At 56.2% G+C, this 115343-nt stretch carries 108 protein-coding genes and 2 pseudogenes (1 of these 110 cut by a window edge); 69 read left to right on the top strand and 41 right to left on the bottom strand.

Features of this window, described 5'->3' with window-relative positions; genetic code table 11:
• Positions 1-29: 29 nt before the first annotated feature.
• Positions 30-1388, top strand: a complete 1359-nt coding sequence (locus tag EAW52_RS12595) for a type II and III secretion system protein family protein (protein ID WP_372238919.1) — start codon at positions 30-32, stop codon at positions 1386-1388.
• The gene (locus tag EAW52_RS12590; RefSeq protein WP_122042657.1) at positions 1378-1767 is read left to right on the top strand and encodes a CpaD family pilus assembly lipoprotein; all 390 of its coding nucleotides are present in this window, start codon (positions 1378-1380) and stop codon (positions 1765-1767) included. Before EAW52_RS12595 ends, EAW52_RS12590 begins: the two co-directional genes overlap by 11 nt.
• 33 nt (positions 1768-1800) lie before the next feature.
• Here EAW52_RS12590 and EAW52_RS12585 read toward each other — a convergent pair whose 3' ends face one another.
• The gene (locus EAW52_RS12585; RefSeq protein ID WP_162997633.1) at positions 1801-2589 is read right to left on the bottom strand and encodes a tetratricopeptide repeat protein; all 789 of its coding nucleotides are present in this window, start codon (positions 2587-2589) and stop codon (positions 1801-1803) included.
• A 245-nt stretch (positions 2590-2834) separates the two neighbouring features.
• On the opposite strand from EAW52_RS12585, the gene EAW52_RS12580 reads away from it, so the two are divergent.
• The 13 genes from EAW52_RS12580 to EAW52_RS12520 are packed head-to-tail and all read left to right on the top strand — an operon-like array spanning position 2835 to position 11960.
• Complete coding sequence (locus EAW52_RS12580; protein ID WP_162997632.1) at positions 2835-3539, top strand: type III secretion protein; 705 nt, start codon at positions 2835-2837, stop codon at positions 3537-3539.
• Between the two features lie 39 nt (positions 3540-3578).
• Positions 3579-3788, top strand: a complete 210-nt coding sequence (locus tag EAW52_RS12575) for a hypothetical protein (protein ID WP_122042654.1) — start codon at positions 3579-3581, stop codon at positions 3786-3788.
• Between the two features lie 44 nt (positions 3789-3832).
• A complete protein-coding gene (locus EAW52_RS12570) occupies positions 3833-4234 on the top strand; it encodes a hypothetical protein (RefSeq protein ID WP_162997631.1) in 402 nt (133 codons plus the stop codon).
• A 1-nt stretch (position 4235) separates the two neighbouring features.
• On the top strand, positions 4236-5018 hold the full coding sequence (gene sctJ / locus EAW52_RS12565) for a type III secretion system inner membrane ring lipoprotein SctJ (RefSeq protein ID WP_122042653.1): 783 nt from the start codon (positions 4236-4238) through the stop codon (positions 5016-5018).
• On the top strand, positions 5015-5686 hold the full coding sequence (locus EAW52_RS12560; RefSeq protein WP_122042652.1) for a hypothetical protein: 672 nt from the start codon (positions 5015-5017) through the stop codon (positions 5684-5686). Before sctJ ends, EAW52_RS12560 begins: the two co-directional genes overlap by 4 nt.
• Positions 5683-6276 carry a type III secretion system stator protein SctL gene (sctL, locus tag EAW52_RS12555; RefSeq protein ID WP_122042651.1) on the top strand — a complete coding sequence of 198 codons (594 nt, stop codon included), beginning with the start codon at positions 5683-5685 and terminating at the stop codon, positions 6274-6276. The genes EAW52_RS12560 and sctL overlap by 4 nt, the downstream gene beginning before the upstream one ends.
• Positions 6277-6290: 14 nt before the next feature.
• Positions 6291-7625, top strand: coding sequence for a FliI/YscN family ATPase (locus tag EAW52_RS12550; RefSeq protein ID WP_372238893.1), 1335 nt, complete (start codon positions 6291-6293; stop codon positions 7623-7625).
• Positions 7622-8104 carry a hypothetical protein gene (locus tag EAW52_RS12545; RefSeq protein WP_122042649.1) on the top strand — a complete coding sequence of 161 codons (483 nt, stop codon included), beginning with the start codon at positions 7622-7624 and terminating at the stop codon, positions 8102-8104. Before EAW52_RS12550 ends, EAW52_RS12545 begins: the two co-directional genes overlap by 4 nt.
• Positions 8104-9141 carry a type III secretion system cytoplasmic ring protein SctQ gene (gene sctQ, locus EAW52_RS12540; protein ID WP_122042648.1) on the top strand — a complete coding sequence of 346 codons (1038 nt, stop codon included), beginning with the start codon at positions 8104-8106 and terminating at the stop codon, positions 9139-9141. The genes EAW52_RS12545 and sctQ overlap by 1 nt, the downstream gene beginning before the upstream one ends.
• On the top strand, positions 9134-9790 hold the full coding sequence (sctR, locus tag EAW52_RS12535) for a type III secretion system export apparatus subunit SctR (protein ID WP_010798178.1): 657 nt from the start codon (positions 9134-9136) through the stop codon (positions 9788-9790). The genes sctQ and sctR overlap by 8 nt, the downstream gene beginning before the upstream one ends.
• 1 nt (position 9791) lies before the next feature.
• Complete coding sequence (locus EAW52_RS12530; protein WP_010798179.1) at positions 9792-10061, top strand: EscS/YscS/HrcS family type III secretion system export apparatus protein; 270 nt, start codon at positions 9792-9794, stop codon at positions 10059-10061.
• A 9-nt stretch (positions 10062-10070) separates the two neighbouring features.
• Positions 10071-10883: a type III secretion system export apparatus subunit SctT gene (gene sctT / locus EAW52_RS12525; protein WP_122042647.1), complete on the top strand. Its 813-nt coding sequence runs from the start codon at positions 10071-10073 to the stop codon at positions 10881-10883.
• A 33-nt stretch (positions 10884-10916) separates the two neighbouring features.
• Entirely contained in the window at positions 10917-11960 is a 1044-nt protein-coding gene (locus EAW52_RS12520; RefSeq protein WP_122042646.1) for an EscU/YscU/HrcU family type III secretion system export apparatus switch protein, read from the top strand.
• A gap of 128 nt (positions 11961-12088) precedes the next feature.
• Here EAW52_RS12520 and EAW52_RS12515 read toward each other — a convergent pair whose 3' ends face one another.
• Both EAW52_RS12515 and EAW52_RS12510 read right to left on the bottom strand, forming a co-directional pair.
• Positions 12089-12466 (bottom strand): RcnB family protein, encoded by a 378-nt coding sequence (locus EAW52_RS12515; protein ID WP_010798182.1) that lies wholly within the window; start codon positions 12464-12466, stop codon positions 12089-12091.
• A gap of 89 nt (positions 12467-12555) precedes the next feature.
• A complete protein-coding gene (locus EAW52_RS12510; protein ID WP_122044795.1) occupies positions 12556-13494 on the bottom strand; it encodes an AEC family transporter in 939 nt (312 codons plus the stop codon).
• A 189-nt stretch (positions 13495-13683) separates the two neighbouring features.
• Here EAW52_RS12510 and EAW52_RS12505 point away from each other — a divergent pair, with 189 nt between their 5' ends.
• The 5 genes from EAW52_RS12505 to EAW52_RS12485 all read left to right on the top strand — a co-directional run bounded on the left by EAW52_RS12505 (position 13684) and on the right by EAW52_RS12485 (position 17138).
• Entirely contained in the window at positions 13684-14064 is a 381-nt protein-coding gene (locus tag EAW52_RS12505; RefSeq protein WP_083603064.1) for a hypothetical protein, read from the top strand.
• A gap of 144 nt (positions 14065-14208) precedes the next feature.
• Positions 14209-14673, top strand: a complete 465-nt coding sequence (locus EAW52_RS12500) for a DUF2243 domain-containing protein (protein ID WP_010798185.1) — start codon at positions 14209-14211, stop codon at positions 14671-14673.
• Positions 14674-14694: 21 nt separating this feature from the next.
• Complete coding sequence (locus EAW52_RS12495) at positions 14695-15516, top strand: cytochrome c oxidase assembly protein (RefSeq protein ID WP_122042645.1); 822 nt, start codon at positions 14695-14697, stop codon at positions 15514-15516.
• A gap of 79 nt (positions 15517-15595) precedes the next feature.
• Complete coding sequence (locus EAW52_RS12490; RefSeq protein ID WP_122042644.1) at positions 15596-15910, top strand: hypothetical protein; 315 nt, start codon at positions 15596-15598, stop codon at positions 15908-15910.
• Between the two features lie 151 nt (positions 15911-16061).
• Positions 16062-17138, top strand: a complete 1077-nt coding sequence (locus tag EAW52_RS12485; protein WP_122042643.1) for an alpha/beta fold hydrolase — start codon at positions 16062-16064, stop codon at positions 17136-17138.
• Between the two features lies 1 nt (position 17139).
• Here the strand turns inward: EAW52_RS12485 and EAW52_RS12480 are convergent, their stop codons facing one another.
• Positions 17140-17919, bottom strand: a complete 780-nt coding sequence (locus tag EAW52_RS12480) for an IclR family transcriptional regulator (RefSeq protein ID WP_122042642.1) — start codon at positions 17917-17919, stop codon at positions 17140-17142.
• Between the two features lie 97 nt (positions 17920-18016).
• Here EAW52_RS12480 and EAW52_RS12475 point away from each other — a divergent pair, with 97 nt between their 5' ends.
• The 5 genes and pseudogenes from EAW52_RS12475 to EAW52_RS26845 all read left to right on the top strand — a co-directional run bounded on the left by EAW52_RS12475 (position 18017) and on the right by EAW52_RS26845 (position 24256).
• A complete protein-coding gene (locus tag EAW52_RS12475; protein WP_122042641.1) occupies positions 18017-19549 on the top strand; it encodes an MFS transporter in 1533 nt (510 codons plus the stop codon).
• On the top strand, positions 19546-20577 hold the full coding sequence (locus tag EAW52_RS12470) for an HlyD family secretion protein (protein WP_122042640.1): 1032 nt from the start codon (positions 19546-19548) through the stop codon (positions 20575-20577). Before EAW52_RS12475 ends, EAW52_RS12470 begins: the two co-directional genes overlap by 4 nt.
• Positions 20577-22007 carry an efflux transporter outer membrane subunit gene (locus tag EAW52_RS12465; protein WP_122042639.1) on the top strand — a complete coding sequence of 477 codons (1431 nt, stop codon included), beginning with the start codon at positions 20577-20579 and terminating at the stop codon, positions 22005-22007. Before EAW52_RS12470 ends, EAW52_RS12465 begins: the two co-directional genes overlap by 1 nt.
• 107 nt (positions 22008-22114) lie before the next feature.
• Positions 22115-23398, top strand: a pseudogene (locus EAW52_RS26850) (HAMP domain-containing protein); the annotation flags it as partial.
• Between the two features lie 102 nt (positions 23399-23500).
• Positions 23501-24256, top strand: coding sequence for a methyl-accepting chemotaxis protein (locus EAW52_RS26845; protein WP_372238918.1), 756 nt, complete (start codon positions 23501-23503; stop codon positions 24254-24256).
• A 146-nt stretch (positions 24257-24402) separates the two neighbouring features.
• Here EAW52_RS26845 and EAW52_RS12455 read toward each other — a convergent pair whose 3' ends face one another.
• From EAW52_RS12455 to EAW52_RS12440, 4 genes are all read right to left on the bottom strand, one after another.
• Positions 24403-24678, bottom strand: coding sequence for a GNAT family N-acetyltransferase (locus EAW52_RS12455; RefSeq protein WP_162997629.1), 276 nt, complete (start codon positions 24676-24678; stop codon positions 24403-24405).
• A 114-nt stretch (positions 24679-24792) separates the two neighbouring features.
• Positions 24793-25974, bottom strand: coding sequence for an MFS transporter (locus tag EAW52_RS12450; RefSeq protein ID WP_122042636.1), 1182 nt, complete (start codon positions 25972-25974; stop codon positions 24793-24795).
• A gap of 56 nt (positions 25975-26030) precedes the next feature.
• The gene (locus tag EAW52_RS12445) at positions 26031-26795 is read right to left on the bottom strand and encodes an SDR family oxidoreductase (protein WP_122042635.1); all 765 of its coding nucleotides are present in this window, start codon (positions 26793-26795) and stop codon (positions 26031-26033) included.
• A 31-nt stretch (positions 26796-26826) separates the two neighbouring features.
• On the bottom strand, positions 26827-27624 hold the full coding sequence (locus EAW52_RS12440; RefSeq protein WP_122042634.1) for an SDR family oxidoreductase: 798 nt from the start codon (positions 27622-27624) through the stop codon (positions 26827-26829).
• A gap of 104 nt (positions 27625-27728) precedes the next feature.
• Here EAW52_RS12440 and EAW52_RS12435 point away from each other — a divergent pair, with 104 nt between their 5' ends.
• The 3 genes from EAW52_RS12435 to EAW52_RS12425 all read left to right on the top strand — a co-directional run bounded on the left by EAW52_RS12435 (position 27729) and on the right by EAW52_RS12425 (position 31112).
• Complete coding sequence (locus EAW52_RS12435) at positions 27729-28685, top strand: GlxA family transcriptional regulator (protein WP_122044794.1); 957 nt, start codon at positions 27729-27731, stop codon at positions 28683-28685.
• A gap of 326 nt (positions 28686-29011) precedes the next feature.
• Positions 29012-29923, top strand: a complete 912-nt coding sequence (gene kdgD / locus EAW52_RS12430) for a 5-dehydro-4-deoxyglucarate dehydratase (RefSeq protein WP_122042633.1) — start codon at positions 29012-29014, stop codon at positions 29921-29923.
• Positions 29924-30056: 133 nt separating this feature from the next.
• Complete coding sequence (locus EAW52_RS12425) at positions 30057-31112, top strand: Ldh family oxidoreductase (RefSeq protein ID WP_122042632.1); 1056 nt, start codon at positions 30057-30059, stop codon at positions 31110-31112.
• Between the two features lie 40 nt (positions 31113-31152).
• Here EAW52_RS12425 and rnk read toward each other — a convergent pair whose 3' ends face one another.
• On the bottom strand, positions 31153-31566 hold the full coding sequence (gene rnk / locus EAW52_RS12420) for a nucleoside diphosphate kinase regulator (protein WP_122042631.1): 414 nt from the start codon (positions 31564-31566) through the stop codon (positions 31153-31155).
• Positions 31567-31805: 239 nt separating this feature from the next.
• On the opposite strand from rnk, the gene EAW52_RS26405 reads away from it, so the two are divergent.
• Complete coding sequence (locus EAW52_RS26405) at positions 31806-31940, top strand: hypothetical protein (RefSeq protein WP_010798202.1); 135 nt, start codon at positions 31806-31808, stop codon at positions 31938-31940.
• 68 nt (positions 31941-32008) lie between these two features.
• On the opposite strand, the gene EAW52_RS26400 is transcribed toward EAW52_RS26405, so the two are convergent.
• Positions 32009-32161 (bottom strand): hypothetical protein, encoded by a 153-nt coding sequence (locus tag EAW52_RS26400; RefSeq protein WP_256680793.1) that lies wholly within the window; start codon positions 32159-32161, stop codon positions 32009-32011.
• A gap of 704 nt (positions 32162-32865) precedes the next feature.
• Here EAW52_RS26400 and EAW52_RS12410 point away from each other — a divergent pair.
• The 9 genes from EAW52_RS12410 (at position 32866) to EAW52_RS12370 (ending at position 43488) form a co-directional block, all read left to right on the top strand.
• A complete protein-coding gene (locus EAW52_RS12410; RefSeq protein WP_122042630.1) occupies positions 32866-33501 on the top strand; it encodes an MEDS domain-containing protein in 636 nt (211 codons plus the stop codon).
• A gap of 41 nt (positions 33502-33542) precedes the next feature.
• Positions 33543-35168, top strand: coding sequence for an ATP-binding protein (locus tag EAW52_RS12405; protein WP_122042629.1), 1626 nt, complete (start codon positions 33543-33545; stop codon positions 35166-35168).
• 761 nt (positions 35169-35929) lie between these two features.
• Positions 35930-36679: a GntR family transcriptional regulator gene (locus tag EAW52_RS12400; protein WP_122042628.1), complete on the top strand. Its 750-nt coding sequence runs from the start codon at positions 35930-35932 to the stop codon at positions 36677-36679.
• Positions 36676-37572, top strand: a complete 897-nt coding sequence (prpB, locus tag EAW52_RS12395; protein WP_019367498.1) for a methylisocitrate lyase — start codon at positions 36676-36678, stop codon at positions 37570-37572. The genes EAW52_RS12400 and prpB overlap by 4 nt, the downstream gene beginning before the upstream one ends.
• Before the next feature lie 75 nt (positions 37573-37647).
• Complete coding sequence (prpC, locus tag EAW52_RS12390; protein WP_122042627.1) at positions 37648-38781, top strand: 2-methylcitrate synthase; 1134 nt, start codon at positions 37648-37650, stop codon at positions 38779-38781.
• 61 nt (positions 38782-38842) lie between these two features.
• Positions 38843-40327 (top strand): 2-methylcitrate dehydratase, encoded by a 1485-nt coding sequence (gene prpD, locus EAW52_RS12385; protein WP_122042626.1) that lies wholly within the window; start codon positions 38843-38845, stop codon positions 40325-40327.
• A 246-nt stretch (positions 40328-40573) separates the two neighbouring features.
• Positions 40574-41914, top strand: a complete 1341-nt coding sequence (locus EAW52_RS12380; RefSeq protein WP_010798210.1) for an aromatic acid/H+ symport family MFS transporter — start codon at positions 40574-40576, stop codon at positions 41912-41914.
• 21 nt (positions 41915-41935) lie between these two features.
• The gene (locus EAW52_RS12375; RefSeq protein WP_074826233.1) at positions 41936-43192 is read left to right on the top strand and encodes a gallate dioxygenase; all 1257 of its coding nucleotides are present in this window, start codon (positions 41936-41938) and stop codon (positions 43190-43192) included.
• A gap of 74 nt (positions 43193-43266) precedes the next feature.
• Positions 43267-43488 carry a hypothetical protein gene (locus EAW52_RS12370; RefSeq protein ID WP_010798212.1) on the top strand — a complete coding sequence of 74 codons (222 nt, stop codon included), beginning with the start codon at positions 43267-43269 and terminating at the stop codon, positions 43486-43488.
• Between the two features lie 33 nt (positions 43489-43521).
• Here EAW52_RS12370 and EAW52_RS12365 read toward each other — a convergent pair whose 3' ends face one another.
• Positions 43522-44727 (bottom strand): LysR family transcriptional regulator, encoded by a 1206-nt coding sequence (locus EAW52_RS12365; RefSeq protein WP_122042625.1) that lies wholly within the window; start codon positions 44725-44727, stop codon positions 43522-43524.
• A gap of 139 nt (positions 44728-44866) precedes the next feature.
• Here EAW52_RS12365 and galB point away from each other — a divergent pair, with 139 nt between their 5' ends.
• The 7 genes from galB to EAW52_RS12330 all read left to right on the top strand — a co-directional run bounded on the left by galB (position 44867) and on the right by EAW52_RS12330 (position 52003).
• On the top strand, positions 44867-45604 hold the full coding sequence (galB, locus tag EAW52_RS12360) for a 4-oxalmesaconate hydratase (protein WP_122042624.1): 738 nt from the start codon (positions 44867-44869) through the stop codon (positions 45602-45604).
• Positions 45601-46317, top strand: a complete 717-nt coding sequence (locus EAW52_RS12355; protein WP_019367504.1) for a 4-carboxy-4-hydroxy-2-oxoadipate aldolase/oxaloacetate decarboxylase — start codon at positions 45601-45603, stop codon at positions 46315-46317. The genes galB and EAW52_RS12355 overlap by 4 nt, the downstream gene beginning before the upstream one ends.
• A 3-nt stretch (positions 46318-46320) precedes the next feature.
• Positions 46321-47403 (top strand): 4-oxalomesaconate tautomerase, encoded by a 1083-nt coding sequence (locus EAW52_RS12350; protein WP_122042623.1) that lies wholly within the window; start codon positions 46321-46323, stop codon positions 47401-47403.
• Positions 47404-47471: 68 nt separating this feature from the next.
• Positions 47472-48356 (top strand): LysR family transcriptional regulator, encoded by an 885-nt coding sequence (locus EAW52_RS12345; RefSeq protein WP_122042622.1) that lies wholly within the window; start codon positions 47472-47474, stop codon positions 48354-48356.
• A 114-nt stretch (positions 48357-48470) separates the two neighbouring features.
• The gene (locus EAW52_RS12340; protein WP_122042621.1) at positions 48471-49334 is read left to right on the top strand and encodes an amidohydrolase; all 864 of its coding nucleotides are present in this window, start codon (positions 48471-48473) and stop codon (positions 49332-49334) included.
• 55 nt (positions 49335-49389) lie between these two features.
• Positions 49390-50706, top strand: coding sequence for a dicarboxylate/amino acid:cation symporter (locus EAW52_RS12335; RefSeq protein WP_010798219.1), 1317 nt, complete (start codon positions 49390-49392; stop codon positions 50704-50706).
• Between the two features lie 70 nt (positions 50707-50776).
• Positions 50777-52003 carry an OprD family porin gene (locus tag EAW52_RS12330; RefSeq protein ID WP_122042620.1) on the top strand — a complete coding sequence of 409 codons (1227 nt, stop codon included), beginning with the start codon at positions 50777-50779 and terminating at the stop codon, positions 52001-52003.
• Positions 52004-52131: 128 nt separating this feature from the next.
• On the opposite strand, the gene EAW52_RS12325 is transcribed toward EAW52_RS12330, so the two are convergent.
• From EAW52_RS12325 to baeS, 3 genes are all read right to left on the bottom strand, one after another.
• The gene (locus EAW52_RS12325; protein ID WP_305955128.1) at positions 52132-53202 is read right to left on the bottom strand and encodes a glycoside hydrolase family 5 protein; all 1071 of its coding nucleotides are present in this window, start codon (positions 53200-53202) and stop codon (positions 52132-52134) included.
• A gap of 403 nt (positions 53203-53605) precedes the next feature.
• Positions 53606-54298: a response regulator gene (locus EAW52_RS12320; protein ID WP_122042619.1), complete on the bottom strand. Its 693-nt coding sequence runs from the start codon at positions 54296-54298 to the stop codon at positions 53606-53608.
• A 2-nt stretch (positions 54299-54300) separates the two neighbouring features.
• Positions 54301-55704, bottom strand: a complete 1404-nt coding sequence (gene baeS / locus EAW52_RS12315) for a sensor histidine kinase efflux regulator BaeS (protein WP_122042618.1) — start codon at positions 55702-55704, stop codon at positions 54301-54303.
• A gap of 290 nt (positions 55705-55994) precedes the next feature.
• Here baeS and EAW52_RS12310 point away from each other — a divergent pair, with 290 nt between their 5' ends.
• Positions 55995-57782: a tannase/feruloyl esterase family alpha/beta hydrolase gene (locus EAW52_RS12310; protein WP_122042617.1), complete on the top strand. Its 1788-nt coding sequence runs from the start codon at positions 55995-55997 to the stop codon at positions 57780-57782.
• Positions 57783-57846: 64 nt separating this feature from the next.
• Complete coding sequence (locus tag EAW52_RS12305) at positions 57847-58461, top strand: O-methyltransferase (RefSeq protein ID WP_122042616.1); 615 nt, start codon at positions 57847-57849, stop codon at positions 58459-58461.
• A 93-nt stretch (positions 58462-58554) separates the two neighbouring features.
• Here the strand turns inward: EAW52_RS12305 and EAW52_RS12300 are convergent, their stop codons facing one another.
• The 6 genes from EAW52_RS12300 to EAW52_RS12275 all read right to left on the bottom strand — a co-directional run bounded on the left by EAW52_RS12300 (position 58555) and on the right by EAW52_RS12275 (position 66955).
• The gene (locus EAW52_RS12300; protein WP_122042615.1) at positions 58555-59376 is read right to left on the bottom strand and encodes a shikimate 5-dehydrogenase; all 822 of its coding nucleotides are present in this window, start codon (positions 59374-59376) and stop codon (positions 58555-58557) included.
• An 83-nt stretch (positions 59377-59459) separates the two neighbouring features.
• Positions 59460-62126 carry an excinuclease ABC subunit UvrA gene (locus EAW52_RS12295; RefSeq protein ID WP_122042614.1) on the bottom strand — a complete coding sequence of 889 codons (2667 nt, stop codon included), beginning with the start codon at positions 62124-62126 and terminating at the stop codon, positions 59460-59462.
• A 97-nt stretch (positions 62127-62223) separates the two neighbouring features.
• A complete protein-coding gene (locus tag EAW52_RS12290) occupies positions 62224-63105 on the bottom strand; it encodes a hypothetical protein (protein ID WP_256680792.1) in 882 nt (293 codons plus the stop codon).
• A 19-nt stretch (positions 63106-63124) separates the two neighbouring features.
• A complete protein-coding gene (locus EAW52_RS12285; RefSeq protein ID WP_122042613.1) occupies positions 63125-64120 on the bottom strand; it encodes a LacI family DNA-binding transcriptional regulator in 996 nt (331 codons plus the stop codon).
• 66 nt (positions 64121-64186) lie between these two features.
• Positions 64187-65662, bottom strand: a complete 1476-nt coding sequence (locus EAW52_RS12280) for a sucrose-6-phosphate hydrolase (protein ID WP_122042612.1) — start codon at positions 65660-65662, stop codon at positions 64187-64189.
• Positions 65663-65674: 12 nt separating this feature from the next.
• The gene (locus EAW52_RS12275) at positions 65675-66955 is read right to left on the bottom strand and encodes an MFS transporter (RefSeq protein ID WP_122042611.1); all 1281 of its coding nucleotides are present in this window, start codon (positions 66953-66955) and stop codon (positions 65675-65677) included.
• Positions 66956-67077: 122 nt separating this feature from the next.
• On the opposite strand from EAW52_RS12275, the gene EAW52_RS12270 reads away from it, so the two are divergent.
• From EAW52_RS12270 to EAW52_RS26835, 4 genes and pseudogenes are all read left to right on the top strand, one after another.
• Positions 67078-68664, top strand: coding sequence for a carbohydrate porin (locus tag EAW52_RS12270; protein ID WP_122042610.1), 1587 nt, complete (start codon positions 67078-67080; stop codon positions 68662-68664).
• Positions 68665-68813: 149 nt separating this feature from the next.
• A complete protein-coding gene (locus EAW52_RS12265; protein WP_122042609.1) occupies positions 68814-70133 on the top strand; it encodes an MFS transporter in 1320 nt (439 codons plus the stop codon).
• A 142-nt stretch (positions 70134-70275) separates the two neighbouring features.
• Positions 70276-71544 (top strand): annotated as a pseudogene (locus EAW52_RS26840) (HAMP domain-containing protein); the annotation flags it as partial.
• A gap of 12 nt (positions 71545-71556) precedes the next feature.
• Positions 71557-72399, top strand: coding sequence for a methyl-accepting chemotaxis protein (locus EAW52_RS26835; RefSeq protein WP_372238917.1), 843 nt, complete (start codon positions 71557-71559; stop codon positions 72397-72399).
• Positions 72400-72528: 129 nt separating this feature from the next.
• Here the strand turns inward: EAW52_RS26835 and EAW52_RS12255 are convergent, their stop codons facing one another.
• Positions 72529-72753: a hypothetical protein gene (locus EAW52_RS12255; protein WP_010798231.1), complete on the bottom strand. Its 225-nt coding sequence runs from the start codon at positions 72751-72753 to the stop codon at positions 72529-72531.
• Positions 72754-72966: 213 nt separating this feature from the next.
• On the opposite strand from EAW52_RS12255, the gene EAW52_RS12250 reads away from it, so the two are divergent.
• From EAW52_RS12250 to EAW52_RS12220, 7 genes are all read left to right on the top strand, one after another.
• Positions 72967-74085, top strand: coding sequence for an enoyl-CoA hydratase/isomerase family protein (locus EAW52_RS12250; RefSeq protein WP_122042607.1), 1119 nt, complete (start codon positions 72967-72969; stop codon positions 74083-74085).
• An 84-nt stretch (positions 74086-74169) separates the two neighbouring features.
• Positions 74170-75123, top strand: coding sequence for an AraC family transcriptional regulator (locus tag EAW52_RS12245; RefSeq protein ID WP_122044791.1), 954 nt, complete (start codon positions 74170-74172; stop codon positions 75121-75123).
• A 116-nt stretch (positions 75124-75239) separates the two neighbouring features.
• Entirely contained in the window at positions 75240-76898 is a 1659-nt protein-coding gene (locus tag EAW52_RS12240) for an AMP-binding protein (RefSeq protein ID WP_122042606.1), read from the top strand.
• Positions 76899-76908: 10 nt separating this feature from the next.
• Positions 76909-77676 (top strand): SDR family NAD(P)-dependent oxidoreductase, encoded by a 768-nt coding sequence (locus tag EAW52_RS12235; RefSeq protein ID WP_122042605.1) that lies wholly within the window; start codon positions 76909-76911, stop codon positions 77674-77676.
• Between the two features lie 11 nt (positions 77677-77687).
• Positions 77688-78875, top strand: coding sequence for an acetyl-CoA C-acyltransferase (locus tag EAW52_RS12230; RefSeq protein ID WP_372238892.1), 1188 nt, complete (start codon positions 77688-77690; stop codon positions 78873-78875).
• 15 nt (positions 78876-78890) lie between these two features.
• Positions 78891-80024, top strand: a complete 1134-nt coding sequence (locus EAW52_RS12225; RefSeq protein ID WP_122042603.1) for an acyl-CoA dehydrogenase family protein — start codon at positions 78891-78893, stop codon at positions 80022-80024.
• 4 nt (positions 80025-80028) lie between these two features.
• Positions 80029-80802, top strand: coding sequence for an enoyl-CoA hydratase (locus EAW52_RS12220; RefSeq protein ID WP_010798238.1), 774 nt, complete (start codon positions 80029-80031; stop codon positions 80800-80802).
• A gap of 38 nt (positions 80803-80840) precedes the next feature.
• On the opposite strand, the gene EAW52_RS12215 is transcribed toward EAW52_RS12220, so the two are convergent.
• On the bottom strand, positions 80841-81383 hold the full coding sequence (locus EAW52_RS12215; RefSeq protein WP_122042602.1) for a tetratricopeptide repeat protein: 543 nt from the start codon (positions 81381-81383) through the stop codon (positions 80841-80843).
• Between the two features lie 331 nt (positions 81384-81714).
• Here EAW52_RS12215 and EAW52_RS12210 point away from each other — a divergent pair, with 331 nt between their 5' ends.
• Positions 81715-82329, top strand: coding sequence for a DUF1826 domain-containing protein (locus EAW52_RS12210; RefSeq protein ID WP_122042601.1), 615 nt, complete (start codon positions 81715-81717; stop codon positions 82327-82329).
• Between the two features lie 140 nt (positions 82330-82469).
• Here the strand turns inward: EAW52_RS12210 and EAW52_RS12205 are convergent, their stop codons facing one another.
• From EAW52_RS12205 to EAW52_RS12145, 13 genes are all read right to left on the bottom strand, one after another.
• Positions 82470-83768 (bottom strand): Nramp family divalent metal transporter, encoded by a 1299-nt coding sequence (locus tag EAW52_RS12205; protein ID WP_122042600.1) that lies wholly within the window; start codon positions 83766-83768, stop codon positions 82470-82472.
• Positions 83769-83970: 202 nt separating this feature from the next.
• A complete protein-coding gene (locus tag EAW52_RS12200; RefSeq protein WP_122042599.1) occupies positions 83971-84924 on the bottom strand; it encodes a 2-hydroxyacid dehydrogenase in 954 nt (317 codons plus the stop codon).
• A gap of 252 nt (positions 84925-85176) precedes the next feature.
• On the bottom strand, positions 85177-86532 hold the full coding sequence (gudD, locus tag EAW52_RS12195; protein WP_122042598.1) for a glucarate dehydratase: 1356 nt from the start codon (positions 86530-86532) through the stop codon (positions 85177-85179).
• Positions 86533-86632: 100 nt separating this feature from the next.
• A complete protein-coding gene (locus tag EAW52_RS12190) occupies positions 86633-87976 on the bottom strand; it encodes an MFS transporter (protein WP_122042597.1) in 1344 nt (447 codons plus the stop codon).
• Between the two features lie 129 nt (positions 87977-88105).
• Positions 88106-89017, bottom strand: a complete 912-nt coding sequence (kdgD, locus tag EAW52_RS12185) for a 5-dehydro-4-deoxyglucarate dehydratase (RefSeq protein WP_122042596.1) — start codon at positions 89015-89017, stop codon at positions 88106-88108.
• A gap of 121 nt (positions 89018-89138) precedes the next feature.
• Entirely contained in the window at positions 89139-89867 is a 729-nt protein-coding gene (locus EAW52_RS12180; protein ID WP_122042595.1) for a FadR/GntR family transcriptional regulator, read from the bottom strand.
• 164 nt (positions 89868-90031) lie between these two features.
• On the bottom strand, positions 90032-90469 hold the full coding sequence (locus tag EAW52_RS12175; protein ID WP_122042594.1) for a DUF2628 domain-containing protein: 438 nt from the start codon (positions 90467-90469) through the stop codon (positions 90032-90034).
• 313 nt (positions 90470-90782) lie between these two features.
• Positions 90783-91034 carry a hypothetical protein gene (locus tag EAW52_RS12170; protein ID WP_122042593.1) on the bottom strand — a complete coding sequence of 84 codons (252 nt, stop codon included), beginning with the start codon at positions 91032-91034 and terminating at the stop codon, positions 90783-90785.
• On the bottom strand, positions 91031-91642 hold the full coding sequence (locus EAW52_RS12165) for a membrane integrity-associated transporter subunit PqiC (RefSeq protein ID WP_019365694.1): 612 nt from the start codon (positions 91640-91642) through the stop codon (positions 91031-91033). The genes EAW52_RS12170 and EAW52_RS12165 overlap by 4 nt, the downstream gene beginning before the upstream one ends.
• Positions 91639-93315 carry an intermembrane transport protein PqiB gene (locus EAW52_RS12160; RefSeq protein WP_122042592.1) on the bottom strand — a complete coding sequence of 559 codons (1677 nt, stop codon included), beginning with the start codon at positions 93313-93315 and terminating at the stop codon, positions 91639-91641. The genes EAW52_RS12165 and EAW52_RS12160 overlap by 4 nt, the downstream gene beginning before the upstream one ends.
• On the bottom strand, positions 93305-93922 hold the full coding sequence (locus EAW52_RS12155) for a paraquat-inducible protein A (protein ID WP_010798254.1): 618 nt from the start codon (positions 93920-93922) through the stop codon (positions 93305-93307). Before EAW52_RS12155 ends, EAW52_RS12160 begins: the two co-directional genes overlap by 11 nt.
• Complete coding sequence (locus tag EAW52_RS12150) at positions 93919-94530, bottom strand: paraquat-inducible protein A (RefSeq protein ID WP_122042591.1); 612 nt, start codon at positions 94528-94530, stop codon at positions 93919-93921. Before EAW52_RS12150 ends, EAW52_RS12155 begins: the two co-directional genes overlap by 4 nt.
• A gap of 218 nt (positions 94531-94748) precedes the next feature.
• Positions 94749-95702 carry a LysR family transcriptional regulator gene (locus tag EAW52_RS12145; protein ID WP_196122091.1) on the bottom strand — a complete coding sequence of 318 codons (954 nt, stop codon included), beginning with the start codon at positions 95700-95702 and terminating at the stop codon, positions 94749-94751.
• Positions 95703-95828: 126 nt separating this feature from the next.
• Here EAW52_RS12145 and EAW52_RS12140 point away from each other — a divergent pair, with 126 nt between their 5' ends.
• From EAW52_RS12140 to EAW52_RS12115, 6 genes are all read left to right on the top strand, one after another.
• Complete coding sequence (locus EAW52_RS12140; protein ID WP_122042590.1) at positions 95829-97202, top strand: MFS transporter; 1374 nt, start codon at positions 95829-95831, stop codon at positions 97200-97202.
• The gene (locus tag EAW52_RS12135) at positions 97199-98725 is read left to right on the top strand and encodes a CoA-acylating methylmalonate-semialdehyde dehydrogenase (RefSeq protein WP_122042589.1); all 1527 of its coding nucleotides are present in this window, start codon (positions 97199-97201) and stop codon (positions 98723-98725) included. The genes EAW52_RS12140 and EAW52_RS12135 overlap by 4 nt, the downstream gene beginning before the upstream one ends.
• A gap of 37 nt (positions 98726-98762) precedes the next feature.
• Positions 98763-99647, top strand: a complete 885-nt coding sequence (mmsB, locus tag EAW52_RS12130) for a 3-hydroxyisobutyrate dehydrogenase (RefSeq protein ID WP_122042588.1) — start codon at positions 98763-98765, stop codon at positions 99645-99647.
• Between the two features lie 107 nt (positions 99648-99754).
• Entirely contained in the window at positions 99755-100285 is a 531-nt protein-coding gene (locus EAW52_RS12125) for a hypothetical protein (RefSeq protein WP_122042587.1), read from the top strand.
• Between the two features lie 78 nt (positions 100286-100363).
• A complete protein-coding gene (locus tag EAW52_RS12120) occupies positions 100364-100639 on the top strand; it encodes a peptidylprolyl isomerase (RefSeq protein WP_122042586.1) in 276 nt (91 codons plus the stop codon).
• Between the two features lie 122 nt (positions 100640-100761).
• A complete protein-coding gene (locus EAW52_RS12115) occupies positions 100762-101985 on the top strand; it encodes a DUF445 domain-containing protein (RefSeq protein ID WP_122044790.1) in 1224 nt (407 codons plus the stop codon).
• A gap of 41 nt (positions 101986-102026) precedes the next feature.
• On the opposite strand, the gene bglX is transcribed toward EAW52_RS12115, so the two are convergent.
• Positions 102027-104324: a beta-glucosidase BglX gene (gene bglX, locus EAW52_RS12110; protein ID WP_122042585.1), complete on the bottom strand. Its 2298-nt coding sequence runs from the start codon at positions 104322-104324 to the stop codon at positions 102027-102029.
• A gap of 284 nt (positions 104325-104608) precedes the next feature.
• On the opposite strand from bglX, the gene EAW52_RS12105 reads away from it, so the two are divergent.
• The 3 genes from EAW52_RS12105 (at position 104609) to EAW52_RS12095 (ending at position 107487) form a co-directional block, all read left to right on the top strand.
• On the top strand, positions 104609-105355 hold the full coding sequence (locus EAW52_RS12105) for an NYN domain-containing protein (protein WP_010798264.1): 747 nt from the start codon (positions 104609-104611) through the stop codon (positions 105353-105355).
• Positions 105356-105482: 127 nt separating this feature from the next.
• Positions 105483-107027: a sensor domain-containing diguanylate cyclase gene (locus EAW52_RS12100; protein ID WP_122042584.1), complete on the top strand. Its 1545-nt coding sequence runs from the start codon at positions 105483-105485 to the stop codon at positions 107025-107027.
• Positions 107028-107148: 121 nt separating this feature from the next.
• A complete protein-coding gene (locus EAW52_RS12095) occupies positions 107149-107487 on the top strand; it encodes a hypothetical protein (RefSeq protein WP_010798266.1) in 339 nt (112 codons plus the stop codon).
• Positions 107488-107489: 2 nt separating this feature from the next.
• Here EAW52_RS12095 and EAW52_RS12090 read toward each other — a convergent pair whose 3' ends face one another.
• From EAW52_RS12090 to EAW52_RS12070, 5 genes are all read right to left on the bottom strand, one after another.
• Entirely contained in the window at positions 107490-107834 is a 345-nt protein-coding gene (locus EAW52_RS12090) for a hypothetical protein (RefSeq protein WP_122042583.1), read from the bottom strand.
• Positions 107835-108190: 356 nt separating this feature from the next.
• Entirely contained in the window at positions 108191-109867 is a 1677-nt protein-coding gene (locus tag EAW52_RS12085; RefSeq protein ID WP_074826360.1) for a Na+/H+ antiporter, read from the bottom strand.
• A gap of 279 nt (positions 109868-110146) precedes the next feature.
• On the bottom strand, positions 110147-112777 hold the full coding sequence (locus EAW52_RS12080) for a molybdopterin-dependent oxidoreductase (protein WP_162997627.1): 2631 nt from the start codon (positions 112775-112777) through the stop codon (positions 110147-110149).
• Between the two features lie 37 nt (positions 112778-112814).
• Complete coding sequence (locus EAW52_RS12075) at positions 112815-113480, bottom strand: 4Fe-4S dicluster domain-containing protein (RefSeq protein ID WP_162997626.1); 666 nt, start codon at positions 113478-113480, stop codon at positions 112815-112817.
• A gap of 197 nt (positions 113481-113677) precedes the next feature.
• Positions 113678-114421, bottom strand: coding sequence for an SDR family oxidoreductase (locus EAW52_RS12070; RefSeq protein ID WP_122042580.1), 744 nt, complete (start codon positions 114419-114421; stop codon positions 113678-113680).
• Between the two features lie 220 nt (positions 114422-114641).
• Between EAW52_RS12070 and EAW52_RS12065 the strand changes: the two genes are divergently transcribed.
• On the top strand, positions 114642-115343 hold the 5' portion of the coding sequence (locus tag EAW52_RS12065; protein WP_122042579.1) for a metallophosphoesterase. 423 nt of this gene lie beyond the right edge of the window; 702 of the gene's 1125 nt are visible here — the first part of the coding sequence; the start codon lies at positions 114642-114644; the stop codon falls past the right edge of the window.

Below are 115343 nucleotides of genomic sequence, written 5' to 3'. Positions count from 1 at the left end.
TGTTTGAGGATTACCGGCAGGCAGGGTGTGTGCCGAGACCGACGTTAAGACAATGGCTGATTATCGGTTTCGGTTGTCTTTTACTGTCCGGCGGCTGGCTGGCTCCCGGGTGGGCCGTTGCGCAACCTGTTGAGGGGGCGAGTCCTGAGGGGCGTGTGCTTTACCTCGCCACGGGAGAGGGCCAGATTGTGAAATTCAAGGCGCCGGTAGAGTCGGTATTTGTCGCTGATCCTGCCATTGCCGATCTACGCGTTGTCTCGCCGGGAGTGGTGTATGTCTATGGCAAGACCAGTGGTGAGACGAATTTGATTGCCCTGAGTGCAAGCGAGGACATTCAAGGCACCTGGCAACTCAAGGTCCAGCCCAATGTCGGGCCGATCAAGGAGGCCGTACAGGCATTGCAGCCAGGCAGCAGCGTTTCGGTGGCGCAATCCGGCAAGCGGCTGATAGCCAAGGGAGCCACCCAGGACGTTGCGTCGGCGCTGGATGTAAATGCATTACTCGATAGCCAGACACCAGCCGGTGGCCCGCCACCCCTGAACACCACGACGTATCCTGAGTCGCCCCAGGTCAATATCCGGGTACGTTTCGCCGAGGTGTCACGCGAGCAGTTGCTGCGGTATGGGGTGAACTGGAATGCGCTCATTACCCGTGGTTCGTTTTCGTTCGGGCTGGTGACAGGCGGTCCGCTGGCACAGTCGGCAGTAGCCGGGGCCACGAATCTGATCTCGGCAGGTTACAGCTCCGGCAGCGCCAATATCGATGTGCTACTCGATGCGCTGCAAAGTAACGGCATTCTCGAAATTCTGGCAGAGCCAAACATCACGGCGGTAACGGGGCAAACGGCCAGTTTCCTGGCAGGGGGCGAAGTGCCGGTACCGGTTCCTGTAAGTCGTGACTTGGTAGGTATTGAATACAAGCCATTTGGTGTATCGCTGCTCTTTACGCCTACGCTGCTTCCCAGTGGGCGTATTGCTATGCAGGTTCGCCCCGAGGTCAGCAGTCTTTCAACGACCAGTGCTGTGCAGATAGCGGGTACCAGTGTGCCAACGTTCCAGGTCCGGCGGGCTGATACGCGTGTTGAGGTAGGCAGTGGTCAGACATTTGCCATTGCCGGTCTTTTCCAGCGCAACAGCGCGCAGGACATGGACAAGCTTCCCATGCTGGGTGACGTTCCGATCCTGGGCGCATTGTTCCAATCCAAACGCTTTCAGCGCAACGAAACCGAACTGGTCATTCTGATCACGCCGTACCTTGTCGAGCCTGAGTCAGACCACACGCTGGCTACGCCACTTGATCCGAGCGCGTCCAATCCTGCACAGCACTTGGCGCGAACGTCTACCGTGCCCACCAAGCCTTACTCGGAGTTTGGGTTTTATGTGGATTGATTCGAGACGCTCCCTTGCTGTGCTCGGCGCGGCTGTCATGCTGCTGGCGGGGTGCTCACTGGAGCCGGTGTCCTATGCATCGGATTATGTCCGTCTGGCTGATCGCAACGGTCAGGCGGTATGGGTGCCCCGTGTGTGCTTGAGTCCCGAAACGGCGGCAGCGCCCGATCGTTTACCCATGGGCTGCGCCAATGCGCTTAATCTGGCCAGAATGATCGAGCGACCTACTGACCTACAGCGTGGTCGTCCGATGGGACCCGCCATGGCCGCTCCGGTAGCACGTGCGGCAGAAGCTTATATCACCGGCCACACCGCCGATGACATCAGGCGGCAACGGCTCGAGCAGGAAGCGGCAAACCGTAACGCTGCCGGAATGTGATGATGTTCGTCAGATCAGGTCTGGCGAACATTTTTAATTGGGATGAGTGGCGATAAGCCCTACCGCCTGGGCGCGTTGCATCGGGTCGCGCAGGGACTTGATTTGCCGGGCCTCTTCGAGCAGCCGGGCTTTTTGAGCCGGTGTCGTTTGGGGAATGACCAGGCCCGTAGCCTCCTGCTCGTGACCGGCCAGTACCAGTGCCAGAAGCAGGTTGCGGTAATGGCCTGGCATGGCCAGAGGGGAGCGGGTGACTTCACGCAGCCGTGTGACGGCACGATCCGGTGAGCCTCCCAATGCCATGGCGACGGCCTGATTGCTTTGGATGTCCAGATTGCCGGGCGCCAATTCAAGCGCCTTGGAAAAGGCTGTTTCCGCTGCGGCTGACTGGCCCAACAGACTGTAGGCCGTGCCCAGCTTGCTATAGGTACTGGCCGTTTTCTTGAGCGGGGCAACTTCCTTCAGCGCATTTGCCGCACTGCTGGCATTGCCGAGCCGTAGCTGGGCACTACCAAATCCCAACAGCGCGTCGGGATTATGGGGTTCCTTTATCAAAGCCTCGCGAAAGGCCTGGTCGGCACCGTTGGCATCTCCGCTGCCAAGCCGGGCATTACCCAGACGAATGAACGCGGGAGCGTCCTGCTGCTGTTGAGCCGCGCGTGCATACAGGGCCGACGCGGTGGCAGGGTCGCCCCGGCGTTCGATGTCGGATGCCAGTTTGTCCAACTGAAGATCAGAGTGGGGATTGGAAGGTGCAGAGCTGCAACCGGCCAGCCAGGAGCACAAAACAGCCAGGGCGAGCCGGGTAGGGCGGGAGGTAGGCAAAATCACACTCCATGTTTTTGACTGCAAAGAGCCACATCCTGCGCATTTGGCCGGACAAACATGACAGCGCGATGACAGCGCCCGGCTGTGTTTGAGGCTTGTCCTGTACCGCCCTGGTTCTGTGATACAGACAACACTCATTGGGTGCCTTGCAACGGGCTTGTCACAAAGCCTCACCATACTCGGGGAATCGAGAAAGTGTCCGAACGTTCCGGATAAAGGATAAGCCGGAGTCGTCGTTTGGTTTGCTTCGTACAGGGATGGATCACTGTCTGCCATCGGTTCGAGTCGTATGTGGCATCGAGCCGGGTATGGAAGAGATGAAGAAGAACGAGCAAGCCATGCCGTTGCCTGTTTTTACCGCTCGCTGTTTACGTTCACTGTGTTGCCTGCTTGCGCTTGCAGGGGTTGCGCTTGATGGCTGGGCACAGACAGCGAAACCTGCCTGGCTGGACCAGCCCTATCACTACGTTGTGATTGATCAGGATGTACGCGGCGTACTGATGGAGTTCGGCCGCAATCTGTCATTGCCCGTGGTCTTGTCCGATCAGGTCAAGGGCCGGGTACAGGGTCATGTGCGGGCGGAGCACGCGGGTGAGTTTCTCTCGCGTATCAGCGCCACCCAAGGGCTGGTCTGGTACTACGACGGCAGCGCCCTGCATGTGAACGCCAACCGCGAGCTGATCAGTCAGATCATCGATACCCGCCGGTTCGATCAGAAGGCTTTGAGAGACGTGCTCGACCAGCTGGGCCTGGTAGGCGAGAACGTATCGATACAGCTCAACCCCGGCCGCTCGGTTCTGAGCGTATCCGGGCCGCCTGCCTATATTGGCTATGTGCAGCGCAGTCTCGAAGGCCTGGAAAGGCCCGTTATTTCGAGGGAAAAAAGCCAGGGCATTCGTATCTTTCGGGGCGGCGCGGAAACCGAAGTCTTTAGCGGACAGGGTTGAACATCTGGCCTTTTGGCCCTCACAGACAAGGAGAAGGACATGGCAACAGTACCCATAGATAACAGCAGTACCGGCAACGTCACTAACAGCGAGCAGACATTCGACGCTGCGCTCGAGTCGTCCGATACCGGCATGACCGATGAAGAGTTCACCCAGCAGTTGGTGGACGGTGCGGTGACCGTCGCCGGGCAGATGATCATCATGCCCCGTGCGAACGAAATCCTGAACGAGGCGATGTCGGACGAGTAAGTCTGGCGGCCCTGTGCATTATCGACGTGTGTCTGGAGATATTCATGACTGTCAGTATTCCTCCTGTAGCCCCGCAGCCCATGCCGGAACCTGCCGCGCAGGCTGCCCAGAATCTCTTCGAGCACATGGCGATGCATGCCCAGGGCCTTCCTCAGGGAGCAAGCCCGGCTCAACTGAGCCAGGGATTGATGGAGCGGCTGGATGGCTTTCTGGATCGTTCCCATCGCTTCGCTGAACGGGCCAACGGCGGTGTCGATCAGACGCAGACCTTCAGTCCGGTGCTCCATAGCCCCCAGGCCGAAGGCACGGCGCTTCCGGACAGCCAGATGGACAAGGTTGTCACCGCACTGAGCCGCATGTTCGATCATTCGATCGAAACCCAGATGGTTGTCCGAGGCGCGACCCAGGTTTCCGGGGCGGCCAACACCCTGCTGCGTGGTCAATAAGATGACCGGTTGGAACGGATGGTTTGCAAAAGCGGTAGTACTGCTCACGCTGGTGGCGTTGCTGCAGGGATGTAAAACGGACCTGTATACCAACCTCTCAGAACGCGATGCGAACAGCATGGTGGCGGAGTTGTTGCGGCGCGGCATTTCTGCTGAACGCGTCGTTCAGAAGGACGGCCGTCTTACCGTCAAGGTAGACGAGGCACGCTTTGCCGAGGCCATGCATATCCTCGACGAAGCTGGCTTGCCAGGGCAATCCTTTGCCAACCTGGGCGATGTATTCAAGAGCAATGGGCTGGTGTCTTCGCCTGTTCAGGAACGTGCTCAGATGCTCTATGCCCTGAGCGAAGAACTCTCTCATACCGTATCGCAGGTCGATGGAGTGCTGTCGGCCCGGGTGCATGTGGTATTGCCCGATAATGACCTGCTTAAACGCAATGTCACGCCATCTTCCGCATCGGTTTTTATCCGGTATGAACCGGGGCTCGATATCAATCCGCTGATTCCACAGATCAAGACTCTGGTCGCTAATGGCATTTCGGGCCTGACTTATCAGAACGTTTCAGTCGTACCGGTCGAGGCGGTCAAGCGGGTCGAAGGCTCCCAAGAGGGCGAACCCCTGGCTTCGTTCATGGGGGTCTGGATGCTTCAATCGAACGTCGGCAAGGCCGCCTGGATTATGGGCGGGCTGCTTTTCCTCGTGCTGGCGCTGGCCACTTCACTGGTTTACGTGGTGTGGCAGTCCCGGCGTGCTCAACCCTACGAATTGGTGCCATTGAAATGAGCCTGACACAGTCTGCAGAACTGCCGTTGTTTCGTGGTGAAAACGGGTGGAACCTCTTCAAGACCAACCCTTTGCGCTTCGTACACGGCAAGCACGTTGCTGAGTGCTTCAGTGAGTGGGGCGAGTATTCCATCGTGGCTGCTATCCAGGCCGAACAGCGGTTTCAGTCTCGACTTGAGCGTTTGTTCCAGGATCACTTCGCGCTGCCGCCATTAAATGAGGTAGAGCCGCCCGTTGAAGAGGACTTGGCCATTGCGTTACTGGCCCCGGAACACTTTGCTGCACTGGTGGTGCCGTGTGGTGTGGTCCTTCATGGACGCTCCTTCACCCAGGAGATCAGAGCGTCGGCCTTGCGTACGCTGAAAGCGCGCTTTGGTGAGAACTTATTTGCCTTGGCCGTAACCAATGCCGATCTGGCCAGCACCTCCACCGTTCTGACCGATCTCGATGAACTGGAGCGGGCCGTTCAGTTGGATGGAGAGGCCTGTATCGCCGCCTGGCTGGCTGCTCAACCTACCTCGCTCGCCGCCTGGCTGCGACTGAAGGCGACGGATGAGCCTGTCTACAGCCGCGCACTTTCGACGGACCTGCTGCAACGCGGGCCCGCCATCGTCAGGCGTATAGCGCCGCACGTTCAAGCCTATGCAACAGTGAGGAAGGCTTCTTGAGCGAACTGCCCCGTCAACCTACCCAAACCATTCTTCGGCAAGCTGAGGCCGCCCAATGGATGGATGGCTACACGTTTCTCGAGCAGGCCCGACAGGAAGCGGATGCCCTGCTGGCCAGTACACAGGCGCAAGTCGATGCCGCCCGCACTCAAGGCTACGCTGAAGGCCAGCGCGCCGGCATCGAGGCGGCAAACAAGATCCTGGTGAATACTACCCGCCAGATGGACCAGTATCTGGCCAGTCTGCCGGAGGCTTTGACCGGCCTCGCTCTGGATGTGGTCCGCCGCGTTCTGGGCCAGTTTGAGCCCGGCGAGCTGGTGGCCCGTCTCGCTCGCGAAGCCCTGACGACCTTTCGCGGTCAGCACACAATAACCGTGAGGGTAGCGCCAGAGCATGTGGCCCACGTGGAAGCAATGCTGCTGGAGAGGGCTGGACCATCAGCCTCGTTTCGCGTCGAGCCCGATGCCCAGCTCACAGCGACTCAATGCGTTATCGCCAGTCCTGTCGCTGTGGTGGATGCCAGCCTGGACATGCAACTGGAGGCGCTTCGTACCGCCTTGGTCAGCCCTGACGAGTCTGAGGCGGTGTAATGCAGGAGTCGGTGTTGGAAACGTTAGATCTCCAGACGATCATTCCCAGCTTGAAAGCGCGCCTGGATCGGGCAGAGGCGCGTCCGGTACGCGGACGTGTGAAGTGTATTCGCGGGATCATGGTGCATGCCATGTTGACCCAGGCGCGGGTTGGCGAACTCTGCTACCTACGCGACCCGCTCACGGGACGCACGATTCCCGCTGAAGTCATCGGCTTCGAGCATGACGAGGCGCTGCTGACACCGGTGGGTGAGTTGGAGGGTATGTCGACCCGGACAGAAGTCATCTCCACCGGTCAGGCGATGACAATCACCGTAGGTGATCATTTACTCGGCGCGGTTATCAGTCCGACCGGCGAGCGGCTGGATCGTGTCGAAGGAACAGTTGATGGGCATGATACGCGCCGCTATCCGCTTCAGGCCGAGCCGCCAGCGCCGTTCGAGCGAAGCCTGATCAAGGAGCCCTTGCAATTAGGTATTCGCGCCATTGATGGACTCATGACGGTTGCCCGGGGTCAGCGCGTCGGGATTTTTGGTGAACCCGGTATCGGCAAGTCTTCTCTGTTGGCCAGTATTGTCAAAGGCACCGAGGCGGACATCATTGTTCTGGGATTGATTGGCGAGCGTGGCCGCGAAGTACGCGAACTGCTGGATGTTCAATTGGGCAGGCGGGCACGGGCACGTACCGTAGCGGTGGTGGCTACCTCGGATCGGCCTGCCATTGAGCGCGTCAAGGCCGCCTACGTGGCGACCAGCGTTGCCGAGTATTACCGTGACCAGGGCAAGAATGTATTGCTGCTCATGGACAGCATTACCCGGTATGCCCGTGCGCAGCGGGAGATCGGCCTGGCGGCAGGGGAGCCGCCTACTCGACGAGGCTACCCGCCATCCTTCTTTGCCGCATTGCCACGGCTGCTCGAACGGGCCGGCCCCGGGCAGCACGGAACGATCACCGCGTTGTATACCGTCCTGACTGAAGGGGACGGCACCCTTGATCCCGTCGCCGAAGAAACCAAGTCCATTCTGGATGGACACATCGTGCTGAGTGCAGAGTTGGCTCAACGCAATCATTTTCCAGCCATCAATGTGTTGCGTAGTCGTAGCCGTTTGATGGACACGGTTGCGTCCGAGGCGCACCGCCGATGGGCGGGCCAGGTACGTGAACTGATGGCGCGCTATGTCGACATCGAGTTGCTGCTCAAGGTGGGTGAATACACGACTGGCAGCGACGCCATGACAGATCAGGCCATTGCGCAACAGGGCGCGATCGAAGCCTTTTTACGGCAGCCTACCGAGGAACGCGCGGCGTTCGCCGAAACCGTGCGGCGCTTGGCGAGCCTTGCATCATGACCCATTCCAGAAGCCGTCTGAATGTGTTGATTGCGTTGCGCACACGGCGTGAAGAACGTGCCATGGCAGCACTGGCAGCTGCTACACAGCGCTCCAGCGAGGCGCAGGAGGCTGCTGCAAATGTCCGGAAACAGCATCACGCCCATTGCGTCGACCAGCATCAGCAGGAGGCGCAGCTGATGGCCACTCTGGCTCATGGAGCCTTTGGGCATCGTGAAGTACAGCAGGTGGACGAGGCGCTCAAGGCATTGACCGGACGTCGGATGGATCTGGAGGACGAACTCCGCCGACTGGACGAGCAGCATGCCATGGCGCTGCTCAGGCGTAGCGAAGCCCTGCAGACGCGTAACCAGTGCTGGAAAGCGAGGCAGGCCGTCAGCCTTTTACTGGCCAATGAGCATAAAAACGTGCGTCTTGCAGAAGAGATGCAGGCTGATATCGAGACGGAAGATCGCCCGCAAGCCAGGAAGGCCCCGTGATGTGGATGACCGATACATCAGCTGGTGATGAGTTTTGCACGAGTGAAGAGGTTGCCCCTCTGGTGTTTCCCCTTGTCACACTCGAAGACGTCAGGCTTGCCAATCGTGTGTATCGCTCGCGTGAAGACTGGCAGGGAAAGATTACAGGTCATCCCGTCAGCGTTCGGCTTGCATGGAACTCCCAGCCCATCCAGTCCGCCTTATCGTTTCCGCTCATGTTCGATGAGCAGCCAGCCTGTCTGCAGCTGCCATCATCGCTGGCTCAGGCACTTGGCGGAGCGCTACTGGAGGGCATCGGCGCTCCGGCGCGCTTCCGGGCCTTGCTGATCGAGCAGGCGCTCCTGACCTCTATTCAGCCCATTGAGCAATCCGCCGGATTCTCCATTCGGTTCGCAGCCGGTCCCGTGGACATTCCTCATCCCATACGGCTCCTGTTTCAGGTAACGCTGCGGGACAAGACCTATCCCGTGATGCTGGATCTTTCAGCCATAACCCTTGGTCCGCTCTTGCCATGCCTCGATCAAACATTTCCTGCCAGTGATTTGCCTCTTTCTCAGCTGCGGCTCCCCGTAACGCTCTGCATCGGCAGCCAGCAGGTGCGCCTGAGTGAACTGCAAGGTTTGCAGCCTGGTGATGTAGTGATGCTGCGCTCGAACCAGGGCGCCTGGATATCGGTTGAAAACCGGCTCAGGGCGCCTCTGGCAGTAGTGGCCTCGGGATACCAGCTGCAAACCGGATTAGTTTTAACGTCTGTCAGTAAGGAATGGGACATGAGTGATACGTCCATGCATAAAACAACCGCCGAGGATGATCCATTAGGGGAGGTGCCTGTTACATTGGTATGTGAGGCGGGGCGGCTGGAGTTGCCGCTAGGTGAGGTCAAGGCGCTGTCGGAAGGAAGCATCCTTGCGTTTCCGGACTCGACTGATGAGGCCGTTGAAATCACTGTGAACGGCCGCCGACTCGGCCGCGGTACCCTGGTCAGGATTGGCGAAGGGCTAGGCGTACGGATCACGAGCCTATCAACGCATGGATGAATTTCAGCCCAACCTGATTGAGATCATCATTGTTGTTGCGACGATCGGGCTGGTTCCGCTTGCAGTCGTCACGATGACGGGATTTCTCAAGATCTCTGTCGTCTTGTTTCTGATCCGCAACGCCTTGGGCATTCAGCAAACGCCGCCGAACCTCGTCTTGTACGGTATTGCTTTGATTCTGACCGTGTATGTGACCACTCCGCTGGTAGGTGAGATGTACCGGCAGCTGGAGCATCAACCGATCAGTTTGGAGAGCGTGGACGGTGTCAAAGCAGCCGCTGGAGCGCTTCGCCAGCCATTGCAGAACCATCTTTCGAGGTTCGCCAATGATAATGAGCGCGCATTCTTCATGCAGGCGACAGAGAGCATCTGGTCGGAGGAGGCGCGGGCAGACTTACGGGACGATGATCTGGTTGTACTCATTCCCGCCTTTGTCAGTTCGGAGCTGACCCGCGCATTTGAGATCGGCTTTCTTTTATATATCCCGTTTCTGGTGATTGACCTGATCGTCTCCAATGCCCTCATGGCCATGGGCATGATGATGGTGTCGCCTACGTTGATTTCCATTCCCCTGAAAATTTTCCTGTTCGTGGCGGTTGAAGGATGGTCACGCCTGATGCACGGATTGATCATGAGTTACGGAGGCTGAGGTGGGACAGGATCTGTTTCTTTCCTTGATGAAGGAGTCACTGCTTACCGTGTTGCTCCTGTCGGCGCCGGCTCTGATCGTCGCCATCGTGATCGGCTTTGGGGTAGGGCTCATGCAGGCTCTTACACAGATTCAGGATCAAACGCTGCCGCAGGCCGTCAAGCTGGTGGCTGTGCTGCTTGTGCTGATCCTGGTCGGCCCGCTTCTGGCCGGGCAAGTGGGGCAGTTGGCCGAACGGATGCTCGATAATTTCGCAGCCTGGACACGGTAAGGCACTGACGTGAATTTTGCCGTTGCCCAGGCGCTTCTGGACTATGTCTACCCCTTCCTCGCGGCCTTTGGCCTGGCAGTGGCGCGGGCGTTGGGCATGGTCATCATCAGTCCGGCATTCAATCGCCTGGGACTGACCGGCATGATCCGTTCGGCGGTAGCCGTCGTGCTGGCCATTCCGGTGGCGCCAGTCATCTATGCCGGGCTTTCGCTGGCAGACGCACCGACTGGTTTTGCCATTGCAGGGCTGCTGATCAAGGAAATGGCGATTGGCTTGGTGATTGGCCTTGCCTTCGGCATCCCGTTCTGGGCCGCAGAGGTTGCAGGTGAGCTGGTCGATCTTCAGCGTGGGTCTACCATGGCCCAATTGGTAGATCCACTGGGCGCCGGTGAGACGAGTATTTCCTCCACGCTTCTGACGGTTACCCTGATCACACTGTTTTTCATGTCTGGGGGTTTTACGCTCATGGTGGATGGGTATTACCGCAGCTATGGCCTCTGGCCGACCCTGACCTTTAGCCCGATCGTGGTAGAAAACACGGCGCTGGAAATCGTGCGGATACTGGACCGTGTGATGCAGATCGGGGTGTTGCTGATCGCACCCATTGTCGTGGCGCTGCTAGTGGCTGACATGATGCTGGCCTATCTCTCCCGTATGGCGCCCCAGCTGCATGTATTCGATCTGTCTCTCCCGGTAAAGAATCTGCTGTTTTCGTTCTTGATGGTGCTTTACGCATCCTTCCTTGTGCCGCTCATGTTATCGGAGCTGGGTAGCCTGTATGAGGTGTTCGACTGGTTGGAACAGGCCGTCTCTGAGGGCTAGGGCAATGAACAGGCGCTTTCAGGTAGTGGGGTCATGAGTCAGCAGACTGAGGAAAAATCCCTCCCGGCCTCAGCCAAGAAGCTGCGCGATGCGCGCAAGAAAGGGCAGCTGCCCAAAAGCCAGGATCTGGTAACCGGTATGGTTATCCTGGCCTGCACCCTGTGCGTGGTCGTGATATCGCCCGATATCGAGGCGCGTGTGGAGGCGCTGTTGCTTGAGGCAGGCCGAATCTACGTCGAGCCATTCACCCAGGTCTGGCCAAGGCTGCAAATGCTGGGGCTTGATGTCCTGATGGCCGCTACGTTACCGCTGTTTGCTGTCACGGTAGTCACCGTAATTCTGACGAATATTGTGGTCATGCGCGGTATGGTCTTTTCGGCCGAGCCGGTGAAGCCAACGTATGAGCGGATCGATCCGGTTGCTGGCTTCAAGCGTATTTTTTCCATGCGCAGCGTTATCGAATTTCTGAAGGCGCTTATCAAGCTCTGCGCAATGGCGGTGGCGTTCATCATCGTCTACCGGCTGGGGCTGCAACGGCTAATGGAGTCTGCCTACTGCGGTACCTCCTGCCTGTATGCCACGTTTCTGGGGCTTCTAAAACCGTTGGTCATCACGGCTATCATCGCTTTTTTGATCGTAGGCGGTTTCGATGTGCTGATGCAGCGCTGGCTCTTTGCTCGGGAAATGCGCATGACCAAGAGCGAACAGAAGCGCGAACTCAAGGACACTGACGGCAACCCGATGGTCAAGCGTGAGCGCCAGCGGTTACGCCGCGACATGCAGAGCCTTTCAGCCAAGCGTGGCCTGCAGCATGCCTCGCTCATTATTGGTGCGCCTGGGCAGTGGGTCGTAGGGTTGAGATATGTCAGGGGCGAGACACCAGTGCCGGTCATCGTCTGCCGTGCAGAACCCGAGCAATCCCACCAGATGATTCAGGACGCGCAGCAGCTGCGGCTCCCTTATGCGGTTAACGGAGGACTGGCTGAGCGCATTGCCCAGCGGACAGCCGGAGAAGGGGTGCCGGAAGCGACCTTTCAGGCCGTGGCGGACATTCTGGTAGGTGCTCGCCTGATTTAGCTGATAGACAAGGGCGCAGGCTAAGGAGTAAGTCAATAAAGGCCAAACGTATGAAGAGTGCAAACAATAAGGGCCGATAACTGTTCCGGCCCTTATGTGTAGTACTGACAGGCTTGATCAGCCCGCTGTTACTTCTTCGAGTCCTGCCCTTTGACGATCTTGATGATCGCGCCTTCGGTGTCTTTCAGGAGCACATAATCGTTACCGATCTTGACCCAATGCTGGTTCTCTTCGGGAGCGCTCAGGCCGTGGGCTTTCCAATCCTTGATTCGGTAGGTATCACGCTGATATTTATCAGGCGCTTCGCTGCCTACCTTATATTCGTTGTTGCTGTTCGGGTCCTTGACGGTGGCATCTTCTGACTGATTAGGTGCCTTTTTCATTACTTCGGACTGGTACTTGCTGTTGGAAGGCTGGTGATCGCCAGCGGCTTGCTGGGCGAAGAGGGCACCGCTTGCAAGGGATGCGCTGATGGCGACAACGGCCGATAGTGCTTTGATATTCATCTCGTCCTCCAATGATCGAGTCTACACATGAGACCTGCATTGGCTCCTGGATATCCCCAAGGCGTTTTATTTTCCGCTGCGGCCCCGCGTCACGGTGCAGGGCTGATAAACATAAGCAGGGCGCTGATCGTGAAGAATGAAGCGGTAGTGGCAACCATAAGCGCCGCGGCACAACGGCCTTCCAGCCCGTAACGTTGCCCCAGGATTGGGTAGATACTCATCATCGGCGCGCTGGCGAACAAAACGGCTGCGAGCTTGAGCGTTGGATCAATGGAGGGCAGCATCAGGGTCATCAGAAAAACGGCCAGTGGATGCAGAATGAGTTTGCTGCCCGCAATCCGGCCGACGTCGACCAGCATGCCTTTTGCCTTCAGGCCATACAGCGTGGCGCCAATTACAAAGAGCGCAGTGGGCGCCGAGGCGTGGGCCAGCATGTCGATCACCGTATAGATCGCGATAGGCAGTTTGATTTGTAGCGCCGACAGCAGGAGCCCGACAAGAATCGCAATGATCATCGGGTTCTTGCCCAGTCGCTTGACGATGTCCAAGAGCACTTTCAACACACCGCCTTCGCTGGAGCGACTGGCTTCAGCCAGCGCCAGCGCTAATGGAATCATCAGCATGTTTTCCACCAGCATGTTGAGGGCCAACGCTACCGCAGCCGGTTGTCCCAGCACCAATACGGCAATTGGATAGCCAATGAAGCCACTGTTAGACACCGACATGCCCATGCCTGTAATGGCGCTGACATCCAGGGTCTGTTTGAGCTTGTAGCGGGTAAAACAGAAGCCGCCGGTGAATACTAGAAGCGATCCTACCGCGTAGGCGATGAGATAGGATTTATTGAACACCTGATCGATCGGGCTTTCGGATAACGCCCGAATGATCAGGGCCGGCATTGCGAATGTGATGACGAAGCTACCCAAACCACGGATCTGCTCTCGCACCAGAATGCCGCTCTTGGAAGCAAAAAAGCCAAGACCAATCAGGATGAAGATAGGGGTCGTGATGGACAGTATCTGTAGCACGGTAACCGCTGCGTCCTTGTAGTTTTGACTCATCATGGCAGCTTGGCAGGATCAGGGCCAGGCTCGATGCCAGCGTTCTTACGGCTATGATCCGTACCGCCTTTCTTAATTCATTCAAATAATGATTAATTGCATCGAACCTGCTGCATAGAACACTGTCATAGCGCCATCATTGCATGGAGCGACTTAATGGCAACCCCAAGGAAACACCCGAATCACAGGCTGAAGGCCGCGCAAACCCTCATGTTAAGCCTGGCTTTTTTGGGTGCCTCTTTCTCCTCAATCACAGTGCATGCGGCTGAAGTTTCGTTTCGTGAAGCAGGTCCCGAGCAAACCTGGCATGTGCAGACAGACAACGTGTTGGTGCGTAAATGGCCTGTTGTGTATGACACAGCAGCGGCTCGGCGGGGGAATGTGCAGACTCGTCTGGCAGCTGGCACATCCGTACGGGTAGTGGATACGCGTGAATACAAGCGCTGGAAAAAGATCCAGATCTCTACGGATGATCAGCAGCCGGTAGAGGGATGGATTGAAAGCAAGGATGTACATTCCGCCATACGAGTAGAGTAATAAATTGCCTGACAGGTAATTGCTGCCTGCGCTGAACCATTGGCTTTCCTCGAACGATCCCGCTCGTCTTGCGTCTTACTTCACAGAGGCTTGTCCAGACCACTGGATAAGACGAGTGAGTGACCGAGACAAGAAGGAATGCCCATGGCTACCGGAACATCAGCCACGCTTCTGGCGCGCCGATCCCTGACAGCTGCGTTGCTTATTGGGATCGGCTTCATGGCCGCCATCGATGAAATCATTTTTCACCAGGTCTTGGCCTGGCATCATTTTGTGGATCGTGGCACGGGTGCTTTCGCCTTGCTTTCCGATGGCATCCTGCATTCGGCCGAACTCATTCTGATTATTGTCGGGTTTTTCATGGTGGCCGAACTGCGGGAGCGTAAAGCCTTTGCCAAACCCCAGGCCTGGGCCGGCTTCTTCATGGGGATGGGGGCATTCCAACTGTTCGATGGCCTGATTGACCACAAAGTCCTGCGCCTGCATCAGGTCCGATACGTCGACAATCTAATGCTGTATGACCTGCTCTGGAACCTCGCAGGTATCGTATTGCTGCTGATTGGCCTTTTATTGCTGAGAAGAGCCCGACGCACCTACGTCAGCCCATAACCCCTAGGAGCCTTGCTGATAATGCATGCCTATTTCCTGGGGCCGGGCCACGTAGCGGTATTCCCGATCCTGCTGGCTATCATCGTCTGGTTGTTCTACTGCTTCGGTGTAATCTGCTTGCAGCGACAAAGACGGACATGGTCCGGCTGGCGTACGCTCAGCTTTGCGGCTGGCATCGCCCTGATCGTAGTCGCCTTCATGCCACCGGTATCGAGCTTTGCTCATCAGGACCTTCGCGGACATATGCTCCAGCACCTTCTGCTGGGCATGTTTGCGCCGCTGGGCCTGGTATTTGGCGCACCGGGTACGCTGGTGCTGCGCACTATACCCATTGATACGGCACGGGTACTGGTTCGCCTGTTGGCGACGCGCTTCATGCGTGTGCTGACTCATCCGATTACGGCGGCGCTTCTGGATATAGGCGGTATGTATGTTCTGTATCTGACCTCATTTTTTGTGCTAAGCCAGAGTAGCCCATGGGTTCATACCTGGCTGCATCTGCACTTTATCCTGTCGGGGTATCTGTTCACCTGGGCCATTGCCGGACCTGATTTCGCGCCTCATCGGCCTACGCTGCGCCTGCGGCTGGTCGTGCTGTTCATCGCTATGGCCGCCCACGCAGGGCTGGCCAAGATCATGTATGGGTTTGGCTATCCCCATGGGCTTGGTTATGCGCGTACCGAGATCGAATCTGCCGCTCAATGGATGTACTACGGTGGTGATTTGGCAGAGGTGCTACTGGCCGTTGCGTTCTGCAGGGTGTGGTTTCGTCATCGCAAACGCCTCCAGGCCCAGGCATACAGTCATCAGCCGCTGGTTTATGGGCTGACCAGGACAGGATAAGGAGAACCTGCATATCCTTTCAGTTATCGAAGCGTTAAAGACGTGCTAGATTCGCGTTCCCACGGCTAGAGGTCCCGTTGTGAAAGAAGATAAAAGCCCCCATACCCATCTCAATACCGATGAGCCCGAGCCGCCGCCCAGTAAGGCCGGTTGCCTCTGGATGACCGTCGGTGCCATTGCCTTTGCCTTCGCACTATTTGGCGGCATGATCTATCTCTTTACCCGCGGGCCTTCGCCTCAGGTTGAAGCCAACGAACGGAGTACGATCGAAGCCTGTCATCAGCGCGCTGATGCTGCCGCCGCTGGCTCAGGGGAGCGTCTCTCGATTCAGCAGTCCTGCCAGGAAATGGAAAAGCAGTTCATCAAGAAATATGGCCACGCGCCTAACCAGTAAGGTCCTACACGGCGGCTTTCAGCGTTAGGCTCCAATTATTCAGAGGGTGTTGTCTGCCTTGCCAGTACACGCCCTTTGTCGTCTCTCTGGTTCTGACCGGAACCTCCGGTCTCATATTGTGGCCCACACCTTGAACAGGTTTGGAGGTCACATGAACAAGTCATCTTTCAATTTCGACAAGAAACGCTTGATCTTGAGTAGCGTGGCGGCGGCCTGTGCACTGGCCATGCCCCGTGGAGGGCTGCGCAGTATGGTGTCGGCTGCAGCGGCGTTGGGGCTGGGTAGTGCGTTGCTCAAGCCGAGTGCCAATGAGGCGTCAATCGATGCGAATGAGCAGGCAGCGCCCGAGCTTATTCGTACAGCCCTCGTCAATGGCATCACTATGCGGTGGGAGGAGCACGGTGATTCCGACCCAGGTGCAGTACCCGTCATCATGGTACATGGTATTCCTACTCATCCACGTCTGTGGCGTTATGTGATTCCGCAGGTCTGTAAGCCGGGTGTGCGTTGCCTTGCCTGGGAGCTGGTGGGCTTTGGCTGGTCGATGGAAGAGGGCCTTGAGCGCGACATCTCGCTCCCCAAACAAGCGGACTACCTGTACGACTGGCTGCAGCACATGAACATCACCCAAGCCGTCTTCGTCGGACATGATCTCGGCGGGGGCGTACTTCAGGAACTCCTGGTCAGGCATCCTGAGCTCAGTAGCGGATTGGTGCTAGTCGATAGCGTCGCGTATGACAACTGGCCCGTTCCTACGGTGCGCCTGGCCAAACTCAAGGCGTCGGTCATCGAACAGCTTCCACCCAGTCTGTTCAAGCCACTCTTTTTAAGCGGTGTGTACAACTTGGGACACGATAATGAGGCCCGCCGCCAGGAGTCGATCAGCCTGCATTGGCAGCCGTACTCGCGAACCATCGGCCCCAAGGCCTTTGCGCATCAGATCAGTTGTCTGGACTCGAAAGACACCCAGGCACTGGCGGGAAAGCTGTCCGTCATCCGTGGGCCCAAGCGGATCGTCTGGGGAGATTCGGACTCCATTACGTTCGCTTCAGGCCAGCAGTTGGCAGCTGAGCTGAACGCCTCTCTGGTATCCATTCCCGGCGGGCGACATTTCAATCCTGAAGACCACCCGAGCATTGTCAGTCAGGCAATCAGCGAGGTGCTTCAGTTAACCGACAAAAATGCTGGAGTCGATCCATTGGTTGCAGAAGGTGCAGAACTCGCCTGACTCATCCAGCCGGCGGATGATCGACCTGAGGGCTACGCAGCGCGTCGGCTAGTGCGTTACGGCAATCTGTTAACGCGCGGCGCAGGCCCTCGTCATTTGCCTCCATCCGCCAGGCAGGGCCAACCAGGGAAATGGCATACCTGCCCTGAGGCGTTTCAATGCCGATAGCCATGGCATGGACACCCAGCATGTGCTCTTCGCGATCATAGGAAAAGCCATCCTCCCGAATCTGCTGCAACTCATCGAGCAAGGCGGGCAGGGTGGAAAGGGTCTTGTGGGTAAGCACTTTTAGCTCGGGTCCAAGCAGCTGGGTTACTACGCTGTCCGTCATGCCCGACAGCAGCATTTTTCCACCCGAAGTAGCATGGATGGCCAGAAAGTTACCGGGGGTGGGTGCTACTCGTAGTTCCTGACTGGATATAACCGAGTGCAGCACCATCAATTCAGCGCGATTGGCATGCACCAGTACAGCCGTCTCGCCGGTGTGCTTGGACAACTCTTCCAGAAAGGGGCGCACCCGCTGGGTGATATCGCCATGGCTCCGGGACGCCAACCGGATCAGGGCTGGTCCTAACCGCACGCCGCCAGCGCCATGAACCTCGAGCAGCTGCTCCAATGCCAGTGCATCCACCAGCCGCTGCACGGTGGAGCGGGGCAGGTCGATGCGTTTGGCGATAGCGCCAAGGCTTAGCCCTGCGGGTTCATTTTCAAGGCAGCGAAGGATGGCTGCGGCCCGTGAAATGACCTGAATGGCACCACGTTCCGGCTCAGAGGTCGTCATGGATATTGTCCTGTGTATCACTGTTCGGTACACTGTACCGCATATTGCTTCTGCACCATAGGCTCAGTTTCGAGCCCTTTTCGTTTCTGGAAATTCTATGTCTCCTACTGCGCCACCGGCGCCAGCTCCAGCACCCTTTGGCTGGCGTTTGGCTATTGGACTTATCGGTGTCCTGATTGCAGCGTTGACTTCAGGTCTCAACGACCGCGTAACGGAAATCGCCCTTGCAGATATACGGGGCGTATTTGGAATCGGTCATGACGAAGGCACCTGGATCAGCGCATTGTACGGAGCCGCCGAGGTGTCGGCGATGCTCATTTCACCGTGGCTGGCGGTCACGTTCTCGCTGCGCCGATTTGCTATCGGGGTAACACTGGCGTTTGCCTTCCTGGGATTGCTGTGTCCGTTTGCACCAGATCTGCCATCGCTGCTGTTTCTACGCGTCCTCCAGGGATTGGCCGGAGGGGCATTACCGCCGCTCCTGATGACGGCGGCGCTACGCTTCCTGCCCTGGCATATCAAGTTGTATGGTCTTTCAGCCTATGCTCTGACCGCGACGTTTGGCCCAAACCTTGCCGTACCGCTGGCTGCCGTCTGGACGGATTATCTGGACTGGCATCTGGTGTTCTGGCAGGTGGTGCCTTCCTGCCTAATCGCCGCCGCCTGTATCGCTTATGGCTTGCCGCAGGACCCGCTGCGTCTTGAGCGCTTCAAACAAGCCGACTGGCTGGGTGCACTGCTTGGGTGTGGTAGTGTGGCTATGTTTGTGATTGCCCTGATGCAAGGGGAGCGGCTGGACTGGCTGGCTTCGCCACTGATCCGCACGTTGTTCATCGGCGCTGCCATCCTGTTTCCTCTGTTTCTGATCAACGAGTGGTTTCACCCGCTTCCGCTGGTAAAGCTGCAATTGCTCAGTCGACGCAATTTCTCGTTCGGCATTATTACGCTGGCCAGCTTTCTGATCCTGGGCATGTCGGGTGTGGCAATTCCGTCCGCGTATCTTGCCCACGTGCATGACTATCGTCCTCTGCAAACCATGCCGATTGCGCTGATGATCGCCTTGCCACAGCTTCTTATGGCGCCATTGGTAGCCACTGTCATCAATCGCAACTGGGTGGACTCCCGCTGGGTCATTGCCTGTGGCCTTGGCCTGATGACACTGGCCTGTCTGGGTGGCTCGCAGCTGACAAGCGACTGGATTCGGGACGATTTCTATACCCTGCAAATCCTGCAGACCCTGGCGCAGCCGATGATTGTGGTTCCGCTGCTCATGTGCGCCACGGGTGTGGTGCAGCCTATTGAAGGCCCTTTTGCCTCTGCCACCGTCAATACCGTACGAGGCCTTTTCTCTGTAATCGGTGCGGCGCTGCTGGAGCATTTCATCACGGTGCGCGAGCACTTTCACTCCAATGTCTTGCTTGACCGGCTCGGGTCAGCGCAGGCCCAGCTATCGCCTCTGCTGACCAACGATTCGATGTCGGCCTTGAGCCACCGCGTTCGCGAGCAGGCGTTCGTCCTGTCGTTCAGCGACGCCTATCTGGCGCTGATCGGCGTCGCGGCATTCATGCTGCTGGTCCTGCTGACCCTGCCCAAGCGAGCTTATCCACCTCAACCTCCGGTAATGCCATGAGTCATAAAACCGCGTTTTCTCTTGTCGGCGTCGCCGTTGTGCTTGGCGCCCTGTATGCCTGTGTCCATGTCGCCCAGAATGATGGAACGCAAAGCACAGACGATGCTTTTATCACCGCTGATTCGGTGCTGGTTGCCCCCAAGATCGCAGGTATGGTGTCCGAGGTGCTCGTCTCGGATAACCAGCCAGTCAAGGCAGGCCAACTGTTGGCCCGTATCGATGATCGGGACTTCGTGGCGGCGCAGGCTTCGGCTCAAGCGGCTGTGAAGGCTGCTGCGGCCGAGGTGGCTAACCTGACCGCTGAAATCGATCGTCAGGCTGCCATCATCGATCAGGCGGCGGCGACGGTACGTGCCACCGATGCGTCGCTTTCATTTGCCCAAGCCAATGCCAAGCGCTATCGCAACCTGTCCAAGGCAGGGGCCGGTACCGTCGAAGAGCAGCAGAAGGCTGAGGCCGAACTCCTGCAATGGCAGGCCGCCAGGGACCGGGACAGTGCAGCCCGCGTCGCGGCCCAGAAGCACTTGGCCGTACTCAAGGCGCAGCGCGATGTCGCAATAGCCACCCAGGAAAAGGCCGAAGCTGCACGCGAACAAGCCGACCTGAATGTCTCTTATACGCACATCGTGGCCCCTCGCGATGGCGTGATTGCCCAGCGCTCGGTTCGGGTGGGTGCGTACGTAGCGCCGGGCAAACCGTTGCTTGCCGTGGTACCGGTCAGTGAAGCCTATGTGGTTGCGAATTTCCGTGAAACACAGCTGGGAAGGATGCAGGCCAATCAGCCGGTCGATGTGCGGGTCGATGTTTTCCCGGATCAGGTCCTGCATGGCCATATCGACAGTCTCGCACCCGCTACGGGTCTTGCGTTTTCAGCGATTGCACCCGATAACGCCACCGGCAACTTTACCAAGGTCGCCCAGCGGGTCCCGGTCAAGATCGTGTTCGAGCCTGATCAGCCAGCCGTTGCCAATCTGCGTGTAGGGTTGTCGGTGGTGGCGACTGTTGATACTCAGGGAGAGGTTCACTGATGCGCCGCTCTCTATTGGCTATCACGTTGGCCGTGCTTTCCGGGTGCAGCGTGGGACCTGATTTTCATAGACCTGAGGCGGTCCTGCCCGAGGCCTGGCAAGGCCCGTCACAGGCCGTTGGCAGCGTGACGGTTAGCCATCCCATTGAAAAGGCGTGGTGGACACAGTTTAACGATCCACTCCTGACCTCACTCGTTGAGCGGGCCGCCTCCACCAACCTGGACCTGGCCCTTGCCAGCAGCCGCCTCGAGCAGAGTCGTTCGCTGTTGCAGGTTGCCGGTGCCGATGTACTGCCAGACGTCTCGGCCACAGGAGGCTACCAGCGTGCACGCAACAGCGAGCAAGGCCTTATGGATGCCTCGGGCAATAATGGAAAGTCCGACTTCAATCTTTGGCAGTACGGCCTCAAGGCAAGCTGGGAGGTAGATCTTTGGGGCCATGTCAGGCGTACCCTGGAGGCTGCCAACGCAGGCGTTGCCTTGAGCGAGGCTGAACGGAATGGCGTCGCCTTGAGCATTGCGACAGAAACCGCAGCGGACTACCTGCGCCTGCGGGGTGTTCAGGCAACGTTGGCGGTTACCCAGCAGAACCTGGATATTGCCAAGCAAAGTCAGGCACTTACCAAAACCCGTTTTGAGAATGGTGTAACAACCAACCTGGATACTGCCAACTCGGCTGCCCAGGTTGCCACGATCGAAGCCCGTATTCCGTTGCTAGAGGCAGAGGAGGCCCGTCTCATCAATGCCTTGAGTTATCTGCTTGGCCAGGAGCCCCATGCGCTCGGCCAGGAGTTGGGACAGCCGCGAGACTTGCCAGAGCCGCCGTCGGCCGTACCGGTGGGGTTGCCGTCGGAGCTTGCCCGTCGTCGTCCGGATATCCAGAAGGCCGAAGCAGCTCTGCATCAGGCTACAGCAGCCGTAGGCGTGGCTCAGGCGGATTTCTACCCACGCATCAGCCTGGGCGGCAATTTTGGCTTCCAGGCACTGGAAGGCTCTAATCTCGGTTTGTGGAGCGCCCGTCAGTTCTCGATGGGTCCTAGTCTTTATTTACCGATCTTTCAGGGCGGTCGTCTGACCGGTACGTTGGAGCTGCGTGAACGTCAGCAGCAGGAAGCGGCCTTGAATTACCGGCGTACTGTATTGGCTGCCTGGCACGAAGTGGATGATGCCTTGACCTCCTATAGTGCCGAGCAACGCCATCATGCAGCGCTGGAGCAGGCTGTAAGTCAGAACCGTATCGCGCTGGAAACAGCCCAGGCCCGATACAAGGAAGGCGCCATCGACTTTATCAACGTGCTTAATGTCCAGCGTGAGCTAATCCAGACTCAAAGCGCGCTGGTAGACAGTGCTACCCGCGTTTCGACGGACCTGGTTCAAGTGTACAAGGTATTGGCCGGTGGATGGCCGAAAGCTTCGGGCCATCAAGGTTAAACCGTAACCCTGCAATAGGAATGTTTAAATTCTTCATAGGGATAATCTAATCAAGCGCAGCGGGAGTAGGCCGATAGCAAAGGCATCAATTTAATCAGGCCTTTACTATGTTCAACCGTCTTTCAATCCAGCTGAAGATCACTGCGCTGGCAGGCTTATGCCTGCTGGCTATTGTGACACTGCTGGTCGGTGCGTCTCTTTACCAGGCCAAGCGTAGCGGTGAGGTGGTCAAGCAGACCAGCTTCAGCATGCTTGAGCAGTCCGCGGAGCTTCGCTTACAAACCTCAGGCGAAGCCCAGGCGCTGCGCATCCAGCGAGACTTCATGAGTGCCTATCACTACGGACTGGGCCTGGCAGGCCAGGTCAAACTGCTGAGTGAACAGCAGGCAAGAGGGGCTATCAGTGCCCGTGAATTGCGTCAGGAGCTGGTTGAGGTCGTGGGCAACGCACTCAAGGCACGCCCTGACCTGTTGGGGCTGTACATTGCCTTCGAACCCAACGCACTAGACGGACAGGACAGACAGTTCATCAATGCGGAAGAGGAAAGCAGCAACGCAAGTGGCCGTTTTGCCTTGTACTGGTCTCAAGGGGAGCCGGGAACATTCGATTTCGAATCAATGACTGAGGAAGAGCTTACCAAGACGACTCCCGGGCCGAGTGGTGCAGCCTATAACGCTTGGTACACCTGTCCTCGTGATACGCGGAAGGCCTGTCTGCTGGACCCTTATTTCGATGAGGTGAATGAGCAGCAGGTCCTGATGACCAGCATCGCCCTGCCTATTGAGCAAAACGGCAAGGTGACCGGTGTTATCGGCATTGATATCAGCCTGAACACACTTCAGCAGATTGCCGAAAAAGCCAGCGACAAGCTGTACAAGGGGGAGGGCGAGGTCAGCATCATCAGTCCAGCTGGTCTCCTGGCGGGTCACAGCCTGGATGCCAAGCGGTTGGGAGAGTCCCTGGACAAGATCTATGCCAGCCAGGCAGGTGAGCTGAAGCAGGCTTTGGCGACAGGAGAGTCTGCCATGTTGTCCCATGATGATCTGGTACGTGTCATCGAGCCGATCAGGCCCATCCCGGAAGCCAAGCCGTGGGGGATCCTGCTTGAGGCGCCCAAGAAGCTGGTTCTGTCCCGTGCCATTCAACTATCCGATGAGCTGGACGAGCGGCGCGTTTCCGACAGTGTGTTCTCGGTTGTGGTGGGCCTGATTGCGGTGCTGAGCGGTCTGGTATTGATGTGGTTCGCTGCCCGCAGCGTAACCCGGCCGATTCTGGCCGTTGCCGCCATGCTCAAGGACATCGCCAGTGGTGAGGGTGACCTGACCCGCCGCCTGGGATATGCCAAGCAGGACGAATTGGGACAGTTGGCGGGCTGGTTCAACCGGTTCCTCGACAAGCTCCAACCCATTATTGCGGACGTAAAGCGCTCGGTTCAGGATGCGCGTACAACGGCGGACCAGTCTGCGGCCATTGCGACTCGTACAAGTGAGGGCATGCAGCACCAGTTCCACGAGGTGGAGCAGGTTGCAACGGCATCTCACGAGATGAGTGCCACGGCCCATGATGTCGCCCGCAATGCTGCGCAGGCCGCAGAGGCTGCGCGTGGCGCTGACCATGCAACCCATGAAGGTCTGGACATCATTACCGAGACCACGCGCAGCATCGAAAAGCTGGCAGCTGATATGAGCGCGTCCATGAGTCAGGTCGAGGGTCTGGCGGAAAGCAGCGAGCAGATTGGCAGCGTTCTGGAGGTAATCCGGGGGGTCGCCGAACAGACCAACCTGTTGGCGCTGAATGCTGCCATCGAAGCGGCACGGGCTGGTGATGCAGGCCGAGGCTTTGCGGTCGTGGCCGATGAGGTGCGTGGTCTTGCCAAGCGGACCCAGGAGTCGGTCGAGGAGATTCGTCAGGTGATCGAAGGGTTGCAAAAGGGCACACGGAACGTAGTGGACTCCATGCACGATGGTCACCGGCAGGCTCAGGGTAACGTCGAGCATGTAGATAAAGCTGTGTTGGCCCTGCGTCAGATCGGTGACGCCGTCTCGGTCATTACCGAAATGAACCTCCAGATTGCCAGCGCCGCTGAAGAGCAAAGCGCCGTGGCAGAAGAAATCAACCGTAATGTCAGCGGTATCCGTGAGGTAACAGAGTCGCTTTCAGGGCAGGCGGAAGAATCCGCGCGGGTCAGCCAGTCGCTGAATGCGCTGGCCAACCATCAACAGACCCTAATGGATCAATTCAAGGTGTGACAGCAAAGGCCGCCCTCCGGGGCGGCTTTTCATTTTTGACCGTCTTTTACGGTGCCGTACTATCCCGACTGCATCTGGTATACAAACTTCCACTCCTTGGTTACGGACATGCTGAGCCGATCGTAGGGCCGCTTGGCTGGGTTGTTCTAGAGTACGGTCAAGACCACCGGTATGGATGCACACCGCGCTTCACGCAACAGATTTGTCACCAGGGTAGTGGCAATACCGTTGCCCTGTTGCTCCGGGATGATTTGGAGCTGAAGCAGTTTCCACGTACTGTCTGATTTCACTACCTTGATGATCCCTATGGGTGTGTTCTCAAGCACTACCAGTTGGCCACTTTCAAGGTGCGCCAATACCCGGGCCTTATGCTCTTCCTCGGAGCGCTGCATACCGGCTGCCACTTCATGAGGTACGAGCACGCGTCTCCTCAAACCAAGAAGAAAAGACACATCTGCTTCTGATATCGGCTTGAGGGTCAGCGTATCCATACGGCTCTTCTACGATGGGTCGTTGTGGTTAACCTTTCATACGATTTACGCCACTGGAATAGCAGCCTTAGTCTGACTGTATGACACCACAAGGCAGACAGTTGCCATAACAAAGAACAGTAATGAGGCGCTTAGCACGCCTGTATAGCCATAGGCAGGATAGACCCAGCCTGCCACTGCCGATCCAAATCCGATGCCGCAGAACATAAAGGATGCTGTCAACGCCAGGGCGATACCGCGTCGTTCCGGCATACGCTCGACTACCCGCCGTTGCTGTGACGGCCATACCACATCCGTAGCGAACGCCCACAAAACCAGCACAGGCAGCAGCCAGCCCAGGCGAGCGGGACCGTATCCCAAGAGTAGAAGCGTTAAGGCCAGGAGGCTGATTCCGGATAGAAGCATATGCTCTGCACTGTAACGTCCGGCAGCCCGTGTCACGAACAGGTTGCCTGCTACGCCCGCTATGCCCAGCACGGCCAGGGCAACAGACACGTCTTCTGGCCCACCGTGATACACATCACGGATGATGGGGGACAGAAACGCATAGGTAGAAAACACGCCTGAAGTGATGAAAAACACCACCAGAAAGGTACTGAGCGAACCAAGGCGTGTGAGCAGGGATACAACCGTTGAAACCGCAATGCGCTCACCTTGCACATGGTCGGGAACGAATCGGGCAATCAGAAGGGCAGTCATGAAGCCCGCGACGCTCAGCATCAGATAAAGCGAGCGTACGCCCCAATGCTGAGCAATCCAGGCGGCCAAGGGAATGCCTGCCATCCCCGCCACGCTCAATCCCAACAATACAATGGCAATGGCGCGGCCTTGCTGGGCCCGGTCAACCAGGGCTGAGCCCAGTGCACCCAATACCGGACCGATAAAGCCTGCGCCCAATCCCATAAGAACGCGAGCCAGCACCAGCACGCCGTAATTAGGCGCCAGTGCGAATAGAAGCGAAGCGCTGCTGAACAGGCCCAGGCCAAGCAGAACCTGCCGCCGTCTGGGTAGATGTCCCAGAACGACCTGCAGCAGGGGCGCAGCCAGAGCAAAGGTGATGCCAAACAGGGAGATCAGGTAAGCGCTTTGGGTATCGGTCAGCGCCCATTCCTGGGAAATTTGCTGCAGACAGCCAACCACGGACAGAGCACCTACCGCCTGGACGAAATACGCAAAACTCAAGGACCGCAGCGCAAGTAAGGTGGGTGAGGCGATAAGACCTTTCATGAGCGTCTCCAGTGAATCATTCAGGCCACCCGTGACGAGTGGCCTGATTAGCGTGGTCAGCCGACAGGAATGGGATTGGCGATCAGGGCCTGGTTGAATTGCTCTACCAAGGCATGTTCACTAGGGCCGGGATTGGCGCGGAAGGCCGCAACACGATCGACAATGACTTCCGTTTCAGCGCTTTGCAGCTTCTCCAGAATCTCTGTAATGAATTCATCCAGCGGCATGGCGCGTGGATCACCACTCTTGTGAATGAGATCGGTATCGACCCATGGCGGTGCGATTTCCAGCACCTTTACTGACGTATCCCGAAGCATGAAGCGCTGCGACAGGCTATAAGAGTGAATCGCCGCCTTGGTGGCGGAGTACAGTGCGGTAACTGCCAGCGGTACATAGGCCAGAATCGAACTGTTGTTGATGATGTACGCTTCGGGCTGCCGCTTTAGATGTTCTACAAATGCAGCACTGACCCTGACCGGACCCAGGAGGTTGGTCGTGAGCAGCTGCACCGCCTGTTCATCGTCCAGTGCGCCGGAGGCCGCATTATCGAACGGCATGACGCCGGCATTGTTGATGATGATGTTAAGGGTAGGGTGGCGTTCGATGACTGTTTGAGCGACGGCTTTGATCTGCTCGGGATCGTTGATATCCAGCGCGATGGTGTCGATACCGGGATTAGCCCTGGCGACTTCATCGAGCAGTGCTTGGCGTCTGCCCGCAACGATGACCTTGTTCCCACGTTGATGAAAGGCTTCGGCCAGTGCACGACCAATGCCAGACGTACCGCCAGTGATGAAGATAGTGTTTCTGCTTGTGTTCATGGTGAAGTCTCCTGGTTGAATGTAGAAGTGATTAGTACGAGGCGTAGCGGGAAGCAGGCGTATTGCTGGAGAGCTGCGTAGCTAGGGCCTGGCGGGCCGCCTCGAGGGCTTCCCAGCGTTCGATCGCGTGCAAGGAAGGAATGGTGATCAGCTCGCCCTGGTCAAAGCCGGCCAGCGCTGCTTTCACCAGGTCTTCCGGTGACATGACGATGCGTTTGTCGAGGTTTTCCAGCGGCAGACCGCCGATATCCCAGAATTCAGTGGCCGTAGCGCCGGGCAGGACGGCCTGTACGCGGATGCCTTTGTCGGCCAGCTCATGGCTCAGAGACTGAGAGAACGCCGTCACGTACGCCTTGCTGCCGCCGTAGACGCCATTGAGGATCTCTGGTGCAAGGCTGACGATGGAGGAGATATTGATAATGGCGCCTTTGCCGCGGTGGACGAATCCCGGAACGGCAGCGTAGGTAAGGCGAGTGAGTGCCGTCACGTTCAGGTCAATCATTCGCACCATCTGCTCGACATCGCTCCCGAGCAATGGGGTGTGAGTACCGACTCCCGCGTTGTTCACCAGAAGAGTGATGCTGGCGTCTTCCTTGAGCTTTGCCTCAACGGCTGCTAAAGATGATTTATCGTTGAGATCGGCAGGCAGGACCTCCACAGCTCGTCCGGTCAGCGTGGCGATGCGCTCGGCTTGGGTATTGAGCCGCTCACGATTGCGGGCAACCAGAATCAGGTCATAACCGCGACGGGCCAATTGCTCGGCATATACCGCGCCGATACCGGAAGAGGCGCCAGTGATGAGTGCAGTGCCTTGATGAAGAGTGTTCATGATGCTGCTCCGTTTGGGTGGGTGTGGAGGCATCATGCAGTGAATTGACCGCGGCCTAAATGACGTTTATGGTGCGTTTTCAGGACATCGCCAGGGAGACGATCATGCACCGGGTAGGTTACATACTGTCAAACGGGTTCCAGATCCTTTCACTGGCGACGCAAACGGTTTTCGAATACGCCAACGTGGTGGCAGGCGAGCCTTTCTACGAAGTCGAGAACTTCTCGCTGGAGGGCGGCGAGGTCCGCTCCTCGCTTGGCCTGACGGTGGGTTCCCATGCGCTCGGACCCCATAGCCAGGCGGATACCTGGATCGTGGCGGGGGTAAACAATCCACTGGCTGCACCATCACCTGACGCTGTGCTTGGTTTTATTCAGGACGCCAGTACCCAGGCGCGCCGGATGACCGCAATCTGTACCGGTGGCTTTGTACTGGCGGAAGCTGGATTACTGGCGGGACGACGTGCGACCACCCATTGGGCATATGCACGGGAGTTGCAGCGGCGTTATCCTGAGATCCGTGTCGAGGAAGACCGTATTTATATTACGGACGGTCCGATGTGGACGTCAGCCGGGATGACGGCAGGGCTTGATCTGACGCTTGCAATCGTGGAAAAGGATTTGGGTAATGAGGTTGCCCGGTCGGTAGCACACAAGCTGGTCATGCACCAACGACGTGCCGGTGGTCAGAGTCAGCATTCCGAAATGCTAAACCTTGCACCTAAGTCTGATCGTATCCAGAACGCCCTGAACTATGCCCGACAACACCTGAGCCGCCCTTTGAGCGTGGAAGAGCTGGCCGAATCCGTTCATCTCAGCCCGCGTCAGTTCAGCCGTGTCTTTACTGCGGAAACTGGCCAATCACCTGCCAAGGCTATCGAGAGTCTTCGCCTGGAAGCGGCTCGACTCATGATCGAGCAAAGCCGTCACTCGTTGGATGTGATTGCCAAGGAAACCGGCTTTCGTGATCGTCGCCATATGCGAGAGGCCTTTATACGCGGCTTCGGCATGCCACCACAGGCAATACGGCGAGGTAATGCGATGACTGAGGAGGTGCTCTGAAGGGAAGGGCGCATATAGCCGTGCGGCAAGATGCTTGGCAATATTCAATCGGTTGGAAGCATAAAAAGGACTGGGAATAAGCCAACTCTACCGATTTGAATAAGAACGGTTAGGTTCTTCATGCAGCCAAGCCATAACGCCTATTGGTCCTGTAATTGTAAGAAATTGTTCTGTTGTTTCAGCCACTTGTTCTAGGTTGCGCCTTTCCAGTCCGGCATAGACTCTCGTCTAGGTTGCACTTTACTTTCTATAGTCATACGATGTCGTACAACAAGTAGCGGTTATTCCTTATAGCCACGTATGCCATCAAACAAGGTGCAACAAAAATGACTCCACAAGAACTCAAGCACACCCTTTCCTCCGGATTGCTGTCTTTTCCGGTAACCGATTTCGATGCGCAGGGCGACTTCCGCCGCGATACCTACATCAAGCGCCTGGAATGGCTGGCGCCCTACGGTGCTAGCGCCCTGTTTGCGGCTGGCGGCACCGGTGAGTTCTTCTCGCTGGACCAGAAGGAATACTCCGACATCATCAAAACGGCCGTGGACACCTGCAAGGGCATGGTCCCGATTCTGGCCGGTGCCGGTGGCCCAACCCGCGTGGCGATCCAGCAGGCTCAGGAAGCCGAGCGTCTGGGTGCCCAGGGCATCCTGCTGCTGCCGCACTACCTGACCGAAGCCAGCCCCGAAGGCGTGGCCGCGCACGTCGAGGCGGTGTGCAAGTCCGTCAACTTTGGCGTGGTGGTGTACAACCGTAACGTCTGCCGCCTGAAGCCTGACCAGCTGGAAATGCTGGCTGAGCGCTGCCCAAACCTGATCGGTTTCAAGGATGGCATGGGTGACATCGAGCTGATGGTCTCCATCCGCCGTCGTCTGGGTGATCGCTTTACCTACCTGGGTGGCCTACCGACCGCTGAAGTCTATGCCGCGGCCTACAAGGCGCTGGGTGTACCGGTGTACTCCTCGGCGGTGTTCAACTTTGTTCCCAAGACGGCCATGGACTTCTACAAAGCCATCGCTGCGGATGACCACGAGACTGTGGGCAAGCTGATCGATGATTTCTTCCTGCCGTACCTGGACATCCGTAACCGCTGTGCAGGCTATGCGGTAAGCATCGTCAAGGCTGGTGCGAAGATCGCAGGTTACGACGCCGGTCCGGTACGTGCACCGCTGACTGATCTCAAGCCTGACGAGTACGAGCGTCTGGCTGCGCTGATGGACAAGCTCGGTCCTCAGTAAGGTTATGTGAGTGGGCTGGCCTATCAGGCTGGCCCACCAGCTAATAAACCTGCAAGACTGGCCGCCTGCCTGGCCATTTCCATAACCCATTTCAAATGCTTCTCTGACACGACAATTCTAAAAAGGAGAATCCATGACTGCCTCAAGCGCTTCCCAGACTCATGCTTCTGGGCAAGACACGGTTCACCTTACGCTTGATGACGTACGGGCACTGGCGACGCGTGTGCTCCAACACTATGGCTTTACCGCACCTCATGTCCGCTACGTTACCGAAACGTTAGTGGCTGGCGAGCGCGATGGATGTTCATCCCATGGCCTGTATCGGCTGTTGTCCTGCATCAATACCTTCAAGGCAGGCAAGGTCTCTCCTGATGCCGAGCCAGAACTGCATGACATGGCGCCCGCTCTGATACGCATCGATGCCAAGGGTGGCTTTTCGCAAGTCGCTTACCAGGTGGCATTGCCACATCTGATCCAGAAAGCCAAAACATTGGGTATTGCTGCATTGGGCATCAACCATTGCGCTCATTTCTCAGCCCTATGGGCAGACATCGAACCGCTTACGGATGCCGGTCTGGTTGCCTTGGCCTGTACGCCCAGCCATGCCTGGGTGATGCCTGCCGGTGGGAGCAAACCACTTTTCGGAACCAACCCTTTTGCCTTTGGCTGGCCTTGTCCAGACAAGCCGGCATTTATCTTTGATTTTGCGACCAGCATGGTGGCGCGGGGTGAAATTGAGCTGCATCGCCGCGCTGGCAAGCCTATTCCTGAAGGCTGGGGCGTAGACGCCGAAGGCAGACCTTGTACCGATCCGGCCACCGTGCTCGACAAGGGCGCCATGCTGACGTTCGGAGGGCATAAAGGCTCAGCCCTGGCTGCGATGGTGGAGCTGATAGCTGGCCCTTTAATCGCCGACATGACCAGCGCCGAGTCGCTGGCATTTGATAACGGCGCACGGGTTACTTCCATGGGAGGCGAGTTGATTATTGCTATCGACCCACAACGCTTTTTGGGTGAGCAGGCCGATGCCGAGCTTGCGAGAGCAGAAAAACTGTTTGAGGCCATGGTAGCCCAGGGCGCGCGTCTACCTTCGCAGAGGCGTTATCAGGCTCGTGAAAAAAGCCTGCGTGAAGGAGTCTGGATACCCAAGGCGCTCTACAACGATATCCAGGCGTTGCTAAGCGCTTGATCCGGCAGGAGGAGCACGCCTGATGCTCCTCCTGACCTGCCTACCGGTGATATTGCCCGGCCTGTTCAGGCTGAAAGGGGATATCCATGATCCTGACCTTGAGCATTCCTTTACCTGGGGTCGGCCACTCAATGTAGTCCCCGATGGACAGCCCCAGCAGCGCACTGCCTACCGGGGCGAGGATAGAAACCTGCCCCGAATCGCCTGCAAGATCCTTGGGATACACCAGTGTCTTGCAGAATTCCTCACCTGTTGCGTCCATGCGAAAGCGCACGGTTGAGTTCATGGTGACGACCGTAGGCGGTATCTCATGCGGATCGACAATATCAGCTCGACCAAGCTCCTCCTGTAAGGCGGTTTGCATGGAGTGTTCGTTGGCCGGCAGGGACTCGAGCAAATCTTCTATCCGCTCAAGGTCCAGTGAGGACACGACAATATCCGGTTTCATGGTCATAAAGGCTCTTGTTGAAAGTGTGCATCCTGTTGTGAATGCTGGGGAAATAACGTCTTGCACGAAGTCGAGTATGGACCGCTTATCCGCTTTCAACTACCTGAAACCATTAACGCCTGTTTCTGTAGGCAGTGCGATCCCTTGCAGGGAGGAGGCGTGCTGAACAGGCTTTGCGGTTTGCAAGCGTTTGTTGAACGCATGGCCTGATCAGGTATCAGATGACAAACACGCAGAGGTGACTTATGAGCAACCCGGAAAATATGCCTGATCAAGGCCAGACGCCTGACGAATACGATGAATACGGTGACGTTCCTGATACCCAAGACACGCCTAACATGGATGAAAGACCAGACGTGGACGACAGTCCGTTAGGGTGATACTGGGCCAGCAAGACCTGAACAGCCGTCAGGGGCGGTTGCATCAGTGAGGCAAAAACGCACGAAAGCTAAGGCAGATACTCCACCAGGGTAGGGTCAAGGCCTGCCAGCTCTTCATTGATGAGGGCACCGATGATTGCCCAGTCGCCTCCTGCAAGCCCGGCACCAATGCAAGGATAGCCGATACGACATCCCGAGAGTCCTTGCCGAATCGCCCTCATGACTGCGCGGATAGCCTCATAATCTGCCTTGACGCCCTTTCCGTGCCAGAGAAACTGAGTGTAAGCATTTACTACTGTAAGCTCGAGGTTGCCCCGCTTAATTCGGGCGCATGAGTAAGTGCCCGTTTTTCCCGTACTCCTTTCGAAGCTAGGCAATCAGCTTCATAGGCTTCAGGAAATACCTATTTATAGACTTAGCGATTCCTACACCCATTTGGCACTGTAATTACATCCATGGACGATAACGTTGGACTGGCCCGCTAGAGCAAGTTTGACCAAATCTCCTTTTATTACCGGCATGATTCATAGGCCTCTTAAATAAGATTAGTGTAACTGATTGTATGTAAACGCATAAAACAGCCAGCAAGCTGAAGAGAGCCTGTACACTATTACCTATTCAAAGACCTTGTTTTTGACAAGCGAGCACACGAAAGCAATTTTTGACCCCTGCACATTTAGGCCGTGGCAAGGTTCTTGCGTCTTATAAGGTAACGACAGAAAATTGTTATCTAGACTCAGCCCAAATGACTGGCTGGTCAGAATCTGTTTATTAAGCAAATAAAATCTTCTGCTAAATGATATTTAGCACTAAGCTTCTTCGCTAGCTAAATTGCCAAGCGGTAGAGGCAATTAGCCATCTTGGATGGGATTTCAAATTCAAGCTCGTCACGTCAGCTGCTGGTTGTTCTAGAGGACATCTACACATGAACGAATTGTCATTGGCAGGCACACAAATTGAACACTTTCATGTCTGCGCTTTTTTCGATAGTCGTGAGCAGGAGTACGATGTCCTGGCTCCTTTTTTCAAGGAGGGGATTGATCAGGGCGAGAAGAATATACATATCGTAAATCCTGCCAAGATGGATGACCATCGGGTACGCCTTAACAAGGCGGGAATCGATACTCATGCCTGTGAGGCCTGTGGGCAACTTGAGGTTCAATCGTGGCAGGGTGCCTATCTTGATGAAGCCGGCACCTTTAATAAGGACCGCATGCTCAATACGCTGGAAAGTGCCTGCAAAGCCGCGCGGGAAGCTGGATTTCCACGCGTGCGTATCATGGGCAATATGGACTGGGTCTTTAATGATGTGCCTGGTGCTAAAGACATTCTGGCGTACGAGGCCGAAGTAAATGAAGTGCTTTCCCAGAACCGCCAACCAGCCGTATGCGTATATGACATTGCAAAAATGTCCGGCTCCATGATGATGGATCTCTTACGTACCCATCCGTTGACGCTTATCAATGGTGTAGTACAGGAAAATCCCTTCTATACCCCAGCATCAGAAATGCTGGCTGAGCTTGCCAAGCGTCAGGTCAAGGAAGACGCCTCGACCACCTGATATGTTATTTTCCCCCTTTCATTTCGCCTTTTTGGAAGACAATGAACCGTTACCCTGAATTATTACCGGTTCCCTCCCAGGAAGGCGATTCCTCAGAACGTGGTATTCGAGACCTGATGGGTCTTCTCGCCTTACCCGCCTTGTGGGCAGGGCGAGAGGGTGAGACGGTTCTTCGCCTCATGATCGAGGCCGCCGAACGTATCGTTCCCCTTCGCTTTAGCTATGCTCAGGCGCTATTGGCTGATAATCCATCGTTCAAAGGTCTTTTGCGAGTCGAGGGCCGTTATTGCCAGGGCGAAGAGCTATCTCGTTGGGAAGTTACAGCCGAAGCCTGGAAAAACACGCGTGTTCCTGACGGGCGAGCCTATGAGTCAGATACTCCATTGGGGTCCATGTACATTGTTCACTTGAGCATGGGCTATGGAACGTATGGTGGAAAAATCTGGTTTGGTTCTTCTGCGCCAGGTTTTCCAAGCATCAACCAATTAGCTCTTTTACGAGCTGCTGCTTCATTGGCTGCTACAGGATTACAAGCCGCAAGGGCAGATTTTGAGCGTGAGCAGGCCAGTCGAGCCAAAGATGAATTTCTAGCGATGCTGGGGCATGAGTTGCGTAATCCCCTGGCACCCATTGTCATGGCGCTTGGATTGATCAAAAGAAGGCATCAGGGCCTGTTTCCGCGAGAGCTGCAGATCATCGAGCGGCAGGCTGATCATTTGTCGCGTCTGGTGGATGACCTGCTCGATATTACGCGCATCACTCGTGGAAAAATCGAAATCAATAAAGAGCCTACAAGCATAACAGGAGTAGTGCTCCAAGCCCTTGAGAATACAAGTGCGCTTGTTGGTGACCGGCGTCAGCAGATCACTCATATATTTCCCGATGAAGAGGTCTGGGTGTCAGGGGACTCCGTCCGCCTGACCCAGGTTTTTACCAATCTACTGACCAATGCGGCCAAGTACACTCATGTTGGGGGCCAGATAGAGGTCGAGGTAAAGGCCGACGGCGAACAGGTTTCTATTCTGGTCAAAGATAATGGCTCTGGTATCAGCCCTCAGTTATTACCCCGTATTTTCAATATTTTCGAGCAGGGTGCGGTTACCATAGATCGGGCGAAAGGCGGATTGGGTATTGGTCTGGCCTTGGTCAAGAGTTTCATAAGCCTGCACGGAGGAACGGTAGCGGCTAGCAGCGGCGGTGTTGGCTGCGGTTCTACTTTTACGGTTACGTTGCCACGGCTTTTGTTGGCGATCAGCGAACCAACGCAGGTCCCTGAGGAAGATAGCAATACGGTAGTAAAACCGGCGCGGATCCTGATTGTTGATGACAACCTTGATGCGCTTGAAAGTACCCAGGCTGTCTTGCGTCAACAAGGACATACCGTCCAGGCAAGCAGTAATCCATTCGATGTACTGAATATAGTCCGTGAGTTCAAGCCCGAGGTTGCAGTGCTTGACATAGGGCTGCCCGACCTGGATGGTTTTCAGTTGGCCTCTATGCTCCGTGAGCATTTTCCTTCATCAGCGCTAGGATTGATTGCTTTGACCGGTTATGGGCAAGTTAAAGACCGGGAGCGTTCCAAAGCGGCAGGTTTTGATGTGCATCTGGTTAAGCCGGCTTCACTCCATGACCTGACAGCTGCTATTACACGTCTTTCATCAAAATAGATATTCTTTCCTGGTTTATAGCCTACCTATGCGAGCGCAGGTTTAAACAGGATGAAAAGCCGGGTTATTGAAGAGTAAGCCTTGAGCCATGAAGCGGGTAAATAACGACTTATTTCATGTCTGGCTTTAAGCCAAGGCCTAGTACTTTTCATATCCAACCTATCCGAACACCTGCGAGTCACGTTCAGACGCAACTCTTCTGGATACTCTCAAGCATGAACCTGCCGTAGCCGTACCGTCCATCCTTATAGGATCCACAGTTATCGGTATGGGACTCTAATGAAGCCTGTCCGATTCGCTTTGACCGGCCTATGGGGTAAATGGGTGCTGTTGATAAACAAGGGCTAGGTTTACCTGAGTTTGCGCATCTTGAGGGCATGCCGGTTATGACGAAGTCATGTTCGATTTGCCGGGACGGAACAGACAGCGGGAGTTTACCCAGCAGAAATAGGGCAGCCCATGCCCAGCACCCGCTAGGAATAATTTGCTGGTGTTGTGTGTTGATGAGGAGCATTCCGCGCTACCCAAAGGCGGCTGAAAAGCTGGAGCACCAGCCCGTTGCACCAGAATGTTCATATTGGCTGATAAACAATCTGACCTATTAGGGCCCAGACGGATAGTACGTAGTGCTATGCCGGGTCTCCAGGGTTACAGTGATTACCAGCGTTGAAACCAAAGAAGATTAAGATTGTTGACACTTTTCTGTTTTTGGGCCTAATGTCTAACGCAAAGGTCGCTAAAAAAATAAATGTGTCGACAGTATGAATCAACTAAGCGAAATACCTTCTGCCAATACGCCTGAAAGCGAGACGCTTTCAGAGCATGTCTTTCGCCATATCCAGGCGGCCATCATTAAGGGTGAAATCAAACCGGGCAGCAAAATTTCCGAGCCTGAGCTGGCGCGTACCTATGGAATCAGTCGAGGTCCATTGCGTGAGGCTATTCATCGTCTGGAAGGGCAAAAGCTGGTCGTACGCGTGCCCCACGTGGGCGCTCGTGTTGTCTCTCTGGGCCTTGAGGAGCTGGTTGAGCTCTATCAAATCCGTGAATCGCTTGAAGGAATGGCGTGCCGACTGGCAGCCGAGCGCATGACCGACGCAGAGATTCTCGAACTGCGGCAGGTGCTAGAAACCCATGAGCAAGACGCCTCGTTTCAAGCAGGGGTGGGGTACTACCAGCAGGAAGGCGACCATGATTTTCATTACCGCATCATTCAGGGCAGCCGAAACCGCACACTGACCCGCATGCTGTGTGATGAGCTGTATCAGCTGGTGCGCATGTACCGGATCCAGTTTTCCGCCACACCCCACCGGCCGCGCCAGGCCTTTGCCGAGCACCATCGTATTCTCGACGCCATCGCTGAGCGTGACGGTGAGCTGGCCGAACTCTTGATGAAGCGCCACATTGCTGCGTCACGGCGCAATATCGAGCGCCAACTTGACACTCAGCACCAACCCGAGCATGCCGTGGTAAGCGCGGCGTCTGCCAACAAGAATAGAGGTGAATCATGAGTCAGGGTCTTTCCATGCGTCCCGGCCAGCGTTTTCGAGAGGCTGTTGCGGTCGAACATCCGCTCCAGGTAGTTGGCACTATCAATGCCAATCATGCCTTGCTAGCCCAGCGCGCCGGCTTTAAGGCCATTTACCTGTCCGGTGGTGGCGTTGCAGCCGGTTCATTGGGGCTACCGGATTTGGGTATTTCAAACCTGGATGATGTCTTGACTGATGTGCGCCGGATTACCGATGTGTGCGACTTGCCATTGCTGGTTGACGTAGATACCGGGTTTGGCTCGTCAGCGTTCAATGTGGCCCGCACGGTCAAATCAATGATCAAGTTTGGCGCGGCGGCCCTGCATATCGAGGATCAGGTGGGGGCCAAGCGCTGCGGTCATCGACCCAACAAGGAGATCGTCTCGCAGCAGGAAATGGTGGATCGCATCAAAGCGGCCGTGGATGCCCGGACTGATGACAGCTTTGTGATCATGGCGCGAACCGATGCATTGGCGGTTGAAGGCTTACAGTCGGCTATCGATCGAGCCTGCGCCTGTGTAGAGGCGGGCGCGGACATGATCTTCCCAGAAGCCATGACCGAGCTTGAGATGTACAGGGAGTTCGCTGGCGCGGTGAAGGTACCGGTACTGGCAAATATTACCGAGTTTGGCTCGACGCCACTGTTCACAACCGAGGAGCTGGCCTCCGCAGATGTCTCGTTGGTGCTCTATCCCTTGTCGGCTTTCCGCGCCATGAACAAGGCGGCTGAAAACGTCTACACCGCGATTCGGCGCGACGGTACACAGAAGAATGTAGTCGACACCATGCAAACGCGTATGGAGCTATACGAAAGCATTGGCTATCACGAGTTCGAGCAAAAGCTGGATGCGCTGTTCGCCCAGAACAAGCGCTGATCCGGCGAAGGTCCGTCAGCTAACCTGACAGATGCAGTTGCACCATCCATAACAAGTCCAAGAAAGGAGAGAGCAATGGCTGAAGCAAAAGTATTGAGCGGCGCTGGCCTACGGGGTCAGGTCGCCGGCCAGACAGCCTTGTCTACCGTAGGTAAAGAAGGCGCCGGTCTGACCTATCGAGGTTATGACGTGCGCGAGCTGGCCGAGCATGCCCAGTTCGAAGAAGTGGCCTATCTGCTGTTCCGGGGTGAACTGCCGACTACGGAGCAGTTGAATGACTACCGTGATCGACTCATGACGTTACGTGATCTGCCACAGGCGTTGAAAGAGGTGCTTGAGCGCATCCCAGCGCAGGCACATCCGATGGATGTGATGCGGACCGGCGTCTCGATGCTGGGCAACCTGGAGCCTGAGCGCAGCTTTGAGCAACAACAGGCCGTATCGGATCGGCTGCTCGCCGCATTACCGGCCATCATGTGCTACTGGTATCGCTTCAGCCATCAGGGTGTGCGCATCAAGTGCGTAACGGAAGAACCCTCTATTGCCGGGCACTTCCTCAAGCTTCTGCATGGCAAGGCACCCAACGAGCTGCACCGCAAGGTGATGAACGTGTCGCTGATCCTTTACGCCGAGCATGAGTTCAACGCCTCGACGTTTACCGCGCGCGTATGTGCATCCACGCTTTCGGACATGTATTCCTGTATCACCGGTGCGATTGGTTCATTGCGTGGACCTCTGCATGGTGGGGCCAACGAGGCAGCCATGGACATGATCCAGCGCTTCAAGTCACCTCAAGAAGCTATTGAGGGCACGCTTGGCATGCTGGAGCGCAAGGACAAGATCATGGGCTTTGGCCATGCCGTCTATAAGGATGCGGACCCGCGTAATGAAGTCATCAAGGTCTGGTCGAAAAAGCTCGCCGAGGAAGTAGGAGATACGGTGCTATTCCCTGTATCCGAAGCGATCGACCACACCATGTGGGAGCAGAAGAAGCTGTTCCCCAACGCCGATTTCTACCACGCGTCCGCGTACCACTTCATGGGAATTCCCACCAAGTTGTTTACCCCGATCTTTGTCTGCTCGCGGGTTACAGGCTGGGCGTCCCATGTGTTCGAGCAGCGTGCCAACAACCGCATCATTCGCCCGAGTGCGGAGTACACCGGCGTCGAGCAGCGCCCGTATGTGCCGCTCGAAGAGCGCAGCGCGTAGATACATCCAAAGGCAGTGACTGCCGCTGCCTCACATAACAATGAACCATGAGAGCGAGAGCATGAGCGCCAACGTCGATCTGAATAATCGTCCTGACTATGACAACGTCCTGCAGGACATCGCCGACTACGTCCTGAACTATACGATTGACTCTACCGAGGCGCTAAACACGGCGCGTAATTGTCTGATAGATACGCTGGGGTGTGGCCTTCTGGCCCTGCGTTTCCCAGAATGCACCAAGCATCTGGGTCCGTTTGTGGAAGGGACCGTGGTGCCGTATGGCGCGCGCGTACCCGGAACGAGTTTTCGCCTGGACCCGGTAAAGGCTGCCTGGGATATCGGCTGTATCGTGCGTTGGCTGGATTACAACGACACCTGGCTCGCAGCGGAGTGGGGACATCCTTCGGATAACCTGGGCGGCATTCTGGCAGTAGCCGATCATTTGTCGCAAAAGCGCGTTGCGCAGGGCGAGGCGCCTCTGACCATGCGCGCCGTGCTTGAAGCCATGATCATGGCGCACGAGATTCAGGGCGTGTTTGCGCTGGAGAATTCCTTCAACCGGGTCGGGCTTGACCATGTCATTCTCGTCAAGGTGGCGTCGACGGCGGTTGCGGCCAAGTTGATGGGCGCCAATCGCGAGCAGATGCTTGCCGCTATCTCTCACGCCTTTGTAGACGGACAGGCACTGCGTACGTACCGGCATGCACCGAATGCAGGGTCGCGTAAATCCTGGGCGGCAGGGGATGCCACCAGCCGCGGTGTACGTCTGGCTGACATTGCCATGCGCGGCGAAATGGGTATTCCGGGCGTGCTGAGCGCACCTCAGTGGGGCTTTTATGATGTGCTGTTCAGCCATACCAACAAGGATCTAGAGACCAAGCCGCAGGACAAGCGCCAGTTCAGCTTCCCGCAGGGTTTTGGCAGTTACGTAATGGAAAACGTCTTGTTCAAGATCAGTTTCCCTGCAGAGTTTCACGCCCAGACGGCGGCCGAGGCAGCGGTCATTCTGCATCCCCAGGTTCGTGAGAAGCTCGATCAGGTCGAGAAAATCGTGGTGACTACCCACGAGTCTGCCATCCGCATCATTTCCAAGGTCGGCCCGCTGGCCAACGCGGCTGACCGCGACCACTGCTTGCAGTACATGATTGCCGTGCCGCTGTTGTATGGGGACCTGGTGGCCGAGCACTACGAAGATGCCTTCCATGCAGCGCATCCGCTGATCGATCAGTTGCGCGAGAAAATGGAAATCATCGAAGACCTGCGCTACAGCCAGGAGTACCTGGAGTCTGACAAGCGCTCTATAGCCAATGCCATCCAGGTATTCTTTAAGGATGGCACCTGTACCGACAAGGTCACGGTAGAGTATCCGATTGGCCATCGCCGTCGCCGCGACGAAGGCATCCCGCTGCTCGAGGCCAAGTTCAAGAACAACCTGGCTACCCGTTTCCCGGCACAGCGCTGTGAGCAGATTTTTGCTTTGTGTAAGGATCAGGCGACCCTCGAGCGTACTCCAGTCAATCGGTTCGTTGATCTCTTTGTTATCTGACGTATCCCTTCAGGCTCGTATGACACGGGCTTGCCTTCCTTTCAGCGTCAGGCACCCGAGTATCGTTTCGCTCAGGTGCCTGACGCCCTCATAAAAAAATCAGATACCCCCTTAAGCATTTCCCAGACGACGGGCCAGGCGAGTGGCTTTAACGTCTGGGCTGACCGTGAGGCAGTTTCGTTCTGCCATCACGTGATAAGCCCTATGGGCATTCGAATCACCATAAAAACAACAAGGGTGGCCGTCATGCACACCGACTCGCCTGTCGACGTTAAACAATGGATTGATAACCGGCCTGTCTCGGGCTATCAGTGGTTGATCCTTGTCCTGTGTTTTTTCATCGTCCTGTTCGATGGTGTGGATGTCGCCGTCATGGGCTTCATTGCGCCGTCACTGATGCAGGACTGGAATCTATCCAAAACCGCCTTCGGACCGGTCATGAGTGCGGCCATGGTTGGTCTTGCGGTGGGTGCATTGGTTGCGGGCCCTTATGCCGACCGCTTCGGTCGCAAGACGGTACTGCTTGGCGCTGTGACTGTATTTGGTGCGCTGAGCCTGGCATGCGCCTTCGCACGTAACCCTTATGAGCTGGCCATCCTGCGTTTTCTCACCGGGGTAGGGCTCGGAGCGGCGATGCCCAATACGACGACACTGCTTTCGGAGTATTTACCCGAGCGCTATCGCTCCGTGCTGATTACCGTGATGTTTACCGGGTTCAACCTGGGCTCGGGTGCCGGCGGCTTTGTAGCTGCCTGGCTGATTCCCCATTATGGTTGGCAGTCTGTGCTGCTGGTGGGTGGCCTTCTACCTATCCTCTTGCTGCCGTTCCTCTGGCTGTTTTTGCCTGAGTCTGCCCGGTTTCTTGTCGTAAAAGACGCACCTGCCGCCCGTATCGCCAAAGTGCTGAATCGACTGGGTGGCCAGTTTACGGCGCAAACACGTTTTATCACGCTTGAGCCTACGGTTCACCACAAGGCGCCGGTTCGCGCCTTGTTTGCAGAGCGTTATCGTTTAGGAACGTTTTCCCTCTGGGTTACCTATTTCATGGGGCTGCTCGTGATCTACCTGATGATGGGCTGGTTGCCTACGCTGATTCGTGAGTCCGGTATCCCGATCGAGCGTGCAGCGACCATCACAGGACTGTTTCAGATTGGCGGGACGGTAGGAGCAATCGTGGTTGGCTGGATCATGGACAGGCGTAATCCCAATCGTGTTATTGCAGGCTCCTATGCCTTGGGCGGTGCATTCATCCTGCTCTTGGGTGCCTTTGGCCTGGAATCCAGCCTGCTGACACTTGGCGTTATCGCGGCGGGCTTTTGCATGAGCGGCGCGCAGACAGGTCTTAATGCCTATGCCCCTGGCTATTACCCTACCGAGTCCCGCGCCACAGGTGTGAGCTGGATGTTGGGGATAGGCCGCTTTGGTGCGATCTTCGGCTCGGTAATCGGTGGTGCGGTGCTGAGCCTTGGGCTGAGCTTCGGGTTGATTTTTGCAGTGCTGGCGATACCGGCTTTCGTGGCAGCGCTGGCCATACTGGGCAATGGTTATGCTGCACGGCGTGCAGCCCAGCCTGCCTTGGCGTCTTGATCATTCATTAAGGATTATTTTATGGCACGTATTATCGGAGGCCTGGCCGTCTCGCACACGCCTACGATCGGCTTTGCAGTCGACCACAACAAGCAGGAGGAGGCCGCCTGGGCGCCCATCTTCAAGAGCTTCGAGCCGATGAAGGAGTGGCTTAAGGATAAGCAGCCTGATGTGCTGTTTTATATCTTCAACGATCACATCACCTCGTTCTTCTTCGATCACTATTCAGCCTTCGCCCTTGGCGTAGACGATCACTATGGTGTGGCAGACGAGGGCGGTGGCGTACGTGGACTGCCTGCCATTGGTGGGCATGCGGCGCTGGCCCGGCATATCGGGGCCAGTCTCATGGCTGATGAGTTCGACATGTCGTTCTTTCGTGACAAGCCGATCGACCATGGTCTGTTCTCGCCCATGTCTGCGCTGCTGCCGTTCGAGCCGGAATGGCCGGTAGACGTAGTGCCTCTGCAGGTCGGTGTGTTGCAGTTTCCGATCCCGAGTGCCAAGCGCTGCTACAACCTGGGACAGGCCTTGCGGCGTGCCATCGAGAGCTATCCCGAGGATCTGAAGGTGGTCATTGCTGCCACGGGTGGTGTGTCCCATCAGGTCCATGGTGAGCGGTGTGGCTTCAATAATCCTGAATGGGACGCCCAGTTTGTTGATCTCTTTGTCAACGACCCCGCGCGTCTTACCGAGATGACCATTGCCGAATACGCAACGCTGGGTGGACTTGAGGGGTCGGAGGTCATCACTTGGCTGATCATGCGTGGTGCGCTCTCATCCAATGTAAAGCTGATTCACCAGGATTATTACCTGCCTTCGATGACCGGGATCGCGACGCTGCTCCTGGAAAACCAGGCGCGGCCATTACCCATCGACGTACAAGCCCGCCACCGCGAACACATGAACCATCAGTTGGCTGGTGTCGAAAAGCTGGAGGGCACGTACCCGTTTACGCTGGAGCGCAGTGCCAAAGGATATCGGCTGAACAAATTCCTGCATGGCATGATCACTCCGGCCTGGCGTGAGCGTTTTCTGGAGGAACCGGAGGCCATGTTCGAGGAAGCCGGCCTGACTGACGAAGAGCGCGACCTGATTCGACGCCGCGATTGGCGTGGGTTGATTCACTACGGTGTTATTTTCTTCCTGCTAGAGAAGCTCGGCGCGGTGGTAGGGGTATCCAACCTGCACATCTATTCAGCCATGCGTGGCCAATCACTGGAAGAGTTCCAGAAAACGCGTAATCAGCAGGTGCTGTACTCGGTTGCTGGAAAGAAATAACTCCAACCCAGGGCGCGGTGCCTGTCGCTGCGTCCATTCACTAAATGGCGATAGTCCATTGGCAGTCTGGTGTCATGACGTTTCTGGAAGCACTTCTCGCCCTGGCACTTGCTGCCGAAATACACGATTCTAACGAGGCCGTAACACGAACGGCCAAGCGATGCCTTGACCAGATTCCTGCCAAATACAAGGCAGTAGTGGCATCCATCGCAGACAGTCCTTCACCACTGTTTTGCGTCAAGGTGCTGATCAAAACCATCCCTGACAGCGTTATTGGCAAAGTGGGTGCGGTCTAGGCTGGCTTATAAAGCGCCTGCATCCCAGTAAAATCAGGCGTCCAAGCGCTCCAGGGCTACTTCACGGATCTTTTCCATCAACGCTTTGGCTGCAGGTGAGTGCAGGCCACCGGTGCGGTAGATCAGACCTATGGCGCGGGTGGTATGGCGAAGCCGCAAGGGGAGACGTTGCAACTCGCCTGAGGCGATCTCGTATTCAAGTTGATGGGCTGAAACGACAGCCAACATATCAGAGCGTACGAGCAGCCCACGGATAATCGCCAGATCCCCCGTTTCAACTACCGGTAGTGGCGTTTCCGTACCCAGCTCGCTAAAGAAGGCATCGAGCTGGTTGCGGGCCGGCGAGCCTGCACGGGGCAGCACCCAGCGAGCATGGATAAGGTCATTGGTATTTACCCCTTGATCCAGTAATGGATGGCCCCGGCGTACCAGTACCACCAGCTCTTCAGTCAGCAGCGTTTCACCCAACAGATCGCTGGCATAGTCGGAGGGGCGCAGGGCGCCCAGTACAAAGTCGATGTCACCGGCCCGTAGGTCGGTAGCCAACAGGTCAAACGCACTTTCATTGGTCGCCACACGAATTTGAGGGTACGCAGAGACGAGGCGCACAATAGCTTCAGGCAACAGCCGGGTTCGCCCCAAGGGCAAGGCACCCACCATGACGGCTCCCTGGAGCGAGCCGCGTAGGGCGGCAATGTCGGCATCGATATGGCGCAGCTCATTCAATGCCCGACGAATCGGCAGGACAATATCCAGGCTCGCTCGTGTAGGCTGAAGGCCTTTGGGAGTGCGCTCGAACAGTGTATGGCCGCAACCACCTTCCAACACCTTGAGGGCTGCACTCACAGCGGGTTGGGTCAGACCGAAGAGGGTAGCTACTGTCTGCATATGGTGGGTTTCGCACAGTTTGACGAACACTTCCAGACGCCGGGTATGCATCAGATAAAGAGGTTCGGTGATCACGCCTGGATGGGTACCCAGCAAGCGGGGTACTGTCTCCAGCTCAGCCAGTGCCTGTCGTGCACGAGGCAAGATGCGGGCGCCGTAATCGGTCAGCCGCATTCCATTGGCATGCCGTTCGAACAATGCAATGGTAAGCCGCTCTTCCAGGTCGCGAATGGAACGGGTGACAACCGATTGCGCGCGGTACAGTACTTCAGACGCCTTGGAAACACTGCCTTGGTCCGCCACCCGGACAAACGCGCGTATCTGCATCAGATTGGGAAGTTCGGCCGTCATGGTGTTCTCTTGGCAGGGCACATGCCTGCATCATGCGCGCGGCGTGTTGATAAGTAAAAGGTATACCTGCTCTAGCTGAACGCAATATTCGCTCAGGATCAGCCGTGCGACTCTCCTTGAAAACATGAGGAGCCTGGACATGATCGATTCCAACAAAAAAACTGCTCTGGTTGTCAGCGCCCATTCCGCTGATTTCGTCTGGCGTGCAGGTGGCGCTATCGCTCTGCATGCCAGGCAGGGTTATGACGTGCATGTCGTCTGCCTGTCTTTTGGTGAGCGGGGCGAGTCAGCCAAGCTCTGGCGCAAAGGCGAAATGACCGAAGAGAAGGTCAAGGCGGCGCGCCGTGAAGAGGCGCAGGCGGCAGCTGAGATACTGGGAGCCACTGTCGAGTTCTTCGACATTGGTGATTACCCTATGCGTGCCGACAAGGAAACGCTATTTCGTCTGGCCGATGTGTTCCGCCGCGTACAGCCGGAATTTGTGCTTAGTCACTCGCTGAAGGACCCCTACAACTACGACCATCCACTGGCTACGCACCTGGCACAGGAAGCGCGCATCATCGCTCAGGCAGAAGGCTACAAGCCGGGCGAGAAAATTGTCGGTGCGCCGCCCGTCTATTGCTTCGAGCCGCACCAGCCTGAGCAGTGCGAATGGCGCCCGGACGTACTGCTGGACATCACCGACGTGTGGGACAAGAAGTATGCCGCTATTCAGTGCATGGCTGGCCAGGAACACTTGTGGGAGTACTACACTCGTGTAGCGCTACAACGCGGCGTACAGGCCAAGCGCAACGTAGGCATTACCTCCAGTAAGAACATCATCTACGGTGAGGGCTACCAGAGCATCTTCCCACGCGTGACGGAGAATCTGGGATGAGCAGCTTGATCGGCAAGACCGGCGTTGTAGTCCGCACTATCGCACGGGCCGAAGCGGGGCTGATTGATGAGCTGGGTCAGTATGGTGTAGCAACCGTTCACGAAGCTCAGGGTCGCAAAGGGCTGCTGGCTCCAGATATTCGCCCGATCCAGCAGGATTATGGCATCAGCGGCTCGGCTGTAACTGTACTGGTAGCACCTGGGGACAACTGGATGTTCCATGTTGCGGTAGAGCAGTGCCAGCCGGGCGATATCCTGGTCGTAGCACCCAGTTCGCCATGCCACGATGGTTACTTTGGTGATCTGCTGGCGACCTCGCTCAAAGCACGCGGTGTACGTGGGCTGGTGGTCGATGCAGGTGTACGCGATAGCCGCACGTTGCGGGAGATGGGCTTTGCCGTGTGGTCGAAAGCGGTCTATGCCCAGGGCACGGTCAAGGAAACGCTCGGCTCGGTCAACATTCCAGTGATTTGTGCCGGCCAGTTGATCAACCCCGGCGACGTTATTGTGGCTGATGACGATGGCGTTGTGGTGGTTCGGCGTGCCGAGGTGCAAACCGTGGTCGAGGCCAGTCGCAAGCGGGCCGATGCCGAAGAGCAGAAGCGGATTCGGTTGGCTAATGGCGAATTAGGGCTCGACATCTACAACATGCGTCCTCGCCTGGCCGAAAAGGGCCTTCGGTACGTTGATAGCCTGGACGAGCTGGAGGGCTGAACCATGGGACAGACTCGCATTCCTTGCCTGATGATGCGCGGCGGTACTTCCAAGGGAGCGTACTTTCTCGCCACTGATCTTCCTACCGATGAAGCACTGCGGGAAAAAGTCCTGCTGGCCGTTATGGGCTCGCCTGACAAGCGCCAGATTGACGGTATCGGCGGCGCAGATTCGCTGACCAGTAAGGTTGCGATCATCAAGCGCTCCGAGCGACCGGATGTCGATGTGGACTACCTGTTCGCTCAGGTACTGGTAGAGGAAGCGCGAGTCGACTATGGGCAGAACTGCGGCAATATTCTGGCGGGTGTTGGCCCGTTTGCCATAGAACAAGGACTGGTTCCTGTGCTGGAAGATACAACTCAGGTTCGTATCTTCATGGAAAACACCGGTCAGATTGCCGTTGCGAATGTACTTACGCCAAACGGTGAAGTGCAGTATGAAGGCGATGCCCGCATTGATGGCGTACCGGGTACGGCCGCTCCGCTGATTGTTGAATTCGAGGATATTGCTGGCTCTAGTTGTGGTGCGCTGTTACCGACCGGAAACGTGTGCGACACGTTTGATGGGATTGAGGTGACCTGTATCGATAATGGCATGCCGGTAGTGCTGCTTCGAGCGGCCGATCTGGGTCGTACCGGCTATGAAACGCGTGAGCAGCTGGATGGCGATACCGAACTTAAGACCAGAATCGAGTCGATTCGTCTTCAGGCCGGGCCGCGTATGAACCTGGGGGATGTTACCCACCGTACAGTCCCCAAAATGTGCTTGATTGCCGAACCCCAAGCGGGTGGTGCTATCAGTAGCCGAACTTTTATTCCTCATCGCTGCCACGCCTCTATTGGCGTTTTCGGTGCGGTAAGCGTGGCCTCGGCCTGTCTGATCGAGGGCTCGGTAACTGATGGGTTAGCCCAGGTAGAGCAAGGCGACTCGTTGCGGCTTTCTGTTGAACATCCCACGGGAGAATTTACCGTCGAGCTCCATCATCGGCAGGGCGAGTTGGCCGGATGTGGACTGCTGCGTACCGCGCGGTTGTTGTTTAACGGTGTAGTGTGTATACCGGCATCGGTCTGGTCCGGCAAGGTCTGAAGACGTCGGGTACTCTCATCTGCAGAAAGGCGATAAGCTGCCCTTTTGCCGTATGAGATCATGTGTTCATGGACCTCAAGCAATTGGAGTGCTTTGTACGGGTCGCCGAGTTCGGTAGCTTTACCAAGGCTGCGGCGGTACTTGGTCTGTCCCAATCGGTGGTCAGCCGGCAGGTGCGTCAGTTAGAGGTCGAGTTGCAGGAGCATCTGCTGCTGCGCAATGGCCGTGGTGTTACGCTGACGGCCTCAGGGATGCGGTTGTTCGAGCATGGGCAAGGCATCTTACGGCAGGTTCAGGTGGCTCGGGAGGAGTTGCGTGAGCAGCGGGATACCTTGTCGGGCAAAGTGGTTATCGGCTTGCCGCCGAGCATTGCACGCTGCCATACCGTCGGGCTGGTAACGGCCTTTCGCGAGCGCTTTCCTCACTGCGCGCTTGGCATTAAGGAAGGGCTGACGCACTCGATACGGGAGTGGCTGCTGCTAGGACGGCTGGATTTTGCACTGCTGTTCAACCCGGCCCAGAATGCCCAACTCTGTTATGAGCATTTGCACTCGGAGCCGCTAGTGCTGGTGGGTGCAAAATCCTCGAATCTACCAGATGAAATCCCGCTCAAGGAACTGGGCCGCTATCCCTTGATCATTCCGAGCCAACCCCATTCTTTGCGTCGCCTGGTTGAGTCCGAGGCGGCTCGCCATACCGTCGAGCTGGATGTCGCGCTTGAGGTGGATGGCATTCCTTCGCTGCTTGAGCTGGTGGCCCTGGGGTTGGGCTACGGCATTCTGTTCCGTACGGCGTTGTCCGGGCCTTATGTACCAGAAGGCCTGCGCTCGGCAGCTATTATCGACCCGGTTGTTCATACGCATCTGTTTGTTACAACCGCCGCGCAGCGGCCCCTGACGCGATTGGCTGAGCAAACGCTGGCGATGGTCCGCGAACACGTGCATAGCCGCTGACCCGTTATGCAAATCCTGCATAGCTGCTAGAACCCAGGCTTTATTGTTGCTCCAAGAAATAGCCGTCACCATCGACGTATCCCTTCGAATAATCACAATGAACGAGGAGACGTGATGAAAAGCTGTCTGGCACCTGATCCCCAACCTATCAAGCCACACCATACCCTGCCGGAAGGTGCATGGGATGCTCATTGCCATGTGTTCGGCCCAAGTAGTCGATTCCCGTACGCTACGGATCGTAGCTACACGCCACCGGATGCACCCTTTGAAACCTTACGTAATCTTCATGATTTTCTAGGCTTCAGTCAGGCTGTGATCGTACAGGCGAGCTGCCATGGCAGCGATAACCGGGCCATGCTCGACGCTATCGCGCGTAGTGAGGGACGCTATCGAGGTGTGGCCATTGTCAACGGCCATGAAAGCGATGCGCAATTGGCCGAAATGGATGCTGGTGGCGTTCGCGGCGTACGCTTCAACTTTGTAGCCCACTTGGGTGGTGCACCCGACCTGGAACTATTTGATCAGGTATTGGAACGCCTGGAACCGCTGGGCTGGCATGTGGTACTGCATTTGGATGCTCAGGATATCGTTACCTATGCCGATCGGTTGGAGCGTATCGGGGTTCCTTTCATCATTGACCATATGGGACGTGTCAAGGCTCAGGAGGGACTTGATCAGGCACCGTTCAAAGCCCTGCTGGAGCTTATGGAAAACCCGCTGGCCTGGGTCAAGGTCTGTGGTGCAGAGCGCGTTTCAGCAGGACGCAAACCCTTCGAGGATGCCATTCCATTTGCCGAACGGCTCATTGAGCATGCGCCTGATCGCGTGCTCTGGGGGACTGACTGGCCGCATCCAAATATCACCCGTGACATGCCCAACGATGGCGGTTTGGTAGACCTGATGTTTCGCTTCTGCGCTGATCCGGCGCTTCGCCAGAAACTCCTGGTAGATAACCCTATGACGCTTTATGGGCGCTGATAGAGCGCCTTCGCCACACCAAATCCAACAACAATGACTGGTAGTGGAGTCCTATATGAATCCCCTCTCGCAGGCGACCACCCCCGTAGGTGCGTCAACCCAAAACACCGTCAAGACTAAGCAACCGTTTTACCGCGCCATGTATGTTCAGGTACTGATAGGCATTCTGCTCGGCGTGGTCGTCGGGCATTTTTGGCCTGACTTTGCAGCGGATCTCAAGCCGCTCGGTGATGCGTTTATCAAGCTCATTAAGATGATTATCGGGCCGGTCGTATTCTGTACCGTGGTCATCGGTATTGCCGGCATGCAGGACCTGAAGAAAGTAGGGCGAGTAGGCGGTAAGGCCTTGCTTTACTTTGAAATCATTTCAACCCTCTCCCTGATCATTGGCTTGATTGGCGGACACTTGTTCAATCCCGGTGGTGGATTCAATATCGACCCCAGCACCCTGGATGCCTCGGCGGTTACGGGCTTTGCAGAAAAGGCCAAGCACCTGCATATGGTCGACTTTCTGATGAGCATTATTCCTACCACCTTTTTTCAGGCATTTGCAGAAGGAAATGTACTGTGCATTCTTCTGGTTTCGGTGTTCTTTGGATGTGCGCTGTCGGCCATGGGTGAGAAGGGCAAGCCGGTCTACGACATGATAGAAGGCCTGTCGGGTGTGTTCTTTCGCATTGTGCATATCATTGCCAAGCTGTCAGCCATCGGGGCGTTCGGCGCTATTGCATTTACGGTTGGTACTTATGGCGCCGCCTCACTGCTACCCCTGTTTAAACTGATCGGCAGCTTCTATCTGCTCTGCGTTCTGTTTATTGTCGTGGTGCTGGGAGGCGTTGCACGGCTCTCTGGTTTCAGCATTCTGCGCTTTATAGCGTATATCAAGGATGAGCTGCTGGTCGTGTTGGGCACGAGCTCATCCGAGGTGGTGCTACCGCAGATCATGGAAAAAATGGAGCGCCTGGGTTGCTCCAAGTCGGTTGTGGGGTTAGTTGTACCTACGGGGTACTCGTTCAACCTGGACGGCACTAATATCTACCTGACCATGGCGGTGCTCTTCATTGCCCAGGCTCTGAACATTGATTTGAGCTTAAGTCAGCAACTGACTCTGGTCATCGTGGCGATGCTGACCTCCAAAGGTGCCAGTGGTGTGTCGGGCGCGGCTTTTGTGATGTTGACCAGTACCTTGATGGTGATTCCAGTGGTGCCAGTGGCCGGCATGGTGTTGATCCTGGGTATTCACCGCTTCATGGGGACGGGCCTTGCAATGACAAACCTGGTCGGCAACGGCGTAGCTACGCTCGTAGTGTCCTCATGGGAGAAAGAACTGGACCGCGACAAGCTGGCCCAAGAGCTCCACCACAAGCACTAAATCCCGCCGTTTATCTTGGTCCTGTCCGGTTATGCCGGGCAGTGCTCTCTTGCGCCTGGAGAAAATAACAATGATTCATATCCTGCGCCATACCGTATTCACCTTAGGCATGCTTTGCTCTCTACCGTTATGGGCTGCTGGCTTCATGGATGACAGCAAGGCCCGACTCGATATCCGTAACTTCTATTACAACGGTGACTTTCGGGAAGATGCCGGTGTTTCGAAGCGGGATGAGTGGGCTCAAGGGCTTTTGCTGCAGTACGAGTCCGGATTTACCGAGGGGACGGTAGGTCTGGGCCTTGATGCGATGGGCTTTTGGGGACTCAAGCTTGATTCTAGTCCTGATCGTACAGGGAGTGGCCTGCTGCCCAAGACCAACTCGGGAGAAGCGGCAGAAGAATATTCAAAGGGCGGTATCGCGGCCAAAATCAAGTATTCCAAGACGGTGCTGCGTCAGGGAATTGCCTTGCCAAAGGTTCCGGTCCTTCAGTTCAACGGTAGCCGGATGTTTCCTCAGTTTTACCAGGGAACGCAGATCAGCTCGAATGAAATCACAGGGCTTTCGCTCAACGTTGCTCAGTTCGACCGTACCACCACCCCTGACTCGACCGATCTGCAAAAAATTATGATAGCCACCAAAGAGGGTCGCTTCCGCGCGACAGGTGAGGGCGATCATTTCCGTTATGGGGGTGGCAGTTACACTGTCACGCCAGCACTGACGGCCAGCTATTACTACGGCGAATTACAGGATATCTACCGGCAGCATTTTCTGGGGCTTACTCACCGCCAGAAATGGGGCGAAGGAACGGTAGAGGGCGATCTAAGGACCTTTTTTAGCCGTGACACAGGTGCGGCGCGGGTGGGAGAAATAGAGAGCGATGTATACAGCGGATCCCTGACGTACAGTGTGAAAGGCCATAGCTTTACGGCAGTTTATCAACATCTGGAAGGCTCAAGCGGCTTTCCTTATATCAACAATCCGTACCTGCCGAATTATGTGCAATACCATGACTTTGGCACCGCAGGTGAGCGGAGCTGGCAGGTGCGCTATGGCTATGATTTTGCCCCGATGGGGCTGCCGGGACTCAGTTTCTTTACGAGTTATATCCACGGCTCGCATCTGGATAAAGTCGGAGGAGGCCATGAGTGGGAACGTGATATAGACGTGACGTATGTCGTTCAGCAGGGCCTGAAAGGGCTTTCGATACGCTGGCGAAACGCCACCTACCGGAGCAGTTATGGCAGGGATATCGATGAGAACAGGCTGATCATTAATTATCCGTTTTCGTTCCTATAAGTATTGGGTGTCTGCTGCGTGGTCGGTGAGCGCTACTGCTCATGGAGGCTTTTACAACGTTTGCAAAAGCCTCTTCTATCTTGGCAAGACGCATGCAGGCATACGTTAGGAGCCTCCGCTGCGCAGCGCTATTTAGGTGGACCAAACGTTGAACAGCTGGTGTTGTTGACGTATTTCTTTAGCGTTGCCCATTGCGGTCTTTCGCGACCGCCAACAGGCTCTACAGACATAAAGTAATTTCCCCAGCCTGGCCCTGCTGCCCAATAGGTAGCTGGAATGCAATTCTGCTTCAGATACGCCAGCATATTGTCCATCATGGTTAGCCAGCGGGGGTCATTATCTGGAATCCCGAACTCTCCGATGTAGCCTCGCTTGCCATTTTTCTTGAGCCATTCTACAAACGGTTTTACTCGCGTTACGCCATACATGGGGTCCAGTTTTCCGACATCTACCGCCTGGTAGTTCCCACCTGCATTTTCGTCGAAATAAGAGTGAGCCGAATAGACGATATTATTTGCCGGGTCCTTCAGGTTGAGCAAAGAGTCGTTCCATTCCGGCCATCGGGTTGCGCTGGCCCAGCCGTTGCCCTCGATAATAATTGGCTTTGTTTTATCAATGACACGTACGCCATCTATCCCATATTGAGCGGCGGTTGGCCAATAGGCGAGAGCTCCATTGGGCTCGTTCATGATGTCATAGGCAAACAGTGCCGGTTGGCTACTCCACTTGGTAGCGATATGGGTCATTATTTCCTTGTAACGGGAGTAGGGTACAGCGGAGGTTCCTATGATCTGCCCCTTGTATCGCGCATAATTATGAAGGTCCAGAATAACTTTCATATTATACTTCTGAGCGTAAGCAAAGGTTCTATCCACCAAAGCGATATAGTTTTGATCAAGAGGCCCCCCGAGATTTGATTGAAGTCTCTCCCAAATAATGGGGAAACGAATCAGTCTGATGCCCTGGCTGCTCCAGTACTTAAAGTAATTTTCTGTAGGAAATACATAGTTCTTTTCATTAATGCCAGGAAGAACCTGCGGAGCAAAGCCGGCACCCGACATATTCAAGCCTAGAAGTTCAAAGCCAGCGCTCTGGGCTTTTACGTTACCATTTAAAAATCCCAAGGCTCCAGCAAGTATTATTGCTAACTGAAATTTTGATATACGCTTAATAAAATAAAGTTCGCCAAGGTACTTCATATGCGTTTTCCCGCAAAAGTTTACATACATGAATAGTTTTAACAATCCAGTCTGAACGACTTGCGAGGAAAGCATGCTTCCAGGATGCTTTAGGTAAAAGATATCATCAGTCTGGTATTCTCCTCTTTATGATTAAGGATAGTCTTATTAAAGAGGGGATTTTTTATATTGCAAGACCGATTGTCCTTATTGGGTTAGATATCTATTTGATATCGAATTGATATCTTTTTGGATTTATTAAAGTAAGTGACGTTATGTTTGTTTTATAAAATGTTCTTTTGTGGCGGCTCTTTACCCGCAATGAATGCATACGTATGAAAGCCAGTAGTCAGGCTATTTGTCGGAAGCGCCTGAAGTCTATGACACATGAAAGGGAGTAAGTAGAGGCCAGTGCCGACTCTGACTAGTCCAACTTAAAGCTGTAACCTACGCCATATACCGAGCGAATGAACTCTTGATTGGGCAGGTGTTGTTGTAGTTTGCGACGCAAATTGCTGACGTGGCTGTCTACCGTTCTGTCCGATACGATGCGGTGATCCTGATACAGGTTGTTCATGAGCTGATCGCGTGAGAAGACTTGCTCAGGGTGTTCGGCAAAGGTCATCAGCAGGCGAAACTCTACAGGCGTCAGATCAAGCAGGGCTCCGTTAAGAAAGGCCTGGTAGCGGGCGGTATCAATACTCAAGCCGCCTGGCAGGGCTGGCGCAGGTGTTTGCGTTCGACGCAGCACGGCCTTGATCCGGGCAATGACTTCGCGGGGACTGAAAGGTTTGCAGATGTAATCATCCGCGCCAATCTCCAGGCCCTGCAAGCGATCCACTTCTTCCACCCTGGCTGTTACCATGACCACAGGCGTCTGGCTGATTGCGCGAATCTCGTGACACACCTCAATCCCGTCCTTGCCGGGCAGCATGAGGTCAAGCAGGACCAGGCTTGGGCTGTATTCTGTAAAAGCAGGCAGCACCTCAAGACCGTTCATGACCAGCTGGGCATTCCAGCCAGCCGCTCTGACGTAATCTGCCAGGAGCGCGGCCAGCTTGGGTTCGTCTTCCACAATCAGGATGGTAGGTGTTGAGAGAGAGGAGCGGTGCGGCATCTTTAGTTACTCGCCAAGTCAGGCAGGGGATCAAACTGCAATGTCACGCAGAGCCCGCCCAAAGGCGAGGATGTGGCGTCGATTCGCCCACCATGGGCTTCAACAATGCCGCGGCAAATCGCCAGCCCAAGCCCAGCGCCGCCGGTGGCCCGGTTGCGTGATTGCTCGACTCGGTAGAACCGCTCGAACAGGCGGCCCAGTTGCTCTTTGGATACGCCTGGCGCGGAGTCTTCACAGCTGATGAGGATGCCGTCTCGCCCTCGTCGAGCGCGTATCAGGATATGACCGCCCGCATCGGTATAACGCAGGCTGTTTTCCAGCAAGTTAGTAAAGAGTTGTTGAAGCCGACTTTCATCACCGCTGATCCACAGCGGTTCGCCGGGTATTTCCAGGGTTAACGATAGCGCGTTTACCAAGCAGCGCCTTTCAAACGTAGCGGCAATGCCATAAAGAACGGACTCCAACTGCACCGGACGCTTTTGGTAGGCCTGAGCACCCAGCTCAGAAAGGGATAGGGCAAAAATATCGTCAACCAGCTTGCTCAAGGATTCTACTTCGGCCTGAAGGGAGGCAATTGCTTCCTTGGTCAGTGGGCGAATGCCATCTTCAAGCGCCTCCATTTCCCCTTTCAGGACAGCAAGTGGCGTTCTTAGCTCATGGGAGATATCCGCCATGAAGTGGCGTCGCATGTTCTCGTTGTTTTCCAGGGCTTTGGCCATCTGATTGAAGTCCTGAGCAAGCTGGCCCACTTCATCCTGTGAGTGGACGCCAACCCGTGTGCTGTACTCTCCTCGGGCCAGCCGATGGGTAGCCAATGCCACCTGCCTGATCGGACGCGACAGCGTGCGGGCAATACGCCAGGCAATGAAGGAGGAGATGATCAAACTGGCGCCCACGATCAACCAGATTGAGCGAACCTGGTCTTGTTGAAAGCGCTCATCACCAATGGCCGTAACGCTCTCGAAGGGCGTCATGCCCACCCAGCCTACAACCATACCGTTTGCCTGTACCGGTTTGAAGGTGGCGATGTCCTTGTAGTTGGGATAACCATTGATATAGCGGTGCTGGGCATCCAGAAGGGTGAAGCGCATATGCGCTCCCGTCAGATCGGCTATGGGAGGCTCGCGTCGGGTATGGGGCTCACCTTCATGCTGTCTGACACTGGTACTCAAGAGTTCGAACCATTGAACATGCGTTCCTACCAGAAACTGCCAGCTTCCATGTTGGGTATAGGCATCTTCCAATGTTGGAATGGCATTGGTCATGCGAATAATAGCCTGCTCGTTCAGAAAGCCTACAAAGCTGCGGGTAAAGCTCCAGTAGGCGGCAAAACCCATGCTGAGCACTGCCAGGACCGACAGGGTTTGTATGGCAATAAAGGCTTTTGTGGAAATGCTGAGCTTCATAAGGAGCGGGCCTGAAGGGTACTGCTAGTTATATTTAGGCGGGTGTGTCTGTCGTTTTCAAGGACATAGTCCAATCTTCACATTGCCTGCACAGTTGTTACTCACACTTGAGGCTGAAAAAAGCATGAGCGACAGCCTGACTGATTCAGCCATGCGTCAAATACCTGATGAGATAGCCCAGGATAGCCCTGTACTACCGGCACTGGCAGTCGATTGCAGCAGCAGTAGTTACTGCACAAGCGGTATGCCTGGAGGCTAGCCTGTTTTTAAGCATTCATAGAGATCGTCCCATGTACAACGAACGTTTCAGACGCGCCTGTATGGCCGTTACGTTATGGGTGTGTTCATCAGCTACCAGTGTGGCGGGCGCTGCTACCCAGGAAGATAATTCAGCTGCTTCGCTGGCGTTGTCTCAATCACTGCCTATCGTCCAACCTGTTCAGGTTTGTTCATCGCTTAAAAGTTTCGACATGAGCGACATTGGCGGTAAGGGTAGTTCGATCACTTCAGCCACTGAAACCTCTGATAATGGTGTAGCAGTGTGTGCGGTTGAGGGGACGCTGGCCCCTTCGATTGGCTTCAAGGTAGTTCTTCCCTTGCACAGCTGGACTCAGCGCTATCTGCAGGTAGGATGCGGCGGATTATGTGGCCGTATCTCGCTTGAGGTCGGTGCGGCCGAAGGGTGTACGCCGCTCAATACAGGCGGCTTTGTCACGGCAAGCACGGACATGGGACACCAGGGCGAGGAGTCGTTCGGAGAAGATCCGCGAAAGCGTCAAGACTTTGCCTTTCGCGGTGTGCATCTTACGGCCCTGGCCGCCAAAAAGCTGATCCATGCCTTTTATGGTCGTAGTGAGGCCTATTCCTACTTTAACGGTTGCTCTGATGGCGGACGCGAAGCGTTGATGGAGGCGCAGCGCTATCCGAACGATTTCAATGGCATCATTGCCGGTGCCGCGGCGATGAACTTCCAGACCCAGAATGCGATGTATCACGCCTGGCAGGCACGTACGAACACCGGCCCAGACGGTAAGGCTGTTCTGATAGCCTCTCGCCTTCCGTTGATTCACAGGGCTGTACTCAATCAGTGTGACGCGTTGGATGGGCAGGTCGATGGTCTGATTTCCGACCCGCGTGCCTGCCATTTTGATCCGGGCACGTTGCAATGCAAGAGCGAGCAGAAAGCTGATAATCCCAACTGCTTGTCTCCTGCTGAGGTTGACGTGGTGCGTCGCTTGTACGAAGGCCCCAAAGATCCTGCGACTGGCCAACGGCTGATTGCTGGTGGACCGCAGCCGGGATCTGAATTGGCGTGGGCGAATGTCTTTGTTCCGCAAAGCCATGACGATCCTATCTTCAGCAAAATGATTGCCATGGGCGCACTGCAATGGCTGTCATTTGAGCAGAGTCCGGGCAAGGACTTCAAACTCTCGGATATGCAATTCGACTTGAAGACCTTTGACCGCCTAAGGCCGCTGCATGCGTTTTATGATGCAACCAACCCGGATCTATCAGCCTTTGCCAAGGCTGGCGGCAAGCTCATCATCTGGCATGGCTGGGCTGATCCGCATATCTCGCCCATCAACTCCATTGCGTATCACGAGGCTGTTCAGCGCGTCATGGGCAAGGAGCAGGCTTCAACCTTCGAACGGCTTTACCTGTTGCCAGGCGTCTACCATTGTGGTCAAGGTGAAGGCCCGGCGAAGCTTGACCTGTTGACACCCATGCTCTCCTGGGTTGAGGGCGGAAAAGCACCTGAAGCCATCCTTACAAACCAGACCGATGGGCAAAACGTCATGGGCCACTTTGGCGCACCGACAGATAGACCCATGAAGGGCGCTCCTGACTTCAAGAAGATGAAGGATGATCCAAACCTCATGAAAAAGCCGGTAGCAAAAGATGAAAAGGTGATCCGTTCGCGGCCGGTCTATCCCTATCCGTATGTGGCAGCTTACGACGGCAAGGGCGACCCAGCTAACGCTGAAAGCTATAAGCAGGGTAAGCCTCTTTTCAACGAGGAGACTCGTCCGTGGGCCGGCTCGGATTTCTATAGCCCCTACACGTTCCGCATGCAATAACCATTAAGGTGGCGCGAGAAGGCGGCACCTGTGTGGCTATCGAACGAACAGGCAAGGAAAGGATATGGACGAGAAAATCAATACGGTGCTTGAGACTTATCACGCGCGGATACACAAAGAGCAAAGCGCGCCCCGCGAGCTTCCTCCTGGCGGACGTGACGGCGGGCAGGATCAACGCATGCGCGCTGTCGGACCGCAAACCGGACAGCTGATCAATATCTTGGCGAAAAGCCTGGAGACCCCTACGATTTTGGAAATTGGTACCTCCTTTGGCTATTCCGGCATCTGGCTTGGCGAGGCTGCACGCGCAACGGGTGGACGGCTGATCACTCTGGAGCTGCATGAGTACAAGTCACTCTATGCACGGGAGATGGCCGAAAAAGCAGGGCTTGCAGACTACATCGACTTTCAGGTCGGTGATGCCGTACAGCTGATCGAGGCGCTACCCGGTAGAGTGGACTTTGTCCTGCTTGATCTGTGGAAAGACCTTTATGTACCGTGTCTTGAGGTGTTTTATCCCAAGCTCAACCCAGGTGCGATCATTGTTGCGGATAATATGATCCGGCCCGGCAATGACGATGTGAAGCGCTATGGGCGCGCTATTCGAGCCAAGGCGGGCATTACCAGTGTATTGCTGCCGGTAGGAACAGGACTTGAGGTAAGCCGGTTCGAGGCGTGATATTCAGGCACAATCTGTTAGACAGCACTGTGCCTTCGAACGTTGACGGTCAAGAGCGGGGCAATCGTCATGTGCGGTTGCCCCTATTTACCTTTATTGATTGCGCGAGTATGCCGCGGCGGCTTCAACCTGCTCAGGACTTGGGCGGATGCCGGTGTACAGGACAAACTGCTCCAGTGCCTGGAGGGCAACAACCTCTGCGCCGGTAATGACAGGCTTGCCCAGCTCGCGGGCGCGTTTGATGAGTGGGGTTTCGGATGGCATTGCCACGACATCAAATACCACTTTGGCCTTTTGAATCACTTCGTCATCAAAAGACAGATCGTCCGCTTCCGGTCCGCCGGTCATGCCTACGGGTGTCACATTGATGATGAGTTCAGGGCGCAGGTCGCCCAGGGATTCGGTCCACTCATACCCGCAGGATTCAGCCAGGGCTCGGCCGGTAGTGGGATTGCGAGCCACGATGTGTCCCTTCTTGAAGCCGGCCTCCCGCAAGGCAAACGCCACGGCTTTGGCCATACCGCCGCTACCCCGCAGCGCAAGCGTCAGATCACGAGATACCTGATGGCTATCAAGCAGCGAGGCGACAGCCAAAAAGTCCGTGTTATAGCCTGTCAGTTTACCGTCATCGTTCACAATCGTATTGACCGAATCGATCACGGCGGCAGAAGGGTCGAGGCCATCCAGAAGAGAAATACAGGCTTCCTTGAACGGCATGGAAATAGCGCATCCGCGTATGCCAAGCGCTCGAATGCCGCCAATGGCAGCAGGCAGGTCGGTGGTTGTGAACGCCTTGTAGAGATAATTCAGGTTCAGGGCTTCGTACAGATGATTGTGAAACCGTGTACCGGTGTTGCCAGGGCGTCCCGCCAGGGACATGCAAACCTGGGTGTCTTTATTGATGGCGTGAGGCATTTTGATTCCTTCAAAAAAGCGGCCCCTGTTTGTCAGCCAAGCGGGCCGGTGGTTCCCAGGAACCGCTTGGCATGTGAACCCGATCAGCTCTCCAGTACCGCCCGCAGGTAAGGCGCGGTCTTGCTGCTGGTCTCTTTTGCAACGCTCTCGGGTGTACCGCTCGCGACAATGTGTCCACCTCTATCACCAGCCCCTGGGCCGATATCGATGACCCAATCGCTTTGCGCCACGACGCGCATGTCATGTTCAACCACAACGACTGTATTGCCAGCCTCTACCAGACCGTTGAGCTGGCGCACCAGGCGGTCTGTATCAGTAGGGTGTAGACCCGTTGTAGGCTCATCAAGTACATAGAGCGTAGCGCCGCGCTGGGTACGTTGCAGCTCGGTTGCCAGCTTGATGCGCTGTGCTTCACCGCCGGAAAGCTCCGTGGCTGGTTGCCCCAGGCGCAGATAGCCCAGACCAATATCACGCAGGACGTGCAAGGGACGGAGTACGCCAGCTTCCTCCTCGAAAAAGGTACAGGCATCCTCTACCGTCAGGTTCAGGACTTCCGCAATGGTTTTTCCTTGCCAGGTGACTTCCAGCGTTTCGGCGTTGTAACGGGCGCCATGGCAGGTCGGGCAGGGCGCATACACGCTGGGCATGAACAGCAGTTCGACACTGACGAAGCCTTCGCCCTCACAGGTCGGGCAACGCCCCTTGGCTACGTTGAATGAAAAGCGATCGGCGTCATATCGCCGTTTCCGAGCTTCCGGGGTCGCGGCAAACAGTTTGCGGATGCCGTCAAAAAGGCCTGTATAAGTGGCAAGGTTGGAGCGCGGTGTGCGACCGATCGGCTTCTGATCCACTTGGACCAGGCGACGAATATGCTCCATGCCTTCAATGATTTGTCCTGAGAGTGGCTGAGGAGCTTCCTCGTCCAGAAGTGATTCGTCTTCATCGCGCTCGGCCAGTGGCCGGCCTATGTGTTCACCGACCAACTCCAATAGTGCCTGGCTGACAAGAGTCGATTTGCCGGAGCCAGAGATACCGGTAACGGAGGTAAAGCAGCCAAGTGGAAACGCAACATTAAGGGCCTTGAGGTTGTTGCGCGTTACGCCGGTTAGTCTTAGCCAATGAAGCGGCTTGCGGTGCGGGCGTCTCAAGGTGGCTGCTGTGCGCCGAGACGCAAACAGGTAATCCCGTGTTTGAGACGCTTCGACATGAGCCAATCCGGCAGGCGGTCCGCTGTAGAGAACCGTACCACCGTGTTCGCCTGCTGCAGGGCCTACATCCACCAGCCAGTCCGCACGACGCATCGTCTCTAGATCGTGTTCCACTACGAACAAGGAATTGCCGGCCGCCTTGAGTTGATCCAGAGCCGTGAACAACGCTTCGCCGTCAGCAGGATGCAGACCGGCGGACGGTTCATCGAGCACATAGATCACTCCGAAAAGCTGCGAATTCAACTGAGTGGCAAGGCGTAGACGTTGCAGCTCTCCCGAAGACAATGTTGGGGTACTGCGTTCCAGGGAGAGGTACCCCAGGCCTAGCTCGGTCAGGGTTGTCAGGCGTTCCAGCAGATCCTGGGCGATACGTTGGGCCGCCAGGCGCTTTTCGTCTGACAGGGTCGGAGTACGGCGCACGTCCGGGGCGGCCTCATGGGAAGCGCCACCTTCCCGGGCACGCGCTTCACGTGCGCGGCGTGATTCTTCCCTTGTGAAGGTTTTCTCCACGGGAGAAGACCCTGAAGCCAGCGCACCGGCTGCAATAGGTGTGAGGACATCAACCAGGGTCAGCAGAGGCATGCGGGCCAGCTCGCCAATGTCATACCCGGCAAAGGTGACGGACAGCGACTCACGCTTCAGGCGCTTACCTTCACACAGCGGACACAGGCTACCCACCATGAATTGGGATACGCGTTTTTTCATTAACGCGCTTTGCGAATGGGCAAAGGTATGTAACACATAGCGGCGCGCACCGGTAAAGGTGCCCATGTAGCTGGGCTCGCGCTTGTGCTTGAGAGCTTCGCGGGTCTGCTCTGGTGTCAGGCCGGCATAGACCGGAACGGTCGGCTGTTCTTCAGTAAAGAGAATCCAGTCGCGATCCTTTTGGGAGATATCGCGCCAAGGTATGTCTACGTCGTAGCCCAGGGTTACCAGAATGTCCCGCAGATTCTGCCCCTGCCAGGCAGTAGGCCAGGCGGCAATGGCCCGCTCGCGAATAGTCAGCGAGTCGTCCGGTACCATAGACTGCTCGGTTACTTCATAGACTCGTCCGAGCCCATGACATTGAGGACAGGCGCCTTGGGGTGTGTTGGGCGAAAAGTCCTCTGCGTAGAGCATGGGTTGATCAGGCGGATAGGTGCCGACGCGTGAGTACAGCATGCGGATCAGGCTGGACAGGGTAGTGACGCTACCCACCGAAGAGCGAGCGCTGGGCGTGCCGCGTTGCTGCTGGAGAGCAACAGCCGGAGGCAATCCTTCTATGGTGTCCACATCCGGTACGCCCACCTGATCGATCAGGCGACGGGCATAGGGTGCCACCGATTCAAAGTAACGACGCTGGGCCTCGGCGTACAGGGTTCCAAAGGCAAGGGAGGACTTGCCAGAGCCCGAAACGCCGGTAAAAACAACCAGGCTGTTGCGGGGGATGTCGACATCTACATTCTTGAGATTGTGCTCACGCGCGCCCCGGACGCGGACAAAGCCGGAGGCTGTAGAGGGAGAGGCGTGGGTGGGATCAGGCGTGCTTCGTTTGTTGGGCATGCGTCAGGTCTTGGCGTAGGAACGTGTTCATAGGACCTTTTACCTGCCGGGACGACTGCATGACTGCCAGGAAAACCGTTACGTTGCGACCCAAGCCTCATGCACGTTGCAAGATATCCCCACGTAAATACCCACCAGCGTATCCACGAATCGGATTACCGTACACGTCCTCAAGGCCCAATACCTCCCGGGCGCAGTTCATCCAGGCGTGAAGCATGTCTGGAGAGCCATTCAGGGCACCGACCTTGATACGTCCGCTCCGTGGCTCCGGCATGCTATACATGACGGGGCGCCCCAAGATGGCGGACGCCTCGGAGAGTTCGGGGATGTCGTGATCCATGGCATCGAAGAATTCATGGCCTGCGATGGAGATTGGTTTGAGCGCCTTGACCTGTTCGATTGCCGCCTCGATCGTGGCTCGTAATTGATCAGGATTGATCTTTTGCCAGTTCGACCGGGAGGCAATACGCCACGCGCGTAGATCAGCCGGATCGACCCCAGGGCAGAGACCCTTGTAGGCTGCGCTCAGGCAATGGTCGGCGGCGGCAGCCAATTGCAGCTCCGGCGTCGGCTCGATCTCCAGCAGCTGGCAGACCTGCCCCAGCGAGGAGCCTTCCCAGTAGCGCGCCGGAGGCATGTCATACCCCGGATCGCCTTCATGATGATGGTCTACCACAATATCACGAGGCTGGGAGGTATCGGCGAGGCCGCATTCCACCCAGACGATAGGGCCATGGGGCTCTCCTGCGCGAGTGGAAACCCGGTCCGCGCGGTAAGCGTTACCTGCGTAGACCCGACGCTCGTCGACTAGGGCATAAGCAACCCGGTGCCGTGTCCGCAGGGCAAGGGTTTCGATTAACATCATTTCCGGGTCACGTGCGCCCAGGACAAACAAGTATTTCATGGAAGGCCACAGGTAATGGCGGAACGAGAGAGCCAATGAAGTAATGACGCAATTCAGCTCCTTGAATTCCTTCAAAATGAGCTGGTCCTGACGCTTATAGCGATGCTCGCTCTACCAGAGGGCAAGGGATAGGGTGGATACCGACAGCCTGACGTCCTTCAATCAAGTGCAGCGCTGCCTGGCGACCCATTTCATAATGAGGCAACTGTACCGTAGTTAGCGGTGGATGAAACAGCTCAGAAACACCAACCATGTTGTCATAGCCCAGTACTGCTACCTCGCCGGGTATGTTTACGCCACGGCCCAATAGGTACTGATAGGCTACGAAAGCAATGCGGTCATTGCCACAAATCAACAAATCATAGGCTGGAGAACGGGACGATTCGAAGCGTCGAGTCAGCTCTTCAAGCGTTTCGCCATAGGCATCATCGGTGCTGAGACTGTATTGAGCAAGGTCGCTTTCCGCCAAACCCGCCTCATAGCAAGCACGCAGAAGCCCTTCTTGCCGCAGCATCCAAGGCAAACTATGCCGAGGCAGGTTGATACAAAGAGGACGTCGGTAGCCACGTGCCAAGGCAGCTCGTACAGCTGCATACTGGCCGGCGCTATCGTCAGGGACATAACAGGCCACATTGGGCGCTGTACCCTGACAATTACTCAGCACCAGCGGACGGTCGCCAAGGCCATCAGGAACGTTTACGCTGCGCAGTTGCATGGCGGTGAAGACTATCCCGTCTGGACGATGAGCAAGCATCAGCTCGACTTCCTGCTGACTGGGTTGCTCATCCAGAAGGTTCAGAATGAATAAATTCCACTGATGCGCGCGGGCGGTGCGTTCGAGACCGAGTAGAAGGTCTACCGCAAAAGGTGTCGTGGCAGTGCCCAGCGCAAAGACGCCAATTGTCTTACCGCTGGACTGACCGCCGCGAATGCGCCGTGCAGCAAGATCGGGCACGTAACCAAGGGTGCGAACGGCAGAATGTATACGCGCCAGGGTTTTTGCGTTGAGCTTCTCTGGACTATTGAATGCCCGTGAGACGGTCATTGCTGAAACCCCAGCCAATCGTGCTACATCTTTAACCGAAGCCATACTGCCATCCGTCCTGCTTGAAACTCGTAGTGTGTCGAGTATTACAAACCGGCGTGGCAGCAACAGTCAAAGTTTCAAGTCGCGTAATGCCCAGGCGCGGGCTGCGCTGAATACGGCACGGCCGTTAGAGGAGAAAACATAAATGCCTTGGCTGTCAGGTTGGGGATAGAGGCGACTGGTCATGACATGAAGGCCATTGTCCACAAAAACCTCAATGGACGAGCGATCCAGATAGATCTTCAAGGTTAACTGCGTCTGACCGGAAGGCAGGGGCAAGCTGCGAACTCCAGCAACACCTTTGCCGGAGCGTTCTCTATCCAGTACCAGGCGGCCCGCCTGGGCATCAACGTAAAGAAGTGTCTCTTCACACGAGTCTGCGCTACAGCGCAGGGCAAGGCCGTACCGTTCGGCATCACTGACAGCAAGCTCCAGTATGATATCCAGTTCCAGTAGTTCGCCCGCAACGGGTAAAAGGCGACGCTCAGCATGTACTTCACCAATTTCCAGGTAATACTCGTGCTTTCTTAAGGTAGCCAGCTCGCGTGCTGGTTTTTGATATAGATGGTTACCTATAAGAGTTACTTCTCGGGGCAGGGTAAGAGAGCCACACCAGCCGTGAGCCTGACTGGGCATTGGGCTTTCCCACATGTCCATCCATGCCCACAGCAAGCGTCGGCCATCGGGTGCAAGCATGGTTTGAGCTGCATAACAGTCATGGCCATGATCAAGCTCGACGAAGTTGGTGTGCGGGGTAAAGTGCCCCATCGAATCCAGACGTCCCAATCGATAGCCATTCTGGTACAGATTACGATAGAGATAGCCTTGAGGCTGCAAACCCTGAGGCGAATAAAGTAAAACGTCCTGATCATCAAAGGAGAAAAGATCAGGACATTCCCACATGAAGCCATCAAGGGAGCGCTCGCCAGCCAGGGCGCAGTTTAGAAGGTCCCAATGCAGCAAGTCAGTGGAGCGGTACAGCAGCAGTTGTGGGTTGTCACCGACACGTGCGCCCAGCGCCATACGCCATTCACCGTCGTGACGCCATACCTTGGGGTCGCGGAAGTGCTGTATTTCAGATTGAGGTGGCTGGATAACTGCGCCGTGCTTGGTAAAGTCTATGCCGTCGCGACTGCTGGCTAGGCACTGTACCTGTTCGATACCTTGATCTTCACGGCCGGGTTCGCCTAGCCAACGATGCCCGGTATATATCAGATAAAGGGTATCCTCCCAAACCACCGCCGAGCCCGAGAAGCAGCCATCGCCATCAGGATCCGAATCGGGTGCCAGGGCAACGGGTAAATGCTCCCAATGCACTAGATCGGCACTTTTGGCATGTCCCCAGTGCATTGGACCCCACTGAGGTGAGTATGGATGAAACTGGTAGAACACATGGTACTCGCCATGGAAAAATATGAGTCCGTTAGGGTCGTTCATCCAGCCAATCGGTGGCGATAGATGATAGGCAGGGCGAAAGTCGTCACAACGCTCGGGTAGTCGTTCTCGAATGGCATCTTGCGCATCACGCAGCGCGGATGAGGACATGAGCAGGGCCTCTCAGGCAGGGGAAGAAGAAGGGCTGCCGTCAGCGTTACGGTCAGCGTGTACTGTCTTGGTGAAGGCATTTGGAGGGTCTGCACGCAGTAGTCGCCAGGATAACAGCAGGCAGACGCCAACCAACCCTGAAAGCAGAATGTAAACCTGGGCAAAACCGAGGTGGTCATAACCGTAGCCGACAACAGGTGCCAGCAGCATGGCAGTCAGTTGCTGAGCGAATTGGTAACCCACCAGATACAGCGTCGCGGATAGGCGTGAGTCGAAGTTGAAAGCGATATATTTAAAGACCGCTACGAGCAGAATGGGCACCTCTAATGCGTGCAGCATTTTGCAGGCGGCAATCAACCAGGCGGTATCGGCCAGTCCAGACCCCAAGATACGGGTAAACATGACTGCCCCGGCCAGAATGAGGCCTTGCTTGGCTCCGATACGCGCCACTAGCCAGGGCGCAAAGAGCATACATAAGGCTTCTACAAGAACTTGGCTGGAGTTTAAGTAACCATAGGCCCGGGTACCTTCAGCGGCTGTTGGAAAAAAGCTGGCGAAGTAGACCTGAAACTGTTGCTCATAGACCATATAGACGCCCGAAACACCGGTCAGGTAAAGCCCCAGCGCCCAGAAGCGAGGCAGCCGCAGCAAGGTCAGGAGATCATGGGATGTAACCGGCGCAGCACGCAGGTAGGGCACAGCAGATGTGCTTTGCTGAAAGGCCTTCAGGTCCAGGCATGCCAGAATCAATAGAAAAATAACGCCAGAAATACTGCTCAGATAAAAGGCAATATTCGGGTCTATGTTAAAGATTACTCCGACTACAGCGGTTGCTGCTGCCCATCCTAGAGAGCCCCAGGTGCGGGCAGTACCAAACTCGAAGCCGCCACAACGCGACAAGCGTTCCGTGTAGGACTCTATCACGCCTACTGCTGCCAACATGGCAAAGCCTAGGAAACCTGCGCCAACTACCGCACCCAACACTGCGTTTTCCAGTAGGAGCCGGGCATAGATATGAATCGAAAAGGGTGCAGCCAGGGCCAGCAAAATACCAATCCAGACCAATAGTTTGCGTGACAGGCCGAAACGATCCTGCAATGCACCGTAAAAGGGCTGAATCAGCAGAGCGGCAACGGCATTAGCGGCAAAGATAAAGCCAGTTTCGGTACCGCCTAGTCCGACCACCCGGTGCAGCCAGATGGAAAAAAGCGAGTAGCTTGATGACCAGGCGAAGAAGAAAAAGAATAGCAGACCACTAACGAGCCAATACTCACGTTGTTTGGGAAAAGCCATAAAAAGCCTCTTGTTTTTGTTTTTGGTAACGTTAACATTTGCATTGACTTACTTTATTCAGGGTTTGTCAAGTGCAGGCGCTTTACCTCGTGCGCCTTACTACAAGAACAAAAAGGTGAATGATGAAAGATCGTGTCCATTGCCTCGGGGCAGGCTTGTCCCTCGTAGTTTTTTCTTCTCCATTGCTGGCAGCCACCGGCTTGACGATTGAAGAGCGTCTGGCACAGCTTGAGGTCCGAGTAGCTAATGCCGAAGCCAGAGCCAGCCGGGCCGAGGCCGAAGTCAGGCGTCTGCGCCAGACTGAAAAAACCGCTACGACTGTCGCAACTGCAGAGGGGCTCCAGCGGTCCCTTGATCAGCGGGTTGCTCAGATTGAGGCTCGACAGCAGGCACTTGAAGACAAGCCAGCATCCGTTAAGGCTGTTTCATCCGCTAATGAAGGATTCAAATTCGGTGCTTATGCGCGTTCTGGCTTTTTAGCCAATGGCGACAAGACAGGGCGTGGAGGCGTGCGCATGACACCCGCCGGCGCTATTGGCGGGCATGTTGGCCGGCTTGGTAATGAAACTGATACGTATATGGAAGCCAAGCTCTCTCAGGAGCGGCAGGTAGACAACGGTACCCGCTGGAAATACCTGCTGATGTTGGCAGACGGAGTACAAACTCCCAACGTCTGGGCTGCCGAAGAAAGCTCGCTCAATGTGCGGCAGGCTTATGCCGAGTTGAACCATATGGCTGCTTTCAGCTCATCGCCAATGTTCAGGGATGCCACCCTGTGGGCTGGCAAACGCTTTGATCGGGACAATTTTGATGTGCACTGGCTGGATCGTGATGTCATTTTCCTGGCGGGCACAGGGGCCGGTATTTACGATGTGAGACCACTACCGGATTGGCGTTTGAATGCATCTCTGGTGACACGTTCCTATGGTGATTTCGGTCTGGAAAACGGCAAGGATGCACGCTCCTATATTGCTACCCTCAATCAGTTCTTTGATGAAGATCGATGGCAATTCATGCTCAACGGCATTACCTCCGGCGAAAATAGAGGGCGTTTGGCGGCCGCTGATGCAAAGGGCGATGATCATCGAACCAACCTGAGCGGTTATACCCCGGCGGATAAAGGGGTGCATACCGTCTTTACGTATGGGCAAAAGAACTTTTTTGGTCGTGAGGGCGCGCTGAAAACCTCGCTGGTCTACGGACGAGGCTTGGGCGCCGAACTGAGCGAGATTGGCGGCGACGGAGAGCTACTTGACCAGGCGCAGTCCCTGCGGCTTGCCTTCTATGGGTATACGCGACTCGGCCCTTTCTGGCGTATGGCACCGGTTGTCATTGCCGAGCACAGTCAGGATCGCTATGTGCCGGGGGACGACTACCGTTACGTTACTGCTAACCTACGCCTCGCCAACGATATCAACCAGAACTTTGAAATGCAGTACGAACTAAGCTGGCAGACCATGGATATCAATGCCCGTGGCTACGCCGGACGCAGGCAAGCCGATGGTAACTTCTGGAAGGCAACCATTGCCCCTACGTTCAAACCTCAAACCGGCGATTTCGTACTACGTCCTGAACTACGCCTGTTCGCCTCGTATATGAACTGGTCCGCGGGCCTGGATCATTTTAGTCATACGGATGATCTGGGTGAGCCTCATTTCAAATCAGGTGGGGTATGGCAGTTTGGGACCCAAATGGAAGTCTGGTTTTAAAGGCAGTGAGCTAATGTGCGGGTGGTCTGGGCGTGCCCGCCCAGTTCGGATACAGAGAATAGAGGGGGTGCTAAGCTGTAACAAGCGCATAACTTCCCTGTATGCTGCGCCGCCTCATGTTTAGGCAAGAAGAGAGCGGGCACGTTTACATGCATAGCGACATTCATACGCCTGCCCGGCGATTATCCTGGCAGGACCATAAGACCCTGGGTCTGGCGGCGCTGGGCGGTGCCCTGGAAATCTACGATTTCATTATTTTCGTCTTTTTCGCGCTGGTGCTCAGCCAGTTATTTTTCCCGCCGGAAATGCCTGAATGGCTGCGGCTGCTGCAAAGCTTCGGCATTTTTGCCACTGGGTACCTGGCGCGCCCCTTGGGCGGGATTCTCATGGCGCATTATGCCGACCGCCTGGGGCGCAAGCGCATGTTCAACCTGAGCATCCTGCTTATGGCATTGCCAAGCCTGCTCATTGGCGTGATGCCTACTTATGCGCAGATCGGCTACTTTGCACCGCTGATCCTGCTGGCGCTACGGGTATTGCAGGGGGCTGCCGTCGGCGGCGAGGTGCCCAGTGCCTGGGTGTTTGTAGCAGAGCATGCCCCGGCCAATCACCGAGGTTATGCGCTGGGTATTCTTCAGGCAGGCCTGACATTTGGCTACCTGTTGGGTGCACTGACGGCCACGTTGCTGTCATCAATCTATGCCGAGAAAGAACTCCATGCCTATGCCTGGCGTATCCCCTTTATCCTGGGCGGCTTTTTTGGCGTCCTGGCGGTATGGCTACGGCGGTGGCTGAACGAGACGCCTGTCTTCATGGAGATGCAGGCTCGTAAGGTATTATCGGCGCGCCTGCCGTTATCGACGGTCCTGCGAGAACACCGCACCGCCTTGCTGCCGGCGGCACTGCTGACGTGCGTTCTGACTTCGGCAGTGGTCGTCCTGGTGGTTGTGACGCCTACCGTGATGCAGAAGTACTTTCATATTCCGACCAGTACCGCGTTCCGCATGAGCTGCATCGGTATCGTGTTTCTGAATATTGGCTGCGTCATCGCCGGGCGCATCGCTGATCGGATAGGTCCCTGGCAAGCGATGGGATTGTACAGCGCCGTTCTCGCCCCCGGTATTGCCGTCCTGTATACGAGTCTGGTCAGCGAGGCGATAGCGCTCTGGCTGGGCTACGCGATCGCAGGTCTTGCCTGCGGCATTGTGGGCGTCGTGCCATCGGTGATGATCGGGCTGTTTCCCTCCAATATTCGAGTCACGGGTATTTCCTTTACCTACAATATTGCGTACTCGATCTGGGGCAGCATCACGCCGTTGATTCTGATTGCCCTAATGCCGGTCAGCCCCTGGTTGTGCGTGGGCTACTGCGCGGTCATGGGCCTGGTCGGACTTGCCCTTATGCTGGCTTACCGGCATGACACTCGACTGTCGCGTCCCCTGACCGATTTCTCCTCCTCGTCAGACTGATTTTGCTTCTGCACCTGTCCTGTCGGTTGAGCACCCGGCGGGCAGGCGTGACGAGATGTTGTCTTAGCCGACAGGCTGCAATTCAGCTTTTCCAATCTGCGCCGATAGAGCCTTTTAGATAAGCAGACATGGAAAAGGCACCATGAAATTCAAGTCTATTCAGTACACCATCATGGCGTATGCTGGTGCCTGTATCCTGGCGATCGTCATCGCTCTGGTGGGGTATGCGTTGGTCACCGGCGCGCGTACACAGGATCAGGCGGCCAAGGGTACAGAGGCGTTGTTTGAAAAGGTTATCCGTGAGCGGCTGATTTCATTGGCCGATGCCAACGTCATACATATCCAGCATGACCTTGAAAAGCCATTGAACATTGCAGCATCACTGGCGCACCTGAGTGCCTTGTCTGCCAGCGATCCGAGCACTAGCGTCCATCTGTCGCGAGATGAGCAGAATCGAATCGTTCGGAATGCGATGGAAAAGCACCCTGAACTCCTGGGCGCCTATCTGGGCTGGGAGCCCAATGCCTTTGCAGGTGACGACTATCAGTTCATGGGGCAGCCCGGTCATGACAGTACTGGCCGCTTTCTGCCGTACTGGTTCCGCAATGCCGATGGTACGCTCGGCCATGACATCATTCAGTTCATGGAAAGCCAGAAACGCTCCGACCTGGGCGTGCGCGAGGGCGAGTACTATCTGTGTGCCAAGGAAACGCAACAGCTTTGCGCCGTTGACCCCTATACCTATGACGTCGCTGGCAAGCCTGTCCTGATGGCGTCGTTTACTGCGCCTATCATGGTCAAAGGCAAGTTCCAGGGTATTGCTGGTGCGGACCTGTCCGTCGGCTTTATTCAGGATGCTCTGGTCAAGGCCAACCAGTCGCTCTACCAGGGCGCAGGTCAAATGGCACTGATTGCCAGTAATGGTGCCTTGATTGCCTATACCAAGGACGCCGGCCAGCTGGGCAAGTCTGTCAGTGCCCTGCTGGATGAAAGCGAGCTGAATAATCTGAAGCAGCTGAAGTCGGCCGAGCCGCTATACGACTATGACGAAACGCATGGGCATATCGAGCTGTTCCTACCGTTCAAGGTCGGTAACACGTCCGCTCAGTGGACACTGATGATCCAGCTGCCCATCCAGGCCGCACTGGGTGAGTCTCTGAAACTTCACGACGATATCAAGGCGCAGAGCGATCGAAATACCTTCGGGATGGGATTGGTCGGCCTGGCCATTGCCATTATCGGGCTTGGCGCGTTGTGGCTGGTAAGCCGCAGTATCACGCGACCACTGAAGCAAATGGTGCTGATGCTGGACGACATCGCTCAAGGCGAGGGCGATCTGACCCGTCGGCTGGATGAAAACCGGCCCGATGAGCTGGGTGCCATGGCAAAGGGTTTCAACCGCTTCCTGGCCAAGCTGCAAGCCATGATTACCCAGGTAGTATCCTCGGTACAAAAAGTGAGCGATGCATCCGAGCATACGGCAGAGATCGCCATTCACACCCAGCAAGGGGTACAGAAGCAACAATCTGAAATCGATCAAGTGGCGACGGCCATTCAGGAAATGTCCGCTACAGCCCAGGAGGTTGCCCGCAGTGCCAACCAAGCGGCCGAGGCGGCAGGTAATGCAGATCAGTCGGCTAACCACGGGCGGACTATTGTGCAGAACTCCAGCGATGCGATTTCCGCACTGGCTGCCGAGATCGACCGTGCGGTTGTCAGCGTGGAAGGGCTGGCTAAGGACAGCGAAAACATTACCACGATCCTGGTCAGCATTCGCGGCATTGCCGAACAGACTAATCTACTGGCCCTCAACGCAGCCATTGAGGCGGCACGGGCTGGTGAGCAGGGCCGCGGCTTTGCCGTAGTGGCGGATGAGGTTCGTAATCTGGCGGGCAAGACTCAGCAGGCGACCCAAGAAATCCAAACCATGATCCAGCAGCTGCAAAGCGGTACGCAGGACGTGGTGCAGATCATGCAGGCCAGTCAGGCGAAGACCGAGACCAGCGTGCAGCAGTCTTCCGAGGCCGCAGCTGCGCTGGCGGCGATCACCGAGGCGGTTTCCGTCATCACGGAAATGAACATCCAGATCGCGGGAGCGGCCGAAGAGCAAAGTGCCGTGGCGGAGGACATCAACCGTAATGTTACCGTGATCGGAACGGTTGCATCTGAAGTGGCCCAGGGTGCAGAGCAGTCGTCGCACGCCAGTGCCGAGCTGACGCAGCTGGCCGAGCAGCAGCGTCGCCTGGTCAATCAGTTCAAGGTCTGACGGCAGAACTGCCCGCCCGCAACAAGGGCGGGCAACGCAGGGAAGCAATCGGAGTAGGGGAGGGCGGTTCTTACACTGCAATACGGCGATAAGAACACGACCCTCTCAGGTCAGCAGCGTGGGGCCGGGTTACAGCTCAGCCAGCCGGATGAGATAGCCGTCGATTTCTTGCACAGGCATGCCAGTTTCGGTGCAAAGGTAGGTACTTTGCACCACCTTGTCGTCAAGAATCATCGGTGAGTTGGCAGCGTCTTTCCCTTTCAACTCCGTCAGTGCTTCTTTCAAATCAAATACAGCATCGCTATAGCTAACCAGCTTGTGACCATACTGGCCCTGCATGATGAGAAAATGCATGAGGTTTGTCCTGTAGGTTGCTGACCTGATTAGTTATAGGTGACTTTTAGGTATTTACAAAGCCCCGCTAATCGGCAAGCGGCTAACTTCTTATCACCGTTAGGATTAATTGTCTCCCTTGGGTGGAATGTGCTTATCTGATAGGGCATTTCTCATGGCCCCGTCGCTCCTGGCAGACAGGGCGACCGATAAGAACAAGACGAGAGCACCTACATGAGTGAGCGCTGCATCCAGGTAACGGAACTGCCACTGGCCTCCGGCAAGCGACTCGGACGCGTCACGCTAGACGCACCAAGCAGCCTGAACGCCCTATCCTTCAACATGGCCGTCCAGCTAGAAGAACAGCTCAGGCACTGGGCTGAGCGGGACGATATTGACGCGGTCTGGCTGGAGGGAATTGGTGAAAAGGCCTTTTGCGCAGGAGGCGATATCGTCGCGCTCTACAAGGCCATGCGGGAAGGAGAAGCTGGGCCGGGCAAGGCCACCGGTGAGTACTTTACGCTGGAATACCGGCTCGATCACTTCATCCATCATTACCCCAAGCCGCTTATTGCCTGGGGGGCAGGTTACGTCATGGGAGGAGGGCTTGGGTTGCTCGCCGGTGCCTCTCATCGCGTGGTATGCGAGAGCACCCGTGTTGCCATGCCTGAGGTCAGCATCGGGTTATATCCCGATGTAGGAGCGAGCTGGTTTCTCAACCGCATGCCGGGCCGTTGCGGGCTGTTCCTAGGCGTAACCGGCGCACAGCTTACGGCGCGTGATGCGGTTTTCGTCGGGCTGGGGGATCGCTGCATTGCAGCGGAGCGGCGTGAACAGGTTATTGCCGATTTGCAGGCCATGCCCGACAGGGTGCTCAGCCATACCTCGGTTGCTCAGGTGCTGCGCCAGCATGAGCAAGCAAGCATGGCCGCGATGCCTGAGCCAAATGTGCAACCGCTCTTCGATACCCTTCAGGCCCTGACGGATTTCGATGATGACAAAACCGTACTTGCTGAAATCAAGGCCTACAGCGGCAATAATCCCTGGCTAACCAAGGCGGCCAAGACATTGGCCCAGGGCTCACCGACTTCGGCGGCCATCACGCTGCGTCAGCTCAGGCGCAGCAAGCGCTGGTCGCTGGCCGAGGCGCTGCGCAGTGAATTGGACCTGTCGGTGCGCTGCACTCAGCTCGGTGAGCTGCAGGAGGGGATACGCGCCCTGCTGATCCACAAGGACCGCCAGCCGAAATGGCATGCAGATCCACTCGCAACGGACGACCCGGCTTGGCTGGATGCCTTTTTCGAGCCTGCCTTTCCGGCCCACGAGCATCCGCTGCGCGCCCTGAAGGACTGATCAGTGGTCAGCCGTGCCGTTCCCAAGGGCACCATCTCGACCTATCTGGTGGAGGAGGCGCTACAGGCCTTTGCTGCGCGGGGAATGAGCCATGCGGAGTTATTGTGCGACATCGGGCTGGCGCCAGACTGTCTGGCGGAGCCGGGCGGCCGGGTGCCCGTCCCCTTTTACGGGCGCATCTGGCGGCGTCTGGCGCGGCGCTTTGATGATGAGTTTTTTGGCATGGACCCGCGTGGCATGCGGTCTGGTAGTTTCGAGTTTCTCTGCCGGGCCTGCCTGTCCCAACCTACGGTAGGCGCAGCGTTGATTCATGGGCTGGCTTTTCTCGGGCTTACCTTCGAGCACCTTCGTGGTGAGCTGGTCCGCAGCCAGAGCCTGGCGGAAATTATATTGCGGGAGCCCGCCGGGGCGCCCAATCGAGCCTTCGCGTATTTTACCTACTGGATGATCGTTCACGGCGTAGCCTGCTGGCTGGCTGGCCGCCGGATCCCGATCTTGGCAATCGAGCTGCGCTGCCCCGAGCCCGCCTTTACGGCCGATTACAAGGTCATGTTCTCAGACAACCTGCGTTTCAACCAGAATCGAACGCGCATCATCTTTGCCGCCGAGGTGCTGGATGTGCCGGTAAGACGCAGCGAGGCGGACCTGCAGCGTTTTCTGGCTGAGGCGCCCTGCAACATTCTGGAGAAATACCGCGATTCGGACAGTTTGGCGAGTCGGATCAAATTGCAGTTGCGGCAACTGCCGGGCGAACAGTGGCCGACCAGTGAAGCCCTGGCGCACACCCTGTGCATGTCACCTGCCACTCTGCGGCGGCGTCTGGCAGAGCAGGCGCAATCCTACCAGGCGATCAAGGACACCGTACGCAAGGAGCAGGCGATCGACTGGCTGGCCGATCCCTCGATGACCTATTCGGACATTGCTACTCAGCTTGGCTTCGCTGATATCAGCGCCTTCTACAAGGCCTTTCGTAAATGGACCGGAACCAACCCTGGTCACTACCGCAACCTGATTCTCGCCCAGGTCGACTCTGCCTGATTGTCCAAACCGCTCAGCCAGATTGAAGGGTTTGACCATTGCAAGCCAGCGCTGGCGCGATACAGTCAAAAAAGACGCTCCTGACGTTCCAATAACAACAAGCCGAGGAACTGATCATGCAGGACTATCAGGCTGCCTATTCCAGCTTTGATTTCCCTTCTGTTGTTGCCAGCCGACTGAGCGGGACGCTCGAATCGCTCAACGCCTGTATCGAATGCTGCGACCGCCACGCCCTGCCGGGCCGTATCGCCCTGTTCTGGGAGGGCCGCGACGGTAGCAGCGAAACCTGGACGTTTATCGAACTCATGCAGCGCGCGGCCCAGTTCGCCCATTTTCTGGTGGCCCAGGGGATAGGTCCGGGTGATCGTGTGGCGGGCCTGCTGCCGCGTACGCCAGAGCTTCTTGTGACGATCCTTGGCACGTGGCGGGCTGGTGCGGTCTACCAGCCCGTGTTCACAGCGTTTGGCCCCAAGGCCATCGAGCATCGACTTACGACATCAGAGGCGAAACTAGTCGTGACCGATGGGGCCAACCGAGGCAAGCTGAGCGACGTCGATCATTGCCCCACCATTGTTACGCTGGGTGGCCGACGTGGTCTGGGCATTGAGCGGGGCGACTTCAGTTTTTGGAGCGAACTGGAAAAGCATCCTACCCATTTCGAGCCGGTCATGCGTGCAGGGGATGATCCTTTCCTGCTCATGTTTACTTCGGGCACCACAGGCCCTGCCAAGCCACTGGCCGTTCCGCTCAAGGCCATCGCCGCGTTCATGGGTTACATGAGCGATGCCATCGACCTGCGCCCGGAAGATGCCTTCTGGAACGTGGCTGATCCCGGCTGGGCCTATGGACTGTACTACGCCGTGACAGGCCCTCTGGCGCTGGGACATCCCACTACGTTTTATGATGGTCCGTTCTCGGTGGAGAGCACCTGTCGCATCATCCGCAAATATGGCATTACCAACCTGGCCGGTTCGCCTACTGCCTACCGGATGCTGATTGCCGGTGGTGACAGCGTAATCGACTGCCTCAAAGGGCGGCTGCGAGCGGTCAGCAGTGCAGGAGAGCCGCTCAATCCGGAGGTAATCCGCTGGTTCGCGCAGAACCTGGGCGCAACCATCCATGACCATTACGGGCAGACCGAGCTGGGCATGGTGTTGTGTAATCACCACGCACTGGAGCATCCGGTGCGGCCCGGCTCGGCAGGCTTTGCCAGCCCTGGACACCGAGTCGTGGTAGTGGATGACCAGGCGCAGGAGTTGCCCGCAGGCCAGCCTGGTATCCTGGCAGTAGATCTCTCACAGTCGCCCATGTGCTGGTTTGGTGGTTATCTGGGGCTGCCTACCAAGTCCTTCGTCGGCCCTTACTACCTCAGCGGCGATACGGTCGAGCTGAACGATGACGGCAGTATAAGCTTTGTAGGGCGATCCGATGATGTGATCACAACGTCGGGCTATCGCGTTGGACCGTTCGATGTGGAAAGTGCCTTGATCGAGCATCCGGCCGTGATCGAGGCGGCCGTAGTGGGCAAGCCTGATCCAGAGCGCACCGAAATCATCAAGGCATTCGTCGTCATTCATAGCCGGTACTGTGATACCCCAGAGCTTGCCGAAGAGCTGCGTCAGTACGTACGCAAACGCCTGGCCGCCCATGCCTATCCGCGGGAAATCGAATTTGTGGCGGAGCTTCCCAAAACCCCCAGTGGCAAGGTCCAGCGATTCATCCTGCGTAACCAGGAGATTGCGAAGGCCCAGGCTACCCCGGCATCTGCCGCCTAAGGAGTGCTGTATGCAGATTGAAAACAAAACGTTCCTTGTGACCGGTGCGGGCTCGGGCCTGGGGGCTGCTACCGCGACCATGCTGGTGGAGGCTGGAGCCAACGTTATGCTGGTGGATATGCATGCGCCCAGTGTCGAGGCGAAGGTCGAGGTACTTGGCCCACGGGCACGCTGCGCCGTGACCAATGTCACCGACGAAGCTCAGGCGCGTTCAGCCGTAGCCGCCACGATGGAGGCTTTTGGCGCCGTTCATGGGCTGGTCAATTGCGCAGGTGTCGTAGGGGGTGAAAAGGTACTGGGAAAAAGCGGTGTTCATGGTTTGGACAGCTTCAGCCGAATCGTCGGCATCAATCTCATTGGTAGTTTCAACATGCTGCGTCTGGCGGCCGAAGCCATGACGCAGGGCGAGGTTGAGGCCAGTGGCGAACGTGGCGTCATCATCAACACCGCTTCCATTGCAGCCTTTGACGGGCAAATTGGGCAAGTAGCCTATGCAGCCTCGAAAGGCGGCGTCGCCAGTATGACGCTACCGGCTGCCCGGGAGTTGGCACGTTACGGGATACGCGTCATGACCATCGCCCCAGGTATCTTCGAGACCCCCATGATGGCAGGCATGACAGAGGCCGTGCGCGAATCCCTTGCTGCAGGCGTGCCGTTCCCGCCGCGTCTTGGTAGGCCCGAGGAATATGCAGCCCTGGTCAGGCACATCATTGAAAACAGCATGCTCAACGGCGAGGTGATTCGTCTCGACGGCGCCTTGCGCATGGCAGCCAAATAAGAGAGATCATTATGAATCAGGATCCCATCGTTATCGTCAGTCTTGCCCGCACCCCCATGGGTGGTTTCCAGGGCGATCTGCAAGGGCTGAGCGCAACGGAGCTGGGCGCCCAGGCTATCGGCGCGGTTATCGAGCGTAGCGGCATCAGCGTTGAGGCAGTAGATGAAGTGCTCATGGGCTGCGTGCTTCCCGCCGGCCTGGGGCAGGCACCGGCACGGCAGGCTGCCCTGGGTGCAGGCCTTACCCAACACACACCCTGCACTACGCTCAACAAGATGTGTGGCTCCGGCATGCAGGCTGCCATTCTCGGCCATGATCTGCTGCGGGCTGGCAGTGCCAACGTTGTTATTGCCGGGGGCATGGAAAGCATGTCCAACGCACCGTATCTGTTGGATCGTGCCCGCGCCGGCTATCGCATGGGCCATGGGCGCGTACTGGATCATATGTTCCTGGATGGGCTGGAGGATGCCTATGACAAGGGACGCCTCATGGGGACTTTTGCCGAAGACTGTGCCCAGCAGCATGATGTCAGCCGTGCTGCCCAGGATGAGTATGCGATGGCTTCTCTGACCCGGGCGCGCAAGGCCATCGAGGAGGGCGCCTTTGCGGCCGAGATCGTGCCGGTTAGTGTCAAGACCCGTAAGGAAGAACGCCTTATCCGCGATGATGAGCAGCCGCCCAAGGCCCGGCTCGACAAGATTCCCGAATTAAAGCCCGCGTTCCGTCAGGACGGTACGGTAACGGCTGCCAACGCCAGTTCGATTTCCGATGGTGCAGCGGCGCTGGTACTGATGCGCCGCTCCGAGGCCGAGCGGCAGGGGCTGACGCCATTGGCCGCTATCCACGGACATGCAGCCTTCGCCGATGCACCGCATCTGTTTCCCACGGCGCCCATTGGCGCTATCCAGAAGCTCATGAAGCGGACAGGCTGGTCGCTGAACGACGTAGATCTGTTCGAAATCAACGAAGCATTTGCTGTAGTTGCCATGGTCACCATGCGCGAGCTTGGACTGCCCCATGAAAAGGTCAACATTCATGGCGGTGCGTGTGCACTGGGCCATCCTATTGGCGCTTCAGGTGCACGGATTCTGGTGACCCTGATTTCGGCCTTGCGCCGTCATGGGCTGCGCCGAGGCGTAGCGGCCATTTGCATTGGCGGCGGCGAGGCAACCGCGATGGCCGTGGAATGCCTGTATTGATGTGAGGACAAGATCATGCTGATTACCGAAGAACAACAAAGCATTGCCGACATGGCCCGTCAGTTTGCTCAGGAGCGGCTGCGTCCGTTCTCGGCAGAATGGGACCGCGAGCATACCTTTCCTCGAGAAGCGTTACGGGAGATGGCGGAGCTGGGTTTCATGGGCATGCTGGTGCCTGATACTTGGGGCGGCTGCGAGACCGGTTATGTTGCCTATGCACTGGCCCTTGAGGAAATTGCCGCCGGTGACGGGGCCTGTTCTACCATCATGAGCGTGCATAACTCGGTAGGCTGCGTCCCGATTCATCACTTCGGCACCGATGAGCAGAAAACCCAGTTTCTGATACCGCTGGCTACGGGTGAAATGATCGGTGCCTTTGCACTCACCGAACCCCAGGCCGGCTCGGACGCCAGTGATCTACGGACCAAGGCACGGCGGGAAGGTGATGAGTACGTAATCAACGGGGCCAAGCAATTCATTACCTCCGGCAGTAATGCAGGCGTTGTGATTGTCTTTGCCGTGACGGATCCATCCGCTGGTAAACGAGGCATCACCGCCTTTCTGGTGCCAACCTCAACACCCGGCTATTCGGTCGTTCGTGTAGAGCACAAATTGGGCATTCATGCCTCCGACACCTGTCAGATCCAACTGGACAACGTGCGTATCCCGGCGGCTTTTCGGCTGGGCGAGGAAGGGCAAGGCTACAAGATCGCCCTGGCCAACCTCGAGGGCGGACGCATCGGTATTGCAGCGCAAGCAGTGGGCATGGCACGCGCGGCATTCGAATATGCACGCGACTACGCCCGTGACCGGCAGACCTTTGGCAAGCCTATCGTCGAGCATCAGGCTGTGTCTTTCCGCCTGGCGGACATGGCAACCGAAATCGCCGTGGCTCGGCAGATGGTGCTGCATGCCGCCGCGCTCAGGGATGCCGGCAGGCCTGCATTGGTCGAGGCCTCCATGGCCAAGCTGTTTGCCTCCGAGATGACGGAGCGCGTCTGCTCCGCTGCCTTGCAAACCCTGGGTGGCTATGGCTACCTCAACGACTATCCGCTGGAGCGCATCTATCGCGACGCCCGGATCTGCCAGATTTACGAGGGCACCAGTGATATTCAGCGGCTTGTCATTGCCCGCCATCTAGGAGAGTAACTTCATGTCCTATGAAACCCTGGTGATCGAAATACAGGAGCGTGTTGCGCTGATCACACTCAACCGCCCTCAAGCCCTGAATGCCCTGAACACAAAACTGATCAACGAACTCAATCAGGCGTTGGACGGGCTGGAGCGGGACAGCACCATTGGCTGCATCGTGCTGACCGGGTCGTCCAAGGCCTTTGCGGCAGGTGCGGATATCAAGGAAATGGCTGACCTGACCTTTCCTGACATTTATCTGGATGATTTTTTCTCTGCTGTGGATCGTGTCGCCAGCCGGCGCAAGCCGATGATTGCAGCCGTAGCCGGATATGCCTTGGGAGGTGGGTGTGAACTGGCGTTGCTATGCGACTTCATCTACGCCGCGGACAATGCCAAGTTTGGCCTGCCGGAAATCAAGCTTGGCGTCTTGCCGGGCATGGGAGGTACTCAGCGGCTGACGCGGGCGCTGGGCAAGGCCAAGGCCATGGAAATGTGCCTGACCGGCCGTATGATGGAGGCACCGGAAGCCGAGCGGGCAGGGTTGGTAGCCCGCATTTTCCCTGTGGACAGCCTTGTGAGCGAAACCCTGAAAGTTGCTCATGAGATCGCCAACAAGTCGTTGACGGCAACGCTGATGGCCAAGGAGAGCATCAACCGGGTCTTTGAAACGAGCCTGAGTGAAGGTGTGCGGTTCGAACGACGTATTTTCCATGCCGTCTTCGCCACGGCGGATCAGAAAGAGGGCATGAAGGCGTTTGTTGAAAAGCGGGACGCAGATTTTAAGCACCGGTAATGTCGAGGCTGGGTCTGATGGCGGACCCAGCCCTTGTTTCAGGGAAGCGTAGACAGCCGCTGGCAGCTGCTCTCGAACTTCTTGTCGCAGGCGCTCTTGTAGAGCTGCTTGGCCTGAAAGGTATCCTTGGGCAGGCCATGCATGCCTCCCATATAAAAGTTACCCAGCATGTGCTGAGCCATGGGATTGCCACCGGCTGCTGACTGATTAAGGTATTTGATCATATCGGCCTCGTTGGCCAGGGCCGGATCAGCTTGTCCTGAATACAGAAATGCCAGGTTCACGGCTGCCTCGGGATGACCGCGGTCAGCGGCCAGCTTCCACCAGCGCTCGGCCTGTCTTAAGTCCTTGGTTGGCTTGCCCATGAAATAGAAGCTGCCCAGCTGGATCTGCGCGTCGATATCGCCACGCTCAGCCATCGCTTTGGCGGTATTGAAGTCCATGGGCGCCTGAGTGGTCGGACTGGCCGCAGTGCCTTCGGTGGGTTGGTCAGTTGTTTCTGGCGTATCCGCTTCTTGATGGGCGCAGCCACTCAACAGCATAAGGCCAAGCAGTGGACCTGCCAGTTTTCTAATGAGCATTCGTTCTCCTTGATAATAACGTCCGGGTCTGGCCCTTAGGCTTGTACATAAACGAAAGATTCAACACGCCGCAACGCATCGCTTCAAGAACATTGTCTTGGCGCACATGACCACTATCCGAGAGATATCAAAGGTGATCACAGGATAGAGCAGGCATTATCAAAAGCTAATTTGTGTTATGTTATAACTTAATCATGTATCTTGTGTTTGAGTCTATATCCGACAGGTCCTGCCCGTGCTGCGTCAATACGCATTTACACCCAACATACTGACCTCTTGTTTGTTAGGTGGGGAAGCAAGCCTGTGCCTGACGCTTTAAAAAGTGAGTCTGATGAACATGGCAGAACCTAGCGTTACACCCCGGCAGGTAGCAGGCGATACCCCTGCCGTTTTGGCTGATGTGCTCCATGACGGTATCAACCTCGCCATCTGGAACCGCTGCCTTCCTTTGCACATTGAACAGTTCGCCCGGATATTGACCGGCGTGGCCGAGCCATTTGCCCAGTCTCTGGTGGTGCAACTGGAGGATGCGGAAGCCGAACCCAATCTGAGTCAGCTGGCCGGCACCCATAAGGATTTGGAGGGTCACGAAGGGTTTGTTGCAGACGTCGCCTGGCTGGTCAAAGCCTTCGCCTATTTGCTCAATGCCCGCCGAGTCGGGGTGCGTTTGCGCTTGCTGGACAAGGCAATGTGCCCACGCTTTCACGTTGACCACGTGCCGCTTCGGCTGGTGACGACCTATTCCGGGCCGGGCAGTCTCTGGTCAGGCAAAAGCCAGCTGACCACTATATCTCTGGACGAAGCCCATCAACTCGCGCTAGGTGCAGTGGCGCTGCTCAAGGGTGACAAGTGGGAGGGCAACGAAGGGGCAGGCATCGTGCATTGTTCGCCTGCCTTGGTGGCGGGCGAGAAGCGCCTGTTTCTGTCACTGGACTGGCTGGCTTAGGGAGGTTTACACAAATCAAAGCCTGTCACCCATTAAAACCTAGGTTGTATTGATTAGATTATGGAAGGAAGAGACGGCGTCTGGTTGGAACGGTTGACTTCGAGGAAGGCCTGAGGGACGAACCCCTCAGGCCATGTGGATCAGCTGAACAGATTAATACCCAGTTGGAAAGCAATCCATACGGCCAAAGCCGTCGCGAACCCCAGCGCGATATTCTCGAACCAGTTGTTCCGGTATTTACCCAACAGTGATTTCTGGTTGGACATGATCAGCAGTCCAAGGGAGATCACCGGCAAACCAATGATGTTCAAGGCATTGACTGCGATCGTCAGGGTAACGAAGTTAGGCATTCCCGGAAGCGACCACACCAATGGCGTAACCAGGATGAACAGCATGAACCACTTATGCATCGGATCATGGTGCAGGACCTTGCCGTAACGCTCACGGCGACCGGGGCGGATGTACTGGAAAGCATCGGTAATCAACATGGGCAGGGCGGTTGTCTTGCCTGAAATGCTGGCAAACAGCGTTGCGAACACGCCCACAAAGAAGATCAGCCATCCCCCTTGGCCAAAATACAGCTCCAGCGCAGCGCCCAGATCATCCAGCGTATTGACCTGAATACCGTTGGGTCGCAGGATCTCTGCGCCTACGACCCAGATGGCCAGGTTGATGATAATGCCGACAATCACCGCAAACAGAAGGTCGTTACGCTGGATGCGTTTGTGCTCAGGCCCTGTCCAGCCTTTTTCCTTCATCACATAGGGGTGAACGAAATTGGAAAACGAACCCGCCACGGCACCGATGACAGATACCGCCACCAGCAGCGCACCGTGAACGCCTTCATCGGCTGGTATGCTGAAACCGATGGTTCCACGCAGGATGCCGCCCATATCCGGCGTAGCCATGATCGCCAGGGTCAGGAAGGCCAGTGTCATGATAGCCAGTAGCAACTTCATGACGCCTTCGATCATCGCATAGAAGTTTCGCCCCACCAGCATCCACACGGCCAGCACGACCGCCACCGAGCACAATAAGGGCTGGTTAATGTGCAGTAATGTCGAAAGCGCCTCGCCGGCCCCCTTGATCATGTAGGCATTGGTCAGGTGTGCCATGATCAGCGCATAGCCAAACATGAAGTAGGCGAAGAGCGGGTGAAGTTGGGCATAGCCTTGCAGGATGCTCATGCCCTGGTTGTTGCACAGCTGGAAGCGGGCAATGATGTTGACGATCAAGAAGCGGAGCAAAAGGGATACGGCCAATACCCACATCATGGCATAGCCATAATTCGAGCCGGCGACCGATGAGGTGATCAGGTCGCCCGCGCCTAGCCAGGAGAGCACTGCGATAATGCCAGGGCCGAGCACCTTGGCGAGGTTGGAAAGAGAATAACGGGAAGTACTGACTGCCTTTTTGGAAACCGATTCGGTATGTGCCATGACGTAACTCTCTGAATAGGTTGATTGTTCTTGTCACTATCAAGAGCGTTTTGCAGTCCAATGTCGGCAGACCTACTGCAGGCCATGGAACGGGGTTCGGACAAGCCCGCCTCGTTGGTATGTAAGCGATCTGAAGGTGGTCGTGTCTCCTGTTGAGAAGGGAACGTTAAGCCTCCGGTGAAGCCGTTGGAGGCTCGGTGGATTACACGGGGGTCTTGAGTTTTCCGCTCGTGAAATACAGATTGAGATTTTCAAGCACAAGATCGGCCATGGCCTGACGTGTCTCATGTGTCCCGCTGCCCAGATGGGGTGTCAGGACAACGTTATCCATTTCCAGCAATGGCTGAGGCACTTCGGGTTCATGGGCGAATACATCAAGCCCGGCGCCTGCAATAACGCCTTGTTGCAGTGCACTTACTAGCGCGGCTTCATCTACCACCGAACCACGGGCAATGTTGATCAGGAAGCCATCCTTGCCCAATGCCTGTAGTACGTCTGTACCGATAAGGTGATGGGTCGCGTTACCACCGGGGACCGCCAGCACCAGAAAGTCGGACTGGCTAGCCAGCGCCTTCAGGTCCGGCTCGTAGCGGTAGGGCACATTTGCTTGTTGATGGCGACCATAATAAGCAACATTCATGTCAAAGGCGGAAACCCGCTTGGCTATGGCTTTGCCAATGTTGCCCAACCCCACAATACCGCAGGTCTTGCCGCCGAGCTTGCGTCCCAGGGGAAACTTTTCCTTGAGCCAGCGGCCATTGCGAACGAAGCGGTCTGCCGCGCTGATGCCGCGAGCTACGTCGATCAGCAGGGCAAATGCAGTGTCGGCCACGCAGTCGTCCAGTACGCCTGGTGTATTGCTGACCGCTACCCCTCGGTCTCGTGCAGTGGCGATGTCGATTGCGTCATAACCCACGCCGAAACTAACGATAACTTTTAGGTTGGGAAGCGCCCGCATTACCTCGCCTTTGCAGCCATGAATTCCGCTGGTGACGATACCGTGAATGGCGTTGCTATGGGTATTCAAGAAGGCTTGCGGGTCCTCTGCCTCCCAAAGCTTATGGGTGGTGTAGCTGGATTCGATTTCTTGTTGCAAGGCCGGCAACAGAGGGCCGATCAATAACAGGTTAGGCGCTTGAGTCGTGGTCTCGCTCATGATGTTCTCCAGGAAGAAGCCAGTGCGATACGCTGCGTTCGCTCGCAGCGGGTACGGCCTTATCGTGTTAGCAGAGAAAGTAAGAACCGTTTAAGCAATTGTGAAGACAATGCACTGCATTGCATGCCGGTCCGGCAAGTGAAACGGAGCCACTAGAGTAGAAGTTCGAATTCATGAATGCGTCCCGAAAGTTGTTGTTATAACGGGCCTGGACGTGACTTCTCACGCCCAGGTATAGCGTAGCGTATTTAATTAACGCACCATGCAGGGACGCTTGTTATTGAATGTCCAGTTCGGCACGAGGAACTGCATGGCGACAGCATCATCCCGCGCACCCAGTCCCATGCCTTTGTACAGCTCGTGGGCCTTGGCAACCTGATCCATGTCGATCTCGACGCCTAGTCCCGGCTTTTGCGGAACAGCGACCAGACCGCCCTTGATCTGGAAGGGCTCCTTGGTCAGGCGCTGACCGTCCTGCCAGATCCAGTGTGTATCGATGGCTGTGATTTTTCCTGGCGCGGCCGCAGCGACGTGGGTGAACATGGCCAGGGAAATATCAAAGTGATTGTTGGAGTGCGAACCCCAGGTCAGACCCCAGTCATTGCACATTTGCGCAACACGAACTGAACCTTGCATCGTCCAGAAATGCGGGTCGGCCAGCGGGATATCCACGGACTGCAGCTGGATAGCATGACCCATCTGACGCCAGTCGGTCGCAATCATGTTGGTAGCAGTCGGAAGGCCTGTGGCGCGACGGAACTCAGCCATCACCTCACGGCCAGAGTAGCCATCCTCAGCTCCACAGGGATCTTCGGCATAGGCCAGTACGTCATGCTTGTCACGGCAAAGGGCGATCGCCTCCTTGAGTGACCAAGCACCATTTGGGTCCAGCGTGATCCGCGCTTCGGGGAAACGTTCAGCCAGAGCCGTCACCGCTTCCATTTCTTCTTCGCCGCGCAGCACGCCGCCCTTGAGTTTGAAGTCGTTGAAGCCGTAGCGGGCATGGGCTGCTTCGGCCAGGCGCACCACAGCTTCCGGCGTCAGGGCTTCCTCATGGCGCACACGGAACCAGTCATTATCGGCCTCTGGCTCGCTGCGGTAGGGAAGATTAGTCTTGTTGCGGTCGCCTACGTAGAACAAATAACCCAGCATTTCTACGGTGTCGCGCTGCTGACCTTCGCCCAGCAGGGCGGCAACCGGAACGCCCAGGTGCTGACCGAGCAGGTCCAATAGGGCGGCTTCTACAGCTGTTACGGCATGAATGGTGATGCGCAGGTCAAATGTCTGTAGGCCTCGACCAGCAGCATCACGATCCGCGAACGTACGGCGCATCTGATTAAGGATGTTGTTGTAGGTACCAATGGTCTGTCCAACGATGAGTGCACGAGCATCTTCAAGGGTCTGCCGGATCTTTTCGCCGCCGGGCACCTCACCCACGCCAATATGGCCTGCATTGTCTTTCAGGATAACGATATTGCGAGTAAAGAACGGACCGTGTGCGCCGCTGAGGTTGAGCAGCATGCCATCGTGCCCTGCAACCGGAACGACCTGCATGTCGGTGATGACGGGCGCTTGTGTGAGAGCTTCATGAGTGACCTGTACGTTCATACCTATTCCTCTTCACGCTTTATTCTTGTGGCAGGCAGTGGAGTACTGCCGGTACGCTTGTTTAGATAACGCCCAGCGGTAAAGCCGGGCGTAGTGGGAGTTAAACGGGCTTGGGTTCCAGGCCTGCGCTGCCAGCGTCTGGTTTCTGTCCTTTGGGCTTGGTCCGGGCAAAGAACACCACGATGGCCGCCAGGATGGACGTAGCTGCCAAGCCGTAAAGGCCGCCCTGGATCGAGCCGGTCCGCTCTTCAAGAATGCCGAAGACAGTCGGTGCAACGAAGCCACCCAGGTTGCCCAGCGAGTTGATGAGGGCCAATACGGCTGCTGCGATGCGAGCATCCAGGTACGCCTGGGGAATCGGCCAGAAGCATGAGGATGCGGACTTGAAGCCGATGGCGGCGAAGCAGATGGCAACGTAGGCAAAGATGGGGCCGCCTGTGGTCGACATGAACATGCCTGCCGCCGCTACCAGGAGGGCAACGGCAACCCAGGCCTGCTGGAATTTCCAGCGTGCCGAAAGCGAGGCGAAGGCATACATGGCCACAATGGAGATCAGCCAGGGTACGGAGTTGAACAACCCGACCTCAAAGTCGCTGATGTTGCCCATTTTCTTGATGATGCTGGGCAACCAGAACGTGGCGGCATAGATGGTTAGCTGGATGGCAAAGTAAATCACGCAGAACAGCATGATCTGGGAGTCTTTAAGCAGTTGCATCAGAGTCGGTTTAACCGTCTGTGCCTGTTCTCGCTGACGTTGCTCATCCTCAATGGTTGATACCAGAGCATCCTGCTCTTCGCGCTTTAGCCATTTGGCATCATGGGGCAGTGAGTCCAGCCAAAACCAGACAAAGCCGCACAGCGCAACGGAGAAAAGCCCCTCGATCAAAAACATCCACTGCCAACCGTGCAGGCCCAGCCCCTCGATTTGCAGCAGGGCGCCTGTCACCGGGCCGGAAATGATCGAGGCGATAGCCGATCCGGAAAGGAATAGCGCAATGGCCTTACCACGCTCGGCACCGGGTAGCCAGCGAGTGAAATAGTAGATGACACCCGGAAAGAAGCCCGCTTCGGCCACGCCGAGCAGAAAGCGCAGGATGTAAAAGTGCGTTTCGTTCTGGATAAAGGCCATCATGGCAGCCACGATGCCCCAAGTGGCCATGATGCGTGTCAGCCAGGCGCGTGCGCCAACCCGTTGTAGCAGGATGTTGGAGGGGACCTCAAACAGCGCATAGCCGACAAAGAACAGACCAGCGCCCAGACCATAGGCGGCTACACCAATGCCCAGGTCAGTTTGAAGATGGTTTTTGACAAACCCGATGTTCACGCGATCAATGTAATTGACAATGAACATGATGATGAACAGCGGTAGGACATGTCGCTTGACCTTGGCGACTGCGCTCGCCAGAACGTCGGCTGATACAGCCGATTGAGCGGTGTGGCTCATGAATGCTCTCCCACTTTTATTGTTGTGGCGGGTACTGCATTGTCAAAAAGGGCGGGGCGGACCGCCCTTGGCTGTAAAACAGGCTCGGTTGCAATACGCTGCGTAGGGGCACGCAACCGGGCCAAATGCTTACTGCGGACCGAGTTTGTCCATCAACGCAGCCAGACGCTCGTACTCGTCAGGCTTGAGGTCGGTCAGCGGTGCACGCACCGGACCGGCATCATAACCTGCGATCTTCGCACCGGCCTTGACGATGCTTACCGCATAGCCTGCACAGCGGTTACGGATGTCCAGGTACGGCAGGAAGAAGTCATCGATCAGCTTGCCCACGGTCTCGTGGTCATCCCCAGCAATGGCTTTGTAGAAGTCCATGGCCGTCTTGGGAACAAAGTTGAACACCGCCGAGGAGTACACCGGTACACCCAGCGCCTTGTAGGCCGCGGCATAGACTTCAGCGGTCGGTAGGCCACCCAGGTAGGTAAAGCGATCACCCAGACGACGGCGGATGGAGACCATCAGCTCGATGTCACCCATGCCATCCTTGAAACCGATCAGGTTTGGGCAGCGCTCGGCCAGCATTTCCAGCTGGTCAGGCTTCAAACGGCAGACGTTACGGTTGTACACCACCACGCCAAATTTGACGGACTTGCACACCGCCTCGACATGCGCGGCTACGCCTTCAGGGCTGGCTTCGGTCAGGTAGTGCGGCAGCAGCAAGATGCCCTGGGCGCCCAGGCGCTCGGCTTCCTGAGCCTGCTGGATCGCCACGCGGGTTGGGCCACCGGCACCGGCCAGAATCGGGACCATGCCCTTGCAGGTGTCCACGGCCGTTTTGATGATATCGGAGTATTCCTTCTGGTCCAGCGAGAAGAACTCACCGGTGCCGCCAGCCGCAAACAGAGCGCTGGCACCGTAGGGCGCCAGCCATTCCAGGCGCTTGATGTAGGTATCGCGGCGGAAATCGCCCTGCGCATCGAAATCGGTTACCGGAAAGGACAGCAATCCGGATGAAAGGGTGTGCTTGAGTTCTTGCGGATTCATGTATTGCACCCTGCTGAGAGCCATGAGGTTTGTTGTTGTGGATTTAGCCTAACCTCTCATCAGTCGTCATACAAGTGGGTGCGATGCTCTTTTGCTTATTTTTTGATTGCAGCTGGCCCTTCTAAAGTGACTGCATCACTTTTACCAATCGTTCTCGGCTGTTACTAAGGTGCAGACGCATAGCTGCCGCAGCCCCAATAGCATCCTGCCGGGCAATGGCGTTATAGATGTCTTCATGTTCGGCATCGCGCCGTTCAAGATAGGCTTGGGACAGCGAACTTTCATTAAAGGCCTTGTTCAGGCGCATACGTGGAATGAGTTCTCGGCTAAGGCAGCTCATAATCTCTGTAAAGTAGCGATTGCCGGTTGCCTGGGCGATCAAAAGGTGCATTTCCATGTCGAGATCCTCTGAGGGAGAGGACGCTCTTGCCCGCGCCTGCATACGGTCGAGCAGGGCTCTAAACTGCATCAGATGGGCCTCTGAGCGCCTTTGCGCTGCCAGGGCTGCCGCTTCGGACTCAAGGCTGATTCGGACTTCAACGACTGAAAGTACATCCTGCAGTGTCTCTACACTGGAGGGATCAATCATGCCTGATAGCCGAATAATGGGCTCGCAGACAAATGTACCGATACCTTGCCGGGTGACTACCTTGCCATTTGCCTGAAGGTGGGAAAGCGCTTCACGAACAACCGAGCGACTCACGCCATGAGCCTTCATGATTTGCGCTTCGGAAGGCAGTTTTGCGCCAGGGCTAAGCTGGCCATCGCGTATCTGGCTATCGAGAATATTGGCCAGCTCCTGCGAAAGATTACGCGAGCGTTTGGTGAGAAAAACAGGCTCGGAATACATCTGAACACCTTGTTATTTGGATTAATTAGCCGGTCTACCTATAAGATGTCTGACAAGTCTGGCGCTGTAAAGCGATTTTGCAGTAGAGTTACGTTGGCTATTTTGATAAATAACTAACGTCGTTGTAAAAATTTAAGTCTTCCAAGCTCAGAGAGCTAGCCCGCCTAAATCCATCCGAAAGCCGAGAAACCTTCCCACGGATTCCAGCTCTGCGTATTTTTCATTTCTTTAAGGTAATAGGCGTAATTGGCAGTCATTGAGTTAGCAATCGCAAAGCTTATGCTAATGCCAAAGTCGAGCGCTTGGGGGACATCAATCCCCGTTAGCTCCTGAAACAGAAGTTCAAGTAAGCCGGTAGAGAAGGCAATGCCTAACATGGCTAAACCTTTTTTCTTTAAACCTAACGCAAAAATCAAATAGAAAGGTCCGAGAAAAAAGGCTGGCCAGCATCTAATGATCAGGAGCTTTTTTCGAAAAGGAAGCTCCTTGAATGCCTTTTTGCAGGTAGCGGTTTTAGGTGCACTATAGGTTTCGTAAAAGGCAAAACGCTCTTGCCATTTTGACGAATATGACGCTTCTCTGGAGGGTTCCGTGGTGTCCATATTATTGCTCCTTGGCGTGTGGCCTGTATTTCTTTACTAAGGTGTATCCGCAAAGTTCATCCATACATGTACGGCTTGGAACAAGCCTGTGTATGGCAAGGGGGGCGAGCATACCGAGGTGATGGGAGGTTCGGTTTCTACCCTGTCTCAAAATGCTTATTTGAACGTATTGAAAGGCGGCCTAGTTCAAAACAGCAGGGGCTACACAGGTAGAAAGCCTACTGCCTGTGAGAAGGGATCATCAGTCGTAAAGCCTGAGTAAACACGCAGTAGGTACAAGAGGGCGTTTTAGCCCCCTATATGGAGGCGTGGCTTACATGCCGCAGCTGGTCAACGTTCCAGTTTGATAGTTCACTTCATTGCCAAGGCTAAAGAGTACATCGCTCGAAAAGGACGTACTTTCTACAAAATAGGCGCTATGCTCTCGCAGGCGCTTGGCCAAGCCGCTTGCTTGCTCGACGGGTAGAAATAACAGGACAAACGCGGTGCCGAAGGCAAAGCAGACTTCAAAGACACTGGTTTGTGAGCAGGCGTGGCGGATACGCAGGTACCAATCGATCATCATGGGCATTCTGTAGTCGGCAGTTCGTTCCAACGCTGCGCGGTTTGCGCAATGGTTTTGGCTAGAGTAGCAATAGCCTTCTGATGGGCTATGACGAGGCTTTCAAGCTCCATGCCGGCAGGCTCGCGAATGATACTGCTGCAGGTCAACGTTCGGCGTGGGCTACCTTCGCTTCTCAGGTTAAGGCTCCAAACCACATCAATCAAGGCATACCGCTCGGGCAGCATGTCGAAGCGGCGTACATCAGTGCGTAGCGTCAACACCGGCTTGCCGGAGGTTTTGGGAAGTCCCGCCAGATCCCGGACGCCGAGCTGTTGCTCCAGCTGACCTGCCAGGGCGTCATGAAATTCATCGCCAAGCGGCGCGCTCCAGCGTTCGGACTCCAGAATGGCGAGGCTACCATTGCTTTGCCTCACCACCAGTTGGGGCTGGTCAACCTGCACAGGCATGCGCACAGGCGCAAGCTCGAACTGAAACGCTGCGGGGGCGGTGTGAGAACCCACCTGGCCAGACAGGGGAGGCAGTAGCGTGTAGTAATGCGTAGGGGCTGAGCTGCACGCGGCAAGCCCCAGCGTGGCCACTATTGCAGCCAGCGATAAGCGAAGGGTCATGGCTGGGACTCCATTTCAATGTCTCGAGAGGATGACTTCCCATTATAGGAGCCGGGCGCCGCTTCCTCGGTACGGCCACGAATCAGCGACTCGGGATGGCGGCTCAGATAATCGGTCAGTACACGCACGGAGCGAGCGGTTCGCTGGACCTCGTCCATGGCTTGGTTGACCTGCTGACGTGCCGGCGAGTCTTCATCCAACGTTTCGTTGGCAGTCTTGAGCGTGTTTTGCAGCTCCTCGAGCGTACCTCGCATTTGCGGCAACACATCGCCATTGACCTGTTTCATCGTTTTCTGCAACTCGTTCAGGCTGCCGTTCAGGTTGTTGGCAATCGAGTCGATAGGTAGCTTGCTGATCTTGTCGACCATAGCCTGCAGCTGCTCCTGTAGCTTATCGAACCCGCCTGGAACCGTCGGAATCTCAAGAGGACGACTGTTGGGGTTGAAGCTGACCTTGGCCGCCTTGGGATCGAAATCCAGCGCAATATAAAGCTGTCCTGTCAGAAGGTTGCCCGTGCGGGCCTGGGCTCGCAGACCTTGCTCGACCAGACGCTTGATCAGTTGAGCGGATTGCTCTTCGCTTTCACCGCCGATCTGCTTGACCAGCTTGTCATGGGCACTGCCCAGACGCTGCGGATAGACCACTGCACCTACCGTAGTCGGGAACCGCTGCGTTTTGGGGTCATAATCAAGATCCACTGAGACAACCCGGCCGATATTCACCCCCAGGAACTCCACGGGAGCATTCACCGCAAGTCCGCGTAAGGACTGATTGAAACGCAGCCGAATAAACCGAGGTTCGCCGGAGGGAGGCGCCAGTGCCGTCTGCTGGTCGTTATAGAGCGTGAATTCGTAGTGCTCTGGAGCTGGTTTGGCGTCCGGGCTGTAATTAGGCTCTCGAAAGGCAATGCCGCCCGCCAGAATGGAGGGGATCGTCTGGGTGTTGACCTTCAGGCCGCTGGCATCAACCGAGACGTCAATGCCGCTGGCATTCCAGAAGCGGGTATCGTCGGTCACAAACGCATCGTTGGGCGAATTGACGAACACCTGAACATCTACCCCCTTGCCATCTTCCGTCAGGTTATACGAGATGACCTGGCCTACCTGAATGCGGCGATAGTAGACCGGCGAGCCAATATCCAATGAGCCAAGATCGTCGGTATGAAGGGTAAAGCGCTTGCCCCTTTGCCCGTAGGTGACAGGGGGAGGGTTTTCCAGTCCGACGAAATCTTTTTTGGTCACTTCGGAACGGCCAGCGTCCGCGCCGATAAAGGGACCGGAGAGCAGTGTGTCTACACCGGAAACCCCGTTGGCGCCGATACGCGGACGGACCACCCAATACTGGGTATCCTCGCGGGTAAAGGGTTCGGCTGACTTATCCAGGTCAATCGTGGCGGTAACGTGGGTGCGGTCTTCGCTAAGGGCTATTCGGGTAACCGTACCGATTACCACGTTCTTGTACTTTACCTGGGTTTTGTTTGCTTCAAGCCCCTCAGCCGTTTGAAAACTGACGTTGACCTGAGGACCTGCCCGCAACCAGCTGTTGACGACCATGGATAGCCCTATCAGAGCCGCCACGATCGGGACCAGCCAGACCAGAGAAATACTGAAGCGCCGCTTTCTGATCTGAGGCGTGCCAGGGGTTGGAAAAGCAGTGTTCGGGTTATTCGACATCATTTACCTCAGCGTCCCAGATCAGGCGCGGATCAAAGCTCATGGCAGACAGCATGGTCAAGACGACGACCAGGCCAAAGAACAGGATACCCAGACGGGGCTCGATCGTGCTCAAGGCTCGGAATTGAACTAGCGCAGCCACCAGGGCCACGACCAATACATCGAGCATCGACCAATAGCCGATCAGCTCTACGAAGCGATAAAGCTTGGCCCGTTCGCGCATGGCCCAGCGGCTGCGCCTTTGACAGGTAATCAGCAAAGTACCCAGGACGCAAAATTTCATACAAGGCACGGCAACGCTGGCAATGAAAATCAGGATAGCGATGTCCCACGAGCCGTGCTGCCAGAACTCGATGACACCGCTCATGATCGTATTTTCACTGCCCCCGCTGAACATGCTGGTATACATCACCGGCAGGACATTGGCTGGCACATAAAAGATGATCGAAGCAAGCAGAAACGCCCAGGTACGGGCGATGCTGTTGGGTTTGCGTGTATGAACCGGCGAATAGCAGCGCGGGCATTCATGCGCTCCCTCAGGGCAGACAAATCCACAGGTATGGCACAGGCAAACCTTGAGTTCGCGCGCGTAGGGCGGTTTATTCATGTAACCGGCACCTCCAGATCGTCCCAGAGGTAGCGGATGTCACGACCGGCAATGAGAATAATCAGCACCGTCAGCATGGCCATGGCCCATAAGCCGACGCCAGGCGAAACGTTGAGCATACCGGCCAGTTTGATAATGGCTACGAGAATGCCAAGCAGGCAGACCTCCAGCATGCTCCAGGGTCGTAAATGCTCAAGCGCCCGCATACAGGCCCTGAACCCTGGGGCCATTTCGCCCACATAAGCGTAACCCAGCACCCAGCCCAGCAGCAGGATCTGAAACAGCGGCGCGAAGATAATCGCCAGGCCTGCCACCAGCGCAATCAACGTAATACGACCTTGAGCCAATGCCTCGACAGATTCCCAGAGCGTGGCCTCGTTGCTCAGCCCTTGCAAGCTGATGTGCATGATGGGGAAGACGTTGGCCAATATGAACAGGATGCCAGCTGCCAGCGTAAGGGCGAACAACTGTTCGACATTGAGCCGTCTGCTACGCTCGATCACGGCATCGCAACGCACGCAGCGGGCAGCTTCGCCCCGCGCGAGTGGGCGCCGATGGTAGACCGAATCGCAGTGCTCGCAGATGATCCAGTCAGGGTGTTGAGGCATGGCTGATGGTGTGCATTGGATAGGTTTCGGTGAAGTGTGGAAACGCCGACCTGTCGACCAGCACCTGATCGTTAGGATACTGCGTTAGGCCGTTTCGCTGTATGGGTGTTCGAAACGGTGCGTTGTCGATTTTGTAACAAGGACACATAGAGCACCGTACTTGTTTCATATGACCGGTAAAAACCTGTGGGTGGTAGAAGCGTTAGATACGCTGTAGGTCACGAAGGATCGATGAATCTCATTTCACTGGAGGCGCCGCTTAACAGTGGTTCGTTTAGTTCGGCGCAGGCTTTGAGGTAGTCCCAAAGTAGCGTAACGCGCTTCAATGCCCGCAAATCCTCCTGACAATACATCCAGAAATGCCGTGTTATTTGGATTTCCTCCGCAAGCAGCGGTTGCAAACGGAGATCCGGGCCGGCCAGAAAGCAGGGCAAGATCGCCAGCGAGCGTCCCTGAAGCGCCGCCGTATATTGAGCGATTACACTGGTGCTGCGTAATACCGATCGAGCGCTTGGAACAGCGTGTTCCAAATACAACAGCTCCGGGCTAAAAGCGAGATCATCTACATAGGTGATAAAGGTATGCTCAGCCAGATCGCTCCGATCATGAATGGGGCCGTGCCGCTCTAGATAGCCCGGAGTCGCATAGAGCTTGAGCTGGTAATCACACAGTTTCGTGCAGACGTAAGGCCCTCGTTCAGGCCGCTCCAGGGTAATGGCAATGTCTGCCTCACGTTTGGACAGGCTGATGAAATGCGGAACCGGCAAGACATCGACCGTCAGGCTTGGATAGGTTTGCTGAAAATGGCTGACTTGCGGCGCGATGAAGAAGCTGCCGAACCCTTCTGTGGAGCCAATTCGGACATGTCCCGACAGGGACAGCCCTGCGCCGGCGACCTCTTCACAGGCCGATTGCAGCGTGCTCTCGATAGCCTCTGCATAGCCCAGGAGCCGCTGGCCTTCGGTGGTCATTGCAAAGCCGCTGCTGCGTGATTTTTCAAACAGTAAGGCGCCTAGCGTCTGCTCCAGAATACGGATACGGCGTGACACCGTCGTGTAGTCCACCGCTAGCCTGCGAGCCGCGCCGGTAGCCGTTCGTGTCCGGGCTACCTCCAGGAAAAACTTGAGATCGTCCCAGTCAAGTGCGGCAGGGGACATGAGATTTTTTTGCATATCGGTCCGGCTTTTTTGTGCGTTCTTATCGGAAGTTTGCACATCTATACTCCGAAACAGCCGCAAGCGCCAGAACGCGATTCCGGCTGATGACACCTCGCACAACAATAATAAGCGGAGGCGTTTATGACTACAGGCACGCCATCACCCAGAGCGACCTCATCTGGTCGCAAGCACTATCGGATCGCCGGGTTGGCCAGCATGGCCGGAACCACCATTGAGTGGTATGACTTTTTCCTCTACGGCACTGCTGCGGCATTGGTCTTCAATAAGCTGTTCTTTCCTGCCCTTGATCCCATGAGTGGCGTACTGGCTGCCTTTGCCACCTACGCCGTGGGGTTTCTTGGTCGTCCCATGGGCGGCATCGTGTTTGGTCATTTCGGTGACCGGATTGGGCGAAAATCCATGTTATTGCTGACGCTCATGTTGATGGGCGTTCCTACCATCGCCATCGGCCTGATTCCCACCTATGACCAGATCGGCTATTGGGCAGCCTTGCTGTTGGTAGTCATGCGCTTCCTGCAAGGTATGGCCGTAGGCGGAGAGTGGGGTGGCGCCGTGCTGATGGCGGTCGAGCATGCGCCGGAAGGCAAAAAAGGCTTTTATGGCAGCCTGCCGCAGACTGGTGTTGGGGCAGGCTTAGTACTGGCCTCGTTGGCCATGGGGGCGGTGGCCACTTTGCCAGAGGAAGATATGCTGGCCTGGGGATGGCGGCTGCCATTTCTGGCCAGTGTGGTACTGCTGGGTATCGGCTGGCTGATCCGGGTAAAGGTGGCGGAGTCGCCTGACTTTGAACGGCTCAAGCAGGAGGGGCGTAAGGTCAAGATCCCCTTGTTTACAGTGCTCAAGGAGCACCCTCGGGAAACTCTGGCCATCATCGGCGCCCGCACGGCTGAAAACGCCTGGTTCTATATGGCGGTCACCTTTGCGCTGGCCTATGCCGCCAATCAGCTCCAGATTCCCCGCGCCAGTGTACTGAATGCTATTACCGCCGGTGCCGCACTGTCCCTGGTCACCATGCCGTTCTGTGGTTATCTCTCTGATCGGGTAGGGCAGCGGCGTCTCTATTTCACCGGGCTGCTCCTGCTGTGCGTCTTTGTTTATCCCTTCTTTGCCATGCTGGGAACACGTGAGCCCCTGCTTGTTTGGTGGGCCATGGTGCTGGCCGTGGGCGTAGTGTTTCCCATCCTGTATGCGCCTGAGTCATTGTTGTTTGCCCGTCAATATCCAGCGCAGATTCGCTATAGCGGAATTTCGCTCTCGGTTCAGTTTGCCGGCGTTCTGGGCGGCGGATTTGCACCGATGATTGCCACTACGCTGCTCTCGGTGGGAGAGGGCAATCCGCGATACGTCATCGCCTATCTGCTGGTCATGGGTGCGATCGCATTGCTTTGTACGGCCCTGATGAAGCCGGATCCTCAGGTCGGCCGCGCCGCTATTTCCACTACCGCTTCCCGCCCCGTTAGCGTGGTCAATTCCACCTCAGGAGAATCCCTATGAACGCCCCCTTGAATGATGCCAAGGCTGATATCAGCCAAGTCAAACTGCTGATCAACGGTGAGTGGGTGAACTCCAAAACGCAGGAGTGGCGTGATATTGTCAACCCGGCAACTCAGCAGGTGCTGGCTCGTGTTCCCTTTGCCACGACCGATGAGGTCAATGCGGCGATCGCTGCTGCCCAGCAGGCGTTTACCCGCTGGAAGCGTACGCCTATCGGTGCGCGTATGCGCATCATGCTCAAGTATCAGGCATTGATCCGTGAGCATATGAAGCCGATTGCCCAAACGTTGAGTGCCGAACAGGGCAAGACCGTGGCTGATGCCGAAGGTGACATCTTCCGGGGTCTGGAGGTCGTCGAGCACGCCTGCTCGGTGGGTAGTCTGCAGATGGGAGAGTTTGCCGAAAACGTGGCGGGCGAGGTGGATACTTATACGCTACGCCAGCCTATTGGTGTCTGCGCAGGCATTACACCCTTCAATTTCCCGGCCATGATCCCGCTGTGGATGTTCCCCATGGCTATCGTCTGTGGCAATACGTTCGTGCTCAAGCCTTCCGAGCAGGACCCGCTTTCCACGATGCAGCTGGTCGAGTTGGCGCTTGAGGCCGGCATTCCACCCGGTGTACTCAATGTGGTACACGGCGGAAAGGACGTAGTCGATGCGCTGTGTACTCATCCCGATATAAAGGCTGTCTCCTTTGTCGGGTCTACAGCCGTTGGTACTCATGTTTACAATCTGGCGGGTCAGCACGGCAAGCGTGTGCAGGCGATGATGGGCGCCAAGAATCACGCGGTGGTGTTACCCGATGCCAACAAGGAGCAGACGCTTAATGCATTGGTAGGTGCGGCTTTTGGTGCTGCCGGCCAGCGCTGCATGGCCACTTCGGTGGCTGTTCTGGTAGGTAAGACGCGCGAATGGCTGCCGGAGCTCAAGGCCAAGGCTGAACAACTCAAGGTCAATGCCGGGTCCGAACCGGGGACTGACGTTGGTCCGCTGATCTCCAAACAGGCCAGGGAACGTGTGCTCGGTCTGATTGAAAGCGGGGTGGCGGAAGGTGCTTCATTGCTGCTTGACGGCCGCAATGTTCAGGTGCCCGGATACGAGCAGGGTAATTTCGTAGGACCTACGCTGTTTTCCGGCGTTACGACAGACATGCGTATCTACACGGAAGAAATCTTTGGTCCGGTTCTGCTGACCCTCGAAGTTGATACGCTGGATGAGGCGATTGCTCTGGTAAATCGCAACCCCTTCGGTAACGGAACTGGGCTCTTTACCCAGAGCGGTGCAGCGGCTCGCAAATTCCAGAGTGAAATCGATGCTGGTCAGGTAGGAATCAATATTCCGATCCCGGTACCGGTTCCCTTCTTCAGCTTTACCGGCTCCCGCGGTTCCAAACTGGGTGATCTAGGGCCTTACGGTAAGCAAGTCGTCCAGTTTTACACCCAGACCAAAACCGTCACGGCCCGCTGGTTCGACGATGACAGTGTCAGCGATGGGGTGAATACAACGATTACCTTGCGTTGATAGGAGCGGTCCTCAACGTTATAGAAGGAGAATAACCATGCGTATTGCCTTTATTGGTTTGGGAAACATGGGGGCTCCGATGGCGCATAACCTGCTGAAAGCCGGACATGCGCTCACGGTCTTCGATGTCAACGCACAGGCGGTTGGCGCCCTGGCGGAAGCGGGCGCCAAGGCGGCAAACTCTGCCCGGGACGCTGTACTGGAATGTGAGCTGGTCATTACCATGCTGCCTGCCGCGACCCATGTGCGCAGTGTCTACCTGGGTGAAGAGGGGCTTCTAGCGGCACTGCCTGACGGAGCCGTAGCGGTTGACAGCAGCACCATCGATCCTCAGACGGCCCGGGAGGTCGCCCAGGTGGCGGCGGAGCGAGGAGTCGCCATGGCCGATGCGCCGGTTTCAGGGGGGACGGGCGGTGCGCAGGCAGGCACCTTGACTTTTATGGTCGGCGCGACGCCTGAGCTGTTCAATCTCATACAGCCGGTACTCTCTGATATGGGTAGGAATATCGTGCATTGTGGTGAGGTCGGAACCGGACAGGTCGCCAAAGTCTGTAACAACCTGCTGCTGGGCATCAGCATGATCGGTGTTGCAGAAGCCATGGCGCTGGGCGATGCGCTCGGCATCGACACCAAGGTTCTGGCCAGCATCATCAATACCTCTACCGGACGCTGCTGGAGTTCGGATACCTATAACCCCTGGCCGGGTATCATCGAGACGGCGCCGTCTTCACGAGGCTACACCGGTGGTTTTGGGGCTGACCTCATGCTCAAGGATCTGGGGCTTGCCACTGAAGCGGCGAAGCAGGTGCGCCAACCGGTTCTGTTGGGTGCGCTGGCACAACAGCTCTACCAGAGCATGAGCCAGCGAGGTGAGGGCGGCAAGGACTTTTCCGGTATCATCGGGCTGTACCGCAAGCCTTAGCGCTGATCAGTCGGCCCAGCGCTAATACCACGCCGCTGGGCCAGCGAGTCGGCATCCGGCACCGCCTCCCTGTACACTAGGCATTCGATTATTTCCGGATGCCTCACATGAAAGACCAACTCCTTGAACTGATCACCCTAATCAGCTCCGGCTGTATGAGCGATGAGGAGATCGCGCGGATCGCTGACGAAGCTGCACAAGCTTATGCCGATCCCGAAGCGTTCCTGGCAGCCAATCCGGATATCAATTACGACGAGACCTTCCCGATTTCGCTGGGCGAGTGGGTAGTAGTCGGCAGTTTGCCGGAAACGGTACTGTTCCAGGCCGATAGTTACGATGAGCTGCTCCAGCACATCATGGATTCCTTCGGCAAGGATGTGCCGTTCAACATCAAACCCAAGCAGCTGGTGAAGGTTGAACCACTCAAAGCACTCAATCGGATCCAGGTTCAGCTGAGCAGCATGTACAAGGAAAAGGGTGGCTACACCCTGATGGATTTCAGTGAGCCACTTGATGATGAGCTGCAAACCGTTCTGGTGTATACCCATGACGTGCAGCGCGTACTGGATCTCTGCGCCGAGCTCGACATCTACGCGGCGCCGTCCTATGAAGCGCTAGAGAACGCGTTGGAAGACTGAGGCGTTCAGTCATCAACCTGCCATCTCTCCACTGGATAAACAGCGGGTCGGCCATTATCGACCCTGAGGTTCCCTTTTATGAAAGCCATGGCCAAGCATATTCTGGTCAAGACATCCGACGAGGCGGACGCCCTCAGGAAGCGCCTTGAAAAAGGCGAGGCCTTTGACGTACTGGCGAAGAAATTTTCGATTTGCCCTTCAGGAAAGCGGGGCGGCGACCTTGGCGAGGTCAAACCGGGCCAGATGGTCAGGGTGATCGATCAGGTGATTTTCAAGAAGTCGGTCGGTGATATTCATGGTCCGGTCAAAAGCAAGTTTGGCTATCACCTGGTCAAAGTGTATTACCGGGACTGAGCGCAGCCTGCTTAGTCACCCAGACAGGAACAACGACCCGAGCGAGGACCGTTTTGGCCAACGAACCTGTAACACCTGATGCACCTGCAAAATCCGATCGCTGGCAGTCCCCAGTCTTTCGCATGAAGATTCTGGCGGGCTGCCTGTTGCTGGCCGCCGCTGTCCTGTATGCGGTCGCTACCGCACTGCATGACATCCATCCTATCTGGGGGTATGTCGCCGCCTTTGCCGAGGCGGCGATGGTTGGCGCGATCGCCGACTGGTTTGCGGTTACCGCGCTGTTCAGGCATCCCCTGGGGCTGCCTATTCCTCACACGGCTATCATTCCACGTAACAAGGCGGGCATAGGGCGCAAGCTTTCGGATTTCATCTGTCTTAATTTCCTGTCCACCCCTCAGCTGATGGCAAAGGTCAGAGAATTCAACGCAGCCGACCAGCTGGCCGGCTGGCTGCAAAAGCCTCACCATGCCGAAGCCCTGGGTAATCATCTGATAGGGGTGGCCCGATTCGGTGTAGGTGCCTTGCGGGATGAGCGTGTTCAGCGCTTTATCCAGCGCACGGCGACGGCTCGGTTGCAGCAGGTTGACCTGGCACTGTTGAGCGGGCAGCTGCTGGATGTCATGACGGCAGACCGGCGCCATCAGGCCATGCTCGATGATGTGCTGCGTGAGATCGACCGCATGATGAGGGACGAAGATACTCAGGCGATGATTGCCCGTGCGATCTCTTCAGAGCTCAGCGCGTTGCGCTATGTTCGGCTCGATGAGTATGCGGGGCGCTGGTCGGCCGAGAAGGTCGTCAAGCGGATCTCGGTGCTCATTACCGAGATCAGCGAAGACAAGGATCATGAGATGAGGGCTCGCTTCGACCATTATGTCGCGGACTTCATCGAGAAGCTCAAGAACGATCCCGAATTTCGGGTGAAAGGCGAGCAGGTCCGTATGCAGCTGATCGAGCACCCCGCCATTGCCGGGTATCTGCAAGGGCTCTGGGATGATCTGATCGACTGGCTGCAGGATGATCTGGGCAAGGACGATTCCTCCATACGTCGACGCCTGATTCGTCTGACCCAAGGGCTGGGGGCTGCGCTGGCAGCGGATGCGCCTATGCGGCAATGGATCAATGATCAGATTGAGGAGGTGGCGCCTCCTGTCATTGAGCGTTATCGCGGTCAGGTTGGAGACTACATCGCCGAGCGAGTCGAAGCCTGGAACACTCACGAGCTGGTCGAACAGCTTGAAAAGAACGTAGGCAGGGACCTGCAGTTCATCCGCATCAATGGCACGCTCGTAGGCGGACTGGTTGGACTGATCATCCATACGGTCACCCAACTGCTGGTAGGGTAGCTGGGTGAAGAAGTGCCGGATGGCCCGGCACTTCCAGCTGGTTAAAGCAGGCGGAACTGCTGCTCCTTTACATCTTCCGAATCCAGTCCGATATAGACCTTGAATGTACCGGGCTCGGCGGCGTACTTCAGGTCTGCGTTGTAGAATTTTAGGTCTTCTTCACTGATGTCGAAATCGATAACCTTTTCTTCGCCAGGTTGCAGCATGACCTTGCGGAAATCCTTCAGCTCCTTGATCGGACGGCTGATTGAGGCAGTAACGTCTCGCAAGTACAGCTGTACAACCGTCTCGCCCGCGCGCTGTCCCGTATTTTTCAGCGTCACACTGGCTTTCAGTCTGTCATTTCGGTGCAGCGTTCCGCTGGAAAGCGTTATATCGGAAAGGCCGAAAGTGGTGTAGCTCAAGCCGTAGCCGAAGGGATAAAGCGGTCCGTTAGCCTCATCGAAATAGCGAGACGTGTATTTGCCCGGGTCCTTGGGATTGAACGGTCTGCCGGTATTGAGGTGATTGTAATAGATGGGTATCTGGCCAACCGAGCGTGGAAAGGTCATGGGCAGCTTGCCGGAGGGGTTGTAATCGCCAAACAAGACATCGGCGATAGCGTTACCGCCCTCAGTGCCGCTAAACCAGGTTTCCAGTAGCGCGTCGGCCTGTTGGCTTTCCCAACTCAGATCTAGTGGTCGGCCATTCATGAGCACCAGTACCAGAGGCTTACCAGTGTCTTTCAAGGCTCTGACCAAGCGGCGCTGATTGTTCGGAATATCGATATGGGCGCGGCTGGATGCTTCATGGGCCATGCCTTGCGACTCACCTACCGCGGCGACAATGACATCCGCTTTCGAGGCTACCTCTACCGCTTCTTCGATCATGTCTTCGGTAGAGCGGTGGTCTACCTCGACAGCAGGGTCGTAGGAGTTCAGATAGGCAAGAATACTGGCGTCATCAGTAATGTTGGCGCCTTTGGCATAGACCAGTGTGGCCTTGTCACCGACTGCGTTAGCCAGGCCCTGATAAAGGGAGACGGCTTGCTGGGTCATTCCGGCGGCTGACCAGTTTCCCATTACGTCACGCTGGCTCTTGGCCAGGGGGCCGATAACCGCAATGGTACCGTTCTTTTCAAGTGGGAGCAGGTTACCTTTATTCTTGAGTAGGACCTGACTTTTGCGGCCTACCTCCCGCGCGGCTTCTCGGTGTAAGCGGCTCTCGGCGTTGGTATCAAAAGGTGGATCGTTCGGTTTGCCCAGGAAGGCATAAGGGTCTTTGAACAGGCCCAGGTCATATTTGGCGCTGAGTACATAACGGCAGGCATCGTCGATTTCCTGTTGGCTGATTTCGCCGCTCTTGAGCAGGGCGGGGAGCTGGGTGCCATACAAGTCGTCGTGCATGTTCAAGTCCACGCCTGCCTTGATAGCGAGCTTTGCGGCTTCGCGCCCATCTTCGGCGACGCCGTGACGGATCAACTCGTTGATGGCGCCGTGATCACTGATGATGAGGCCCTTGAACCCCCACTGGTCTCTCAGCAGATCCTTTAACAGCCATCGATTGGCTGTGGAAGGAATGCCGTTGATGGCATTGAGCGAAACCATAACACTGCCCGAGCCTGCCTCCACTGCCGCCTTGTAGGGGGCAAGATAGTCCTGGAACATGCGCTGAGGGCTCATGTCGACCGTGTTGTAATCACGACCGCCTTCAGTCGCGCCGTACAACGCGAAGTGCTTGAAGCTGGCCATAATCGAATGCGTAGACGCCAGGTCGTCACCCTGATACGCCTTGATCAGTGTGCCGGCAATCCTTGAGGTCAGGTAGCTGTCTTCACCAAAGGTCTCGGAAACCCGTCCCCAGCGAGGGTCACGAGTGACGTCAACTGTCGGCGAGAAGGTGAGATTCAGACCGTCTGCACTGGCTTCCTCTGCTGAAATGCGCCCGCTCAAGGCAATCGCTTCCAGATCCCAGCTGGACGCCATCCCCAGGTTGATAGGAAAAATGGTGCGGTGGCCATGCACCACATCATAAGCATATAACAGTGGGATCTTGAGGCGGCTGTGCTCTACCGCCTGGACCTGCATCTGACGAATGTCGGGCCGAGTGACCGTATTGAACATCGCGCCTACCTTGCCGGCCCGAATGTCTGCCATGATGGCGTCCTTGGTGTAGTCAGGACCAACGCTTACCAGGTTGAGCTGGCCTATCTTTTCTTCAAGCGTCATTTGTTTCATGAGCTTGTCGATAAAAACACTCTTGTCATGTTCCCTGACTGAAGGGGCAGCGCGGTCTGTTTCAGCCAGCGCAGCAGCACAAAAGCATGCCGCCAAGGTTCCTAGCACATACAGCTTCTTCAAGTGACACCTCAAAGGGTTTTATTCTTCTTTCTCTTCTTGCAACGAAACGGCAAGAGTGAGCAGTTTCGCATAACAGCAAAATGCGGGCATGTGATTTCTGAAACGTCGAGTTCAGCCGGTTGACCGACTGTCTTTTTAGTTCGATAGGCTACTGTTTTCAGCTCCGTGATGTCATTCTGACAACCTGTGACTTAGGCGGATGGACGCGGCAGGGTATATTAGCTATCTATACTGATAGCGTTCATCGGACGTTGTCATGGTTTGCAGTTCAGTAAGGGTTACCCGTGCGCACAGGCATCTACGTCGATTCAGACAATATCAGCTCAAGTGGCGGCAGCTACATGCGCTACGAAACGCTCAGGCGTTTCTATGAGGCATCCAGCGTGGTCACTATCGCCAAGGCTTATCATGCCTTCGACGAAGTGCTGGCCGAAGAAAAGCCCGAGTATGCGAACTGGCATGCTGCCCACGTAGCCCGTATCCAGGGCGCCGGGTTTCGGTTGTTGATCAAGCCGGTCAAGCGCTACAACAACGATACAGGCACGTCCCGCAAGGGCAATGTCGATGTGGAACTCACTGTTGATGTCCTGACCCAAGCTGACAAGCTGGATCGGGTCGTACTGGTGACAGGCGACGGTGATTTTGTCGCGCTGGCACAGGCGCTTCAGGCGAAGGGCGTACGGGTGGAAGTCGTAGCGTTCAAAAATATCTCAAGCGATCTTGTCCAGATCGCCGATGTGTTCCTCAACGCTTATCTGATCCCCGATATTCTAGCTGGCGATGCTCAGCCCCGGGACCGAGTTATTCAGATCATGAATGTGGACCTGAATGGGCAGCGAGCCTTCTATTCCTGCCTGGAGCAGGCGCCCACCTCGCTCTCGCCGGACGATCCGGCCTGGTTGCGTGGCGAGCTCAGGTTGACCAAGTCGATGATTGACTCCCGTAATTTCCGTCCTGGCAAGATTCTCGCCTGGCGTGGACGTAACGCGGATGAGCAGGCGTTTGAGGTGCTGGCAACGCAGCGACTGTAAATTAATGCTGTCGCCATGTGACTTAGGGTGCAGGACGGCACTCTATGAATTAAGGTGATTTGCAGCATTAACCCTTACAGTATGCAATCTTTGTTTCAGGCTTTTGGTCTTCCAGGTTTGCCTAGATATGCTTGATTTCGAAAATGGGTACGACTCGAAGGCCAAGCGGTTACCGCTACAGCTCCTGACGATTCTCTTTTTAGTCACGGTTTGCCTGTCAATGGTGGCATTGACGGCTTGGCAGGTCTGGAATTCGCGAAATGTCCAGATCAGCGAGGGCGAGGTCATGACCTCCAACCTTGCCAAGTCCTTGGCCCAGCATGCCGAGGATACGTTTACCGAGGCTGATGCCGTACTGCTCGGTCTGCAGGAGCGTATGGAGATAGATGGCACCAGCGCTCAGCACATGGCTCGGATGAGTGCGCTGCTCAGACGGCATGTGCAGGACCTTCCACAGCTTGAGGGACTGTTCGTCTATGATGAAAAGGGCAATTGGCTGGCGACATCCTTTCCGACGATACCGGCCAATAGCAACAATGCGGACCGTAACTACTTCAAGCAGCATGTCTCCAATTTCAATCTGACGCCGCACATTGATCATGCCGTGCGCAGCCGCTCTTCCAACAACTGGATCATTCCGATCTCGCGGCGTTTCAACAAGCCTGATGGAAGCTTTGGTGGCATCGTGTTGGCTACGGTCAAGATGAGCTATTTCCAACAGTTCTATGACAGTTTCAAGCTTGATGACGAGGGCGCGATCTTTCTTGCCCTGACCGATGGCTCGATCATCGCCCGACGACCTTTTAAAGATGAATACGTTAACAAAAGCATTCAGCAAGGTCCGATTTTCAGTAATTATCTTCCCGGCGCACCTGTAGGTGTCGCGGTGGTCCGCGCGTCCGTGGATAACGTTGAGCGCATGTATGGTTATCGCCAGTTAGAGCGTTATCCATTGGTGATGGGTGCCGCCTTGTCCAAAAAAGCTGTTCTGGCTAATTGGACTGACGAGACGCGCAGAGCCGTTGCCATGGTGGCGCTGATGCTGCTAGGCATGACGATGTTTGGGCTTTTACTGCTCAGGCAGATTCAACATGGCATACAGGCAGAGGCTGATCTGGTCGGTGCCAAACAGGAGCTTGAAAAGCTGGCCATGCACGATGGTCTGACTGGTCTCGCCAATAGACGGTATTTGGATACGTTGCTGCCTGCGGAGCTGGGGCGCGCGCTTCGTTATTCTCATCCGGTCGGTCTGATCATGATCGATATCGACTACTTCAAGACGTATAACGATCTCTTTGGCCATCCAGGCGGCGACGATTGTCTGCAACGTGTCGCCAAAGCTATCCAGAAAAGCCTCAACCGCCCCAGCGATGTTGCTGTTCGCTATGGTGGCGAGGAGATTTCGGTACTTCTACCAGGAAGTGATCTGGATGGATCCGTTCTGGTTGCGGAGCGGATTCGTGAAAACGTACGAGAACTCAAGCTGGCGCATCCTGGTAATCCAACCGGCTATGTAACGGTCAGCTGCGGTGTGCATGCGTATGTACCTAGTCGTGGCGATGAGTGTTCCGGCAAGAAACTCATCATGAACGCGGATCAGGCACTTTACCGTGCCAAACGTGACGGCAGAAATCAGGTTCAGGCGAACCGTGAGCCTTTTCATCAAGCATAATCTACATGCCGTAGATGAGAGTTTGCTATAAGATTACAGCCTAGTTTATTGTTTAAATTGAACTAATTCTCATCTGTAAGGTCTTTGCGCAACCTAGTTATCTGTAGTTGGGCAGGGACCTATGCAACATTTACGTTACGAAGCCATTTGTGGAAAGATCCGATACGCCCTGGCGCCTCTTCGCTGCGTCTTTAAACAAGGTGAGGCGTACAGAACTTTCAGCTTCATGGTTCACGATAAGGAAAATGGCATCCTGTTCAGTTCCGAGCCGTTGAACAGTGCTTATTTCAGCAACCCCATCGTATTGCATCATTACCTGAAGGATTTACGTGAGCGCCTGGCTGATCAAGGCGTTGCGCTCGCTGACTGGCAGGATTGCATTACGCTTGAAAAACTGGCGACATGGCGCAAGCGGGTATTACCCAAGCCAGGCCCCACCATGCGAGCTGCAACGTCCTGAGGTCAGTCGAATCGTCTGCCGTCTGAGAAGGGACGTATGTCCAGTCCTGGTTGCAAAGGCGGCTCTACATGATCAGGGGGCGGCTTTGGGCGTTGATAGTTTCTGGATTCGGCTATCAGCGCCTTGGCAGAACCGAGCAGCGCTTCAAGTTCAGTGTCGATCTGAATCAACCGGTCTATCAGATAACGTGCCTTGTCTGCGTATTCAGGATGAATACTGCCATCGAGCACCAAGGCCAGACGGCAAACCTCAGAGACATATGTCTGAAAACGTGCTGAATCGATGGCCGCTACAGCACTGTCGATACGAAACTCGCTGGCATCCTTGCTGGCATGAGTGAAACTCAAGATGATCTTCCATTCCACAATAAATGTAGGTTATTAGATCACAGGGCTAATGGTAATGGCTAATTGCCTTTATATCATTTTGATCTAGGTTCCAAAGCGCTCAGATAACGCCTTGATGTCTGCACGTTTGGCTCACCCTAGAAGATTAAAGGCTGTTCAGCTTTTGTTTTGGTTGGATGGGATATCTTGAAACTGCAATCTCATCACCTCCTATGAGCTTAGTCAGCACCGTTAGAACCGCATTACTGACAACCCCGCCTCGGCGGGGTTTTTATTTGTCTTAAGAAAATTCAATGGTTACCGGCAACCCGGCAGGACCGGTTCAGGCTCCCGCGGGCTATCAGTGTCACCGATATTTAATGAGATTTCTCAGCGTTGTTGCCTAGAGCGGTCTCAAGCAGGTCTGCCTCACGTACGAGCTTGCGTAAGGTGTTGTCATTGATAATGTGCTTGCTGCGCAACTTGTAATACTCATGGCGCTCAGCTTTCAATGCTTCCAGACGGGTTTCACGCTCCAGCTCCCGGCGACTTTCCAGGACAGGTGTGGAGAGTTCGACATTATTGATTTCCAACCGCTTGTGGTAGTAGTCCATCAGTTGGAGCGTAACGTCATTGAACGCAATGATGATTTCTTCATCACCCTTGTGCTCGGCCAGTTTCTTGGCTTTTTCCTGACGGTAGCTTTCAATTCGACGAATAGCTGCTTCAGCGCCGCGAATGCGGGCTGTTCGTTCCTCTTCATACGCCTTGGTGTCCTTTGGCAGATGCAGGTTCCGAAGCACTAGGGGGAGGCCGATACTGCCGGCAATCAAGGTAAACATAATGACGCCTGTGGCCAGGAAGATAAGTAGCTCTCGTGCTGGAAAGGGAGTGCCGTCATTCATTGCGACCGGTAAGGAGAGCGCTGCTGCCAAGGTTACCGTGCCACGGATACCAGCCAGGCTACCCGCAAGAATGACGCGCATCGATACCCTGGGTCTAGCTTCACGCCTGGACAGCAGGCGAGGCAGGTGGGCTGCGCCCAGAATCCAGACAAAACGCATGGCAAACAATGATAGGGAAATCAGGCCGACCAGACCCAGCAGCTTGAAGAATTCGAGCGTACCGCCATTCTGCTCCGCATAATGTAGGGCACCCTCGATGATTTCGGGTAGTTGAAAACCTAGGAGCAGGAAGACCAGGGCGTTGAGCACAAACTCAAGCATGTCCCAAACGCTGCGCGTTTGAATGCGTGAGCTGGTCTGGTCCTGACGTTTCAGGTCCTTATAGTTGATGACCATCCCCGCAGCTACGGCGGACAGGATGCCCGACATATTGAAATGCTCAGCCACCAGATAAGCTGCAAAGGGCAGCAGAAGCAGTAGAAGCACAATTTGGATCGTTGAAGCTTCGCCCAGTCGGCGCTCGATGAGGCGCGTTCTGATGAAGTTGAAAACAAAGGCCATGGCCGCGCCGATGACGAGACCACCTATCGAGATCATGAAGAAGCCCACAGTGGCATCCATGATGGAAAACGCGCCGGTAAGCGCTGCCGCAACTGCAAACTTGAACGCCACAAGGCCTGAGGCATCGTTCATCAACGATTCGCCTTCGAGGATATGCATGAGCCGCGGTGGAACGGGGAGACGACCGGAAATGGCGGACACCGCCACGGCATCGGTGGGGGACAGAATGGCAGTGAGCGCAAAGCAGACGGGCAAAGGCAGGTGAGGGAATATCCAATGCACGACATAGCCGACACCAACCACCGTCATCAACACCAGACCCAGGGCCAGCGCCAGGATAGGACCTCGCAGAATCATGAACTCCCTTTGCGGGAAGCGTCGCGCATCGGCAAAGAGAAGCGGAGCAATAAACAGCAGCATGAAGATTTCAGGCTCAAGTTCCACATGCAGACCGCCGGCAGGCCAGGCCAGCAAGGCACCAAATGCGATTTGAACCAGTGGTGTCGGAAGTACGGGTAGGAAGCGGGCAGCCACACCGGTTGCAGACGCTACCAGTAGCAGAATCAGAACGAGATAAACGGTATTCATGGGTAAGGCGAATCAACCTGCGGGAAAGGGTTGATGGCTAGTCAAACCGTCGAGCGGGACGAGGCGTATGAATGCTAGAGGGAAACGCAGGGAAGCATAACTACGGCAAGGTACAGCTTAAGGTGTTGAAGCCAGAATGGATTACAGTCGAGACAGCCTTGCCATAGCTTTTGGTTATAAGCAAGGCCGTACCGATTAGACTCTATTGGTTATTTATCGCGATGTCCATGAACGCATTGTCGCGTGCGTTGTGGCATGGCCTAGGCCCTGCCTACCTTTTCACGCCTCTCTACCTTCGACTTTGCGAATCGTACAAACTGTATCGAACCAAGCCTGGTTACCAATGAGCGGTTGTGGGTTGATGGGAATAATTCGGTTCACGTTGTAACCGTTACCGCGGCCGCCCTGGCGTTCATCCCACCAGAGCGAGGTGCTTAGGTCATCCTGTTCTGGAGTCCCTCCATAACCCTGCTGGCCAAGTGTCGCTTCGGTATTGCGCTCGCCCTGACGTGCAAGGGCAGCGCGACCCGATACGAGATAGCCAAGGCTGTTGGATACCGCAAACACGCGAGGATGTATGCCCTGGGTTACGAAAATACGAACACGCTCGGAGCCTACAGGCTCACCTGTCCCCTTATAGGCCTGGTCACCATGCGGGCCGCTGACCGGGCGGTAGGTGGTCAATTCAACCCAGTCGCCGGTTTTAAGGCCAAGTGACGCGGCAGTGGATGCATTGATCCACATGGGATTGTCATGGACGATTTCCGTCAGGTATTTCTGATTGGCTGTCCGGGCCTGAGTATGCACATTCCATTTGAAGCTGGTCAGGATGAACCGGTCTTCCGGCAGGTTCTGGTGCGCAGGAATAGGGATATAACTGGGCAGACCGTCATCGGTAATGCCGAGTGTCGTAGCGACCTTGACCAGCTCCGGGCAGTACAGCTCGAATTTGCGAGAGGGTGTCTGGAAACCTCTGACTGCTGTGCGAATCCCGTCCTCTTCGATCATCAGGCCAATAGCACTTTCCTGGCCGGCCGCATTGGCCGTGTAGATGACCTGCGTGGCTTCGTCGACTCTCATGTTGCGGAGCTGTTCAGGCGTGAGGCGACGGCGATGTACCTCGTAGCTTTTCGGAGCGCTGCGGTCGACGTATACGCCATGCTTTTTCATATACTCGAAGCCATCAGCTTCTTCGCCAGCCGGTATGTTGGCGCATTGGTGTCGGACAAACGCCTCATGGTCACCAAACTGAAAGTATCTGGCCTGTTCCGGGCCGAGGCGTCGGCCAATCTCAAACAGCACATCGGCATAGCTACGTGCTTCGCCCGGTGGCTGGACCATGGGTTGACGCAAGGTAACGAAGTGCTGGAGTTCCAGGCTGTTACGGGTATCAAGCCCCCAGCGCTCCAGGTAGGTCGCATCCGGCAGGATCAGATCGGCGTAATGGGCCATCTCTGAATAAACTACGTCGGAGCAGGCATGAAAAGGGATCAGGGATTCATCCTTGAGCACCTCGACCGTTGTCGAGCGGCCCTCAGGCCAGGTCATGGGGGAGCTGATCGTATAGGATAGATACACATCAACCTTGGCGCGGCCTTGGCGGATGTAGTCATACACAATCTGGCCCACCTTCATCTCCTGCCAGCGGTTGGCCAGTGGCCACTCTGGCGGATCTTCCAGATCCGTTCTCAGCTTCGGCTTGGGCGGCACAGGTTGCGGCTGCGGGTAGCGAGTGGCGCTGAGCTTTTCTTCCAGGCCATAGCAGTAACCACCCGGCTGGCCTATAGCGCCAACCAGGGCATTGAGCATGACCACGGCGCGTTCAGCATTGAGTCCATTGTAATGGGCGCCTGTCCCTCGGTTGGTAAACGCCACAGCAGCGGGGCGCTGGCGAGCAAATTCAAGTGCAAGGCGTTCGATGTCACTGGCGGCGATCCCTGACTGCTGGGCCGCCCATTCAGGCGTGTAGGGAGCCAGGAAATCATGAACTGTATCAATATCCAGATTGACGAAGTGCTCCATGAACCTGCGATCGTATTCACCCTCGCGCATGATGACATGGCCCATGGCGAGCGCAATGGCACCCTCGGTACCCGGAAAAGGCGCGTGCCACTCATCGCTGCGGCCAGCAGTGTTGGATAGGCGAACGTCGAAGGTGACAAGCTTGGCACCATGATCGAAGCGGGCGGTTGCCACACGCTTGGCCAAATGAAGACCGCCCTGGTGGGCCTCATAAAAATTGGAGCCGAAGTTCAGAAAGTATCGGCAGCGCTCGGCATCGATGGACTCCCAGTCGGTGTCGCCCAGGCTGATATAGTTGGCGCCGCGCTTGCTTGAGGAGCATAGGGCCCGGTGATTGAGCTGTACCGGAGAGCCGATGGCACCTAGAAACCGCTTGATCTCCGCATCGATGCGAGAGCGTCCGGCATGCAAGGCGACCCGTTCGGGGTGCCCTGCATCGATACTGCGCTGAATACGCGAGGCAATCTCTGTATAAGCTTCATCCCAGCTAATCCGTTGCCATAGACCTTCGCCCCGAGCGCCCGCCCGCTTCAGAGGATAAAGCAGTCGCTCGGGATAGTCATTGATCGTCGGCCCGCTCTGACCCTTGGCGCAGGTCATGTAGCTACCCATGTTTGGATCGAGAGGGTTGCCACGAATCTTGACGACCTGGTTATCAATGACAAAGCCTTCGATACCGCATACGGTGGAGCAGTTCAGGCATACGCTTTTGACGCGTTTGGCCTGACTGTAGTCATGCTTGGTCTTGCGGGGCGGTGGATCCATGGCCAGGGCGGCAGCGACACCACCGGCACCAACGGCGGTACCTACGCCCAGGTAGATGTATTCACCCAGTTTAAGCTGCGCGAGCGCTGCCATTCCGGATTTGATGAACGTGCGACGTTTCATTGATTCATGCTCGAAAAGGGACAGGACGCAAGCGTGTTCAGGTAGGCGTACCGAGCTCCGACCACGTATCGATCTCGTAAGAATGCGGGTCGTGGTTGCGTCCGTGTGGCAGCTTGGTCTCGATGGCACGTGGCGCAACGCGATCCAGTCCTCGATAGAGAACTTGCGGCTGAGTGGCCTGTTCAGGCTTGAGGCTGGCCAGCTCGGCTCCGCGCTTCTGGTAGAACTGCGCGACAGGGCTTGCTGCATCGCTGAGATCACCAAAGACCAGTACGCCGGTTGGGCAGGCTTCGACGCAGGCAGGCTGCATGGCCTGCTCCAGGCGGTGGCTGCAGAAGTCGCACTTGTCGGCGACCCACTGAACCGGATCAATGTGCAGGGCGCCGTATGGGCAGGCGGTCACGCAGCTGCCCCAGGTATCACACGTATCCACGTTGATTCGAACAATGCCGTCCTTGCCCTTTTCGATGGAATGCGTAGGGCACGCCTTGATACAGGGTGCATCGGCGCATTGCATGCACAAAGCCGGAAGAAAGCTGCGCTGTGTGTGAGGAAATTCGCCTTGATCGTAGTAATAGACCTTGGTTCTGAAGTGGCCAAGTTCCACTTGGTTTTCGACCTTGCAGGCAACCGAGCAGGCATGACAACCGATACAGCGCTCCAAATCGATTGCCATGCGCCATTGGGGGGAGATGTCCTCCATACCAAACCTTCTAGTGTTATTTATAAGTGATTCGTGCATCGAAACGTCTGGTCTGGTCCAGACGAAACGGGCAATCTCAGTCAGGGCGGAAGCGGTAAAGATGAAAATTGTGGCACAGCTAGGCAGGACGTCAAAAAAACTGACGGCATAGCGCAGGGCGAAACAGGGTCTTGCGGGCAAGACCCCGTGGAGCAGTGTCAGTAGTCCTGAAGCGTAGGACGGAAGAGAATCTCATTGATGTCTACATTATCCGGCTGGCTCATGGCGTAAATGACGGCTCGCGCGAAGGAGTCTGCCGGAATAGCGATTTCATAGAATTTGCGGACGTTTTCAGCGACGTCCTGCTCGGTGATGCTGTCTGGCAGCTCGGTAGCAACTGCGCCTGGAGAAATGATGGTGGTGCGGATGTTGTAGGGCTTCACCTCCTGGCGTAGTCCTTCGGAGATGATGCGTACGGCATGCTTGGTTGCAGAGTAGACCGTACTGCCGGCGCGCACCTTGTGTCCGGCTACTGACGATACGTTGATGATATGACCGGCCTTGCGCTCGGACATGTGGGGCAGTACCGCAGCAATGCCGTAAAGCACACCTTTGACGTTGACGTCGATCATGCGGTCCCAGTCTTCGATCTTAAGCCGCTCAAGCGGGGAGTGCGGCATGAGTCCTGCGTTGTTCAACAGGGTGTCGACGCAGCCATAGGTGGCGATGGCTTTTTCGACCAGTGCCTTGACCTGTGCGCTGTCGGTGACGTCAGTCTTCATGGCAAGCGCCTTGCCGCCGTTGCCATTGATTTCATCAGCCAAGGCCTGGATACGCTCCAGGCGGCGCGCGCCCAAAACAACGGTTGCGCCCATCTGACTTAACTGTCGGGCCGTTGCCTCGCCCAGCCCGCTACTGGCACCGGTAATCACAACGATCTTGCCTTCAATGTTATTGCTCATGGCCTGTCTCCTTGGGGTTTAAGCCTTGGATAAAGAACAACGCGAACGGGCATAGGTTCTATTGAAGTCTCCTACAGGCCAGGAAACAGAAGGCCGGTCGTTTGTTGCAACCATGGAACCAGTTTCTATCAGCGGCTTTCTGCTGGTGTGCTGCCTATAACGCGGTTATGTTTCCGCAACGTTGTGGTCTTACCTGAATGCTCTAGAACAGGATCTTTAAATGTTTCGCTCACGCTGGACGATGCCGGTCATCCTGATTTTGCTTCATGTTTATGTCGGCGTGACGCTGATTCCCCATCTGCCGCTTAACGATGTAGGGCAGTTGCTTACCGCGCTTTTGCTGGCGCTGTCCTGCTACCTGGTGCCATTAGGGTTTCGCTCGCGCAGTTTGCGCATGCCCTGGCTGGCCTGGGCAGGTTTGCTGGCCATGGGAGTTTTTTCCAGCCTGGCCGTGCTAAGCCTGTTGCGCGGTGTGCTGATCGCTGTGCTCATGTTGTTTCCTGGCGCGCTGTCCGAGGCGGTCACAGAACGCTCTGCCGAGGCAGTCATAGTTCTGGTGCTGCTCTTCACGGTGCTGGGCGTCTTCAATGCACGACGAATTGCAAACGTCGTTGACGTTGAATTACTCGTCGAAGACCTGCCGGAAGCCCTGGAAGGTTTTACGATCGCTCAGATCAGCGATATCCATGTCGGACCGACAATTCACCGGTCTTATATTTCTGCCATCGTTCAACGTGTGAACCGTCTTGACGCCGATGTCGTCGCGGTAACAGGGGATCTGGTCGATGGTTCTGTGAAGCAGCTGGCCGAGCACATTCAGCCACTGGTCGAACTAAAAGGCCGTTACGGTGTGTACGTGGTGACAGGCAATCATGAGTACTACTCAGGTGCTTTGGAGTGGGTAAGCCACTTGAAACACATG

The organism is Pseudomonas sp. LTJR-52 (genome assembly GCF_003691465.1).
GTDB classification, from domain to species: Bacteria; Pseudomonadota; Gammaproteobacteria; order Pseudomonadales; family Pseudomonadaceae; genus Chryseomonas; species Chryseomonas luteola.
The sequence above is the reverse complement of the archived record's forward strand: the minus strand, read 5'-3'. Positions and strand labels throughout refer to the sequence as shown.

What these genes read in the sequence shown, in the direction of transcription:
- EAW52_RS12590 (WP_122042657.1), top strand. Translation starts at nt 1,378, where the DNA reads ATGTGGATTGATTCGAGACGCTCCCTTGCTGTGCTCGGCGCGGCTGTC.
- EAW52_RS12575 (WP_122042654.1), top strand. Translation starts at nt 3,579, where the DNA reads ATGGCAACAGTACCCATAGATAACAGCAGTACCGGCAACGTCACTAAC.
- EAW52_RS12570 (WP_162997631.1), top strand. Translation starts at nt 3,833, where the DNA reads ATGACTGTCAGTATTCCTCCTGTAGCCCCGCAGCCCATGCCGGAACCT.
- sctJ (WP_122042653.1), top strand. Translation starts at nt 4,236, where the DNA reads ATGACCGGTTGGAACGGATGGTTTGCAAAAGCGGTAGTACTGCTCACG.
- EAW52_RS12560 (WP_122042652.1), top strand. Translation starts at nt 5,015, where the DNA reads ATGAGCCTGACACAGTCTGCAGAACTGCCGTTGTTTCGTGGTGAAAAC.
- EAW52_RS12545 (WP_122042649.1), top strand. Translation starts at nt 7,622, where the DNA reads ATGACCCATTCCAGAAGCCGTCTGAATGTGTTGATTGCGTTGCGCACA.
- sctQ (WP_122042648.1), top strand. Translation starts at nt 8,104, where the DNA reads ATGTGGATGACCGATACATCAGCTGGTGATGAGTTTTGCACGAGTGAA.
- sctR (WP_010798178.1), top strand. Translation starts at nt 9,134, where the DNA reads ATGGATGAATTTCAGCCCAACCTGATTGAGATCATCATTGTTGTTGCG.
- EAW52_RS12520 (WP_122042646.1), top strand. Translation starts at nt 10,917, where the DNA reads ATGAGTCAGCAGACTGAGGAAAAATCCCTCCCGGCCTCAGCCAAGAAG.
- EAW52_RS12515 (WP_010798182.1), bottom strand. Translation starts at nt 12,466, where the DNA reads ATGAATATCAAAGCACTATCGGCCGTTGTCGCCATCAGCGCATCCCTT.
- EAW52_RS12505 (WP_083603064.1), top strand. Translation starts at nt 13,684, where the DNA reads ATGGCAACCCCAAGGAAACACCCGAATCACAGGCTGAAGGCCGCGCAA.
- EAW52_RS12500 (WP_010798185.1), top strand. Translation starts at nt 14,209, where the DNA reads ATGGCTACCGGAACATCAGCCACGCTTCTGGCGCGCCGATCCCTGACA.
- EAW52_RS12495 (WP_122042645.1), top strand. Translation starts at nt 14,695, where the DNA reads ATGCATGCCTATTTCCTGGGGCCGGGCCACGTAGCGGTATTCCCGATC.
- EAW52_RS12485 (WP_122042643.1), top strand. Translation starts at nt 16,062, where the DNA reads ATGAACAAGTCATCTTTCAATTTCGACAAGAAACGCTTGATCTTGAGT.
- EAW52_RS12480 (WP_122042642.1), bottom strand. Translation starts at nt 17,919, where the DNA reads ATGACGACCTCTGAGCCGGAACGTGGTGCCATTCAGGTCATTTCACGG.
- EAW52_RS12475 (WP_122042641.1), top strand. Translation starts at nt 18,017, where the DNA reads ATGTCTCCTACTGCGCCACCGGCGCCAGCTCCAGCACCCTTTGGCTGG.
- EAW52_RS12470 (WP_122042640.1), top strand. Translation starts at nt 19,546, where the DNA reads ATGAGTCATAAAACCGCGTTTTCTCTTGTCGGCGTCGCCGTTGTGCTT.
- EAW52_RS12465 (WP_122042639.1), top strand. Translation starts at nt 20,577, where the DNA reads ATGCGCCGCTCTCTATTGGCTATCACGTTGGCCGTGCTTTCCGGGTGC.
- EAW52_RS26845 (WP_372238918.1), top strand. Translation starts at nt 23,501, where the DNA reads ATGCAGCACCAGTTCCACGAGGTGGAGCAGGTTGCAACGGCATCTCAC.
- EAW52_RS12450 (WP_122042636.1), bottom strand. Translation starts at nt 25,974, where the DNA reads ATGAAAGGTCTTATCGCCTCACCCACCTTACTTGCGCTGCGGTCCTTG.
- EAW52_RS12445 (WP_122042635.1), bottom strand. Translation starts at nt 26,795, where the DNA reads ATGAACACAAGCAGAAACACTATCTTCATCACTGGCGGTACGTCTGGC.
- EAW52_RS12440 (WP_122042634.1), bottom strand. Translation starts at nt 27,624, where the DNA reads ATGAACACTCTTCATCAAGGCACTGCACTCATCACTGGCGCCTCTTCC.
- EAW52_RS12435 (WP_122044794.1), top strand. Translation starts at nt 27,729, where the DNA reads ATGCACCGGGTAGGTTACATACTGTCAAACGGGTTCCAGATCCTTTCA.
- kdgD (WP_122042633.1), top strand. Translation starts at nt 29,012, where the DNA reads ATGACTCCACAAGAACTCAAGCACACCCTTTCCTCCGGATTGCTGTCT.
- EAW52_RS12425 (WP_122042632.1), top strand. Translation starts at nt 30,057, where the DNA reads ATGACTGCCTCAAGCGCTTCCCAGACTCATGCTTCTGGGCAAGACACG.
- rnk (WP_122042631.1), bottom strand. Translation starts at nt 31,566, where the DNA reads ATGACCATGAAACCGGATATTGTCGTGTCCTCACTGGACCTTGAGCGG.
- EAW52_RS26405 (WP_010798202.1), top strand. Translation starts at nt 31,806, where the DNA reads ATGAGCAACCCGGAAAATATGCCTGATCAAGGCCAGACGCCTGACGAA.
- EAW52_RS26400 (WP_256680793.1), bottom strand. Translation starts at nt 32,161, where the DNA reads ATGAGGGCGATTCGGCAAGGACTCTCGGGATGTCGTATCGGCTATCCT.
- EAW52_RS12410 (WP_122042630.1), top strand. Translation starts at nt 32,866, where the DNA reads ATGAACGAATTGTCATTGGCAGGCACACAAATTGAACACTTTCATGTC.
- EAW52_RS12405 (WP_122042629.1), top strand. Translation starts at nt 33,543, where the DNA reads ATGAACCGTTACCCTGAATTATTACCGGTTCCCTCCCAGGAAGGCGAT.
- EAW52_RS12400 (WP_122042628.1), top strand. Translation starts at nt 35,930, where the DNA reads ATGAATCAACTAAGCGAAATACCTTCTGCCAATACGCCTGAAAGCGAG.
- prpB (WP_019367498.1), top strand. Translation starts at nt 36,676, where the DNA reads ATGAGTCAGGGTCTTTCCATGCGTCCCGGCCAGCGTTTTCGAGAGGCT.
- prpC (WP_122042627.1), top strand. Translation starts at nt 37,648, where the DNA reads ATGGCTGAAGCAAAAGTATTGAGCGGCGCTGGCCTACGGGGTCAGGTC.
- prpD (WP_122042626.1), top strand. Translation starts at nt 38,843, where the DNA reads ATGAGCGCCAACGTCGATCTGAATAATCGTCCTGACTATGACAACGTC.
- EAW52_RS12380 (WP_010798210.1), top strand. Translation starts at nt 40,574, where the DNA reads ATGCACACCGACTCGCCTGTCGACGTTAAACAATGGATTGATAACCGG.
- EAW52_RS12375 (WP_074826233.1), top strand. Translation starts at nt 41,936, where the DNA reads ATGGCACGTATTATCGGAGGCCTGGCCGTCTCGCACACGCCTACGATC.
- EAW52_RS12370 (WP_010798212.1), top strand. Translation starts at nt 43,267, where the DNA reads ATGACGTTTCTGGAAGCACTTCTCGCCCTGGCACTTGCTGCCGAAATA.
- EAW52_RS12365 (WP_122042625.1), bottom strand. Translation starts at nt 44,727, where the DNA reads ATGACGGCCGAACTTCCCAATCTGATGCAGATACGCGCGTTTGTCCGG.
- galB (WP_122042624.1), top strand. Translation starts at nt 44,867, where the DNA reads ATGATCGATTCCAACAAAAAAACTGCTCTGGTTGTCAGCGCCCATTCC.
- EAW52_RS12355 (WP_019367504.1), top strand. Translation starts at nt 45,601, where the DNA reads ATGAGCAGCTTGATCGGCAAGACCGGCGTTGTAGTCCGCACTATCGCA.
- EAW52_RS12350 (WP_122042623.1), top strand. Translation starts at nt 46,321, where the DNA reads ATGGGACAGACTCGCATTCCTTGCCTGATGATGCGCGGCGGTACTTCC.
- EAW52_RS12345 (WP_122042622.1), top strand. Translation starts at nt 47,472, where the DNA reads ATGGACCTCAAGCAATTGGAGTGCTTTGTACGGGTCGCCGAGTTCGGT.
- EAW52_RS12340 (WP_122042621.1), top strand. Translation starts at nt 48,471, where the DNA reads ATGAAAAGCTGTCTGGCACCTGATCCCCAACCTATCAAGCCACACCAT.
- EAW52_RS12335 (WP_010798219.1), top strand. Translation starts at nt 49,390, where the DNA reads ATGAATCCCCTCTCGCAGGCGACCACCCCCGTAGGTGCGTCAACCCAA.
- EAW52_RS12330 (WP_122042620.1), top strand. Translation starts at nt 50,777, where the DNA reads ATGATTCATATCCTGCGCCATACCGTATTCACCTTAGGCATGCTTTGC.
- EAW52_RS12325 (WP_305955128.1), bottom strand. Translation starts at nt 53,202, where the DNA reads ATGAAGTACCTTGGCGAACTTTATTTTATTAAGCGTATATCAAAATTT.
- EAW52_RS12320 (WP_122042619.1), bottom strand. Translation starts at nt 54,298, where the DNA reads ATGCCGCACCGCTCCTCTCTCTCAACACCTACCATCCTGATTGTGGAA.
- baeS (WP_122042618.1), bottom strand. Translation starts at nt 55,704, where the DNA reads ATGAAGCTCAGCATTTCCACAAAAGCCTTTATTGCCATACAAACCCTG.
- EAW52_RS12310 (WP_122042617.1), top strand. Translation starts at nt 55,995, where the DNA reads ATGTACAACGAACGTTTCAGACGCGCCTGTATGGCCGTTACGTTATGG.
- EAW52_RS12305 (WP_122042616.1), top strand. Translation starts at nt 57,847, where the DNA reads ATGGACGAGAAAATCAATACGGTGCTTGAGACTTATCACGCGCGGATA.
- EAW52_RS12300 (WP_122042615.1), bottom strand. Translation starts at nt 59,376, where the DNA reads ATGCCTCACGCCATCAATAAAGACACCCAGGTTTGCATGTCCCTGGCG.
- EAW52_RS12295 (WP_122042614.1), bottom strand. Translation starts at nt 62,126, where the DNA reads ATGCCCAACAAACGAAGCACGCCTGATCCCACCCACGCCTCTCCCTCT.
- EAW52_RS12285 (WP_122042613.1), bottom strand. Translation starts at nt 64,120, where the DNA reads ATGGCTTCGGTTAAAGATGTAGCACGATTGGCTGGGGTTTCAGCAATG.
- EAW52_RS12280 (WP_122042612.1), bottom strand. Translation starts at nt 65,662, where the DNA reads ATGTCCTCATCCGCGCTGCGTGATGCGCAAGATGCCATTCGAGAACGA.
- EAW52_RS12275 (WP_122042611.1), bottom strand. Translation starts at nt 66,955, where the DNA reads ATGGCTTTTCCCAAACAACGTGAGTATTGGCTCGTTAGTGGTCTGCTA.
- EAW52_RS12270 (WP_122042610.1), top strand. Translation starts at nt 67,078, where the DNA reads ATGAAAGATCGTGTCCATTGCCTCGGGGCAGGCTTGTCCCTCGTAGTT.
- EAW52_RS12265 (WP_122042609.1), top strand. Translation starts at nt 68,814, where the DNA reads ATGCATAGCGACATTCATACGCCTGCCCGGCGATTATCCTGGCAGGAC.
- EAW52_RS26835 (WP_372238917.1), top strand. Translation starts at nt 71,557, where the DNA reads ATGATTACCCAGGTAGTATCCTCGGTACAAAAAGTGAGCGATGCATCC.
- EAW52_RS12255 (WP_010798231.1), bottom strand. Translation starts at nt 72,753, where the DNA reads ATGCATTTTCTCATCATGCAGGGCCAGTATGGTCACAAGCTGGTTAGC.
- EAW52_RS12250 (WP_122042607.1), top strand. Translation starts at nt 72,967, where the DNA reads ATGAGTGAGCGCTGCATCCAGGTAACGGAACTGCCACTGGCCTCCGGC.
- EAW52_RS12245 (WP_122044791.1), top strand. Translation starts at nt 74,170, where the DNA reads ATGAGCCATGCGGAGTTATTGTGCGACATCGGGCTGGCGCCAGACTGT.
- EAW52_RS12240 (WP_122042606.1), top strand. Translation starts at nt 75,240, where the DNA reads ATGCAGGACTATCAGGCTGCCTATTCCAGCTTTGATTTCCCTTCTGTT.
- EAW52_RS12235 (WP_122042605.1), top strand. Translation starts at nt 76,909, where the DNA reads ATGCAGATTGAAAACAAAACGTTCCTTGTGACCGGTGCGGGCTCGGGC.
- EAW52_RS12230 (WP_372238892.1), top strand. Translation starts at nt 77,688, where the DNA reads ATGAATCAGGATCCCATCGTTATCGTCAGTCTTGCCCGCACCCCCATG.
- EAW52_RS12225 (WP_122042603.1), top strand. Translation starts at nt 78,891, where the DNA reads ATGCTGATTACCGAAGAACAACAAAGCATTGCCGACATGGCCCGTCAG.
- EAW52_RS12220 (WP_010798238.1), top strand. Translation starts at nt 80,029, where the DNA reads ATGTCCTATGAAACCCTGGTGATCGAAATACAGGAGCGTGTTGCGCTG.
- EAW52_RS12215 (WP_122042602.1), bottom strand. Translation starts at nt 81,383, where the DNA reads ATGCTCATTAGAAAACTGGCAGGTCCACTGCTTGGCCTTATGCTGTTG.
- EAW52_RS12210 (WP_122042601.1), top strand. Translation starts at nt 81,715, where the DNA reads ATGAACATGGCAGAACCTAGCGTTACACCCCGGCAGGTAGCAGGCGAT.
- EAW52_RS12205 (WP_122042600.1), bottom strand. Translation starts at nt 83,768, where the DNA reads ATGGCACATACCGAATCGGTTTCCAAAAAGGCAGTCAGTACTTCCCGT.
- EAW52_RS12200 (WP_122042599.1), bottom strand. Translation starts at nt 84,924, where the DNA reads ATGAGCGAGACCACGACTCAAGCGCCTAACCTGTTATTGATCGGCCCT.
- gudD (WP_122042598.1), bottom strand. Translation starts at nt 86,532, where the DNA reads ATGAACGTACAGGTCACTCATGAAGCTCTCACACAAGCGCCCGTCATC.
- EAW52_RS12190 (WP_122042597.1), bottom strand. Translation starts at nt 87,976, where the DNA reads ATGAGCCACACCGCTCAATCGGCTGTATCAGCCGACGTTCTGGCGAGC.
- kdgD (WP_122042596.1), bottom strand. Translation starts at nt 89,017, where the DNA reads ATGAATCCGCAAGAACTCAAGCACACCCTTTCATCCGGATTGCTGTCC.
- EAW52_RS12180 (WP_122042595.1), bottom strand. Translation starts at nt 89,867, where the DNA reads ATGTATTCCGAGCCTGTTTTTCTCACCAAACGCTCGCGTAATCTTTCG.
- EAW52_RS12175 (WP_122042594.1), bottom strand. Translation starts at nt 90,469, where the DNA reads ATGGACACCACGGAACCCTCCAGAGAAGCGTCATATTCGTCAAAATGG.
- EAW52_RS12170 (WP_122042593.1), bottom strand. Translation starts at nt 91,034, where the DNA reads ATGATGATCGATTGGTACCTGCGTATCCGCCACGCCTGCTCACAAACC.
- EAW52_RS12165 (WP_019365694.1), bottom strand. Translation starts at nt 91,642, where the DNA reads ATGACCCTTCGCTTATCGCTGGCTGCAATAGTGGCCACGCTGGGGCTT.
- EAW52_RS12160 (WP_122042592.1), bottom strand. Translation starts at nt 93,315, where the DNA reads ATGTCGAATAACCCGAACACTGCTTTTCCAACCCCTGGCACGCCTCAG.
- EAW52_RS12155 (WP_010798254.1), bottom strand. Translation starts at nt 93,922, where the DNA reads ATGAATAAACCGCCCTACGCGCGCGAACTCAAGGTTTGCCTGTGCCAT.
- EAW52_RS12150 (WP_122042591.1), bottom strand. Translation starts at nt 94,530, where the DNA reads ATGCCTCAACACCCTGACTGGATCATCTGCGAGCACTGCGATTCGGTC.
- EAW52_RS12145 (WP_196122091.1), bottom strand. Translation starts at nt 95,702, where the DNA reads ATGCAAAAAAATCTCATGTCCCCTGCCGCACTTGACTGGGACGATCTC.
- EAW52_RS12140 (WP_122042590.1), top strand. Translation starts at nt 95,829, where the DNA reads ATGACTACAGGCACGCCATCACCCAGAGCGACCTCATCTGGTCGCAAG.
- EAW52_RS12135 (WP_122042589.1), top strand. Translation starts at nt 97,199, where the DNA reads ATGAACGCCCCCTTGAATGATGCCAAGGCTGATATCAGCCAAGTCAAA.
- mmsB (WP_122042588.1), top strand. Translation starts at nt 98,763, where the DNA reads ATGCGTATTGCCTTTATTGGTTTGGGAAACATGGGGGCTCCGATGGCG.
- EAW52_RS12125 (WP_122042587.1), top strand. Translation starts at nt 99,755, where the DNA reads ATGAAAGACCAACTCCTTGAACTGATCACCCTAATCAGCTCCGGCTGT.
- EAW52_RS12120 (WP_122042586.1), top strand. Translation starts at nt 100,364, where the DNA reads ATGAAAGCCATGGCCAAGCATATTCTGGTCAAGACATCCGACGAGGCG.
- EAW52_RS12115 (WP_122044790.1), top strand. Translation starts at nt 100,762, where the DNA reads ATGAAGATTCTGGCGGGCTGCCTGTTGCTGGCCGCCGCTGTCCTGTAT.
- EAW52_RS12100 (WP_122042584.1), top strand. Translation starts at nt 105,483, where the DNA reads ATGCTTGATTTCGAAAATGGGTACGACTCGAAGGCCAAGCGGTTACCG.
- EAW52_RS12095 (WP_010798266.1), top strand. Translation starts at nt 107,149, where the DNA reads ATGCAACATTTACGTTACGAAGCCATTTGTGGAAAGATCCGATACGCC.
- EAW52_RS12085 (WP_074826360.1), bottom strand. Translation starts at nt 109,867, where the DNA reads ATGAATACCGTTTATCTCGTTCTGATTCTGCTACTGGTAGCGTCTGCA.
- EAW52_RS12080 (WP_162997627.1), bottom strand. Translation starts at nt 112,777, where the DNA reads ATGAAACGTCGCACGTTCATCAAATCCGGAATGGCAGCGCTCGCGCAG.
- EAW52_RS12075 (WP_162997626.1), bottom strand. Translation starts at nt 113,480, where the DNA reads ATGGAGGACATCTCCCCCCAATGGCGCATGGCAATCGATTTGGAGCGC.
- EAW52_RS12070 (WP_122042580.1), bottom strand. Translation starts at nt 114,421, where the DNA reads ATGAGCAATAACATTGAAGGCAAGATCGTTGTGATTACCGGTGCCAGT.